This window comes from Legionella longbeachae, assembly GCF_004283175.1.
In the GTDB taxonomy this organism is placed as follows: Bacteria; Pseudomonadota; Gammaproteobacteria; order Legionellales; family Legionellaceae; genus Legionella; species Legionella longbeachae.
In genome coordinates this window covers 1-115,343 of record NZ_RXNW01000012.1, presented here as the reverse complement: position 1 = coordinate 115,343, position 115,343 = coordinate 1, and the positions used below count along the sequence as shown (strand labels likewise).

Below are 115,343 nucleotides of genomic sequence, written 5' to 3'. Positions count from 1 at the left end.
CCCCAGTTTGAAGCATTATTTAAAGGTTTTGGGGCAGATTTACCCATGATGACAAAAACCGTAGTAGAACTTTCTAAATTTTTTCAATCCTATTGGTATCTTATATTTGGATCATTAATTGGAATTGTTTACGCTTTTATTTATGCAGTAAAACACTCCTCGCAATTTGCTCAAAATGTAGATAAAACATTATTAAAAATTCCTGTAATTGGACCCATTATTGAAAAAGCTGCGATTGCCCGTTTTGCAAGAACACTATCAATTACCTTCGCCGCAGGTTTGCCTCTGGTTGAAGCACTTAAATCAGTTGCAGGTGCTACAGGGAACATTATCTTTTCAAATGCAACAAATAAAATCAGAGATGAAGTTTCCACTGGACAACAAATGAACAAAGCCATGGAAAACACTCAATTATTCCCGAATATGGTAATTCAAATGGTTGCCATAGGCGAAGAATCAGGCGCATTGGAAAGAATGCTAAGTAAAGTTGCTGATTTTTATGAAGAAGATGTTGATAATGCAGTTGACTCCCTCAGTAGTTTACTAGAACCTATAATTATGACTATTTTGGGAGTTCTAGTGGGAGGCCTTGTAGTTTCAATGTATTTGCCAATTTTTAAATTAGGTGCTGCAATATAAGAGCTTCTTGTCAATAGGCTAGGTACTGCGAAGCAATTCCTAGATTTTGTATTACTTTTCTGGGCATTTCTTCACTGGAAACCCAGGCTTAATTTCAGGTGGGTCTGTTCAATGGTACATGATTTAATCACTCATAATACATGGTTGATGTATCTTATAATCGCGCTATTTTCACTAACTGTAGGTAGCTTGCTTAATGTGATAATATACCGCTTACCTATAATGCTCGAAATGGAGTGGAGGCAACAATATAATGAGTTAGTGGGTATTGAAGAAGACAAACAAGAAAAGATTAATTTATTTTTTCCAAGATCATTTTGTCCTTCATGCAAAGCGATGGTCAAAGCATGGCAAAACATTCCAGTTTTAAGTTACATTTTTTTGCGGGGGCGTTGCTATCAATGCAATAACCCAATTTCAGTCCGTTATCCATTGATTGAATTAAGTACCATGCTACTCTCCATATATGCAAGTTGGCATTTTGGATTTACTACACATTTGCTTTTTGTATTAATAGCCATATGGATTTTAATTTGTTTAATTTTTATTGACTTAGATCATCAAATATTACCCGATTGTCTTACGTTAAGCTTATTATGGTTGGGGTTGCTTGCCAATACTGCAAACTTGTTTACACCTCTACCCCAAGCAGTACTCAGTGCGTCAATCGCATATATTGGAATGTGGCTATTTATAAAATTATTCTATTTATTTACTGGTAAAATTGGTATGGGAAATGGTGATTTTAAATTATTTGCTGCGTTTGGTGCTTGGTTAGGTTGGATATACTTACCATTAATTCTACTTCTTTCCTCAGTTAGTGGTACAATTATTGGTCTATTATATTTGTATTCAAAAGGTAAAACAAAAGAAACAGCGATTCCCTTTGGTCCCTTTTTATGTATTAGCGGATTAATATGTTTATTTTGGGGAAAATATATAGTGCGCTGGTATTTACATTTTTGGATGTAGAATGACTGAGGGGAGTCATTATGTCTTATCAAGTAATTCTATTTGATTTAGATGATACGTTAATCGATTTTTCCCATTCTGAACGAATGGGATTAATAAGTATTTACAATCAATTTTATTCATCGGTTGAATACTCTGTTTTTGAACATTTATATAAAGAAATCAATACCCAGCTATGGCAAAAGGTAGGCGACTCTCTTAGCTCTAGTGAAGTGAGATTATTGCGTTTTACACATCTAAATCAAAAACTTTCATGTTCCACACCTATCGAAGAAATAGCCATTGAGTATGAAAAAAATCTATGTGCACATGCATATTGGCTACCTCATGTGAAAGATGCTATTGAGTTTTTACATCAAAAAGGGCATTTTTTAGGGATTATTACAAATGGCTTTACAGAAACGCAAGTGCAAAAGCACCAACAGCTTGAATTATATAATTGGTTTGATAGTTATGTTATTTCCAGTGAAATCGGTGTTGCGAAACCCAATATAAAAATTTTTGAAATTGCCATAGCAGAAATTATTTGCAAGCGACAGTATTGCATTGAAAAAAACTCAATGTTAATGGTTGGCGATTCAATAATAAGTGATGGCCATGGAGCAAAGAATTTTGGAATTGATTTTTGTTTTATCAATAATCATTCATTAAATGTTTTACCTACAGAACTCCCTATCAAATACAATATTAACTCTGTTGCTCATTTACCCATTTGTATGGGCTATAAAGCTGAATATGAGAGCTTTTTAGAAACATATAAATCGATGACGGTATAATCGATGGAGCTTAATGAGAGTACTATTAAAGGATTAATATGGATATTAACTTAACAGTTTTTGCTGCGCCTGTATTCTTAATCTTAATAGGCATTGAATTGCTCATCGCTTATTACAGAAAGAGTAAAGAATTCCAATTCAATGACTCTATAAATAATTTAAGTAGCGGCATTTTGGAAGAAATTGCATCATTACCTGTTAGAGGGTTAATTATATTTAGCTACTATTATTTATACGAACACCATGCATATTTCCATATTAATTCCCATTCATTCATCGCCTGGCTCCTACTCTGGCTGGGGGTTGATTTCTGCTATTATTGGTATCATCGATCAAGCCACCGATGTAATTTTTTTTGGATAGGCCATTCCGTTCATCATCAAAGTGAATATTACAATTTAACTGTTGCTTTACGTCAGGGCTATTTCCAAACCTTAACATCTTGGGTTTTTTATCTCCCTTTGGCCTTAATTGGTTTTCCTACTTATATGTTTGTTACTGTATCCTCCCTAAATACTATTTATCAATTTTGGATTCATACTCAATCTATAAAAAAAATGGGATGGTTTGAAAAAATATTTAATACCCCCTCCCATCACCGAGTACATCATGGCAAAAACCCACAATACATAGATAAAAATTATGCCGGCAGCTTGATAATTTGGGATAAGTTGTTTGGAACCTTCGAGCCTGAAAATACCCCTGCTGAATATGGCGTGACAGAGCCTTTAGACTCATGGAATCCTTTTTATGCCAATGTCAAAGTCATTAAAGATGTTTTATATTATGGTAAGGGATTGCAAAGTAAAATGGATATCGCTCGCGCCTTTTTTATGCCTCCAGAGTGGATTCTTCATCGTTTAAAACAACAACATTCGACTGTTGCCAAACAAATTGCTGTTCAGAAAAGCAATCAATCACCTCGATTATACATGCTTATAAATATTTCATTTGCAATTATTTTATATGGATATTTATCTTTTATTTTTAATCCACATGCAATGCTCTCATGGTTAACAGGAATTTTAATCTTATCCACCCTATATGAACTTGGGGCGATAGCCAATGGCAAAAAAACATTTACCATAGAGTTGTCACGAGCGATACTCATCTTTCTTATTGTATTTTTAATTAAAAAAAATTTATTCTTTTCATTGGGATTAGGCGCGTTATTTTTCTTAATCAATCAACTTTTAATTCATTTTAAATTTTGCAAAAATGAACCTAACATCAACTCAATATCCACTTAGGATATTTTGACACGCGCTCTCCATAACTTTTAAGTGCTACATAATTTTATGCCTAAAACCGTAGAACCAAGCCATTTTTGCCTCAAGTTTATACAAGAGGATTTTTAGGTACGGCTGGAGGTGGTGGTGCTGCTGGATAAAAGAGGTAGATAATAAGCAATATTAAAAAAACAGTTGTCGAAATATAAAAAACCATTTTTGCATTACGTATAGCTGTTGGATCAGTTCCTTTATATCCTAAATATCCCGAAACAATAGCGATTAATAAAAAAATAAAAACTCCTGTTAACATTTTGTCTTTCCTTCTTAATCAAAGTTAAATGATGTTCTTTAACTTTACTGCAAACAATTATTATTTATTATTAATATAGTTGATTTTTAGGAAATTTCTATTAAGTAATCATGGAAATTTTGAGCTTTGATGGGATTATTCTGCCTATTATGGTTTTATATACTATACTTAAGGCAGTAATGAAAGTATTTCTTTACCATCCCCCGCAATCAATTGCGGTTTAAAATTAGAAAAACTCGCAGACCAACATATGCGTGTATTAAAAAAACTAAAACAATGATTATTTTGGGGAGATCTTATGATAGTTGGAGAATACTGTAACAGGGATGTAGTAGTCATCAATTGTAATGAATCAGTAAAAAATGCTGCAGAGCTCATGCGCCATTATCACGTTGGTGATTTAGTTTTGATTGAAGAACAAAAGAATCAAAAAACTCCAATAGGTATTGTCACTGATCGTGATTTAGTCATTGAGGTCATGGCAGCAGGAATTGCCCCCGAATCTCTACTTATTAAAGATATTGTCACAGAGCCTTTTAGCAGTGTCTTTGAAAATGACAACTTATTGGATGCCTTAGAATTAATGCATTCAAAAAAGATACGTCGCCTCCCTGTTATTAATAATGATAAAGCACTTGTAGGTATTATTACTTTAGATGATTTTATTGAAATTCTAGCTGAAAACATGGCTAAAGTATTTGATGTCATTAAACTTCAACAACAAAAAGAAGCCAAACAAAGAACCTAGCGTTAACAACCCCATACAAGATGATTGTATGCGAGATAAGGAGTTATATAAATGAACAATTCAGTACATTTTCCTATACAAATAATATTTAATAATTTGAAGCACTCCCCAGCCATTGAGAGTAGTGCGTTTAAACATGCCCAAAAACTAGGAAAATACTTTGACCGTATTTTGAGTTGCAAAGTAAGTATTGAAACACATCATCATCATAATAAAGGAAAGATCTTTCATATTCGTATCGATCTTATTGTGCCAGGTGCAGAATTGGTAGCCAACCGTGACCTACCCGAAAATCATGCCCATGAGGATGTCTATGTTGCTATAAGAGATGCATTTCTTGCTATAACACGCCAACTAAAAAAATATGTTCATAAACAACGGGGAGAAGTGAAACATCATGAGTCTCCACCTGAAGGTCGTATACGTGAAATTGCTCCTATAGCCGATTATGGATTTATTGAAACTGTTGATGGCAGAAGGCTTCGTTTTACAAGCAAAAGTGTAGTCGATTATGATTTCGATAAACTAGAAGTAGGTTTTCGGGTATCTTTTATAGAAGCATTAAGTAATGATGGTCCCGCAGCAAGCACCGTGTATGTTAAGTAATCTATATTTAGTGATGAAAAAGGCTTAAAGACTTTTTCATCACTAAATAGTTCAAAACAAACCCTTTCTAACACCATAAGCCCATTTATTTTTTAAGAAATATTGAACCTGATAGCTTGTCTTTTTATAAAAACTCCTTACAACACATTAATATCTTCTTTTAATAAAACGTCACAATGATATGATAGCTTAATTTTTTTAATCCAATTAGGTTTTTTCATGGATAAAAATTTTGGCGCAATTTATGTAACTAAACCTGAGTTTCTTTCTATACTTTGTGAGGAATTAAATAATGTTTTATTTACTTGTGAGGATCTGATTTTTTCAGCACAGAAAAAAACAGATGTCTGTTTTGCACAAGACATTTGGTTAGAACCCGAACTTGCAACATTTCAATCCATTTCAGAAGCAGCAAAAATACTGCGACAAAAGGGAAAATTTTGGTACTTGCATCCTGTATCCCACATACGGCGATCACGATTAATTGAAGAACAATTACGTCAATCTCCTGCCCTTGAGCGTCATTTTCCCCTTGAAGAAAAAATTCCATCTATAGGCGCTTTTAGCCTATTAGATAAAAATACGTTGGTATACAGTACAAAAAGACTCAAAAAGTGGCCTCAAGGAAAATGTTATTTTATTGAGGATAAAATTAATCCGCCTAACCGCGCTTACTTAAAATTATGGGAAGCACTCACTTTGTTAGAAAAATATCCAAAATCAGGGGATAAAGCTTTAGACTTAGGCGCGTCACCAGGAGGATGGACATATGTCATGCAGTCATTAGGAGCCCATGTGACTGCTGTTGATAAAGCTCCTCTTGATCCTAAAATCGCCCAATTGCCACATATCAACTATTTGCAACAAAGTGCTTTTGCCATAGATCCTATGCAATTAGATCAAAATTATGATTGGGTTTTGTCAGACGTGGCCTGTTATCCTGATCGTGCTTATGCACTCATTATGAAATGGATAGAGTCTGAAAAAGCAAAACAAATGATTTTTACTATAAAATTACAAGGAAAAATAAATCATTCCACCCTAAAGCAGTTCCAATTGATACCTAACTCCTATATTACCAATATGTTTTATAATAAGCATGAAGCTACTTTTTTTTATCCTTTTAATCAATAGGAGCTAATTAGAGTTCGATTGAAATACAAGAACTATTCGGTCTAAATATCTAGAATCTTTATTTGTCGCCGCTTTCATGAAAACAAAGCACCCAAAAATACGTTAGTTCAGAAAAAATTTCAGCAGAATATCAGCCTATTAATATAGCCGAAGCCTACATCTATTTAAGTAATTACAAATATTTTAAAATATTTGCTAATCTATTTTTAATTCTAACTCTCCACAGGCAAATCTTAATTCTAACTCGATTCTAAGGACGGTAAATATGGACTTAAAACTTAAAGATAAAACTGCATTGGTAACCGGATCTACTGCTGGTATCGGCTTGGCTATTGCTCAAACATTAGCTCATGAAGGTGCTACTGTAGTTATTAATGGTCGTTCGAAAGAGCGTGTAACACAAGCAATTCAGAAAATTCTTACAACTCACCCTGAGGCAAAACTAATTGCATCACCTGCTGATCTGAGTCAGAAAAAAGAAGTGGAAGCATTAATTCAGCAAATACCTAAGGTAGATATACTGGTTAATAACGTTGGTATTTATAATACAAAACCTTTTGCTGATATCACTGATGAAGAATGGTTACATATATTTGATATCAATGTAATGAGTGGAGTACGTTTAAGCCGCCATTATCTCGTCCCCATGCTTCAACAAAATTGGGGAAGGATTATTTTTATTTCAAGTGAATCTGGCCTGCAAATTCCTGCGGAAATGGTGCATTATGGTATGAGCAAAACAGCACAGCTTGCTATTGCACGTGGAATGGCAGAAATAACAGCAGCCACCAATGTTACAGTAAATTCTGTACTTCCTGGTCCGACAAGTAGTGAAGGCGTTAGCCAATTTGTCACGAGTATGGGAAAAGAGCAAAACAAATCCCCCAGAGAAATTGAAGAGGAGTTTTTTAAAACAGTTAGACCCTCTTCCTTACTCAAACGATTTACAACACCTGAAGAAATCGCCAATATGGTTGCATTTTTATGTAGTCCCTTATCTTCTGCAACCAATGGCGCTTCCGTCCGCGTAGATGGTGGTGTTATTCGTTCAATTTCATAAACATAATCAGATACCAGTCTATATTAAGGTTGCGCTAATTTAAGCTCAACCTGTAAATCTTCATTTATTCTTCGTTGCTAATTTTTTCAATGACGTTCATCGAATCAGGAGAAAGCTCAAATGAATCTAAATCCAAGTCCTCTTGCATATGGTACTGGGAACTTGTACCAGTTAGTGGCAACATTCCTAGTTGCAGAGCAAAACGAAAAACAATTTGAGCTATTGTTTTATCATACTTTTGAGTAAGTTTTTGCAATCTAACAGTGGACAAATAGGATTGATTTGCTGTAAGCAAGGAAAATGCCTGATAAATTATCCCGTGCTTATTACAAAACAGTCGAATAGCTAAATCCCATTGAGTATTGGCAAAGCATCGATTTTGTACAAATGACGGTTTAACAACAGCATATTTATAAAGAGTTTCAAGTTGGGTCAAATTGACATTAGAAATACCTAATAACCTAACTTTACCTTGGTAGAATAAATCTTCCATAGCCCCCCAAATTTCTAAATCATCTTGAACTAGTTCTGAATAATAAGATGGGCCGTGAAGGATGTAGGAATCAATATAATCAGTCTGCAAGTGTTTTAATGAGCTTGTAATCGATTGATTCACTTGAGTTTTATAGGAATCCTTTTCATCATATGGTTTACGGTGATCTTGACTTGGTGCTGGGGTAAATTTTGTTTGTAAAAAAAGAGCCTCCCGCTTTTTCCCAGTAGTTTTCAAAAATTGTTGGATTCCCAGCCCAACACCCTCTTCGAAATAATGCTTGCGTTGATTTGCGGTATCAATTCCAGTAAATCCATTTTGTAATGCTTGAAATGTAAGCTCTTGAGTCTTCTCCTCTTTCCAGGCAGTACCATATAAAAATGGTGGAATAATAATATCGTGCATTGTATGTTTCCATGATTCCGGCATTATTTTACCTTTACAATTGATAATGAGTATCATCTTTTATAGTATTCTTAATAATGAATAAATCAATAGAGTTATTCCTATTGGCAAATGAATAAATAAGAAGCTGTATTTGAAAATTACCTTAATAGGACGCAGTATTTGCCCATCCAGCATTCCAACTTTATTAAACGTGTCCATCCCAGTCCTCGAAACTCACTTGCCAATGCGACAGGCTAAAGGCCGCGAGCGCCCTGTTTCCAGCACGTTTGCTCTGAACGAGCAAAACGTATGCCTGCACCAATCACTTTACGCCTGCAGATAGATTTATTCCGCATCCGTATTAAATGGAATTGAAAGTCATTTCATGATGGGTAGACAATGTTCTGGGTAAAAGGCCAGTAACTCATCAAACTTGTGAGAGCCATGGCACAAACAGTTACACACAATGGTATCATGATCCTCTGGGATGTTATGATTTAGTGCGTCACACATTTGGATGACTTTGCCATTATTCTTATGGCGCATATTGAGAAAGAACCCCATATTTTCACCGGAGTGGCATTGGCTGTTATAAAAGATGTTAGGTTCATGACTCTCATCATATAATTGGCTGATTGCGGATTCTTCTGCAGCAGTGTTATTGTTTCTGCCATTAGAGATTTGTCTTGTTGTTTAGTAATCTTATTCCCTGTGCCAAATATACGCCACTTTAGATTGGATACGGTGATTTTATGTTCGACCAGTGCGCACCGAAGATCCAAGAGACCAGGTTAATACACCCAATAACAAACGGTTTTGTTCCCACAGATAAATTTGATGAGTGGCTAGTGCAAGATGTAATCAACTTTTTCCTGTGATTTTTCAATGACAATGGGTAATTATTTTGCTGGCGTCATTTAGCAACCCTGCTCCTATTAAGGGAAGCAAGGTTAGCTACCAGTCGTAATAAAATAAATAGGTTGAGGTGAAAATAATGATTCAATGCTTTTTTGCTGCAAAGTTATCCATATTTAACTAACAAACTCCGAACCGGGGTTCTATTAAGTCTATAATAATACTTATGAGTCTATGACATTCGCACACAATAAATTAGGCCAATGTCACTTACTTCAACATAGAGTATAAGATAATTACTTGTTTTTGAGAGATGTTCAAAATGCCAGAAGAGATAAAACCCAATTTTAAAGCCAGTGATAACGATTGGGTAAAAATTTGGTTTTCAACAGATCCATCCCAATTTATGAAGAAAGAGATGTCGGATCAATTTCTTGAATTAGCTATATTTAATGAAGGAAAAAGATTTGTTTTAGTCTATAGCAGCACCATTCTAGACAAACAAGGTAAAAGACAATTGCAAGAGATGCAAGATAGCATTCCAGAACTACAAGATCAGATCAGTTATCTAGATATAGATTCAGAAGAATTTATTTCAGCATTAAAAGACTACGAGAAAGAACTCTACTCATGTGCCAAAGCAGAATTAGCCAATCTGTCTACAGGGGGTAATGCTGCAGCTGCCAGTGATATTGTGCGCATATTAAGCCCCTGTTTTACTCAAGGACATTATACAGATTTTGATGTACCTCTAGATTTTTCGGAGTTTCCCTCCTCGCCCGAAGGGGAACGCTCGATAGTTAACTCAGTTTTGATCCCTATGAGAGGTGGTAAATACTGTAATGACGTGATTGTTGTTGCTAAAAGTGCAACAGAAGAGCAGCTTGCTTTTATCACCGCAATACAACGAAAAATAGTAAAAGCATACCAAGGAGATGGATTAGAAAGGATTAGTAATAATATTAGTCATAAAATAGCATTGGACGCTCCAGAAGAAGTAGAGCAATTGAAACAAATGATACAAACGGCTAACACAACAGGCACAAACCCAAATCCATTAATAGCACTGCGCAGCGCTATTAAAACTAAACTTAATACCTCATCATCTCCAGCGTCATCTGCATTTTGGCAACAAGCTTATATGCGCTCCGTCATGAACACTACTGGTCCAGGAGTGTACGAGCAAGTCCATAAGCGAGATTCACAAGCAGCCGCTCACGTAGCCCCATTAGGAGAGTTTGGTTTTATTGCACGATCACAAGTAAATGGGCAAGCTAACTCTAGTTCATGGGTACCTGCACAACCAACCTCTTTTCCTCTCAAAGCAGAGTGTGATCCTCAAAAAATTGCTCACGACATGAGACAAGCTTTTCAGGAGATGAAAGCACAACCTCCTGAGGCAAAATATTCAGGGCCCACTTGATGAATACAGAATACATTATTCACAATCATCAATTTTATTTATAGGGTAAAACGCAAAAATCCCAATAGGATTTATGACTTCTTTTAAATAAATGGAAGAGACGCAATATTACTTCCCATGATTTTTCTCTTATAAGGACTCTTTTTAATGTAGACTCCAAATGATGTTTAATCATGATTTGTTCTTCTTTGTTATAGACAGAAAGAACTTGTCCAATAAAATTAGGTTTTAGCCTAGTATAGGCTCTAACCCAAAATAAATTTTATTCTCATAGGTTTTTGAGAACAGTAATACATTTAAAATATACTCAATTACAAGAGGATCAGTTTAAGAAGAATTTTATGTACAGGCGAATGAGCCAATATTTTTATTAAAAAAGCGATTCGTTTACTTTCTGGAATTTGGAAATAAACGTCTGGTAAATTGCCATAAAATAGAAGAGATGGGGTTACCTCTTCAAAGCTGGGTTTAATGGTAATCTCTAATAAATTTATATACCACATGAAATAAAGTAGCAGTTTATTTTAACATTGAAACTTTGCCTCATGCATTAATCTGTCCAATTCCTAACTAAATCAAATGCTTAATAAATGTGCTTGCGAGGTATGTTCTACTTGACTTAAGCTAGTTGATGTTTGCTTAGACTGAGAAAAAAAAGAAAATCTTGATGAAAATTTCGCCGTATTTGGTTGAGTAAATTGATAATTGCTTGGATCACTTAAATATCCAATTATGCGAATTAGAAAATTTAAATGAGGATTGTTTCCAAAAACTTCATGATAAGAGGTCTCACTTTTATCAACCTGCAAATTAGATTGGTGCTTCAATAATTTCATTCCATAGTCTTTGTTTATCTCCCCCCATTTTTTTAAAATAATTTCGGCATTTTTAAAATGATAGTTATCCGAAAAAAATGGGTTCATTTTTGTATTTTCCTGCAAAAAAATCGAACCTATTGTGAATAAAGAGATTACTCTAACTTCTTTGTAATTTTGAGGCTCAGCGGCTAAAACAGTAGGTAATATTAATTTAATTGGCATAAATATTTTATCAATATTTGTAATAACAAATAACAAATTCCAGCTGTTATATAAATCACGCCAATGTCCATCAATATTAAACTCCATTACTTTCTTTGGAGTATTACTGACGGTTAGTCCTGGTAAAATACTATACGATTTTGAATCATCCATGAGAACAGTATTTTCGGGGAGTATACTCCTTTTTAAAGTATTACTCGTCGAATATTTATGCTCTTCCATAAGCTTAATGAGTAAAGCACCTGCCTCTGCATTATCTTTGCCGCAGATGTGTTTAACATCTCCAGTTGACTCTTCCCAGGCGGCTTCCATAATATTGAGAGCCATGGCGGGAGTAGTACCTGTCAATTCATTATCTGCAGCCGCTCTGATATCAGCATACCACCACCACAAGCCCATTTTAGAGATAAACTGCTCTATGTCTGATTGAGATTCCAATTTATCCTTCATTGCTCGATGAAATAAGATGTTAAGCATGCCAGGTTTGATAGAAGATAACTTGATACGCTCAAACAAAGAAGCATTAGAGGGAGCCCAGAAAAAATCAACAACTGGATTACCAGGATAAGGAGAGCCACTGCGTTTGCTAAGGTGTTGGTATACATCTTGAGCGAACTGCTCTCCATTAGTCATGGTAACAATTATGGCCTCTAAAATAGAGAGTAAAGTAATCTGTAATTGTATGGTTTTTGCTGCCTGCTCAAGCTCCTCATTAGAAATTAATTCATTTTTTTCAATAAAAGCAAAAAGCTGGCAAATAGGAGTGTTGTCTATTAATTTTTCATTTAAATAATTAATTAATGGCGTTAACTGCATTGGCACTGTAGAAATTTTGCCAATGAAGTCTGTATATTCCTTATTAGTTGTCTCTAACTCATTAAGATGAAGCTCAGATAAAATACGTCGAACCAATGCGGGTTCAGATGTCGTCTTAATTAGCTTTTCAACTCTTGTAATTAGCTGTTTAGCAAGTTTATAAGTATTGTAATTATTTGAAAAATTCATAAACTATCAATTATCTACATAGGTATTCGTAAAAATAAATTACCTATTTAAAAACCATAAGTCAAATGATACCTATTAAAAAATTAATACTTTTTTGTATGCTACTTTGAACAGAAAATACACCTAAAAATCAGCTCACAGAACCATAAGTTACTGGTGCAAACTTTCTTAAAACGAACAAGAAGTAGTTATCCTTATAGTTTCTGGAGTGCTTACCTCTTTTTTTTCTTCGTTTGAAAGAGTAAATAGAGAAAAGTATCGTGCTAATTTTTGTCGATTTAAAGTATTGTCGGAGCGAATTGCCGCGTAGCGACTGTATTCTTCTATTTCTAAATCAGTCATTTGACCCCGTGAAACTGACTTATCAAATTTTCGATGCATATCATTACATACTGCGAGTAACTCATAAATTGTCTTGTCTGATGCCAAATCAACATCCTCTTTCTGAGCTAAATAAGCTTGTCCATATTGAGCTAAATGTTGCATTCCCTGATTTTCTTCGATTTTCTTATAGCCACCATGAATCAAGGTTACAAAGCCTCGAGTAATAGGTTTTATAAACCAATTGAGTGGGGTCGTAATAAGTTCTATAGCACCTCTTACCATATTAAATAATCCATCTATTAACGACCAAGGATTAAGTGTAAAAATACCAATTCCAGTTTTAAGCAACCCAGCAAAAAAACTACCTATTCCAACTAGCGGTTGTTTAAAATCTTGACCAATTTGATGGCCGCTTTTATAAGGTTTTAAATAGTCAGAAAAAATTTTACCTATTTTTTTTGCGGTATGTTTTAAAGGTATGTAACTTAATTGGCCAAACTTAACTAGAGGATATTCACGATGTGGAAAGGGACTCCATTGATTATTCACTGTTTTTGCTAGTGGATCGCGAGTATAATGATTAAAATAATCTTTAATTGCAGGCTCTAAATCATCATCATAATCAGCGACAGATGCAAGTTTTATCAAACGAACCGCACGCATCGCGTTCATGAAGCTTCTTACTCGCCAAAAACTGTAATTACCTACCTCTTTAACTTTTTTAGGTGCGAAATCTTTTAAAAACCAAGTTTGGTATTTATCAAGTGACTCATCCATTTTATCAGTATTGCAAAATGAATTTTTGATCGACGAAGACATTGTCGCTAAAAATCGAGCACTTGCCTGCAAACCTGCATTTAAACCTTTAAAATAAGATAAGCCAAGAGCCGAGTCACCTTCTAAAACAACGCGAGCCTTACCCTGGTTGTTTACTACCTGTTTCGCATACGTAGCAGGTGCTTCATTCACACTAATACGTATAGATTCGTTGTCAATTCTTTGCCCTATACTTGAAGTATCTTGAACTTTATATTGAAGGTACGATGTAATAAATGACTGAAGGTGAGAGGGCAACTTCGGAGTGTCCAGTTGCGCGGGTGCTGATGTTGAAAAAGGTTTAATAGGATTTTTTGAAGTTGCCTTTTGCAATGCAAGAAAATCTTCCTTTGAAATCATCATTTGCATTGTTACAGGCGTTTTTCCATTTTCAAAATGCCCTACATATTCATTAGCAATCAATCCCTTTCGAGCCATTTGCTGATAAAAGTGTTGGGTTTGGATTCCGGGGGCTTTTTCTTCACCATTGATCTCAAATCGAAGCTGCAAAACATAATCGTACTCATGCTTTACCTGATTATTTTCAGAAAATAGCGAGCGGCTAACTACACTATGTGTACCGTCCGCACCAATAATGAGACGCACATTAGGATATTCCTGCGCTAATTTTTCTTTGATAGTATCTGCTTTAACCTCTTGCTGTGTCTGAATCTCAACACCACTGCTTTTGGCTAATTGAGTCAAAATTTGTTGTAAGGTATTTGTGCGTATGTGAGGATCTTTTTTTAATTGACTTAATAATTGAACCAATACAGGATGATTTTCACTATGGGTTGCTTTCATTATGGCTTCAAGCTGCTTTGCATCCATAACTAAAGTATGGCTTCTTTGATATTCCGCATATTTTTCAAGGACAACAATATTGAGTTTAGGATTCAGATATTTCATTCCCCAAGCATTGATAAGTCCTATGGGTCCTGCGCCCACTACCAGTACATCAGTATTTAAAGCCATAAAAGACACACCCCGCATGTTTCAAAAGGAAGCAATTATACCACTTAAGTCTCAATTTACGCAATCAATGAACAATTAATTTATAACTCAGAAACAAATAAATTGAAAAGTTTAACACCTGATAGCTCCAGCTGTTGCCGTTGATGAATAATAAATTCAACTTATTAAATAAAGTAACCAATTTAAACCGTTCCTTTACTCACTTAGAAATTACTTAATATAATGATAACATTAAAGAAAATGCTATTGCTGTGATGCACGAGTTACTGCAAAGGATAATTGATGAGAATCAATGCTTATACTTCATCTGTTAAGAAGCTGCCTTTTGTTCTTTGCAGTACTTTTTTTTTATTTGTTTTTGTAATCGCTTCAGCAATCGCAGCGAATCGAGTAATCAATCTGGAAGTAGGTTATAAAACAGTATATTTTGCCAAAAAATCCAAACAAGCAATTGCAGTAAATCACCAAGTTCCTGCGCCTACACTCCATTTTAAGGAAGGAGACCATGTCACCATCAAGGTTTCTAACCATTTAGATAAAGGTACAGCAATACATTGGCATGGGTTGTTGGTTCCATGGCAAATGGATGGTGTCGAAGGTGTATCGCAAACTGAAATTGGTCCTGGCGATACGTTCCAGTATCAATTTACATTAAAACAATCTGGAACTTACTGGTACCATGCGCATGCTGGTTTGCAAGAGCAACAAGGATTATATGGTGCTTTCATTGTAGATCCTTTAAAGCCTCCAGATTACACATACACTAAAGATTATGTCATTGTATTATCAGATTGGATTAATAGCCTACCCAACCAGGTGCAAGCTAACCTGAAAAAATCTGGCGATTATTATGCTTCTCGCTTTCCACTTCAACCTTCACTAGCAAAATTTATTCACGATTATCAGAAAGCCACTAAAAAAGAACGCGCCCAACTTCTGGAAGATTATAAAACGATGCAACAAATGCGCATGAGCATTTATGATATCAGCGATGTAGCTTATGATGCATTTTTACTAAATGGCCATACTAATGCCAATCCATGGACAGCACCAGTTGAAGTAGGTGATATTGTTCGTCTGCGCTTCATTAATGCAGGGAGTAGCACGATCTTTCGCATCAAAATACCTAATACTTCTATGCAAGTAGTGCATATACAAGGAAATGATGTAAAGCCATATTCTGTTAAAAATTTGATAATTGCCCCTGCTGAAACTTATGACGTTTTAATAAAAATAGAAAAAGATAAGCCTTATATTATTTATGCCGCATCAAAAGATACAGTGGGGACTGTGTTTGGTGCATTAAAAACAAACACAAGGCAACGCATTGATAATGAAGTGAAACCCTTCCCCGAACCTATACCTGTTACTCAAGAAATGATGAACATCATGATGGGAGGGATGTATCATGGATCCTTACCTGGTTATAAACAAAAAAAACATCTTTTAATGTCTTCAAAAAATCAACAACATTCCATGAAGATGGATCACTCTATGAAGATGCCCACTGAACCAACACAATTCAATGACGCAATAGCACCTGCTAGCGCTACATTGATGACTTCATTAGATATCAAATATCGCGATTTAGTCGCCGCGGTCCCAACTAATGACCCCAATAAACCTGTTGAAGGAATTATAAATTTAGAGTTATTTGGCTACATGGGACAATATATTTGGTTTATCAATGGCGCACCTGGATATAAAGCAAAACCCATTCCACTAAAACCAGGAAAACGTTATCGATTTGTATTTACCAATACGTCAATGATGCATCATCCTATGCACCTCCATGGTCATTGGTTTATTTTACGTACAGGAAAAAGCTACTTTGATCCACTGATGCATACGCTTGATATCCCGCCAGGAGCGACAATCACTGCTGATGTAGATACAGATGCTAGTGGCCAATGGTTTTTCCATTGCCATATGTTGTATCACATGATGTCAGGTATGTCCCGGATCTTCCAATATTCATCCCTGATAGCGATTACTAATGGTAAATTAAAACCAGAAAACATTGATAAAGATACCAGATATCAGAACAGACCTATCGTACGGGTTGATGAAGCAATCAAGCCTATCAATTCATCTTTGGTGAAACATCCTATGGCGCATCATGCTGGATTTTGGATGGCAACTTATCTGGATGTAGGAGCTGATCCCATACATAATGCGCAACGCCTCACCTACAAAGGTCTTTATGGGCCTGATTATAATAAACTGGAATTATTCACAAATGATGCAGAAACTTACAAAGGATCCATCAAAAATGCAGATATTGATATATTTTATTGGCATTTAATCAGTCAGTTTTGGGCCCTTAAGGGTGGAGTGAATTATTTCAATCAACCCGCATCAAAACCTTATTGGCAAGCAGGCATTGGCCTTGAAGGATTAATGCCCTTTTTTATTGAAACAGACCTAAGAACCTACTTTTATGGAGGTAGTGTTAAATTTGATATCGAGCTCGCACGCGATACACAAATTACAAATAATTTTTTAATAAAAACGGGAGTTCGTGGTATTATAGCCACTAAAACCGTGAGTCATGCTGAAATTGGCAGCGGCTTGAATCAAATGAGATATACCGTAAGACCTTACTATCGTCTTATGCCTGGTTTAAGCATATTTGTAGAATATGAAAATGAGCATGATTATGGGACATTTAAAATGATTGAAGATTCAAGCACCGTCCCTGATATCTCTAATACTGTTTCTCTAGGAGCAACCCTTCTCTTCTAAAACAGGATAAAAATATTATTACAGCCTCTCATGAGTTAAGCTACACTATGCTGAAAAAAATTGGAGTTTTGTATGCTTGCATTGCGTACTCCCCAAAACAAGGTGCTCGAAACTTTAAATCAAATACTTACCCCTCTTAGTAAACTCATCTTGCTGCTTGTTACCGTGAGTACCTTTGTCCCTTTCTCTCCTAAGTTACCCGCATCGGGCATAGATTCCTCATGGGCATTGGGCTTAAATCAAGCAGTCGCGCAAGGATTAGCCTTTGGAAAAGAAATCATATTTACTCTGGGCCCATATTCGTCGATCTATACGAAGGCTTACCACCCTGCTACCAATATAATGATGAATGTTGGAAGTCTATACTTAGCAATTTCCTATTGGGTAGCTTTGTTATTTTTAATGCAAAACACCAGATGGTACTGGACGTTCATTTTTTGTATTCCTCTTTTTGGAATGCTCTATGCGCGAGATTCATTATTTTTTTCTTACGCACTACTTGTTGGGCTAATCAGTTATAAAATGATGTACCGACCCAAAGAGATACTCAGCTCAAACAATACCCGGATGATTTTAATAGCGTTTCTCTTTACCTCCTTTGGATTATTGGCATTAATAAAAGGCTCAATGCTTATTGTGTGTCTCGCAGTAGCCGGCTTGTGTTTCGTATTTTTTCTTGTCAAGAAACAAATCCATTTCGCCATAGCGTGTTTCGCTTCATGGGTTGCTTCACTTGTTCTATTCTGGCTTGCCGCAGGCCAATCTATAATATATTTACCGGACTATTTTGTCAGCAGTATTTCTATAGCATCAGGCTTTAGTGAAGCAATGTCTACTCTCGGGAATGCTCATGAAATTGTACTGTACTTAATAACTTCAAGCTCAATTTTCGTGTTCATTTTATTCCATAAACAAGTACAAACAGGAGGAGCCAGATTATTTTTGTTCTGTATTTTTTCTGCTTTTTTGTTTGTTTCGTTTAAAACAGGATTTACCCGTCATGTAGGTCATGCATTCATCCCAGGAACATCCGTTTTATTAGCAGGACTTTTTTTACCTTTTCTATTTCACTCAGGTACCGCTTATCTCATTCTATTTATTTCATTAGGTAGCTGGAATTATATTAATGGACACTATACAAAAATATCCATTTTGGATAATTTTAAATCTTCATATTCAGCAACCTTACATGGGTTAAAAAGCAGAATCCAAGATCCCCAGTGGTTGGAAAAAAATTTTTCACTCACTATGAACTTCTTACGTGATCAAGCAGATTTCCCTTTGCTTCAAGGCACTACAGACATTTATTCATACAATCAGTCTTACCTCATTTCCTCTCAAAATCACTGGTCGCCTCGTCCAATTTTTCAAAGCTATTCTGTTTTTACCTCAAGCTTGGCCGAAGATAATAAACAGCATTTACTAGAAAGACAGAGCCCAGACCATATTATTTTTAAAATTGAACCTATTGATGGACGAGTACCTTCTTTGGAGGATGGGGCAAGCTGGCCTCTCTTACTCACTCATTATAAACCTACAAAGCTACATAATGGTTTTTTGTTTTTAGATAAACGAAACGCTATTTTTCAAGAAAAAGAGTTATTACTGAGTAGCGAACACCACATTCTTGGGGAATTTGTTAATGTACCAGAGCAAAAAAAACCTGTCTTTGCAACAATAGAGTTACAGCCAACTATTTGGGGAAAGCTGGCAACAATTTTTTTCAAATCGAATCAACTGCAAATAATTTTACAATTAAAAAATGGAACTATGAGGCATTATCGCTTGATAGCAAGCATGGCAAAATCGGATTTTCTTCTTTCCCCTCTCATTGAAAATACAATAGAGTTTTCTTCGCTTTATCAAAAAAGCGACATCTTAAATGAAAAAACTGTGAAGTCTTTTATGATTACAACCACGCAGGATAATGGTTGGTTTTGGAATCACGTTTATACAGTTAACCTTTATTCGAAAACTTAGATGAAATATCAACAATAAAGTATGATGGAGGAGGCAAAAAATGCAGGCTACTTTTGCAGCGAATAACCTGCATCTAGCCAACCTTGCAAGCCAGTATCCAGAGAATAAACCTGCGTATATCCAATTTTTTGTAAACTGTCTGCAACCAAAGCACAGCGAAAGCCTCCACTGCAATATACAACAATTTTCGTATTAAAATCTGGAACTTTTTTTTCAATGTCGCGCTCAATAACCCCTTTGCTTAAATGAATTGCAGTTGGAATATAACCTGTTTCCCATTCTTCGGATTCACGTACATCAATAATTAACATGTGTTCGTGATGATCAATTTTATCTTTTAACACTTGGGGACTTATTTCCTTAATACGGCTTTTAGAATCCTTGACTAATGCTAAAAATCCAGGGGAATGATGTTTCATTCTTTAACTCCTATCCTATATTATTGTACTACCCTTAGCCGCTGGCCAAACTCGACACAAAAATTCAATCAAGCCAGTTGCTAACGTTCTTGATAAAAACGTTAGCAAAGTAATCTTAAGCATGTTCGACTTTAATATCACGTCCTTTTCCTTTAGCTTCCGCCTTTTTAGGTAATTCTATCCATAACATGCCTTTCTTAAAAGTCGCCTTAGCTTTCTCGACATCTACAGTTGGTGGTAAAGAAATGGATCGCTCATATTTTCCATAGCTAATTTCACGAGAAAGAAATTTTTTATTTTCATTCTTTTTGGAAGTGGACTTTTCGCCAGTAATAGTAAGGATATTATTCGCAAAGGATACTTGAATGTCTTTTTCATCCATACCAGGCATTTCTACTTGCACTGAAAAATGTGCCTCATCTTCAACCACATCCATTGATGGGAGAAGATTAAGATTTTCAAACTGTTCCAAAACGGGTCTGTTGAACGAGAATATATCATAAAAATCTCGAAATGCTCTATCAACTTCATGTTGAAGACTTAAAAATGGATTATTGGAATGTGCAATAGGAACAGGATGTCCTTTTTTCCATTTGAGTAATGTATTCATTATTTAGCTCCTTTAAATTATTATCCATGAACATTACAACTATTAAGTTTGATCTACAAAGTTCTTTTGTCAAGTGTTCCTAAAAGTTAATTTTTTAGGCTACATTTAATGAATAAAGGAAATAAAGGATGCAAACATGTATGCCATGGTTATGGAACAGAAAGGGCAACAACTCGTTCTTAAAAACATAAAAAAACCGGAACCCAAACCTAATGAGCTATTAATTAAAATTCACGCCTGTGGCATTTGTCGCACTGATTTGCATGTCCTTGATGGGGAATTAACAGATCCAAAGCTTCCTCTAATTCCAGGTCATCAAATTGTAGGTACAATTGAGCAATTAGGCTCATCAGCTAGCTCTTTTAGTATTGGTCAACGAGTAGGTGTTCCTTGGTTGGGAAGCAGTTGCGAAACTTGCTCATTTTGTGTGTCTGGACGAGAAAATCTTTGTGATCATGCTCGATTTACTGGGTATCAAATTGATGGTGGATTTGCCCAATATTGTGTGGCTAACCATCGCTTTTGTTTTCCAATACCCGAAGGATATTCAGATAATCAAGCTGCCCCGCTTTTTTGTGCGGGATTAATTGGATATCGTGCGTTATTAAAAACAGCTGATGCGAAGCATTTAGGTCTGTATGGTTTTGGCGCGGCAGCACATATTCTAATTCAAGTAGCCAACAAGCAAGGTCGCAAAGTCTATGCTTTTACAACTCCAGGAGATGATAAAGCTCAGAATTTCGCCTATCAATTAGGGGCTACCTGGGTTGGGGATTCAAAACAAAATCCACCACACGTACTCGATGCGGCAATTATTTTTGCTCCCGTGGGGGAACTCGTTCCTCATGCACTACGCAATACGCTAAAAGGCGGTACTGTTGTTTGTGCTGGTATACATATGAGTGATATCCCGAGTTTCCCTTACCAAATCCTTTGGGGAGAGCGCACTCTGTGTTCTGTAGCAAATCTTACGCGAAATGATGGTAAAGACTTTTTACAATTAGCACCACAAGTACCTGTTAAAACAGAAATTCATACCTATCCATTAACTAAAGTGAATGAAGCACTTGATGATCTTCGACATGGACGTTTTACAGGAGCAGCAGTAATTACTCTTTGAATCTTTAGTTTCGAAGCCTTCATTTAGAAATTAATTCCTGCAAGACTGAAAAATTTTCAGTTTAATTTGCTCTCCAACTAAATTAACTTATTAATTTATCATTTTGCTTTCAAGAATTTATACTTTACTTAACAATGAAATAAGGTTATAATTTGTACAGATATTAATATGGAGTTTTTCCTGTGCCTACACAATCATCACCTGTATCTGCAAATACGCTTCATTTAACCCCAAACAACTTTGAACAGTTGTTTGCAACTATAGAAAAAAGCCACAAATACAGTAAAAAAACAGATGCTTACTTTTCAACTCAATTTTTAAACCGTTTTGGATTTCAAAATCCACTTCAAGTTATTGAGTTTCTAAAGTCGCCTGAGGGAAAAACAACGCTAGCTTTGATTAGCCAAGAACTAATTAAAATCGAAGAATTAAATCAACGCAAGGCAGAACAATATCGAGAAGAATTACTTACTATACAACGTCATTTAATTTTTCTGCTCATGGGATTGATGGCTAAAGATAATGCTCTTGCAAAACAAGCCTCTGAAATTACACAACAACAAATTGAACATAAACTAAAGGAAACAAAACAGATTGAACAAACTAAATCTGATCAAACAAGTTTAGTTGATATACTTGACGCAAACATTAAAGCATATTCAGAGACTCTTAATGCTTTAGATAAAAAACTCGGTGAGCTTGAGCAAAAATTAGCTGAAATAGATAACCATTTAACGATAATTGAAAATGAAGCTTTGCTTATGAATGAGAAGCATGCTCATCTTTCTGCTCATATAGAGCAATTAAATACGTACCTCCAATTACCTGTACTCCATGATCAACCTATGGAAGAGTATGTTGCCCATACTAATCAGCAAATACAATCTTTAACTACACAAATAAACGAGTTAAATCAACAAAATAATGAAAACAGCCCTGACACACAACCCGAACATCCTGCTCGACATCGAAAAATGAAAATGTTGGAGCATCAGCTAGCATTTCATCACTCACAATTAAAAAACCCACCACAATGTGCTGAGCATGTATTCGAGCGACTCCTTGAGCATATTCGTGAACGAGTAAATGAATGCCAGCATTTACATGAAAACCAACCTTCAGATTATTTATCACATGAATTGGAAGGTTTGAAATTGCAAGAACAAGGGCTTATCCATGTTTTGCAAGTTTTAAGAAAGGAAAAAATCCTTCTTAATGCTGAATTAGAAGAAGTTAATGACTTTAATCAAGCTCATTTTGTTGTTGATCCAAATCAAAAACATCGTTTCCAAAAAAGAGAGAATTGTTATGCTCTATGCACTGAAGAAATGGATCCACATAATTTAAGCGAAGAGGATTGGTTACAAGCTCAACTTAACTATGATAAATTAAAACATGAAGTTCGAATGGTTCCTCTTCATCATCGTGAGTGTATGCAACATGATGTTGAAAAGCATCAAGAACGCAAACAACATTATAAAAATCTTAGAAAAGATTTTATTGAACAAATTCAAGACGTAAAAGCGAGCAAAGTACAAGTCTTGCAAGCATTATCAAGTAATAAAGCTCAAAAAGCATTGTTAACTCAAACACGTGAAAACACGCCTTCAGGAATGTCACCTAAACCAGATGCAGCACAAATCAACATAGAAAAAGACACCCTGTCTCCTAAATTTTGTCCTAAACCAAAACCTACCCCTCCCCTATGCAGTTATTCTTTTATGCTAAATAACTTGAAACGTCTGGTACCTGCGAAAGCTCCAGCACCGAGGAAAAAAGATATCTATAAGGTAACTCGTGAACTTGAAAGCGTTATTCCACTAGAACGTCAAAACGAACTGCATAAACTGATTGACGAAGTCACTCCGGGTAAAATTATGTCCCCAGATGTACGACGTAGTTGGTTAGATAGAGCCCAAAATTTAATACCTGATGTTGTTACAGAACCACAATTAGAGACAACCATTTCTTATAAACTCAAGTAACCATTACCATCAAGAAACATAGGCAAGAGTAAACCCTCCGTTAACGGAGGGTTTAAGATTACCTATCAATTATAGATTTAGAGTTCTCACCAATACTATCCAGGTATTAACATAGGGGTTCATTCTTTATAAAGTTTTGCAGTATATGTAAGACACGCTCAGGCTGATCAATTGGCGCCAAATGCCCTGCCCCGCGAATTTTCACTTGGGTTAAACCATGGGCTGTTTTCGCATATCCACTAACTTGATTATTATTTTTCCATACACATGTGATGGCCTCCGCAAAATCATTTTTATTAGGCCAATCTAACGCAGAAATTAATAATTCTGTACTAAGAAAATTCGAATCCTTTCCATCTTCAAGCCCATTGTATATTAAGATGCGAATACCCGATGTTAACAATCGGGGATATAAATATGCTACCGAGTCTTGCTCTCCTACCTCAAGCTTTTTTGCTGCAGCATCACTAAATGTTGTAAACGCAGGAGCTTGTGATGGAACATGCAATGCCTTACGTACTAGCTTATTATTTAAATAGTTCACCATTTTTGTATCATCAGGCTCTTCACCCGTATAAATGTTGGCAAGGTTTAATCCCCCACTTTCTTTTTTAATATAGGATTGCATTTGCTCGCAAATCTGATTCGCTTTTGAGGATGTTGGGCTATGTTTATCAATTTCATTGATGCATTGTTTGTACAGTGATTTCAATTTAATTTGAGCTTGTTTATCAATTAATCCATGATAATAAGCATAATCAATATTCGCCTTTTGCTGCAGTCTAGGATTAATCCAGGGATCACCTAACATGAGCCCTTTTAATTTTATCTCTTTGTGTTTTAACAGCCGAATCGCTAATTGGGGTAAATATTTTCCCGCATATGATTCCCCTGTAAGGTAAAGAGATTTATTAATTAAGTCGGGATGCTCTTTAAAAAAATAAATGACAGCACGATACAATTGATCCATAGCTTGAGATTCATCTGCATAGTTTGCAGTTGAACCATAAGAATAACCAACGCCTACAGGTTGATCGATGATTAAATAATCAGCCACATGAGTCCATGAATACCTTCTTTCCTGTAATTGATATGCCGAATTTATTTCATAAGGGCCATTTTCCATAAAAAACCCATATAAACTGGATGCTCCAGGCCCCCCATTTAACCATAATACTATGGCTGGGTCGGATGTGGGCTTTTTCTTCTCTACATACCAGTAAAATAAAGCGGATGATTTGTTGATCGCAAAATATCCCGCATATTGTTTCTCCTTAACAGGGCCAAATCCTGGAAGCTGGGTTACCAGATCACGAGTCGCGCCTATTAATGGTGATGTATAAAATAAGACTACAAAAAGGAAGAAGCAAAAGTTCATAGCTACCATTTAATTTCTAAATGATGAATAATCATACACTCAAATGAATAACTAATCGATAAATCTTTGTAATAAATTAGATTTAGACAAAGTTATAAAAATACATATTGATGTATGTCCCTTATTGTGAATAATTTTTAATAATAATTTGACAAGATCAAACGCAAATTGTTAACATAATGAGATTAATAATTTCTTATTCACTCTGTTTTAATATGAACCACCGACTGCAACATCAATTATGTTCCAATAATGCAACTAAGTTGTTGCATGCAGTCTATTCTTTTATTTCTACTGTCGTGGTGGTGGTCGTGGTCTTTCTCTCCTCGCCCTAGAGTCGCGTGTTTTGATTATTTAGCCTCTCTAGGGGAAGGCTAAATAATCATGTGAAACGAACGCTAACTACCCTGAGGAGAGTCACTATGGGAACCCCCCATGATATAGATAAAACACACAACAAAATCACCTGTCGTGCTGTTCTAATTGTAAGTTTATGTTCTGCATTTTTATTTTATAAATACATTCTTCAGAATTTTCCAAGCGTGATGCCGCAGCAACTTATGGAAATATTTCATTTACAAGGATTGGGGCTTGGTGTTTTATCAGGAGTGTATTTTTGGACGTATCTTATCGTCCCCCTATTTGTAGGGATCATTCTTGATCAATACGGTACCCGATGGATTACTACAGGAGCAATTTTTTGCTGTGCTCTAGGCATTTTTATCTTCTCCCAAGCACAGGAATTAAATACTGCTATATGGGGACGAGCGTTAACAGGGGTTGGCGTTTCTTTTGCATCTATTACATATTTTAAATTAGCTGCAGTATGGTTTTCCAAAAAATATTATGCCTTACTTACTTCATTGCTCGTTGCATCAGGAATGATTGGTGCAGTTTGCGGACAAATGCCGCTCGCTTGGCTTGTGAGCCAAGTAGGATGGAGAACAAGTTTAGTTGATGTCGCTTGGTTAGGAGTTATTCTAGCGTTCCTTTTTTTATTTATTGTTAAAGATCAACCTGCTGGTGTCATTAAACCCATAGAATCTGAAATCAAACAAACATCTACAAAGCAACATTTATGGCAGGATATTTTATTAATTCTAAAAAACAAACAAAATTGGCTATTAACTGGTTATAGTGGTTTAGCATTCTCTCCAGTAGTAATCTTCTGTGGATTATGGGGAAATCCTTTTTTACAAAAGGCATATGAGTTAGATAAGCTACTTGCCCCTTCGCTTATTTCTCTGGTATTTGTAGGCTTAGCAATCGCATGCCCTTTATTTGCTCTCTTTGTTCATCGAATTCAAAATCGCTGCGCATTTATGTTTTATAGTACTCTAGTTTCTGCCCTATCCATTAGCCTTGTTATTTTCGCACATCCTATGCCTCTTTGGTTACTCAGCGTATTGCTTTTTCTCTTCGGTTTTAGTTTAGGTGCCTTTCCAATAGTATTTGTTATTGGAAAAGAATCAAATCCTCTCTATCTTGCCGGTACGGTTACCTCCTTGATTAATGCAAGTGATGCATTTTTAGATGCGATTTCTGAGCCTGCTATAGGGAAATTACTTGATGTCTTTAGCAGCACCTCAGGTGCCACCCACGACTTTTCATTATCTAGTTACCACATTGCTTTAGCGATTCTCCCTCTCTATCAAATTATTGGTGCTTTTTTGATGAGGTGGGTTAAAGATGAGCATCGAGCGGCCCATTAAAACAAAACTCATTAAGTCTCAAAGGGCTTAATGAGTTTAAATAAAAACCATAACCGTTCGCTAACTCTGTAGGTACCGAAACAAAGAATGATGGTCTTAAAGTAGGTAACACTGCCTTTGAGTTGAACTCCGTAAAATCCTCGAGTGATTTTAAGGGCAAAGTGAATCAAATGCATGTACAATCTCTACCAAGATAGCTGCCGCAATTTCTAAAACTCTGAAAAATTCGACCAATTCAAACTCTGAGATCGGACTCTAGGAAACTCAAGCTTATAGACTAATTAATTTTAATTAAAAATATATTATCGGTTTTATCTCTTCTACTTACTTTCAGCTTGAACATACACCCATGCAGATAGGCCTGAAGCCAATTTTACTTGAATTCGTTTATAATCTTTTACTTCATACTCATCTGCTCTTTCTAGCTCCTCTTTACTTACATCAAAAACCAGTCCCCCTACACTGTCTGTAGGCCTTCCTGTAAAAGAAATTATAGGATGTTCATTTTCACCGCTTGTAGCAATAACGCTAGCTTCTTATATCTTTATTTTAGATAGACCAAACCCTGGAAGGCAATCCTCTACTCCATATAATTTTCGTCCAAAATTGTTTAACTGCACTGCTTCATAGCGTAAGGTTCCGTATGAAAATAGTTTTTCAGTATGCATCATAATTTCCATCTTGCTATAATATTTCACTGATTATCCAAATTTTATTATTTATTACAAGCCAAAATCACTCGGAAATTTTCAAAAAATATGCTTTATTTGTATTATAACTATCACAACGCACTATCTAAGGACAAAATAATGCGATTTCCAAGCACATTTATTAGATTAACTTTTCTAATATTTTTATCATCTGCTGAAGCAAAAGAACCATCAATTTATAGCCAATATATAGGGATTACTCATCATCTTTCGAAATCAGATCTGTCTGTGTATATTGATCAAAACAAAATATTGAAAAATAGTTCCAAACTACAGAAAAAAGGAATAATTGACAGAAATCTCACAAATACTGAAATAAGCTTTTATGATACGCAACTAGCGGCCATAGCTTCAATCCCATATGTAACTCAGGTGATTAAAAATCTCTATGATTTAAACAATAAAAAGGACCAAATTCATATTATCTCTTATTTGCTTACTACAGATTTATACGGTAATAAAATTAAATCCTTTTGTTATTCATTTAATTTTAATCGCCAACTGTATCAAAAAATAAATTGGAAGAATTTTCAGTCCAACAATATCGTAAAAATTGCTCCTGATTTTACCGTTTCTGAGCAGTGCAAAGCTCTCGAAGAAACAAGTCCGCTAAGTATTTAATGATAACAAGTACTTGGCTCTTTAGGTATTCGAATCCTCTAAGCTGTATTCATCAATAGCTAACAATATCTTTTCCTCAAGCGCTTTAGCCTTTTCCAAAGGTTTGTTCACTCCATTGATAATAATAGAGAAAATGTATGTTTTCTCATTTGGATTTACCATAAAACCAGATAAAGACGAAATATCATGCATTGATCCGGTTTTTGCATATACTTTTTTATCCAATATCGTTTTTTTCATTCTCTCTTTTAACGTACCTGAAACACCTGCTTGAGGTAATGCATGTAAAAGAATAGATTGAATGCCTTTGTCATCATATAGATCAGAAAGCAACAGGACTATTTGCTCTGGAGTGACTAAATTATAGCGAGTGCCTTCACCATCAACGAGCTCAATCTGAGACATATCAAGATGAGTATGTTCAGATAGTACTTTTTTTATTGCAAAAGCACCTTCTTTATGAGTCCCTTTCCCTGTTAACGAATACCCCAATTTTTTAGTAAGACTATTTGCATAAAGGTTATCTGATTGTTGCAACATATGAGTAATTAACTTATCTAGACTCTTTGAATGAAAACTCATAACCTTTTGAGCATCCGCTGGAGAAAGACCTGAGGTTATTTCTCCCTTCAGGACAATACCATTTTTACCCAGTATTTTTTTAATATTTTGTTTGACTAACAATATGGGATCGGGAATTGCAAGCTCAATAAGTTTTGGATTTTTATCTTGGATCATGCAACCAAATATACGAATTGTATTGTCAGGTTTAATTTCAAGATTCAAACTGCAATGTCCCTTCTCCTCCTCTTTACTCACTGTTATCACTTGATTGATGAGTTTAAGGGCATTTGGCGTTGTTTTAGCTTTAATTTGTGCAGGTTTTCCTAGCTGTTTTGCACTGATTAAATCGAATGATACTTTATTTTCATTTAATATTACTGCCGTATCGGGAGCAGCATAATACCATCCAAGATCATCATATGAAGTTCCACTTGGATAATTTGGAGCTTGATATTGAGAACTATCAATAATTATATTTCCGTTGATTGTACTTATATGATTCTTTTTAAAGCTTAACAATAGCTCAGTTAAATTCTTTTGAGTAAAAGAAGGCGAGCCAGTGAATTTAATGTAATAATTTTGATCTTTCTGAAACAGTGTCGTTGCAAAACGAAAATCCGGCTTTAATTGGTAAAGGGCTGCAGCAGCGGTGAACAGCTTCATACTGCTAGCTGGGGATAATAATTTATCTGCGTTTCTTCTATATATAACTTTACCTGTCTGTGCATCTTTAACAAACACACCAATAGTCGCATGGGGTAACTGTTGTTTAATAATCTCATCTATTTTTTCTGCAAGCGTTTGTGAGTTTGCAGCTTGGTTGAAGAGAATAGCTGCTAAAAAACATAAACAGTTAGAATAGCGCACTCAATTAATCCTCATGAAATACATAAAGTATAGCTTTACCGATTCAAGGCTTAAGTGCAAGCCCCTTAGGTAAAGTTTTTGCTACAAAGATTCATTACTTCCTGCTATCAGTCCTAAAATAACTCATACCATCATCTTATCTTTCAAAATACACACTGACTCCTCGGATAAGGAGGGTACATGTTCATGGTCTGCAGGGATTAATAATTTTTGTGATGAATAAAGAATAAAAATACTTAAGGGAAAAAGACTGAATAAATCAAAAGGAAATTTTAAAATGCCTATACCCCCGAAAGCACCTAGATAAGATACGACAAAGATAGCCACCATATAAAATAAAAACCAATAAAAAGCAGAACTATTATCCAAAGAATTTTGACGATGATAAACACAATAAATAAGAATTCCAATAAACAAGGCAATATCAAGTTTCCATATGATCGAAAACCCACACCAATAAAGCATTAAATTACAAAAATAAAAAGCAAGATGTGAACAAATTAACGCACCAGATAGTCTAAAAGGTCGATGGGTTTGCGGTTGTAATTTGCGCATTGCCAAAAGACATATAGGCCCTATGCTGTAAGATAAAATACTCGCAGAGGACAGAAAAGCAACGAGTTTTTGCCAACCGGGAAATGGCAGGAAAGAAAACATACCTACCAGTAAATTTGCATAGAGAGTAACATAAGGTATTTTATGACGGTTTACCTTTAAAAATATTTTAGGCAAATGAGCATTTAATGCCATTCCATATAAAATGCGTGATGTTGCTGCGGTATAAACCAACGTTGTACCAAAAGGGGAAAATGCAGCATCGATCATAAGTAACGTCGCAACAATACCAAGCCCTAATAGCAATGTTAACCCGACCAATGGCCCACTATCCCCTGGATAACTAAGTGCATGCCAGCCATGGCTTAAATATTTCTGGGGAACCGCAGCAATGAAACTAAGCTCCAACATGAAATATAAAACAAAACCAATTAATACCGCTCCTAAAATAGCAATAGGGATATTACGTTGAGGATTTTTAACCTCTCCTGCAAGAATTAACCCATTTTGGAAGCCAGTAAAGGCAAATGCGATTCCACCAGCAGATAATGCGGTAAAGATATTCACCCAACTTTCTTTATCCGATAAATTGATTGTTACATTACTGAATGAGGGAGATACATGAAGCAATGAAACAATAGCAATGGTGGGCAAAATAAATTTAATAATACTTGCGTATTTATTACATTCAGCAAGAAATTTAATACCATATGAATTTAACATCACTACAAAAAGCATAATTGCTATAGCAGCTATATAACCGTAGCTTGACAGCTTAAATGTCGATGGGTCATTAGCAATTAGTATGGGAAAAAAATGACTTGAGTACTGTAGAATTGCCTGTATTTCTATTGGAGTCATGACAACATAAGAAAGCCAGGATGTCCATGCAAATAAAAAACCGACCTCTTTTCCATGGGTAAAAGTTGGATAATTTGACATACCTCCCGAAATTGGGAACATAGTTCCAAGTTCACATAGAGGTAATGCGATAAATAGCATGAAGATAGTGGCAATAATCCAAGAAATTAATGCATTACTGCCTGCCATTTGTGCACTAATAAACGGGCTAAACAACCATCCGGATCCAATCATTCCTCCGGCAGAAGCAATAAGAATATTAGTTGCTGAAATATCACGTTTGAGCATAATGGCATCCTTTTATGGCAAAAACATTAAAGTACGATGACAATTCCCTTTAGTTAATGGTAGTGCGATAACGCTACAGCTAGAAAATTTAGCAGAATATCCCAGATTCTACTATTAGGCCCAGGCTATAAAGGCTTAAGTTGATGTGCATAACTTTTGAGCTGCAACTTAAGTAAATTTTTATATATAAAACAAGTAGCCTGATTGTTTGCAACCAGTAGAACTATGATGCATCATAAACGCAGACAACTCTCACTGATACCTAATTTTAAGCTTGCACTGTAACAGTGTAACACAGAAACTTATTGATTATACACACTGCTGAGAAAGTACTAAGCCGCCGAACAGTTAGATTTGATTTCGAGTAAAGAATTCCTGATTTGTCTCTTCAACGATATTTACGCTCTATAAATCCAATTTCTTCAATGATCTTTTCATTGCTGTCATTTAACGAGGTATTAAACCACGCATCCAGGATCTCTTTTGCTAAGTCCTGAGTTAACAACCGATTTGATAAGGCCAACACATTTGCGCTATTCCAAACTCTTGCTCCTCGTGTTGTTTGTGCATCTGTACATAAGGCGGCTCTTATTCCTGGAATTTTATTCGCAACGATAGAGATACCCGTACCCGTCCAACAAAAAAAAATTCCTTCATCACACATCCCACTTTTGATTGCTTCAGCAGCAACTCGAGCAGTTTCAACCCATGATTCTGTGTGTCTCGATTTAAGGGCACCAAATAGAATAACCTGATGACCCAAATGCTCCACTTCTTGAATAACAAAATCATTTACAGGATAAAGCTCATCGCTGCATACCGCAATCTTCATTTAAAACACCCTCATATATTTAGATAAAATAATAATTCATCCTGCACTCACTGAAAAATACTTTAAACTTATTGCTTTTTCCGTTGCATAATTTGCGAAAAAAACTCTGGTTTATTTAGTCCTATAGATGCAAAAATTTGCGGGACTCTATCCCATGCCCCTTCTTGCTCAATACTTGCAACAACTAGTTCAAATCCAGTCTTTTTATCAACATCTAAACCCCAACCATTAATAAAACAGAGCCCTCGTAAACGCTTGGCAACAACATGCCCGAGTGCAATTGCAGCTGACAAATAAGCATGAGCTTCCTCGAAAAGCTGATTACATTTCTTCAGATTCGATTCACTTTTAAAAATCCCTTCATGTTCCAAATTTTGTCTGAATTTTGCTTCTTCAAGAATCATTTGACCTAATTGATAATTTGCCTCCGGGTCATCAAGAGCAGCTGCTGCTCTGTAGCATTCCATATACATTACCTGAGCAAAAGGAAATTTCTTTTTGCCAATCAGCTTGCGATAAATTGACGCGAGCTCATAATAATATGAAATTTCTTTTTTGAGTACTTCATCACCAGGTTGATTACTCACCCGATTAGCCTGCATTGCTTTTATTCTCTTAACAATTCGTCTGATTTGCCAACGTTTTAAATAAGCCATAATGAGTCCTACCATCTTCTATTAAGATTGAATAAGATATTGAAATAAGAAAATTAGAAAAACAAAAAGAATCATTAAGCCTAGAATTTTTAAAGAAAAAAATATTGATTCTTGTCTTACGATTCTTTTTTCTTGATTATAGAGATTTCCTTGATTCTCCTCGCTTTTTTGTTCTGCTTTGTATATTTGATTATCAATGTAATTTGAAACTACGTATGAAATAAGACCAGTAACAATACCCGGGATAAAAAAGATGAGCCAAACAATTACTTTGCTAGCCTCTATACTGTAATTATATTCCTCTTGAAATAAATTCAAAAGCGCTAAAATAAAATAGGGAACATTATAATTTAGATCCCAAATAAAAAACGGGATAATGTATAAACTAAAAACAAATAATCCAAGGCCAAGCAATAAGCAAATCATCCCTAAGATATAAAGCTTTTGATTATGACTAAATCGATCCTGTTCCATATTTACCTTTAAAACATTTACTTCCCATTAATTGTAAGATAGCAGATAGATGCAAATAAGTACACTTACTAGTTATATTAACTAATTCATTTTAAAATGGATTATACTCATTTACTTTAAATTAAGGGTATCTCATGAAACGTTATGTTTTTATGATTTCGGATGGCACAGGAATCACTGCTGAAACCTTAGGCCATAGTCTAATCACCCAATTCGAAAATATAAAATTCGAACGACTCACTATTCCCTATGTTGATTCCTTAAAAAAAGCGGAACAAGTTGTTCAGCAGATTGATAAAGCTTGTCATGAACAAGGAGTTAAGCCATTAGTATTTATGACTTTAATTGATCCTGAAATTAGAGCTTATTTGAAAAAAGCGAATGCTTGCGTATTCGATTTATTCAGTACTTTTATTGGTCCTATGGAAGAGGAGCTTCATGAAAAATCTTCTTATACCGTTGGGAGAACTCATGGAGTTGTCAATAACAAACTTTATTTACATCGACTTGAAGCAATTGATTTTGCATTGTCTCATGATGATGGTATTAAACCTCGTGGATATGATAAAGCAGATATCATTCTTATCGGGGTTTCACGTTGTGGAAAAACACCCAGCTGTTTATATATGGCTTTACAGTATGGAGTTTTAGCTGCAAATTATCCATTCACCGAAGAAGAAATGATTGGTTTTAAGTTGCCTGAAATACTAAGGCCGTATAAGAATAAACTCTTTGGATTAACTATTGATCCACGACGTTTACAACAAATCAGAGCTGAACGCAGACCAAATAGTAAATACGCTTCTCCCGAACAATGTCGACTGGAGGTAACGGAAGTTGAAGCAATGTACCACAAGGAAAAAATTCCATATGTTAATTCAACCAAATATTCTATTGAGGAAATATCTACCAAAATCCTTGCTGCCTCTGGAATACAACGTAAATTCTAATTTTGATAAATTAGATAGCTGGGTTATTTTACAGAACTAGGGAAGTCTGCATTGCAATCGTATCGACTGTCATTGGCTATAAAAGTTTTACAACTTTGATTAATCGTATATTTCGTGGTAGTAGCATCTGGTACGTCTGTATTTTGCTTGGAATACATCTGCCAAATGATTACCCCATCGCTTTCTTTTTGTTGTTGAAGTATTTGATCGACCAATTGATTTGTAAGCTGTAATTGGCCATTAACATTTTTGGGGTAACCGGGTTGGTTCACTTCAAATCCAAATTGGATTTTGGATTTAATATGATATTTTGCGGGTAGAAAAGTGACTTTACCAATATTATCGACTGTCAAAAGAGGCTTACTGACATCATCTGATTTGAGCCAGTTTAAATAATCTTTCATATAAACACTAACCTGTCCTGGTAAATCTAAAGGTCCGTTTGCATAGGGGGCGCATAAAGCTTGATTATCACCACACAGATCATAGGTCATTAGTCCTAAACTATCAAAACGAGAAACAATTGGTTCATCATAACTAGCCAAATTATACCATAAACCTTTTAAATTACCTTTCCACCAAAGACCTCCTTTTGTGTATATATCAGGTAATCTATCATTAAATACAAAACCAGTTATTGGACGAGCTCCAACTGGTGGAGCTGCTGCAGCGAATTTAAGATATTTTGCGCCAGGAGCATCAATCATTGCATGTAAAATGGCATCTACCTTTTCCACTGTCCTTGGCATAACAAAAGAAGAGCCCGATCCAGTAGCATATTTCATTAAATTATTATAGCTCGGCCCCCCTTCTTTAATAATCGTGTTCGCAATATCTATTGACCATTCACCGCTTCCGCTCGGACTCCAATTAATTGCGAACTTATCAGCATGCCAAAATTCCTCATAGTCAAAGTCAATTCCGTCTACACCTAAATCATCAGCTAGTTTAATTAAATTAGCATAACAAGTTTTTGCTATAGACGCCTGAGAGGGATCAGTTGGATCAGGAAACCAATCATAAAAATGATTTTTATCAAGTGAAGAAGGAGGACCACATACCTCTTTGTCTACATCAAAATTACAACTGTAATTCGAACCACCTACTGACAGAAAAGCTTGAATATGTTTTTCTTTAGATAATTTAATCGCTGTTTTTAAAGCCTGAAAAGCTTGTGCTCCTTTTCCATCATGATCCGTGTAATAGCCTAATATGCCAGTGGTCGCAAGGTTCCCGGATTGATAATCAATCAATGTTGGCCTAACAAATGAAAAAATAACACGATTAAAATTAGGTTTTTGAATTTTAGCTAAATCATTCACATATTTCTGCAATTGTTGCGGTGTATCAATAAGTAAATAGACAGAAACTATTTTCTCATTTTGATCAGAATAAGTACTCGTTGGTTCTGTATTTATAGACTTAGAAAATAACAAAAGAGAACAACTTAAAATCAATGCCACATATAATATAGAATTAAAAGAAGCTTTTTTTAAGTCCATCTTGACAATCCATAATAAATCCTTATTGATCAAATTATAATCACATATTAAGGATAAGCAAACTATAGAAATTGTCGTAGTTACATTGATGATATTCAATCATATAAGGTTAGTAATATTACCACCACTTTTTATCTAAGCATGGCTGAATAGCATCAATATAGATACTTGGGCGGGCAAAAAAATTCATAGATCCCAAAGTCTCTTTCTGACTCTCATGAAGTTAAGAGCATATTTACCCATTGTGAAAGAAATTCACCTTTTGCATAGTTCTAAGATTCTTTCCAAACTATGGATTGATAACTAATTAGACATGTATCTATGGATATATTGAAACAATTAAACTTTTATTAAGCATAGAGCAAAAAATAACGTTATTACGAGCCGAAGCGCGAGAATACAAAGTAGATAGGCCAAATCTTATGTACTATTTAGGGGCTGGTGAAATGTCAACAGACCCTAGTATTCGGTACCATTTTACTTGGTCTCTTTGTACCCTGAGCTTCGGCAAAATTGCTTTAAGCCATGAAAATCATTTTGCAACAACCCATAATTGCATGAAATCATCAACTTTCATGGCTGCAAGGGTATTTGTATCATTCATGATCTGAATAATTTTCTCTACATGATCGAGGGAAAATTGGGTGCTTAAATTCTTTTTAAATTTTGATAATAACACAGGAATACCCTCATCGCGTCGACGCTTATGACCAATCGGATACTCAACAGTGATCAAATCACTTTCACTACCATCTCTAAAAATCAATTTAATACTATTAGCAATTGAGCGTTTTTCTGGATCATGGTATTCACGAGAAAAACGTTCATTTTCCGTAACATGCATTTTAGCACGCAAAGCATCAATTCGAGGATCAGCAGCCACATCGTCTTCATAATGTTCCGCTTTTAAGTCCCCAAATAATAATCCTATAGCCACCATGTACTGCAAGCAATGATCTCGATCAGCAGGATTATGCAAAACCCCCTGTTTACTGATAATTCGAATTGCAGATTCATGAGTCACCAAATCAATTCTAGCTATATCATCAAATCGATGTTTTACAATTGGATGTAACTTAACAGCACATTCCACAGCAGTCTGAGCATGAAACTCAGCAGGATAGGAGAGCTTAAATAAAACATTTTCCATCACATAGCTGTCATAAGGGCGTTGAAACTTAAACGGTTTTTTGCCGAATAATACATCATAAAATCCCCATGTTGGTACAGTTAATGCACTTGGATAACCCATTTCTCCTGCTTTAGCAATTAATGCCAATCGTACAGCTCTTGATGTTGCATCTCCTGCAGCCCATGATTTTCGTGACCCCGCATTCGGTGCATGTCTATAAGTTCTTAGGCTTTGACCATCAACAAATACTTGTGACAATGTTCTCAACATCATATCTCTGTCTGCGCCTAAGAGTTGTGCTGCAACAGCTGCACTAGCAATTTTCACTAAAAATACATGATCTAAACCTACACGATTAAAACTATTTTCAAGAGCCAAACAACCTTGAATTTCATGTGCTTTAATCATAGCAGTTAGTACATCTTGCATTAATATGGGGGCTTTACCCTTGGAGCAATTTTCTCTGCACATATAGTCAGCAACTGCGAGTATGGCACCTAAATTATCAGACGGATGGCCCCATTCAGCAGCAAGCCAGGTATCATTGAAATCAAGCCAACGGATCATAGTTCCGATATTAAAAGCAGCTTGAACAGGATCTAATTCATAATCTGTGCCAGGAACACGTGCTCCACCAGGGAGTGTAGCCTCAGGAACTACTGGTCCTAACAGCTTCGTGCATTCAGAAAAATTTAAAGCAAGAATACCGCAGCCAAGAGTATCCATTAAACATAATCGTGCTGTTTCGTAAGCTAAAATACTATCAATTTTTTTGTTTAATACATAATCTGCGATATCAATCATTACCTGATCATAATCAGGCTTAATATTATCTTCAACATAACCGTGCATATTATCCTCTTATATATCACTATTCACTTAAGTACTAAATTCCGTAACGTGGAGCACAGTACAATAAATCTTTAATTGCTGATTGTCCGGAAATGCCGAAGTACATCTGCTCCGGCACTTTCCCACATCAGCATTCCATAAGGGCTGATCAAACTATTACCCCCTTTTATCTATTGGAATGAACTTTTGAGGTTCTGGTCCGGTATACTCAGAGGTTGGTCTTATAAGTTTATTATTTGCTCTTTGTTCAAATACATGTGCAGCCCATCCTGTAATACGAGACATTACAAAAATTGGTGTGAATAAGAAAGTAGGAATACCACAATAATGATATGCTGAGGCACTATAGAAATCCAGGTTAGGGAATAATTTCTTCTCATTCCACATCACCTCTTCGATTCGTTCTGAAATATGATACAACTGAAGATCGTTTTTCTCTTCGCCCAAACGAAATGACCATTTTTTAATAATATCAGAGCGAGGATCACTAGTTGTGTATACCCTATGACCAAATCCCATAATGAGCGCCTTGTTGAGCAGCATTTTTTTTAATTCAGTTTCAGCTTCGTCAGGACTCTTAAATCGCTCTATAAGCGCCATTGCTGCTTCGTTAGCACCACCGTGCAAAGGTCCGCGCAAGGTACCTATAGCACTTGTAATTGCTGAATAAAAATCAGCAAGCGTTGCAGCAGTCACACGTGCCGCAAAGGTTGATGCATTAAACTCATGCTCAGCATACAAGATCAAAGAGACATTCATCATCTGAGCTTCTATTTTGCTTGGTTTTTTATTATGCAGCAATGAGAGAAAATGTGCCCCTGTTGTTTGTTCCTCACTTAAACCTGATATCTCTTTATTTTGAAAGTGCCACGCATACCAATAGCACATCATTCCTGGGAACAAAGCTAACAAGCGATCAGCAATTTGGTGTTCTTGTGAGAACTGCTCTTCTGGCTCAATATTACCTAAAAATGAACACCCCGTTCTTAATACATCCATTGGATGAGCATTTTTGGGAATCAACTTAAGAATTGTTTTTAAATTTTCAGGTAATGCTCTAAGACTAAACAATCTTGCAGTATACTCAGTTAACTCCTTTTGAGTAGGCAATTTTCCATAGAGTAATAAATACGCGACTTCTTCAAAAGTAGCATATTCCGCTAAATCATCAATTGAATAACCTCTATAATTAAGACCTTTTCCTGCCAGCCCAACTGTACAAATTGCTGATTGACCAGCAACAACACCGGCTAAGCCGCCACTTTTAACACTCATGATCTTCCTCCATCAACTGGTCCAGTTTTTGTTCATATTGATAATAGCCGAGTACCTCATATAACTCTTCTCGTGTCTGCATTTTATCAAGTATGGATTTTTGTGTTCCATCGCTTAAAATCGCACGATATGTATTCAAGGCAGCTTGAGACATGGCTCTAAATGCACTTAAAGGATATAAAATTAAAGAGACACCCGCATCTTTAAGCTCTTCTCGGCTAAATAAAGGCGTTTTACCAAATTCTGTAATATTAGCCAGGACGGGTACTTGAATTCTTTGTGTGAAAAATTGATACTCTTCTAAGCGAGTCATCGCTTCCGGAAATATCATATCCGCACCAAGCTCGATACAAAATAAAGCCCTCTCAATTGCCGCATTCATTCCATCAACAGCATAAGCATCGGTTCTTGCCATAATCACAAAATCTGGATCTTGCCGTGCATCAACCGCTGATTTGATCCTGTCACCCATTTCTTTCATGGATACAATTGCTTTATTAGGCCTATGTCCACATCGTTTTGCCAGAACTTGATCTTCGATATGAATGGCAGCAACCCCTGTCTTTTCCATCAGTTTTACAGTTCGTGCAATATTAAAAGCATGCCCCCAACCAGTATCTACATCTACGAGTAGAGGTAAAGAACAAGCTTCGGTAATTCTACGGGCGTCTTCCAAAACTTGTGATAAATTAGTCATACCGAGATCGGGCAAACCGTATGAGGCATTCGCAACTCCGGCTCCGGAAAGGTAGATTGCTTGAGCGCCTGCAAATTGCGCGAGCATCGCAGAATAAGCATTCACCGTACCTAGTACAGGCAAGGGTTTGTTCTCTTTGATTATTTGTTTGAAATATTTGCCTTGAGAATCGGGCATCAACTGTCACTCCTTGATCCTTAAAGCATAGTATTATGCTCTAATGAGACCCTCATCTCAATCGATTTTAGCCTTAGCTCGAATTATATTTTTACGTAAAAAACGTACCGGAGATAAAGCATAATGCAAACTTCTTGGCAAAAAACTTAGTTCATTATTGATTAGAGAAGCTAACCACTCGGCACACAAAGGGATAGAGGTAAGCCCTCGCGAACCAAATCCAGCGCAAGCATATAACCCTGGATAATAAGGCCCTGCTTGTGGAATCCAGCATTTCGCGTTTGTTTCTAATCGTGCATATTGCTTAAGAAATTTTTCAGCATCAGCAATTTTTCCAACTATAGGAAGATAATCAGGTGTAGATGCTCTAATACCTGACCAGTGGCCTGTTACTGTATCAGACCATGATTTATTTAGCGAAAGTTGCTTTAGCTTCGTCAAATTAGTGTGATCGTCCTCATATTTGATCTTGGCTATAGAAGAATTTAATTCATATGTTGCGCCAATTTGATGCACATTATTTAGTGCAGGCAGTACATGCCCTTCAGCACATAGAGGTACTTTTAACTGAGCACTTTCTTGAGTCGAGGAAATTGCTGTCATTTGGCCACGAATAGGTTTGATGGGCAGATACTCCGTTTCTTTAAATGAGTTTATTTTATGGCCATTCGCTAAAATGAGCACATCCGTTTCCAGATTATTAACGATCCAACACTGATCAAATATTAAATCTGTTACTGATGTATTTGTAACCACTGAAATACCTTTTGTATTCGCCAAGAATTGGCATAGAGCAGGTGAGTTTATCCATCCTGAATGAGGGATAAATAATCCAGGATTTAGTAGTGACAATCCTGCCAACTCAGATGCCTGCTCTTTTTCTATTAACATGCCTAATTCAGGATAATGAAAAAGCCATGTGCGTAAACTATCTTGTGCTACTTTTTCCTTTTCATTATATGCAAGCAATAAAGCCCCGTTTAACTCCCCAATTTGGGTCTGATTTAAAATAACCTGATATGTGCGCACCGCATATAAAAATGCTGTTAACATAAATTGAGTAAGCGGGGCACTGTAAGCAGATAACTTCGGAAATAAAACAGCTTGCTGATTGGCTGATCCCCCATGACCTACTTTGTCAAATTCATCAATAATTGTTACTTTCCAACCTTTTTTTGCTAAGGAAAAGGCCGTAAAGCAACCAGCTAAACCCGCTCCGATAATAACTGCCGATTTCTTAATACATTTTTCGGGTTTACCTGTATGCCAAGGTGTATGTCGTTTTGTAGTTATTGGTTCTGGAAGATGGGTAAAAACACCACATATCATATGTCGCTTTGATCCAAATCCTTTTCTTTTTTCAATTATAAACCCATAGTGACTTAAACATTTTTTTACTGAACTTGCAGCAGTATAAGTTGCAAAAGTAGTATTCTCTTTCGATAACATAGCAATGACTTTTATTAATGAATCAGACCACATACTTCTATTTTTCGCTGGCGCAAAGCCATCAAGATACCATGCATCGATATAAGAAGTTCTCAATTCATGTTCGAGTTTCGATTCACCACAAATCAATAATTGTTCATAGCATTCAAATGCGTCACCAAGCATTAAAGTCAAGGTAACCCTACCTTCACAAAATGAAAGATGATGATATCCCGGAGTCAAAACAGGGTAATTAGCGATAAGTTGCTCTGCTTGTTTTGCTAATTGAGGCCAAAAAGCAAGACTTTTTATCAAGTCATCAATAGAAAGTGGGTGCTTTTCACAAGAGATGAAATGAAGTCGACATGAGGATGGAGCATATTGCTCCCATAAATGCCAACTTAAAAGAAAATTTAGACCAATTCCAAAACCAGTTTCACCAATGGTAAAAGTACTCTGAACATTCTTAGGAAATGACTGCCAACGCTGAATGAGATTGTTCCCCTGAACAAATACATGTAGGCTTTGTTCTATTCCTCCATCAGAAGAATGGTAGACATCATCATATTGAATTGAAATAGGCAGAGCTCCAGACCAATCAAGCTCTGCTTTTTTAATAGGTACAAAAAAATTACTCACATACAACTACTCGATTTGTAGTCATTGCTTTAGACTCTTGTAAATCAACGAGCTTTTTTTCTTGGAGTAATTCCCGTAATTTTGGAATTAAAATAAAAAGCACGATTGAAGAACCAATAGCAAATAACCCTAATATTAAAAACACATGGCTGTAACCACTATTTGTAAGTACAGGCGAAACACTATTTTGTCCAGCAATCATCAAATTTGAACTGTAGCTGGATAAGGTAGCCCCAACACCTGAATTTAACATCCACATCCCCATCATTACCCCTTGCAATGATGTGGGAGCTAAATAGCCTATCATAGCATAACCAATTGGTGAAATTAAAAGTTCGCCAATACTTTGTAAAATATAACTAAATACAATCCAACTTGGGCTAACCAAACCCTCATAATTAGCGTAGGCGATTCCTATAGGCAATATAGCAAAGGCAATCCCTATAAAGAGTAATGCCAAAGCAAACTGGGTAGGAATATTAATTTGCACGCCATTATTACGCATTTTATGTAACAATAAACCCAATAATGGGCCACCAATAACAATAGCAACTGTGTTAATGTTCTGAAACCATTGTGGTGGAATAATCCAACCGGCATATTCTCGCTGTACATTATGATCAATAAAAACAGTAAGCCCCATAGGTGCTATTTGATACAGCATCCAAAAAATTGTACCAACAATCATCAGCACAGCAAAAGCAACCATTTTATCCCTGGTTTCTTTGGTAGGTTGTTGTCTTGCAAGATAGAGTATAACCCCTAACATCACAACACCGGTAATTAATACTAATTTTTTGGCCCAGTCGGCATATTGCAACATTTGTCCCAAAAAGAAAGGTAGTATCAAAATCAGAAAAACACCTAACAAAATAGATTTTTTTTGGTGATTTTTATCTTTTTTTGAAAAAAGTGTTTCTCTATCTGCTAATTGCTGCCAACAATACAAACAAATAATTAACGCAACTAAATTTCCCAAACTGCTAAGCAAAAAAAGACGTTCATAATTTTGAGTCAGCTGGAATAGGCCACTTAAACTAAAGCCAACAAAAAAACCAATATTCATCCCCGCGTAATTCATAAGAAATGCCGTTTCACGGCGGGTATCCTCAGGAGAAAAGCGCTGAGTAAGCATACAGTTCAAACAAGTAACATTCAAACCAGAACCTGTTAAAAAAGCAGCCAAACCATAATATAAGAATGTTAAATTACTAAATGATAACAAAACACAACCGATCATTTGAGCCACCATTCCTGCACAGAATAAAGCTCGATTAGACAACAAGCGACCACCCCAAAAACCACCAAGCAAATGTAATCCGTAGTTAAAAGCAATAAAAACACCCATGATGCTATTGGCAGTGCTTGCTTGTAATCCAAGCTTTCCCATCATGAACAAAACCAATGTTGAATAAAGTACACTAAAACTTAAAGTAGATACTATCTGAATAAAAAATAAAGGGATAATCCCTTGTGGCATTGCTTTTAGGAATTCCTTTTTATTTGTCATTGTTGACGTCATGACTTTCCTTGTTAGCTCAAGAACATCTATGAATATGACATGTGAGAAAAATACTGTCTAGTATTTTAAAAATAAATTTTACGATCCATCACTCCTATCTCCACTGCCATTATGTTAAGACGCCATCCCAAGCAATTTAAGGGATGGTGGCTTAATGGACTTACTTTATTTAAGGGCAACTATCTATCTACTGCAAATGCTAAACAACACCATTACTGGGGATTATCTGGGCACCCTGCTTATTTCTCGACCTTGAAATATACTATTATTTCTTTAATTGGCTTAGCACCTCTTCAGCCGCCATTTGTGTTTTACCAATTTCCTTTTCACCATGCACAATTGAAACAAATCCAGCTTCATACATTGATGGAGCGAAGTATACCCCTTTTTCCAACATACCGTGGTAAAACTGTTTAAATAGTACCTCATTTGACGAGGCTACATCCGCATAATTGGCAATAGATGTTTTTTCTGTAAAACAAAAACCAAACATACCACCTAGGGATGCAGTAAATAATGGAATATTAAATGCATCTGCAACAGAAGCTAAAGCCCGTGTTAATGCTTGTGTTGTTTTACTTAATTTATCAAAAAACTCTGGCTTTTCAATTTCTGATAACGTAGCAAGACCAGCTGCCATTGCAAGTGGATTACCAGAAAGAGTACCTGCTTGATAGACTGGGCCCTCCGGAGCCAAAAATGACATAATTTCAGCCTTTCCGCCTAAAGCACCTACTGGCATCCCCCCGCCAATTACTTTACCTAAAGTAGTTAAATCAGGTGTGATATTAAATATACCTTGTGCACCAGTTAGCCCTACCCTAAATCCAGTCATAACTTCATCAAATATTAATAGAGATTCATACTTATCGCATAACTGACGCAAACCCGCTAAAAATAGGGGATCTGGCAAAACAAATCCCATATTTCCAGCTACTGGCTCAAGAATTACAGCAGCAATATCATCTGGAAAATTTTCGAATAATTGGGCAACTTGTTCCAGGTTATTAAAGTCTGCAGTCAAGGTATGTTCAGTAACACTTTGTGGAATTCCTGGAGTTGAAGGAATACCCAATGTCAGCAAACCTGAGCCCGCTTTTACCAACAAACCATCACTATGCCCGTGATAACAACCATTAAATTTAACGAATTTGTTTTTTTTGGTGAATCCTCTTGCTAACCGAATAGCTGTCATTGTTGCCTCAGTACCCGAATTCACCATGCGTATTTTTTCAATTGCGGGTATTAAAGAAATAATTTTTCCAGCCAATTCTACTTCAAGCTCAGTAGGTGCTCCAAAGCTCATTCCACTATAAAGCACTTTATTTACCGCCTCAATGACTGCCTGATGGCAATGCCCGAGGATTAATGGTCCCCAAGATCCTACATAGTCAATATAATCTCGGCCATCAACATCGATAAGATACGCCCCTTTTCCCTGCTTAAAGAAAATAGGGTCACCTCCGACCCCTTTAAAAGCACGTACAGGTGAGTTAACCCCACCTGGTATAAGCGTCTGGGCCTGGCGAAACAAGTCTATTGAACGCGACATAAAAACCTCCAAATATTTTGGAGTGTATGGTACAGCTATTCTAAAAAATTGCAAAATACGCAGATTGACTTTACATCTAAGCTTACACTAGATAAATTACACCCTTTTAACTGAGTGTCATTATGCAAGAATATAAAAAATACATTTGTGTTATTTGTGGCTTTATTTATGATGAAGCTGATGGTTGGCCAGAAGATGGTATCGCAGCTGGTACGCTATGGGATGATGTTCCTGAGAATTGGTTCTGTCCGGATTGCGGTGCGGGTAAGGAAGATTTTGAAATGGTTGAAATAGAATAGAAAGAAAAAATCGTAAGCATGCCATTTTTAACCCTACTCCCAAAATGAGCATGTTTACGAAATAATTAATGAAAAATGAATTACCATGCTTGTGGCTTTGCCACAACCAAAACAACAATACCAATCAATAATAAAGTCGGCAGTTCATTATAAATACGAAAAAAGCGTGCACTTTTTTTATTTTCATCTTCAGCAAATGCTTTGTAGTAATGGCCGCACAATAAATGATAAGCCCATAACACAACTACCAAGCCCAACTTGGCGTGCATCCAACCTTCTTTAAGGTAATATCCTGGATTATAACTGATAAGCCATAAACCTAATAGGGTGGTTAGAAGAGCAGCTGGCCAAGTAATGCCATAATAAAGCCTCCGTTCCATGATTTTAAATCGATTAAGGCTAATCACATCATGCGCGTCTGCATGATATACAAATAACCGTGGTAAATAAAACAAACCTGCAAACCAGGCAACCATTGCAATAATATGAAACGCTTTAACATACAGCATGCTTACTTTCCTGATGTTTTCTTATTTTTTTGACGTGAGTGTTTTAATAAATTCAACGACTCAACTGCTAAGGAGAATCCCATCGCGAAATATACATATCCTCGAGGCACATGGAAAGAAAAACCATCTGCTACGAGTATCATTCCTATTAAAATCAAATAACTCAGTGCAAGCATTTTAAGTGTAGGATACTTTTGAATAAATTCACTCACAATTTCACTGGCAAAAATCATAATGAGAATAGCACATGTAATTGCCACAGCCATTACCCAAAAACGCGAAGTTAAACCCACTGCAGTGAGTACACTGTCTAAAGAAAATATAATATCCATTATTGCAATTTGTAAGATAACCATGCCAAATGTTGCTTTAAAGGAGTGTATATTTTTCTTAGGTTCCAAGTGTTCTTCTGTAAAGTCATTATGAATTTCATCCGTTGCTTTCCAGATTAAAAATGCACCACCAAGCGTCAGAAATAAATCACGCAACGAAAAAGAAAATTGATCGATTGTGAATAATGGCTTAGTTAATTTAATCATATTTACAGCAAGAGCAAGTAACATGAGACGAGTAACCCAGGAAAACGTTAAGCCCCAACGTCTTGCTTTTTTTCTCTGATGAACAGGAAGCTTTTCTGATAAAATAGATAAAACGACCAAATTATCAATCCCTAAAACAATTTCTAATATAATTAAAACAATTAAACTCGTAATAACACCTAGAAAATCCATCAAATCCTCTAATATCTAAATTTAGCCTATGATATAATCTTAGCCTAAGATTTATAAAGGTAAATGATTCACTTTATTTATTTGCTTGGTTATAATAGGCATGTTCCGTCAATCTTTGTGAGATACTGAGATCATCAAGTTTATTAAAAAGCTGTTAAAAAGAAATAGGGCTCATGTTGCGCCTGTTGATTCTGCTTATATAATACCTAGAAACAAACATAACATATCGAAAACAGATATTAGTAGTAATGCGCTTAAAGTGCTTAACCGTTTAATAGGGGCAGGGTTTCAAGCATACATTGTGGGTGGTAGCGTTAGGGATTTATTACTCCATAAAGCGCCAAAAGACTTCGATGTCGCAACCAATGCAACACCAAATCAAGTCAAAAGCTTGTTTAGGAATGGTCGAATTATTGGTCGCCGCTTCAAATTAGTTCATATACTCTTTCACCGTGAAATCATCGAAGTGGCAACCTTCAGAAGCCATGTAGCTCTCGATGAAAATCAAGTCACAAATGAACGCGGAATGTTAGTTCGCGATAATGCCTATGGTTCTCTTGATGAAGATGCCTGGAGACGAGATTTCACCATTAATTCCCTTTACTATAACATTAACGACTCATCCATTATTGACTTTACGGGTGGAGTAAAAGACGTAGAAAAAAGGTTGATTCGTATGATTGGTGATCCAATTAAACGTTATCAAGAAGATCCTGTGCGAATGTTACGTGCCATTCGATTCAGTGCCAAATTAAATTTTAAGCTGGCCGCAGAAACAGCAGCCCCCTTCCCTGAAATTAGTCATCTCATTACCCATGTATCCAATTCTCGCTTGTTTGATGAAATGACTAAGTTATATCAATGTGGCAATGCAGAAACAGTACAAAAATTGCTCATTCAATATGGTTTATTTGGACATTTATTTCCCCAAACGCAAAAATTATTAGGTGGTGCTTACCCAATAAATGCATTATTAGCAATTGCACTTGAAAATACTGATACCCGTATTCGAGAAGATAAACCAGTGACCCCTGCATTTTTGTTTGCAGTTTTTTTATGGTTTCCAATGGTTGAACATTCAAAACAATTGCAAAGTACGGGCATTGACCCGCTTCCCTCTATAGAACAAGCGATGTCTTTTGTTATCTCAGAACAAAACCGGATCATTTCTATTCCTAAACGATACAGTCAAATTATTCGAGAAATTTGGTTATTACAATACCGTTTTTCAAAACGGCTAGGTGGTAGAGCATTTAATCTTCTGCAACATCCACGTTTTAGAGCGTCTTATGACTTTATGGCTCTACGCTCGTTAGCTGGAGATGAATCCATGGAGTTGGCACAATGGTGGACAACTTTTCAGGACGCTGATGAAGAAGAACAAGCAAAAATGGTTGCACAAATTACACCAGATTTCCCCAAACGTAAAAAGAGACGTCGAAAACCCCAAACAAGTGATGGTCAATGAATACCTGTTATTTAGGTTTAGGATCAAATCAGAAAAATCCCGAACGTCAACTTTACAAAGCAATCCAATCCATTAAAACATTACGGCTAACATCAGTGACGAAAATTTCATCATTTTACTGGAGTAAAGCCTGGGGATTAAAAAGCCAACAGAACTTCTGTAATGCAGTCATTGAAATAAGTACTCGTTTACCACCTCTACAGTTACTTAATGCCTGCCAACAAATTGAGAAAAAGCAAGGACGCGTCCGCAAAAAACGCTGGGGTCCAAGAATTATTGATATTGATATTCTTTATTATGAAAATCGAGTTATCCAATCAAAAATGCTCATTATTCCTCACCCATACATCCAATTTAGGGATTTTGTGTTAATTCCCCTAAGTGAAATAAATCCCAAACTGATATAAAGTTGTAGTTTGGATAAATCTTTGTTGCTCTACGTTAAGGATATTTCCATGTCTTAATGTCACATTGCTATCAAGATCATTCATGCCAATTTTTTCCATTTATGAAATAAAATAGGTACTTATAGTGTAGAATCAACTATAATTTGCAATAATAGATCCTTTGTGAGGTTATCATGTATAAAAATATTTTATTTGCTACGGATTTACTTGAAGAACATAATCATCTCACAGCAAAAGCAATTACTATCGCTCAACAATTTAATGCCAAGCTCTTTTTATTGCATGTCATTGAATTACCCGCCAGCTTCCAGCTTGCTCAAGGCCTTGGGTTTACAGAACTTGTAAATCCAACCAAAGATGACGCACAAACTGTTTTAGCTTTAATAGGTGAAAATTTTAATATTCCAATTGAACAACAATTTGTTGAAGTAGGCTCAGTTAAGGAACATATTTTTAATAAAGTAAAAGAGTTAAACTGTCAACTCATTATTTTAGGTAGCCATTCTTCTACACTTCACACATTTTTAGGGAGTACAGCGCACGCCACCGTAAATCATGCTCCATGTGATGTACTCACTTTACGGCTGTAACTTAAAACAGATCAGAAATATCAGGCGATTATTTATTTCGAACATGGTGTTGTTTGCGTATTAATATGCTGATCTTTTTCAACTTGAAACCACCATTGGTTAGACTCGTTTAACGACAGGCTTGTTTGTGTTAATTAACTTGATGAACTAAACTTATTTAGAGATTGATCTGTTACAAATCTTATTGTAATTTATTTGCACATCAACTTGGTTTTAATCGAGAGAGAATTTTAAGGATATAACTCTTCCCTTTATGTTGTGAGAAGCCGGATGGAACTACCTGGTTATAGTTAAATGATTGTTTAGAAATCAATTAAGGTTATTGTCATCTTGAAGTTTTATTCATGATGCAAGAGATTAGAGGTATCTAAAGATGAAACGCGAACAAGTGATTGAATCATTGGTAAAGCAATTTGCTGAAAATCTAAAAAACCTATCAGATGAAACGTTACAGGATGTCGAATCTGGCAAATTGGTAATCAGTTTGACCCCCGATGTTGGTAAGGAAGCAGGAGGTATGGCAAGATTAACAACAAAAACAACAACAAAATCAACACAGCTGATGAAGTAAGCAAATAAAGCAAGTCAATTTAGTACATTGATTAATAACTCCTGTTTTTGAACCAGACGTGTGTTTTGCACCTCTGGTTTTTTTTAACCTGACAAATTGCAAACACCATTATAAAAATACATAGTGTGATTTGTTGATGTCTTATTTTATAACTGGAGTTCATAACTTGACAGCATTAAAATTAATTATTTAAAGATTGGTGCGTTTGTATTAATTGACTTGGTGAACTAAACTTAACCCGGGGTGGATTAAATTTAATACATAATGTATTTATATTGTATTGTGAGTTGGCTTTTAATTGAGAAATAATTTTAAGGATATGGCTCTTTTTTTCTATTATGAGAAGCCAGATGGAACTTCTTGATCATGGTTATGAGTTTGTTTAGAGATTAACTAAAGTTGTTGGCATCTTGAAGTTTTATTCGTGATGCAAGAAATTAGAGGTATTTAAAGATGAAACGCGAACACATTATTGAATCGTTGGTAAATCAATTTGCTGAAAACATAAATAACTTATCCGATGAAACGTTACAGGATGTTGAATCCGGCAAATTGGTAATCAGTTTAACCCCCGATGTTGATAAAGAAGCTGGAGGCTGTGGAGGTCTAGCTGAAGATCCAGCACTACGTAGTGGAACTCTAACAAAATAGCATCAACAACTATTGCGGAAAGAGTAAAAACACTGAGGTAAGTTATTAATACCATTAAATGCGTCGGAAATAGAAAAAAATTTGTAGGATATTGACTTATTTTTGATGCAAGAGAATATGAGGTATTACAAGATAAAACGCGAACATATTATTGAATCATTAATAAATCAATTTACTGAAAATATAAAAAATTTATCTGATGAAACTTTGCATGATGTTGAATCAGGTAAATTGGTAATTAGTTTAACCCCAGTTGTTAGCAAAGAGCAGGAGGCAGAGCAGCAATGCTAAAAGCGGCTGAAACGGGTAAAAACTCCCTGAAGCAGCAGGCTCTGCTCTTGCCAGCATTAAACAAAGATGAGAAATCAAATAAATTCTCTTAGAACTCCTATTTTTGAACCAGATGTGGGTGATCCATATCTGGTTCCTTAAGTAATTAAAAAATTGCAAACATAAATAATAGATTCATAATGGGATGTTATATGATTCAACATTCTATAACTGACTCTCACAAATTCACGATATAAAAAATAATTATTTAATGATCGCTACGTTTGTATTAAATAACTTGGTGAACTAAACTTAATTTGTAGATGAGTCTAATTTGATCAGCGTGGCTTATTATTTGAGAAAGGATTTTAAGGATATGGCTTTTTTATTTATGGTATGAGAAGCCAGACGGAACACCATGTTATGGTCATTAGATAACTAGAAGTTGACTAAAGTTGTGAGCATCTTGAAGTTTTACTCCTGATGCAAGAAATTAGAGGTATTAAAAGATGAAACGCGAACAAATTATTGAATCATTGATAAATCAATTTACCGAAAATTTAAATAATTTACCCGATGAAACATTACAAAATGTCGAGTCCGGAAAACTCGTCATTAGTTTGACTCCTGATGTTGGTAATGAATCAGGAGGTAATGGACTCGCCCTTGCAAAAAGAGCTGCGGTCCCTGAATCTACAAAAGCCATGGCTTCCAAGGAAAGATTGATAAAGATCTAGGCTTATTTCTACTACACCAGACCGAGATATTTGAATAATACGCATCTCGGTCTATTTATTTTGTATCAAGCATGAGTTAATAGAATATTACAATTACTTTGTTCACCTTAGCATTCAACTACAAGCCCATTAACGGTACTGTATCCATTGGTTTCTAATTCCAGAAAAAATCACGCAGTTTATAACATATAAGTGCCATTGCACCCCGACTAGCCTGAGTTTCTGCGAGAGCATCCAGCATGAGAAAGGCATGGACGGTTGCTTCAAATCGAACCGACAAAACGGGAACACCTGCCTCAATAAGTTTATGTGCATAGGCCTCACATTCATCACGAGTTACATCGCATTCGGCGCTAATAATAAGTGTAGGAGGCAACCCGGAAAGTTGTTCTAGAGTAGCCTGGAGTGGTGATGCAGTAGGCTGGTTTCGTACATGAATATCAGGACAATAGAAATTCCAAAGACATTGAATTGCGTCAATAGAAAGAAAGTAACCCTCTGCAAATTCCTGATATGATGACTGGTCGAATGTTGCACTTGTAACAGGATAGAGAAGAAGCTGAAAACCAATTTTTGGTCCCTTACGCTCTTTTGCCAGAAGAGTTACTGCCGCAGCAATATTTCCCCCTGCACTTTCTCCAGCAATGGCTAACCGTGAAACATCGAGTTTGAGTTGATTTCCATGTTTCGCAATCCATTGGAGCACTGCATAAACTTCTTCGATCGGAATTGGGTATTGTCCTTCTGGCGCCCGTTGAAAATCCACAAAAATAAGAGCTGCACCGGTGCCATTCGTCAAAGCGCTTATCAAACGCTCATACATGGTGTAATCTCCTCGCACCCAACCGCCTCCATGTATATAAACTAAAACTGGTAAAATTTCGAGGATGCCTGGGGGACGGAGGATGTGTATGCTCACCTTACCATTTGGCCCCACTGGAAGCTCATGAGTTTCAGTATCTACCAATTCTTTATTCACAGAAGCCATTGTTTGCAAATGCTTAAAAGCATCCCTGGCTTGTTGGGGTGTAAGCTCATGAAATTTGGGGCCGGGCTGGCTATTCACTTGGTCTAAAAAAGCCTGAACTACAGGATCTATTACGGTTTTGGATTTCATCTAATGATCTATCCCAGATGTTGTCCCCCGGATAACCCGGGGGAAAGCATTATGATCTTATTTGTTCTGTTCATTAACAAACTTCATCAGCTCGTCATTGCATTTTTCCCACTCATCATAAAATAACCCATGTCCACTATTTTCAAAACGGATAAGCTTGGAACCTTTAATGCCCTTATGCATTGCTTCACCTAAGCCAAAAGGACAAACTCTATCGGCAGGAGCATGAAAAATAGCGGTTGGTACTTTAACTTTTTCTAAATTTTTACGTTGATCGGTATCCCTAAGAGCAATGATGCATTCCGCAGTTGCGTAGGGAGATGCTTCCATACCCATATTTTGCATCCAATCCGCAAATTTAGGACTGACAGAATCTTCTTTATGAAAAAAGAGCTTCCCAAAATTTTCCAATAACTGAGGCCTATCGGAATAACACAATTTGAGCAATTCATTACATTGGTCAATAGTTAAACCGTGAGGGTAATCTGAGCGTTGAGTCCAAATAGGTGCTGCGGCTCCAAGCAGTACCATCCCGGAAACTCGCTCGTTATGATGGCGTGCGCAATAGTTAATACATATCGCACCACCCATGGAATGACCTACGAGTGTTACATTATATAAATTTAGATGGCGTAAAACTTTTAAAATATCATCCGCAAAAACATCATAATTATACTCGCCCCAAGGTTTATCCGATTTTCCATAGCCCCTCATATCGATGCCAATGCAACGAAAGCCATGTTTCGGTATCTGTGTAAATTGATATTCATAACAGCGATGGTCAAAAGGCCAACCAGATATAAACACAATTGGTTTACCAGAACCCCAATCTTGTACAAAAACGCGAGTGCAAGCATCAACTTGTACATATTCCATATGTATCTCCTTGTTCATCAAATAGTTAATTTTAAATCCTAAATAAACTAGCTATTGTTAACTATAGATGTATTTTTTGGAAAATGTGGAAATCAGGGAGTCCTCCCTCATTTTTACTAGAAAAAGCCCCCTTTATTTCAGTTACTTAAATTATACTTTTAAATAATCAACTCAAGATTTGCTATCTATAGATAATTTGTCCTACAGATCTCTCCATAGCTCAGGTATCTTGTTCAAGTTTATTATGTTATTAATAAGGAATAACTATTTATGCGAGGAATGTCATCATCAAAACTTTTTAGTCTTACTCTCAAAATCAGGAAATTGAAATTTGGCAAGCTCTGCAAAATATCCCTCAGTTTGGATTAATTGCTCAAAATTCCCTTCCTGTATAATCCGTCCATCATGGATCACCAAAATTCGAGAGGCACTTTTTAAGGTGGACAGACGATGAGCAATAACAATCTGTGTGATTTTTAATTTCGCCAAATACTCTTGAATTTTGGTTTGATTTTGATTATCGAGAGCACTAGTTGCCTCATCAAGAAATAAAATTTTCGGTTTTTTTATCAAAGCTCGCGCAAGAACTATTCGTTGTTGTTCTCCTCCTGACAAAGATTGCATACCCTCATTAATGAAAGTATCCATCTCCATAGGCAAAGCAGAGATCATTTGTTCAAGGCCTAAGTGATAAACAATATTCCAGGCATCATTTCTAGTGAGATGTTTGTCATTACCAATAATATTTTCAAGTATCGTTCCTGGTGTTAGTACTGATTTTTGGGTAACAACACCGATTTGTTGGCGCAGATTTGCTAAATTAATCATATCAATATTGATATCATCATAAAAAATTTGACCATCCAAAGGCTTTTCCAATCCTAATAATATTCGGAACAAAGTTGATTTACCGCATCCTGAGTTTCCAGTGATCCCAATGACTTCACCGGGATTAATCAATAAATTAACGTTTTTATAAATTAATGGTTGATTGTCCTCGTAGCGAAAGGATAAATTCTTGATTTGAATTTTTCCTTCTAACTTTATATGGCTACCACCCATCTGCAGTGGCTCTACTTTTGCCTCAAAAATAACCAATGATTGCTCAAAAAGCGGAAGAATAATCAAAATTGACGAAATAAATGTAGTAAGCGTAAGCAAAGATGAAAAAAATTGAGAAAATGCTGCATTAAAAGCAATAAAAGTACCAATTTGCATCTGTTCATTAAAATAAAAATAGATACAGAAGAGAATAAGGGTCATAAACAGAAGTAAAGAACCATGAATAATATGCACACTAATCCGGAGCTTATCTGCTTTGTATCTTGCGATTAAAAGATTCGAAAAATAATCAGACCAGATATTAAACGCTCGATACTCACTTGCTGATGCTTTAAATTTCATGATTCCACTAATTACCTGGAAAACAAAACCAGAGAGCCTGGTCAAATATTCGTAGACCTTACGCTGATGAATAAGTAAGCGATGACTAATAAAAAGAATTATAGAACTAATTACAAAAACACTTAATAGAGCCATAATTGCAAGCATTAAGTTGTAATAACACATTAGAATAAAAGATAAAAAAGCGACGACCACACTAAAGAGTGACAACATTGTTGATTGAGTAAGCATTTCCTGGATGGTTGATACAACACCCGCACGATAAGCAATATCTCCTGCATTCAATTGACGAAAAAACGTTGGTGTTAATTTTAGAAGCCTATCCCAAATCGCGGGTTCTAGCCGCCTTTGTATTTTAAAACGAAGGTTTAACATGAGAACCGTTTGATTTATTGATAAAAAGAAGAAAATTAATGTATTGATAATTAGTAAAATTGCCAAAAGTGTTATCTGCCCAGATTCTATAAATTGACTAAAATTATTAAAAAAGTAACTCATTAAAATAGGCAAGCTCATCAAAATAAGACTTAATCCTAATTGCAAATATAAAATGGACTGCAATTCGTTTTTTAATGAACTGAATGAAAATTTTAGAATATCGAAGAGTTTAGTAGTTGTTTTAGGAAGCGGTTTAATAAACGAAAAACCATAACTTTCTATTTTGCTTAATTGATCTTGAGATAAAGTAATAACCTCTGTTGGCGTAGAACATTGATAACCGCCATTTTTTTTAGGTACTAAGACACATGGAGAATTGTCCATAAATCCGAGAAAAATACCAAGATCATAACTCCACCATTTATCTTCAAGTGTCATTTTGTGTATTCGAATACCTGAGTGTGTTGAAATTTTTTCCATTAAATCATCAAGATCGTCGCCAAGATCTCCACTGGGTATTTTAAGACTAACATCCATCAACTCAGCTAAATGCAATAAAGCATCTATTAATAATGTTTTATTATCTGAGACAGAATGGGGGTTACTATCTTTATGACCCAATACTTGTTGAATTTTTAATAATCCCGGTGCAATATCTTCAAGTTCTGAATCATTCATAATAAGTAATCCCTTTCGATAAATCCCCTATATCGTCCGTTGAGCTTCATTAATTGTTCATGATCTCCCCTTTCAATAATTCCCCCATCTTCAATTACAACAATTTCATCACAATATTTTATAGCGCTCAATCGATGGGTCACAATGAGAAAACTGCAATTCATTTTACGCAAATTTTCATAAATTTTTGCCTCGCTTAGAGAATCGAGAGCAGAGGTTGCTTCATCAAGAAGAATCAATTCAGGTTTTTTTAACAATGCCCGTGCTAATTCAATCCTTTGAGCCTGGCCAAGACTTATATTACTTCCTCCTTCCTGAATAGGATAGTCAAGGCCTCCTTTTAATTTAACTAAATCATAAATACAGGCAGCTTCGAGAGCTTCAATGATGGTTTCTTCTTCAATACTTCTATCCCACATGGTAAGGTTATCGCGAATCGTTCCTTCAAATAGAAAAACATGTTGGTCAACATAGGAAACCATCTTAAACAATTCCTTGGGAGTATAATTTTTTATGCTTTTTCCTTTGAGATAAATGTGACCAGACCAAGGTTCAAAAAGTCCACAAATCAAATTGAGCAGCGAAGATTTTCCACCACCTGAAAGGCCTGTAATCGCAACTGTACCGCCTTTTTTCAAATGAATATTGATTTCCGACAGGATAGGTGCTTCTAGTTTTGAATAACCAAAATAAAGATCTTTTATATCGATCAAGTTATTCGATTTTATATCACCCTCCTCTATCTCCTTATCATTTTTTTGCGCCAGTAAAACATCATTAACTCGAATTAAGTCTGCTTTAAGCTCATTGATTTTCAAAAAATTATCCACAATTTCAATTACTGGGCCAGAAAAAAGAAGCAACAAGGTATAAATTGCAATTAAACCTCCTACGGTCATTGTCCCTTGTATAATAAAATGAAGGCCTAAGATAATCAGAAAAACCAGATTAAAGAAATAAAGAACGCTAGGCAATAATGAAATAAGTGCGGTATAAAAATCTATTTTTTGTTCTGAATCAATTAGCTTGGATTTATAGCTTAACCAACGAGAAAAAAAGCGATTTTCTCCATTCATGAATTTTAGTGTTTCAATCATTTGTACCCCACTATATTCAATACCGTATATTTTTGCATGATCTTGTGAGTAACGACGACCAAGATCTATAATTTTTCTTTTGGTAAGTACAATTGCTAAAAAGTTTAATATCGTAATAAAAATCGTAATCAATCCAATGGTTTGATTAATTAATAGAATAAGCGTTGTATAAATTAATATACTTAAAATTCCAATGATTGATTCAGATAAAAAAGCAGTTGTCTTTGATGCTATTTCATCAAAAATATGCACCCTGTTTGCAATATCGCCAGTGGCTCTTTGCAGGTAATAATTCATTGGTAAATGCAGAAGTTTATTGAAAAACTCTGGAATTCTTTTGATTGAAAATTTTAATTTGTATCTTACTACATAATATTGCTGAATCCACAAAAGTATTATCGTCATAATTAAGGTAATCGTCATTCCAATAATAAAACCGGGCATCCATTGTTTCTGGTGTTTAACAATAATATTATCAACAAAAAATTCAATGAATAAAGCCAAAGATGCTTGCGGAATTGACAGAAGCGCTGAGACGAGAACGATATAAATAATTTCTGTTGAATCGCCCTTTAAATGGTCACGCAGTAAATCAATAACTGTTTTCTCTTTTTTGCCCCCAGCTTTAAATTCCTTACTTGGCGTAATGCGTAAAACCACACCAGTAAAACCTTTATCAAATTCTTCAACAGTAATAACCCTGGGCCCTGTAGCAGGATCATTGATATATACTTTATTTTTTATAATCCCTTCAATTACCATAAAGTGTTCAAATTTCCAGAAAATGATGAATGGAGTTTGCATATAACGAAGAGTATCTATTTCCTGGATACGCTTACCTTCTGCATTCATACCTAAAGCTCTAGCTGCTTTGATGATATTTATTGCTTTTGAACCATCACGGGTAACTCCGCATGCCTCCCGCATTTCCTCGGCAGAGATGTATAGACCATAGTAGGAAAGAATGATTGAAAGAGAAACAGCGCCACATTCCATGGCATCCATTTGGAGAATAGTGGCAGTTTTGACTCGTTTATGCGGAGCATTTAATAAACCAGGATCAAGATCAAATTTAATCATTTTTATTCATTACCCAGTTTTTTGCCGATTTTAAAATTGGCAGGATTATAGAAAGCGGATGTTCTTTTTTAACGACTATCTCCACCTTCGTAACAGTACCAATTGAGAGCTTTTCTTTAGGGCCAGATGAAGTAGTCCAACGATAGCCCGTTGGAGTCTCCAGCGAATGTTCCAGCTCTATTTTTACTTTAAAAACGGGACCATTTTGCTCAAATACATCAGCCATTTTTTTATTTTCTAAAATACTTTCAAGACCTTCTGGACTTATAGGTAACTCGCTCACAAAAGTGACTTTGCCAACTATCCCTCCATATTCAAGTACATTGACATGTTTAGGAAAAACTTTAGATTCCATACCAACTACAATTTTTTTGCCAACATCGGCATTGAAAAAAGCAATGACTTCTAAATCTTTATTGTGAGTAATGATATTAATGAGTGTTTGTTTTTCAGTTAAGAAATCCCCGGGTTTTACATATTCATTCGAAACAATTCCATCTTCTGGGCTCAAAACAGTTTCAGTTAACTTAATGTTTTCTATTAGTTTTTTTAAATTAAATTGAGATTGTGCCAATTTCTCCTGTAAATCGCGAATTTTTGTATTCCAAGACTCAATATAGTCATTTTTGTCTTGATTCAATTCAATAAGCGTATTTTCATTTTTAGTAATTTGTTCTTTCGAATCATAATAAGCTACTTGTATATCCGTTAACTCCAAACGCGATAAAATTCCTTTTTTAAACGCTGCTTCCTGAATTTTTAATAAGGATTCAAGACGATTTTTTTTCTCTTGTAAACTTTCATTAATTGTTTGTGCGTGATTAATAGAATCTTGAATTTGTTTTAAGCGAATATCAATTTCGAATTTTGCAGTTTTTGTCAGCTCAGCCAATTTAATTTTCTGTTGTTCTATGTAATTGCTTAACTCTTTAGCTTCACTATTCATATTAGGATTCACTAAAGTAGCAAGTAATTGTCCCTTTTTTACTTTAACTCCAGGATCAACCCATAACTGCTTTACATACCCACCAGAAATAGGAGACATCACATTAATAATTTCTGCATTTTTTGCAAAAATTATACCCTGTCCTTCAACTAAAGTAGTAATTTTACCAAATATTAACCATAAGACTCCAGATATAATTAACATAAAAAAAATGATTAAATAAATCCATGACTTTGGTGTGATAATTCGAATGTTTTGCTGGAAATCTTCGCGCTCATAAAATGACTCAACTGCCTGCTTACGATAGAGATCTGACTCTTTCATTTTATTTTCTCGTACATAATGCGAATTCTATGGGTCAGCACAGGAAGAAGCTGGAGACCAATAGCTGGATAAGCATGTATTTGAGTGGTAAAGTCCCATTCTGAAATAAAGATACACTCCACCTTGTCTAATGCCTTCACAGAGGCAGTAGTTTTTAATTTATCAATTACAGATATTTCCCCAATGATTTGTCCGGGATCTAATTGGGTAATTACCAATTCACTCCCATCTTGTAAGGTTTTGAAGACTTCAACAGTACCTTTATAAACAACAAAGATGCCAGTCGGATCAGTATTTTCAGCGATAATTAATTCACCCGGCTCAAATTGACGAAGTGTTACCAGGTTGACTAATGGCCATAAGGCATTTTTATTTAGCATTTTAAATAAATCCAAATTTTTCATGAAATTAAATAATTCCAGGTTTTCAGAGATTGGGTTATCCATATACTTCTCCTGCTGAAGACATGACTACTAAGTTCACTTGAGGCAATATAAAAAAATATATCCCCGGATCTATTTACGCTCTATAGATTTTATAAATGATAAATTTGTTATCTAATTCAAAGATTAGACTGATTTAGGTTATTGAGCAAGGTTACTTAATCAGCTCATCTAACTCAATCAATATTGGACTGAAACAGATAGCTCTTTTACAAAGAGTCTATTTCTTTTTTTTGGCGTTCTTTTTTATATGACTCATTAATCTTCTTTTTTTATTAACTTGACGCTGTGATAATTTATTTTTCTTTTCAGCAAAGGGATTCATTCCCCCTTTAAATTCAAGTTTCAAAGGAGTACCAACTAATCCAAGATGCCTAATAAATTCATTATTGAGATATCGTTTATAGCTATCAGGCAAGTCAGCCAATTGGTTTCCGTGAATAACAATGACAGGTGGATTATGACCACCAAGATGTGCATAACGCAACTTAATCCTGCGTCCATTCACACATGGAGGAGTATGTTTTGTACTGAGGTCTTGAAGTAAACGGGTTAATTTTGGTGTAGAAAAAGATTGGATTGCAGAGGTATAAGCTTCATTAATATCTTTAAACAGATTTCCTACTCCACTACCATGCAGGGCTGAAATAAACCTGATTTTAGCAAAATTCGCAAAGTGTAATCTTCTTGATAATTCGCTTTTGATTTTTTCTTTATGCTCTTCGTCCAATCCATCCCATTTGTTCACTGCAATCACTAAAGCCTTGCCCGATTCAATAATAAAACCAAGCAAGTTCATGTCTTGATCGGTAATTCCTTCATTGGCATCCAAAAGTTGTAAACAGACATTTGACTCTTCAATTGCCTTTAGTGTTTTAATCACTGAAAATTTTTCAATTTTTTCATCTATTCGAGATTTTCTTCGAACTCCTGCGGTATCTATTAAAACATACTGTTGGTTATCTCTGGCAAAAGGAATGGCAATACTATCTCTGGTAGTTCCAGGCATGTCATAAACAACAACTCGTTCCTCTCCTAAAATTCGATTAATCAACGTTGATTTCCCAACATTAGGACGACCGGCAAAGGCGATTTTAATCGCATGCATTTCTTCAACCTTTTCACATTGAGGGACAAATGGTGATAAAATATCATCCAACAATGTTCGTATACCAGTACCATGGGAGGAAGAAATGGAGTGGATACTTGTAATCCCTAAGGATTGAAAATCAGCACACGCAATATCATCATCTAGACCTTCAGTTTTATTCACAACAAGATGGACTTTTTTATTTAATTTTCGCAGGTTAGTTGCGATTTTTTCATCAATACCAGTTAAACCATCGCGTCCATCAACTAAAAACAATACAATATCCGCTTCGTGCAATGCTATTTCAGATTGCTTCGACATTAAACTATCGACAGCAATATCATCAATCCCGATACCACCGGTATCTACAACAATATAATGCTTGTCATCATGTTGTGCTTGGCCATATTGTCTGTCGCGAGTTAGGCCAGGATAATCTGCAACAAGAGCATCTTGTGTTTTTGTCAATTTATTAAATAAAGTAGACTTACCTACATTAGGACGTCCAACAAGTGCAATCACAGGGATCATGTTTAACTCACAGATAATTGATTAAGCATTCCATTGTCCGTTAATACGTATAACTGGTTTCCAATCACAGTCGGGGAGATACTTATTCCTCCCGAAATTTTTGCACGGGCTAGTACTTCACCTGTTTGTGAGTCTAGAAAATGGAGATATCCCGTTTTGTCACCTACGACAATATCATTGTTGATCAAAGCTGGTTCAGTTAATATCCTTGCTTTTAAAGCAGTTTGCTTCCAATTTACTCGACCACTGTGTTTATCAAGTGACCATATTACATCATGGCTATCGGTTACATATAACGTATTTCCACTTAAAACCATGTTCTTGTACACAGATCCTGGCTTTTTCCAAAGAAATTGTCCGTCAGAAAGTGATAATGCACCAATAAAACCTTGATAAGTTGCTAAATAAACCACATTACTTTCAACTATTGGATCCGCATCTATATCTACCAAACGCTCCACATCGCTTGATCCAGCAGCATAAACGATGCTTCGTTGCCAGATAACACGACCTGTATCTATATCAAGCGCGTCTAATTTTCCATCAGAAAAACCAATTAGCAGCAGATTTCCCATCACTATTGGAGATGAGCTTGCCTTTAGAATCAAGCTAGGTGAACCATGTTCTGCTGTCCATAATTCTTTACCGCTCACCACATCAAATGAATATACCTTGCCATCAATTGTTTTAACGATGACTTTCCGATGCGTAATGGTAGGTGGAGACAAAATTTCACCAGAAACCTTAGCTTGCCATAGTTTTTTACCATTGCTCTGATTTAACACAACAACTGAGGAGTTACTCGTTCCTAAAGCAATATATCCATTTGCAATTGTAGGACCACTTACTAAACCATGTTTCAGTGGTGTAGTCCATTTTATTTCACCGTTACTTTTATTCACTGCTTGAACAAGTCCGCTAGCATCTGCAATGTATATAGTACCACTTTGAACTACAGGTTTAAGCCTTAAGTACTCATTATTTTTAGAGACCTTACCTACAGAAACGGTCCATTTGTTAGACACTTTTATTTTATCTTGAATTTCTTTGAGCTCTTTGGGTTTTGGGGTGTTGTCCTTACCTAACATATAATCATCAAGCTTCGAACAGCCCTGTGCCATAACAAGGAAAAGTAAAATAAAAAATTTAATTTTCATGAAAATAAAGCCTCAATTTGTACCACCCGAATTTATTATCTTCGATCGTTTCATTATGCCCTACATCTTTTATATAGCGCACCAAAAAGCATACTTAATATATATCTGGATGAAAATACTCCCTTTCGTTCTAAAATTATTTTCAACAAAATAATACAGAATTCCAGAAAAAAAAGTTATCAACCCTAGTTATGCAGACCGTACTTTCTTATCTCCTGAAATCATTGAATGGGACTTGCTTGTGATCTCATTCGTTTTCATTTCTAAAAATAAGTTACCCATTCCATTTGTTTTTACTTCGTCTAATGCTAGTTTATAAGAATTAATGGCCTCTTGATATTGGCCTGTTGCTCCATAAATATCACCTTTTAATTCATTAATAACTGGTAAATAGGTATTATCATCAATGCTACCAAGTTCTTTTAATGCATTAGCATAAGATTTTTCTGCTGCATAGATACGTGCTATACGAATTTTTGCTATTTGCTTTAAAGCAAGCATTTGACTATTAGAAGCGACGCTTTGCAGCTCCTGTGTTGCCTTGTTTAAATTGTTTTTAGATACATAAATTTTGGCGAGGGTCATATGAGCGACATCGGCATACACCGATCCACTATGTTCATGGATTAATTCATTAGCATAAGATCTTACAGCCTTAATATTATGATTTGAAAGAGCAACCATCATATGCTCATATGCAATAGAAGCTTGTTGTGTTAATTTTTCTTGATGCCAATGCAAATACCGATATCCGGCAATACCAAAGAGTATTAGCGATAATACAATAGTAATTAGATTGCCATATTGCTTCCACCATTTTTTTATTGATTCTAATTGTTCCTCTTCAGTCATATAAACTGACATAGCACTCTCCCACACTCACTCTAAATAATCTTTTAAAACTTGATGAAGCATATTTTGCTTTACTGTAATTTGCTCTGTTCCACTACGTAAATTTTTAATGCCAATTTGTTCCTGGATCATTTCATCGTCACCCAAAATTAAAGCGAAGTGTGCACCACTTTTATCCGCTTTTTTAAATTGACTTTTAAAACTTCCTCCTGCAGTGTTCACCAAGACTTCGACTTTAGGATATCCATTACGAATGGACTCAGCAATCTTAAGCCCACGCATCACAGCCTGGTCATTAGTGGCAATGATATATATAGTATTTTTTTTCTCTTCTTGCTTTAATAGATTTAAGGTTTCCATCAGCAAATAAATTCTTTCAATGCCTAAAGCAAAACCAGCTGCCGGTGTTCGATTACCACCTAGCTGTTCTACGAGTATATCGTAACGACCTCCAGCGCAAACAGTTGCTTGGCTGCCTAATTTATCTGTAACCCATTCAAATACTGTATGTCCATAATAATCAAGGCCACGTACCAAGACTGGATTGACTTCATAAGAAATATTTAATGTATCTAAGCCATCACAAAAAGATTTAAAATGTGCACGGCTTTTCTCGCCTAAAACATCAATTAATTTTGGAGCATTGGCTAATAAACTGTGCATTTCCGGATTTTTACTGTCTAAAATCCGCAATGGATTTCGATCTAACCTTCGTTTACTGTCTTCATCTAATAGATTTTCATGATCCAGTAGGTATTCTACCAAAACTTTCTTATAATGATGTCGTTCAGATAATTCCCCTAAAGTATTCACCTGTAATTGGACTAAATTATCAAATCCTAACTGCTCCCAAAACTTACGGCAAATAGAGATCAATTCCAATTCAATCATTGCGCCTGACATTCCAAATGCTTCGACACCAAGTTGATTAAACTGCCTATATCGACCTTTCTGAGGTCGTTCATGACGAAACATAGGTCCCATGTACCACAGTTTTTGTTGCTGATTATGTAAAAGACCATGCTCAAGACAAGCACGAACACAACCGGCCGTTCCTTCTGGTCTAAGGGTAATACTGTCACCATTTAGATCGTTAAAGGTGTACATTTCCTTTTCAACAATATCAGTGACTTCGCCAATAGTGCGTTTAAACAATTGTGTACTTTCAACCAGTGGAAAACGTATCTCCTGGTAACCATAACGTGTCAGCACATGAATAAACACTTGTTCTAAGGTGCGCCAGAGAGGCGTTGCGTCAGGTAGAACATCATTCATCCCACGAATTGCCTGGATTCTTTCAGTCACTGCTTTTCTCCAAAGGAGACATTTCTGGCTTTGGATTGAGCAAAGATTGCATTTTAGAGATATCTGTTAATTTGATTTCTAAATTTTTATTTACTGGTGTTTGGTGATTCAGCGATAAATCGACAGGAGCAGGACTATTTGTTGAAAATAGCTGTTGATTATCCCTATTTTTTTGCCACCAAATACCAACAGCAACAATCACTCCCAAAGCAAATAAAAGAGTAAACCAACGAATAATATGTTCTGCTTTATGGGATTCGCGTTTACTTTGTTGCCACAATGCACGTTCTGGTTTTCTCTCAACAAGGTATTGCTTATTAAATATTGCCAGGTAAGGCTCGGGAGAAGTACCCAATAGCTTGGCGTATGCTCGCAAATATCCCTTAACAAAAACAGGTTCAGGCAACAAATGAAACTCGTTATTTTCAATTAACTCAATAATACGGGCTCTTAAATGAAGCTTATTAGCAACATATTCGATAGTATAACCCTTTTGTTCTCGTATAGAGGCAAGATGCGCTCCTGGATTCCTATCATTTTCAAGTATATTTTCATCCAGAGTGGTTATTGTGTTCATTATTTACTCCACTGTTATCGATATAGGAATTTAAATTATTTATACTTTGCTCATATTGTGCTGCAATTTGATGCTGCCCCACTTTCTCAGAAACTTCTTTAGCTAATGACAACAGCATTTTGTCATTTAAAACTAAATCAGGATGATTCTGTACTAAAGCAAAAGCAGCCTGCTCTTTTCCCATTTTAATTTCTAATTTCAGCAGCTCATATAAGGATACCTTCCGTGAGGGATCTTGATTTAGTGCTTTTGTGAAATAAAACATAGCTTTTTCATCATTAGGAGCAGTTAACGCACATAATCCTGCATTTTCATAAGCCCCGGCAGTATGTATATACTGTACATCATTAGCTGCTTTTAAAAAGTATTTTTCGGCTTTCTTATAATCACCTTGTCGGCATAAAAAGGCACCATAATTATTTAGTTGAGCCCCACCGCTTCCGGTTAGAGATATTGCCTTCAAATAATATTTTTCTGCTTGCTCCAATTCTTTGGTTTGTTCAAAATAATAAGCCAATGCTGAATTAACATCGGGTGATGCAGGTTCCTGCTCAAGCGCTGTAAGCAATTTCTTTTTAGCTCGAGGCCTGTCACCTTGTTTTAAATAACCTAAACCAAGCTGGGCATTGTATGATGCAGCCTTACTTAGATTGGGCTTTTTAAAATTTTGTTTTTCACTTTCTTCATTATGGGTACAGGCTTGCATCAACAAGCAAACCATAATCAACAAGGAATAAAAACCTTTTAGCACAATATTCCACATTAAGATTATAAAATGATTGGGCATTATAACCGCTTACTGACAAATTAAAAATGATTTGTCATAAATAATAGAGGTTTGTTGACGATTCATTCTACTCCCAATACGCTGAATCCCTTACATATTTATAAATTTTATTCTCTTGTTCGCTGTTCTTGATCGGACTTGGGTATAAAATGCAACTTTTGCCATCGTTGAGAGCGAGTCGTTCTATCCTTTACCTCTCCTGCTAATTGACCACATGCAGCATCAATATCATCGCCTCTTGTCTTGCGAGTAATAGTGTTAATTCCATGAGCCATTAATTTTTCCCTAAATGCATCGATTGTTTCCTGCGAAGAACGCTCGTATTGTGTCATTGGGAATGGATTAAAAGGAATTAAGTTTACTTTTGCAGGGATATTGCGCAATAACTTGATTAATTGAATTGCATGCTCAGGTTGATCGTTTACTCCTTTAAGCATCACATATTCAAAAGTCACCTTTCTTCTTGGTTCATTTTTAAAATAAATTTTACACAAAGCCATTAATTGGGCTAATGGATATTTTTTATTAATTGGGACAAGTTCATTTCTCAATTCGTCGTTAGGTGCATGAAGAGAAACGGCTAACGCAACAGGGCTCACCTCTCTTAAACGTTCCAGATCGGGCAAAACCCCGGAAGTACTTAAGGTAACTCGCCGTTTTGATAATCCATAGGCAAAATCATCCATCATAATATCCATTGCAGAAACAACATTATCAAAATTAAGTAACGGTTCCCCCATTCCCATCATCACTACGTTTGTGACTCTTTTGTCATGATTCCCTTGGCTTTGTGACAGTTCACGCACTGCCAACCAAACCTGTCCAATGATTTCGGCTGTGGTTAGATTTCGATTAAACCCTTGTTTTGCTGTAGAACAAAAAGAGCAGTTCAACGCGCACCCAACTTGAGAAGAGACACATAAAGTTCCTCGGTTAGCTTCAGGTATAAATACCGTCTCAATACAATTTCCGCATTCGAGCTTTAATAACCACTTATGAGTTCCATCATTTGATTTTTGACAGGCAATTATTTCTGGCAATTTGATGCAGGACAATTGAGATAGTTTTTCTCTTAGTGTTTTTCCTAAATTAGTCATTTTAGCAAAATCAGTTAAGCCTGCTTGATGAATCCACTGTATTATCTGCTGAGCTCGGTATGGCTGCTCATCCCAGCTACTCAATAATTCACGCATTTGTTGATAATTATAATTCAGAAGATTTACTTTTTGTGCAGTCAATTTTCACTCCAGATTTAATGGCACTAAGTAAAGGATGTGATTAAGGAATGACGTATCTAAGGTTCAAAAGAGCACATCTCTCAACTTTAATCAAAAGAAAGAGCCTGGCTACGCTTCGCCCACCCAGGCTACAATCTAAATCAATAACTTAATGCCTTTAAAATTTTATCTTTCGCAAATTTCATGTGGTTCGAAGAAGAAGGCAATTTCAAGAGTTGCATTTTCTAAACTATCCGAACCATGTACTGCATTTGCATCAATGCTGTCAGCAAAATCAGCACGAATGGTTCCAGAGGCAGCCTCTTTAGGATTAGTTGCACCCATAATTTCTCTATTTTTCAAGACAGCGTTTTCACCTTGTAATACTTGAACCATTACTGGGCCAGAAATCATAAAGTCAACTAAATCTTTAAAAAATGGGCGTGCACGATGAATATCATAAAAATTTTCTGCTTGCTCGCGAGAAAGTTGCATCATTTTTGCGGCTATGATGTTTAGACCAGCATTTTCAAAACGTGTATAAATTTGACCAATTACAGACTTAGCTACTGCATCTGGTTTAATAATTGACAATGTTGATTCTTTTGTCATTATGCACTCCATAGGGGTTAGGTTAAAGTGCAACATTATACATGAAATCCTTGCTCTATGGCTAATATAAATTCACTGTTAAGTCAATGATCAGCTTATTTTTTAAACTGGATTTGTTATTCTTTACCTGGTAGCACCTATAGTCTTATCAAAATATAGTGCCTCTCTATTAATAGCGTCTTGTGCTGGATCAATCTTATAGTCAGGTAAAAACTTGAGGAGATCAATGACACGAAGAATTGTATTGTAAAATTGATCTCGAAAGGAATTTGCTAACTCGGTTATTTCTTTAGCCTTAACAAAATACTCTTTTATTTGTTCATCAAAATCAGATTCAATTTTAAATATTTTTTCCAAATTGAGGACCATTCTTGCTTTGAGATCCTGATTTAATGATACCTTAAAAATTTCATTCATTTTTTCAATAAACTGAAACTTGTTTTCCTGTGTTTGATTATTCATCAAGTTACAATAAATCAAAGCGTGTCTAATTGCTTTACGAATTTCACTTTTTGGCCCAGAAAAATTCGCAGTTTTTAATGGTGATTTCAAGGCATTAATCGCTTTTTCCATTTCACTATTAAACATCTGCGATACTTTTATCAGAACTGATTGACTTTCAGCAATAAGATAATCATGTTGTCCATGTATCTTATGAAACTCATCACCAAGGGATATTAACTGTTGACGCTCCCTTTCTAAAGCTTCGCGAGTCACAGCTCCTTGAGCTTCTTCATCTTTAGCGCTTTCACCAGACAACAAATAATCAATGAAAAGTTTTTGAGCATAAACATGATAATCATTTGCTTGATCCATAATAATACCATTTAATACATTCCTTAAAGGAACTTGCACTAAATGATGATACAAGCTAGTCGGAGTTTTAACCGCTTCAACCAGTTCTGCATATTCTAACTTAACCTGGTATTTCCCCAAGATACGTTCAGCCGTTATTGCTCCATAAGTAGAAAACCAATGGCTTAGTTCATTATTAACTTCATCCCCGTTCATTTTTCATCCGATTTAATTTTTTCAAAGTATGTGATATAAGACAGCTTATTTTAATAAGTATAGTGTATTCATAGATGTTAAAACGATTAGGTACTGAATTACAATCAGTAAATGATTTTCTGCAGGTAAAAACACCTCCGGAATGGTTAGAGTACGCGGTTAAACACGTTCCTTTATTATTGATTGATCATGCTCATTGTGAACGTAAAGCAGCCGCAACTGCTATCAATTTCATCAGTAAGTATCCAGAAAAAAAAGAATTAGTCGAAATCATGTCACCTTTGGCACGTGAAGAGCTACTTCATTTTGAAAAAGTGATACAAATCATGATTCGAAAAGGCATTCAATTCAGTCCACTGCAGCCTTCTGGATACGCAACTCAAATGCATAAGCAGGTTACAAGTAGAGACATGATTCAACGTTTATGCGATCAACTTATAATTGGCGCCATCATTGAAGCTCGCTCATGTGAGCGTTTCCATGCAATTATTCCTTACCTTGAAGACGAGGATTTAGTAAAATTTTACAGTACTTTAATTAAATCAGAAGCCCGACATTTTGAAGATTATTTGAGGCTGGCAAAATTATACGGTGGAGATATAGAAAACCGGCTCAACATATTTTTATCTTTGGAAAATAGTTTTATTTTAACAACAGATACGGTATTTCGTTTTCATAGTGGAATACCGTATCAATAAAAAGCTCATCGCATTGAATAAGATGGAGACTGTGGTTCCTCTTCAATAGTCAACTCGGCATTTGCTGGATTTTTTAGGAATTCAGCAAGACTTGGTTTTAAGCTATTGAACGTATCTTCATCTAGATATTTACCATTCTTTGGATTGATGTATACATTTGTCTCCCCAGCCACTAGATGGTAATCATTTTCAATTAACCACGCATCAATAAGAGCCTTAAATGCTTCATTTGCAGGGTGAGGTTTATTGCTAACTATCTTTATCGGATTGTTCTTATCATCGAGTTCAGGTTTTCCTGTTTTGTCATCTATTTTATATTTAACATCTCCCTTTTCATCTCGTTCGTAAACTACCAGAGGGGCACCGTCTTTACGAGTTAATGGCGCAACATTTAGCTTTCCATCTGTAAATGTAACATTATGGTGAAGGGTAGGCAGGTCAATGTCAGCATCCCCTTTAATACTATCACGCAAATTACTCTTAAACTTAATCCATGCTTTACCAATTGGATCTTCATTTTTCTCATATACATATTTGTTGTAAAGTTCGCCGAAAGTTTGATCAACAGATACATTCATTGCTTTATTCAGTTTGCCAAACATATTTAATAAGGACATCATTGAAGCACGATAATCTTGATATGAATTTTGTTCTGGTTTCATGGCTTCGTCAGCAAGGCGATTAACTTCATCCCAAAGAGTCGTTTCTTGCTGAGTCCCTTTATGGAGTATATGCTTATTTCTAAGTTCCTCCATTGCCATAGCATATTCCATACGCCGCTTAAGCATTTGCGCATTTTGGTAGTCTTGGGCTATTCTTTCATTTTCTTGTCTACGAAGCTCCTCTGCCGCCTTTGCAGATTTTTCCTTGGCCTCGGCCATTTTCTTCGCATAATCATCATCTTTACTACTAGTCATACCCAAACTCTCCGCAAAAAATTAAATATAAGCAAAACAGAGCCCTTTTGTATTATCATAACACAACAAATGAGGTTTGTCATCCCAATCACTTAGTACATAACGTCTTAGATTTTCCGAATTATTTTCATAATTGGTTATACCTGGCTTATGAGTATGTCCATGAATTAATTGGGTGATTTTATAATGCATCATATGTTGAATAATCGCCTCAGAAACTACGTCCATTTCTTCTATTGATTTGTTTTGATTTATCTGACTTCGATAACGTACTTGATTTACCAAGCGTTGCCGCAATTTTAGCGGTAGCTTTAAAAATAAATATGGAAATAACCTATTTCTGGTTAATCGTCTAAAGCGTTGATGTGCTAAGTCTTTAGTACAATAGCGGTCTCCATGCACCAATAAAGTTTTTTCATGTCCTAACTGAATCACAGTGGGTTCAGATAAAATCGTCCAGCCTGCAAGTTGAGCAAAATTACTGCCCAATAAAAAATCCCGATTACCGTGCATATAAAAAATATCAATCCCCATGTTTTTTAAAGCATATAATTGAAGAGCAATTCCTCTACTCCAATCATCTATTGAATCATCCCCTGCCCATGCATGAAAAAAATCTCCTAGGATATAGATACTTTTAACAGAGATTTTTGCCCATTCAATAAATTGATTAAATCGCTCCTGAATCTTTTGATCCTCTGGATGCAAATGAAGATCTGAAATAAAAACAACTTCTATCATAAAGGCTCAATATGTATATGTTCATCTAATAAATAAATTTGACAAGGTTTATTACAAGGTTCTATTGCATCACTTAAGCGATAAAAACCTGCTATTGATACTAATTCCGCCTCAAGCGAGTGACAGAAAATGCGTGCTTCTTTATCTCCAGAAATACCAGCTAAAGCTCTTCCCCTTAAAGCACCATATACATGGATGCATCCATCAGCTAGTAATTCGGCGCCATGACTCACTGAAGAAGTAATAATAAGGTCAGTACCTTTTGCCACCACTTGCTGGCCTGATCGAACAGGGGTGGTTAGTAATTTAGCTGTTGTTTTCACTGTTTCATGGTGTGTGTTTTCGATGTTTTCAACAATGGGCTTATCTTGAGACGAAGAAGCATGTAACACAGCTAAACCATGAGATTGTGCTAGAGAATGATGTAATGCTGTTCCACCTTGAATAGCAACAGGCAGCATACCATGCGTCCGTGCAACCTGAACTAAAGCTTGTAAATCAAACTCTAGATGTTGAACCGAAGATAAATCAAAAACGACGGGAATATGTTCAAATAGTTTTGGTGCTCTGGTTATTGTATTATGGAGTTGCTCTGAAAAAAAATTAATGTTTGTATTTAATACATGTAATACAGTAAATGTATAAAGACGCCCTTTTAATTTAAACGCTTGTATCTGTGTTGTATTTTCACTCATGAGTATGATATCCATAATCAATATTTTTGTTTATACTAACATGTGAAAACCAATAACAGAAGGATATTAAGGTGGATAAACGGTGGTTTGAACAATATCAAAAAGGAGTTCCTCATGAAATTGACCCAAGTCAATATTCTTCAATTGTAGCTTTATTTAAAGAATCATGTACTCGTTTTGCTCATAAACCATCATATACCAATATGGGACACAGTATTACATTTGCAGAACTAAATACTTTAAGTCGTGATTTTGCTGCCTACCTGCAACAACTTAACTTAAAAAAAGGAGCACGAATTGCAATTATGCTCCCTAACTTACTCCAATATCCGGTGGCACTATTTGCTATTTTGCGAGCAGGCTATGTTGTTGTTAACACAAATCCGCTGTATACCACTGATGAACTCATTCATCAAATGAATGATTCCGGGGCTGAAGCTATTATTGTTCTTGCTAATTTTGCCAAAACTGTTGAAAAGGGATTAAACTCTATTCCTGCCTTAAAGCATGTTTTTGTCACCGAAGTGGGCGATTTATTTCCTACGATAAAACGAATTATCGTTAATTCGATAGTTAAATACGTAAAAAAAGGGGTACCCGCTTATCACATCCCTCATGCAGTAACCTTTAATTATGCGTTATTAGAAGGAAAACAATCTCCATTACATCACGTTGACTTGACTCATGATGATATTGCATTTTTACAATATACAGGAGGAACAACTGGAGTAGCCAAAGGCGCTATTCTTACACAAGGCAACATGATCGCTAATATTTTGCAAGCTGATGCATGGATAAAACCTTTAGGTTTAGGTGATGATGAAATCATTGTAACCGCAATTCCCCTGTACCATATTTTTTCCCTTACGGCTAATTGTTTAACCTTCTTAAAAGAAGGTGCAAGAAATGTACTCATAACAAATCCTCGTGATATGGGGAATTTTATTAAAGAGATTAAAAATGTTCGTTTTACAGCAATTACCGGGGTAAACACTTTATTTAACGGTTTATTAAACCATGCACAATTTAAAGACGTTGATTTCAGTAGATTAAAAATAACCCTTTCTGGTGGAATGGCATTACAAAAAAGTGTTGCTCTTAAGTGGCTTGAAGTGACTAAGACTCCTGTATTAGAAGCTTATGGCCTAACAGAAACAAGTCCCGCAGCCATCATTAATCCCATGAATCTTACACAATACACTGGTAGTATAGGTGTACCTATTCCGTCTACAGAAGTAGTCATTCTAGATGATAACGAGAATGAAGTTCCTATTGGGACAAGCGGAGAAATATGTATCAAAGGACCACAGGTAACCCCAGGTTATTGGAAGCGACCCGATGAAACTGCGTTGGTTTTTACCAAGAATGGCTATTTAAAAACCGGAGATATAGGAAAAATGGATGAAGAAGGCTTCATTTATTTAGTTGATCGAAAAAAAGACATGCTACTGGTCTCTGGGTTTAATGTTTATCCTAATGAAATAGAGCAAGTTATAGGGATGCACCCAGGTGTTTTAGAGGTTGGTGTGGTTGGAATTTTTGATAAGGACTCTGGTGAACGTGTCAAAGCATGCATTGTAAAAAAGGATCCAAACCTAACGGCTGAAGAAGTTATTTCTTATTGTCGTGAACATTTAACCGCATATAAAGTCCCTAAGGTAGTCGAGTTTTATAAGGAGCTTCCTAAAACAAATGTGGGGAAAATTCTTCGTCGTGCACTTAAAGAATCGCAAGACAGTTCCTCTCCGAGTCTACCTAATAAAAAACCTGCTGTTGCAGTGTAACAAAACCTTGTGGATTCATTGAATGTTGGTGTGGTCGTTCTCTCGACCCACCGAGCTCCCATCTTTAATACAGATATTAGGTAGCTGGGGGGGAACGCGAACAATATTCGTTTATCGTTAACAATAGAACACCGAATTTATTTTACCAATTGCTTCATGATTCTAGCTGTTGCCCCCCAGACCCAAGCTTTATTTGCAGTAAATTCACAGGTTTTATACTGACGTCCATTTCGTTCGATCATAAAAGCTCTATAATTTCCTGGGTCTTGCGCCAAGGACATAGGAATAGAAATTAGACTAACCACTTCCTGAGTATTTAAATGATAAGGATGTATTGAACTGATGCTTGCCAACCAGGGGTGAATAATACTTCCCATGAGTGTTTTTTCGATCTTTAATTCTTTTATTAGTGTTACTCGATTAGTACTAATACCCAGCTCTTCATTTAACTCTCTAAGTGCTGTAGCATAGTAATTTTCATCACCCTCTTCCCACACCCCACCAGGAAAACATATTTCGCCTGGGTGCGCCCTAAGTTGATCACTACGTTTAGTGAGAATTAATGAATCAGATTCTTGTTCATAAAGAACAATTACGGCTGAATTTGTAAAACTACTTCTTTTTAATTCATTTGAGTCCATTCATAATTGCCGCCATTTTAATAAAACATTCACGATATTCATCTTCATGGTTTGAGTCAATAACGACTCCTCCACCAGCAGCCAGATGCAAAAAATTATCCTTAGCTGTTATTGTACGAATAGCGATATTCGTATCAAAACGGCCATGTCGCGAAAAATAACCAATTGCACCACAATAAACGCCACGAGCATACAACTCTTGTTCATAAATAATTTTCATTGACTCAATTTTTGGCGCACCTGTAATCGAACCACCTGGGAAACAGGATAAAAATGCATCAAATGGGCGAATAGATGATAAGCACTGAGCTTTTATTGTGCTCACTAAATGATGAACTGAATTATAGCTTTGAACCTCGCATAAACCAGTTACCTGAACTGAACCTGGTTGGGCAATTTTACCCAAGTCATTACGAAGAAGATCTACAATCATAACATTTTCGGCTCTATTTTTTTCACAAGAGCTCAACTCAAATTTTAATTGTTCATCTTCCAGGGGATCGTTAGAACGTCGAATAGTCCCTTTAATAGGTGATGTAACTAATAGACCATTTTCATAATACAAAAAACGCTCAGGAGAAAAACTTAATATATCTGCAAAAGTCGTTCTTAAAAAAGCAGAAAAAGGTACTGGATTTTGATTGCTGATTTTTTTATATAAAGCCCAACTATCTCCTTCATAAGTAGCAAGGAAAGGCTGGGTGAGATTGACTTGATAACTTCTACCCGCCTTAAGTGATTGATAAATTTCCATAAACGCTTTGAGATACCCTTCCTTGCTCATTAAAGAAGCAAAATCACTTTGAAGAGTGGCATCGTTGCATTGCCTTTCTGAGTCGTGCCATAATTCTAAAACCTCCTTGACTACCTCATGCGTCGCCTGATAAAGGTTTGCAGCAAATAAAGTCACAGATTTTTGATAATGATCTACAATAATAGCCCAATCATACAAACCAAGATCTAATAAGGGCATATTCTGCAATCCAGGTTGTACCTTTGAATTGATTCCTAATAGTTTTGCTCCAAAATCATAAGAAATATAGCCTATAGCTCCTCCTTGAAAAGGAAGATCGGTTACTGCAGATTGCGAGGATAAGATATGATTCAGTTGCCCCAACAATTGCGGTACATCACGCATATTTTGATCCAGCTGAATAAAATCATAAGGATAAGCACTAAGAATATCATAACGACCCCTTACCTGATCACTACTTTCAAGTAATACAAAACCGGGAAGATGGCTAAGTTTTTGATACAATTCGGGTAGAGCTGGAGAATAATCTAAGGAATGTAATACAAATTTACTCAAAATATACCCTCAATAATTCAATTCGTTTAACCTTTAATGGTCTAAATACAGTTGAGCAAGACACTTAATTATCTCTGGATTCTGCAAGCAAATCGACCACAAGGATATAGAGATAAAAAATCTCTTAACTTTAATACAATACCGCCAAGTCCTAACGGTTAAACCAGGAATATGTCTCGTTCAACGACAATGATTTTAATGTAACATCATTGCTCTCTGTAAGGCTAGCTGCTTTCTACATCCTGATTCGGTTGTTATATTGAACTCATTCAATTTTATATTGATAATTCCACATTAATACGGTATCTCTCTGACTTCGCAAGCAGTCTTATGACATATACTTTGTTGAGTAAGCAAAATACATTTCCATGCCCTTTTCAATCAAACTCACGTTACTTATCTCTGGTTTTTAAATTCATTTGTGAGTATGCTATGCACACGCTTTATTGACAAGGAGCCTACATGGCAACAGTTGCTCAATTTGACATTACTTATACTCAATTTTTGGATGAACATGGGAAATTAGCAGGCCAGCTTCCTGATTTTGCCAAGGATCATACCGTATTGAAAGAACTTTACAAAATGATGGTTCTTACGCGTACCTTTGATAAAAAAGCAATTGCGTTACAAAGAACTGGAAAAATGGGAACTTATGCTCCTATTAATGGCCAAGAAGCGATTTCCACCGCCATAGGTCATGCGATGCGTCCCGAGGACGTGTTTGTACCCTATTATCGAGATTACGCTGCACAATTTCAACGCGGTGTAAAAATGTCTGAAATTCTTGCTTTTTGGGGTGGCGATGAGCGCGGTAGCCAGTTTTCTTGTAATTCAGAAGACTTACCTATTTGCGTCCCCATTGCCTCTCAATGTTTGCATGCAACTGGCATTGCTTTTGCTTTCCAATACAGAAATCAATCTCGTGTAGCAGTAGTTTGTCTTGGTGAAGGCGGCACTTCTGAAGGTGATTTTTATGAAGCAATAAATATAGCGGGTACCTGGAAATTACCTGTGGTTTTTGTGGTAAATAATAACCAATGGGCTATTTCAGTTCCCAGAGAGAAGCAAACTGGGACACAAACTATTGCACAAAAAGCAATTGCTGCAGGTTTTTCTGGCATACAAGTTGATGGCAATGATATTTTGGCAACAAGACAGATCATTGGTGATGCCATTGAAAATGCGCGCCAAGGGGAAGGGCCGACATTAATTGAGGCATTATCTTATCGTTTATCCGATCATACAACAGCTGATGATGCAACTCGATACCAACCCTCTGCCGATGTAGAAAAAGCAAAGCCGAAAGAACCTATTGCACGATTTAAAGAGTTTCTCATGGAGCAAAAGATATGGAATGCACAAGATGAGGAGAACCTGGTTATCCAGTGCTCAGAAGAGGTTGAGAAGGCCGTTAGTGAATATCTGAACATGAAAACTCAACCAGTTACCAGCATTTTTGATTATCATTACGCTGAACTACCTGAGTATTTGGTCGAACAACGTGCAATAGCTATGGAGGAAGCAACAAATGCCTGATATTACGTTAATTGAAGCAGTTACTCAGGCTTTAGCTTATGAGTTAGCTCACGATGAAAACGTGGTGGTTTTTGGAGAGGATGTAGGTAAAAACGGCGGGGTTTTTCGTGCAACAGTTGGACTGCAAGAGCGCTTCGGAGAAAAAAGAGTATTTGATACTCCTCTAGCAGAATCAATGATCGCAGGATTGGCAATTGGAATGTCTGTACAAGGCCTAAAGCCAGTTGCCGAATTTCAATTTATGGGTTTTATATACCCTGCCATGAATCAAATTATCTCTCATGCCGCTCGTATGCGTAACAGGACACGGGGACGACTACACTGCCCCCTCGTTTTTCGAGCCCCTTTTGGAGGAGGAATCAGGGCACCAGAGCATCACTCTGAAAGCACTGAAGCACTATTTGCCCATATCCCAGGTTTGCAAGTTGTTATACCCTCTTCGCCTAAACGTGCTTATGGTTTGCTCTTGGCGGCAATGCGTAATCCTGATCCAGTAATTTTTCTAGAGCCAAAGCGTATTTATCGCCTTGTTAAACAACCTGTCGAAGATAATGGAGAAGCACTACCCATTGGTAAGTGTTTCACTTTGCAACAAGGTGATGATGTTACTTTAGTAAGTTGGGGAGCAAGTTTGCATGAAACGCAACTCGCAGCGAAACAACTAAAGGAGGAAGGTATTTCTTGTGAAATAATTGACGTCGCAACAATAAAACCCCTAGACATAGAAACAATTTTGGCCTCAGTAGAAAAAACGGGTCGTTGTGTTATTGTACATGAAGGAGCAAAAACCTGTGGTGTAGGTGCTGAAATCTCTGCCCTTATTATGGAAAATTCCATGGCTGATTTAATGGCTCCTGTTCAACGGGTGACAGGATACGATACAGTAATGCCCTATTTCCAACTGGAAAAGCAATACATACCCAGTGTTACACGTATTAAAAACAGTATTATGAGCATAATGGAGTAATAATGAATATTTTCAATCTACCTGATTTAGGTGAAGGCTTACCTGATGCTGAGATTCATGAGTGGTTTGTCAAAGAAGGAGATACTGTTGTCGTGGATCAGCCTCTGGTTTCTATGGAAACAGCCAAGGCAGTAGTCGATGTTCCTTGTCCACAGACAGGAGTAATAAGTAAATTATATGGCAAGCCAGGCGACATTATTAAAACAGGAGAGCCTTTAGTTGCCTTTGTGTCGACCGCGTCAAAAGCTGCCGATAAGGGAACCGTCGTTGGCAACTTAGAAGAAAGTAGTGAAGTTTTTGAAGATAATTTTACTATTGGAGTACAACACGCTACTCAAGGTCGTATAAAGACAACCCCTGCTGTAAAAATGCTTGCAAAAAAACTTGGCGTTGATTTATCTACGATAAAAGGTACAGGCGAATTTGGTGTCATCACCAGGGATGATGTGCAAACCCAAGCAGATAAAAACGCCCAAATACCGGTAGGTTTTGAACCTCTTCGTGGAGTAAGACGTGCTATGCTCAATAGCATGGTTCAGTCACACGCCGAAGTAGTTCCTGTTAGCATCTTTGATGAAGCAGATATTAGCGCCTGGAAATCTGGCACTGATATTACCGTTCGTTTAATTAGAGCTATAATTGAAGCCACTAAAAGTGAACCTGCATTAAATGCATGGTTTGATACAAAACATGGTGCACGACAATGTTTTAATGAAGTACACCTTGGCCTGGCGATGGATAATGAGGAAGGGTTGTTTGTTCCTGTTATTCATGATGCAGGAACACGATCTGATACTGAATTACGCAGTATGATTAATGAATTTAAACAATCAGTAGGTAATCGTGAAATTACAGCAGACAAATTGAAAGGAGCGACGATTACGCTTTCCAATTTTGGAAAATTTGCTGGTCGTTTCGCAAGCCCCATTATAGTCCCACCAATGGTTGCAATCTTGGCTGTTGGCAGGCTTTATCAAGGGGTTGTTGCGGTCGAAGGTAAGGTAGAAATACATAATATCCTTCCTTTATCACTTAGTTTTGATCACAGGGCAGTTACGGGTGGTGAAGCAACTCGTTTCTTAGGTTCGATCATACAATCCTTACAAATGGATTAGAAGGTAAATACTCACCTCTATACTCATCAATGGGAGAAATATTCACACATCATGCAAAAAAAAATAAACAAATACATACTTTATTGCGCAGGGTGCGATCAATTTAATCCCATAGCAACTGTCAGCACATAGACCCCAACCGTTCCGCGGCATAGCCGCGGAATCCAGAGTTTGAAACACTTACCCTGACCTACAAGTCGCAGCATGTAAGGAGGCTTTCTTTATTGTTGTTGTGGTTGTTGGTTTTGTGTTTGTTGATTTTGTTGTTGCATTTTATCCTTCATTTTTTCAGCTAATGCCATCTTGCATTCTTGCAGTTGTCCTGGGCTAAAGGTTTTATTTGGTAATGTTTTAGTACCTGCTACTACAGGTATTACGCAATGTTTAATTAAATCTTTGCCTGAACTTTCCCCACCCTTGAAATATCCATTCTGCATGCAAGAGATAGCAATAGCCTTACAACCTCCTGCGGACCAACCCCAAAAGCTCGCGCTCATTAATAAAGTAAATACTCCCATTTTTACACATATCTTATTCATATTGTTATTCCTTTTATTTAGGATCTGCATCCGAGTTATATTGACCCTTAAAATATAGCACATTATTTTTTTGTTATTAGAGTGTTGGCTGCTCATTCTGCTATGGTGATGTATTCATAATAGCTTATTCATACATTCGGTTAATTAAAAGAAAGTTTTATTTATCTTTTGAAGCAAGAGGGGGCTTCCTCGATCCCCATTATTACTCAAATTTTATAGTTTTTAGCAACTTACTGAATGTCTTCTAGGTAGTTCTTGATCATTAGTTTTTGTTGGCACTGTGGATTTTAGATTTGAAAATAAAGACCTTATATGAATGGGTGGTTCTTCTGTACGTGTAGGCGATTTGTCTTGATGCCATTCGAGCATCAACAAGTTTCTCGGTCCTTCATTCATAAACGTACAATTTTCATTACCATATAGACATCCCTTGATTTGTTTTGCTGTATAGTGTCCTAAATCCAAAGCATACAGAGGAGAATTAAGCAATGCTAAAGCTGCAACTTTAGCTATAAAACTGAGTCCCACTTCAGTAATAACTAAACCAACAGTAATAGCGCCTACCACCCCTATAAGTGTTGTAGCTCCAAGAATTAATGGCGATGCCGCAATTTGTAAGGGTCTTAAAATTACGGAAATAAATTTATTTCCCTCAACTTCATCTAAAGGTTTCGTAATCGCGCGGTATAAAGCAAGAGAAATTAATTTCAGTCGAGTAAAATCATTAATAAAAACATTATTTTTAATGAGCTGTTTATAATTATCATTTATTTCATTCATTAATGAATTGGTAAGTTCCTGCCTTATTTGCATCTCCAGTGCTTCTTTATTAGAGGCAAAGGGACTTATATTTTGTTTGAATAGTTCTTGTAACCTGGCCTCCACTTCTGCATTGATTATCCTTGTATATAAATCCTCATCACTCATTACCTGAATTCGTTCAGCTTCTTCTTCATTTTGTTGCGCTCTACATTGCTCGATTGCCTGAATTCTATAGTTTTTTAAAAATAATACCTTATATTCTTCAAAATGAGGATCCAAATAATTGTTTAATTCTATGGTATATTGATTATTTGTTAATAAATTTAATGTGAAATTAATAAGTTTTTTAGATATTTCCAAAACAATAGTCGAAAGAAAAAAGCCAATAATACCCATAAAAGCAGCAGCACCAATAAATATTGAAAGTACTCCATAAGAGGCCTTTGCTAAAAAACGAAAGGGCTGATAATACCGATTCAAAGACTCTTCCATGGGGGTCATTAAGTGCTCAAAATATTCAATAAAACTACTAAACCCATCCTTTGGATTTTTTGCCGCATTTTTAAAGAGATGTTTCTGATTAATTCGATTTAAGATTTTAAATGGCTCGCCAGTAAGATCCAACTCCTCTTTCTCCAAATAACTGTTTAGCCTGGGGTCAATTGCAGAAAACTGCTTATCTGGATGCAAGAGTACGGAAAGCGCCTTATATAAAGAGGTTATATCTGCGGGTGTGACTTCAAGATAAGCATCTTCGATATGTTTATTAAGGAGAGTAATCACTTCTTGTTTTGTTAAAGACACGTCTCTTGGCGTGTCCAATAAATCTTTGACGATTTTTCCAGCTGTTACACGAGCTACTTCCTTGGGGTTTTTACTCATTTTTGATCTCACGTATCATTGGTTATGGTATAAAATGAACGAATAGTACCATATAAATCAAGATTTAGATATTAAAGGCTATTTGATTAAAAATTGGCATAATTTTAGTAACTCACTATCAAGATAACTCGCATTAATTTACCAAAGAAAAATTAGGTTAATAAGAAAAGAGGAAGGTTTCTTAATCAGAAGAGATCAACTCGACTTACTGCATCATTCCCGATTTAAAAGACATTGATTTACGCTTTTGCCAATTTGTTGAGCATCACAGCCAATCTACAACCTGCATATACAACCTGCTTTTGTACTAACTTTTGAGCATCCTCTTGATATTTAGTACTTGGGGTGTCTTTGGGGTTAAGTTGATACGCATTTTTTACAGCGAGCTTGTGAGACATCTTAGCCCATTTTTTAGGCTCTATTTGTGTACTAATGCCTGAACATGATAATTTTTGTTCTAAGTCATATGCGGTCTTTTTCACCTTTTTTGCATTATATTGACCTAGAAAAAAACCTGCGCCATTGTCCCAGTACTTATGCAAATTATTCCCTACAGAATTCGCACCTAAGGGAAACAAATTACCTCCTAAATCCCCCTTGGGAAACTCGGGGCTAACTCGAGTTACCGCATGCAATGGTTGATGGAGATCTCCCACAACATGGATTAACATACGTAAGGCAAGCCGTTTTTCAGCGGGTTTAGTTTTTTTAGAAGAGAAAACGTTCATAGCCTGCTTAATTGCCCATACAGCATTAATGCTCTCAACTGGAGGCAAATCAATCTCTTCTGTGCTAAAAGGGATATCAATATAGTGCATTACATCATACCAATAAACCTCTCTAAACCTAATTTCATCCATCCAAGTCGAAGAGCCTACAAAACTTGCGTTAGGAGTTTTATGAGTGTGCGAACGAAGATATTTATGACACATCAATTTTGCTTCCGGTGATAAATTATCGTAAGCAATTTGAGCCACTACCTTGTGGCCTGCCGCATTCCAGGCGTAACCTTGTAATACCCAAAAACAAAAAATAAGTATGTAAATAATTCGAATCATTATTAACCTAAATATGGAGACCAAGCAGGCTCTTGTACATCTCCTTCACGCGCAGGAAGCCTCATCCTTATCCTACCGTCAAGAGAAACAATACCCAATACCCCTTTATCTTGATTATGCGTCGCATAAAGAACTAACCGGCCATTTGGAGCAACAGATGGAGACTCATCTCGGCCAGAAGAGGTCAAACTAAGGATAGGCCCACCGGCAGCACTTTGTAGTCCTATATTAAATTGCCTATCATCGCGATGCAACATCACGATATTTTTCATATCAGGGGTATAAGAAGCGCGTGCATTATAGTTTCCTTCAAAGGTTACTCGAGCGACTTCACCCGTTGCTAAAGATAAACGATAAATTTGTGGTGAACCCCCTCTACCTGAAGTGAACAATATACTTTTCCCATCAGGGGCATACCGTGGTTCTGTATCAATAGCATCCCCAAAAGTTAATTGCTTCATAGTACCGCTGTGTATGTCAACACTGTATATTTTTGGAGTTCCGCTTTTAGATAGAACTACAGCCAGTTGATTTCCGTCAGGTGACCATGCGGGCGCGCCATTAATTCCTGGGAAACTAGTGATTAAACGTCGTTGCCCCGTTTCTACTGAAACCGTAAAAATTTGAGCTTTCTTTTTCTCAAAAGAAACATAAGAAATTGATTTACCATCAGGGGACCACGCTGGAGACATAATAGGATCTCCTGAAACCAATAGGCTTTGAGGATTATAACCATCTGCATCAGCAACTTCGAGGGAATAACGAGTAATTTTTGGTGTTCTTTGTACTGATATGTAGGCGATGCGTGTAGAAAATACTCCTCGTTCTCCAGTTAACTTCTGATATACCTCATCACTAATATGATGTGCTAATGGTCTAATTTGATTAGCACTAATTTGATAGGTTTTGGTCAGTAAGGTAGCACCTTTGGCAACTGCATCAGTTAAAGTGAAGCTTACTTCATAACGATTACCTACTTGGGTGACTCGTCCAGTTACAACGCTATCAGCTCCTAATTGTCGTAAAGTATTTACCGATGATTGTCCATTAGGACCTTGAGGTCCGGAAACAATGCGAAACTGGCCAGATAAATTTAAGTCATTTTCAATGACTTGCCCAATTTCCTGGGCCGTACCATTCGCTCCAAAAGAATTAATAGCAATTGGTAGTGCTGAATTAACTCCTTGGGTTAACTCTAAATCAAGAGCAAAAACTTGCTGCATAAAAAGCAGCAAAAATAATTTAATAATTCGATTAATCACGTGTTTTATCCCCTAACTTGTTCAGGACGAACGGTTAAACTTATATCACGAAACAGATTGAAAGTATCAGGATCTGTTGGTACAGGTAGTGGTGATGCTTTATAAATAGCTGTTTGCGCTGAACGATCAAGCAGCGGATCCCCACTACTGCGTGTTAAAGAAACTTCTAACACCATGCCATCAGGAGCAAGGCGAATTCTAAATTGGCTTGACAATGTACTGTCAACATTTTCGGGTAATATCCAATTTCTGCCGATTGCATTGACGATAAGGGCTTTATATTTATCTACTTCACCTGCTATACGAGCCTGTCTTTCAGCATTTTGTGCTGCTTGTGCTTGTCTGGCAGCAGCCTCTGCTTCAGCTTGCTTTTTTGCTTCTGTTGCAGCTTTCTTTTTCTCCATTTCTGCCTGGATTTTCTCTGCTTTTTCTTTTTCAGCCAATTTCTTTTTATTCAGCTCAGCAAGTTTCTGTGCTTCCAACTTTTGCTGTTTAACTAACTCATCCTTTTGTTTTTTTAACTCTTCAATACGCTTTGCTTCTAGTGCTTTTTGCTCAGCCATTTGTTTTAAACGTTTTTTTTCTTCCTCTGCTTGTTTTTTTCTGGCAATGGCGATTTTATTTGCTTCCTCTTTAAGTCGTGCCAGCTGCTGTTGTTCTTTGATTCTTTGCTGTCGAGCAGCCTCAGCCTGACGCTTAAGCTCATTTTGCCTATTGATTTCAGCTCTTTTTTGTTGCTCACGTTCCTGCTTTAACCGATTAACGGTCTCCATGACTTGTTTATTGTCAACGCTTACTGCTTTAACAACCTCATTTTGTGGTGTCACCGCAATAGGTTGCTCTATGCCGGGCGTATTTTTAGTTTCAGGTGTTAAAACAGGGCGTTGACTTGAATTATCGGTTAAAAGCATCACAATTAAAAAAAGATGTAAACCAATTGCTGCAAAAAAAGCATTACGATAACTTGAATTGCTGATCATGTTTGCCCCTCTGATTTCTCTGACTCTGAATCAGTTAACAAGCCTACTTGCTCTGCTCCTGCTTGCTTGAGTAACGCCATTGCTTGAACAACTTTACCATATGCAACCCCTTGATCTCCCTTAACTAAAACGTTAAGTTTTTGGTTTGATTGTTTTGCTAACTCTAATTCCGCAGCAACCCGAACAACTAGAGCTTGAGCTTCTATAGGTTCTGCTGGTGTGCTACTGATATTAAGGAAATAAGATCCTTGTTGATTTACTGAAACAATAATAGGCTCCCTATCAGTAGGTGCCAGGGTTTGACTTGCTGCCTTGGGTAAATCTACTGTAACACCTTGACTCAACATAGGCGCTGTAATCATAAAGATAACCAGTAAAACCAACATTACATCAATATAGGGTACAACGTTAATTTCTGATATGGGACGATCACGTTTTGTTTTTGCTCTGATCATTTTACCCCCTTACAGTGTCATTATTTTGTTGTTCTATAAGCGATATCAATTCTTCCTGAAATAAATCAAATCGATTTAATAAATCATTAGCGCGTGTTGTATAGCGGTTATAGGCAATAACAGCAGGTATTGCTGTAAATAATCCTAAAGCTGTAGCTACAAGTGCCTCAGAAATTCCCGGAGCCACCATAGCAATAGTTGCTTGTTGTGCATGGCCTAATGCCTGAAAAGAGGTCATTATACCCCAAACTGTACCAAATAATCCCACATAAGGTGCAATAGAACCTACAGAAGCAAAAAAAGGTAAATGCCTTTCTAGTTTTTCTGCTTCTTTAGCATGAGTAATTTGCATCACTCTTTGTATCGGTTCAATAACTACGTTTCCCTGCTTACGGGCCCGTATAAACTCTCTAAAACCAGAGTGAAAAATAGCTGCCATACCCTGTCGTTCATCAGAATTACTATCAACATCAGCATAAAGCCTACTTAAATCAGCGCTTTCCCAGAACCTTCGATTAAATGCGTCTGTAAGTTGTTTTTTCTGGTTAAAAAACCATGCTCTTTGAAATATTAATGTCCATGAAGTAATGGATGCAGCGGCCAACAATAACATCACGGTCTTAACCACTAAACCTGCTTGCATAAAGTACATTAATACATTTGCTTGATTACCCATCTATCATCTCCAGTACCAAGATCTTTTTACTTTTTGCTTCTAAAAAACTCATCACTTGGGCAAAAGTACGGTAATAATAAACTCCAAGAATTTACTTTGGAGTTATTTCGTACTTTGCCCAACCTAAAATATAATTTATGAAAACCCATTTACTGCGGAATTCGTTTTGGTTTTAAATTACTATTCACGCATACCACTTGGATTTTAGCCTCACAAATAATTTGTTCCTGTTGGTTTTGTATTGCCTGATCAAATAAAAAGCTGCAAACACCCATTTGCTGAACCTGAGTTTTAATCGTTAATAAATCATCCAAACGGGCCGGCGCCTTATAACGAATATGTACATCATATATAGCAAATAAAGTGTCTTGCTTTACTAAATCAGAAAGAACCATATTATTTTGTCTTAACATCTCTGTTCGAGCACGTTCAAAATAGCAAAGATAGTTCGCATGATAAACAATTCCCATATAATCTACATCTTCAACGTAGACGCGAACGGTATATTGATGTGCGCTTGTATCATCCATTTTACTCATCATGCTCCTGCGCTATCGCTATACCAAAATGCATGTATGCCCTTCGGGTAGCTATTCTACCTCTTGGCGTGCGCATAAGGAATCCTTGTTGTATTAAAAATGGCTCTAATACATCTTCGATTGTGCCCTTTTCCTCGCCAATTGCAGCTGCGATGCTATCAATTCCTACTGGGCCACCACTAAATTGCTCGATTACGGCCATAAGCAATTTTCTATCCATGAGATCAAAACCGTATTTATCCACATCTAACATTTCTAAAGCTTTTTGGGCAACCTCAATATTGATAATGCCGCCACCCTTTACCTCCGCATAATCTCGAACGCGGCGAAGCAAACGATTGGCAATACGTGGAGTACCTCTCGAACGTAAGGCAATTTCTCGTGCTCCTTCAGGTTGTGTTTTTACATTCAGTAGTTGTGCAGAACGGGCAACAATTTTCGTCAAAGAATCTACAGAATAATATTCAAGACGTTGAACTATACCAAATCGATCCCTAAGTGGGGAAGTCAATAAACCAGCTCGCGTTGTTGCTCCAATCAATGTAAATGGAGGCAGTTCAAGCTTAATAGAGCGAGCGGCTGGCCCCTCTCCTATCATAATATCCAATTTATAATCTTCCATCGCTGGATAGAGCACTTCTTCAATAACTGGACTAAGTCTATGAATTTCATCAATAAATAGAATATCATTTTCTTGCAAATTGGTGAGTATTGCAGCAATATCTCCAGCTCTTTCAATTACAGGCCCAGAGGTTTGGCGTAAGTTAACTCCCATTTCATGTGCAATGATATTAGCCAAGGTTGTTTTTCCAAGACCTGGAGGACCAAAAATCAACACATGATCCAAAGCATCACTCCGCTTTTTAGCAGCATCAATAAAAATTTGCATCTGTGAGCTTACATTTTCTTGTCCAATATATTCTCTAAGACTTAAAGGTCTTATAGCCCGATCAATGACTTCATCTGAAACATTACTTTGGGTGCTTATTATGCGATCACTTTCCAGCATAGGATTTATATTTTAGGGATTTTGATGAATGAAGGCATTTTATCATATGTTTTTTGAATCGCAGCTGGTTTTATAAAATTAAAAGAGGGCTCTTTAATAACTCATCAAAATTTATTTATGGTAACTGAATATCATGTCGTTGAGTAGCGATTACATTTTGGCATAACGCATAACCAAAATGAATGTTCGTATAATCTTCTGTTAAGTTCATTTTTGTAAAATGTTTAGTTAAATACAAAATAAAAATAGTTTAACTACTCGCGTTCAGATACATAGATTTCTTCAATTATAGTTATTAGAGGTCCAATGATTAAGTTACTTGTTTTATTATCTACCATAGCAGCAACTTTTCCAACTGCCGCATCCCCTATTACCAACATTGAGCAAGAGACAATTACACAGCCTGTGCAACAACTAGAAATACAAAAACTTAGCGCATCAGCACCAACATTGAATAAAGGAGTGATTGAGCTTGCTTTAAGGGCTTATACCAAAGCTTATGAGGAAGGGGACGTAAAAAGACGGGTCTTAACTATTATCGATTATTCTGTCCCATCCGATGAACCCCGCATGTGGATCTTTGATATGAATACAGAGTCTTTAGTCTTTGAGACCTATGTTGCTCATGGCCGTAATTCGGGATCAGGAAAAGTTCCTGATACCTTTTCAAATGACATGTCAAGCAAAAAATCGAGTCTTGGAACCTATATTACTGAAGATACATACATAGGACGTAAAGGACTTTCCTTAAATCTCGAAGGATTGGAAAAAGGACTAAACTCTAATGCATACAATAGACGAGTAGTGGTTCATGGAGCTTGGTATGTAGAACCTGATTTTATAAAAAAAGAAGGACGTGCCGGATGTTCCTGGGGCTGTCCAGCTATTGCAGAAAGTTTAGCCAAACCAGTGATTAATGCCATTAAAAATGGTTCCGTAGTATTTGCCTACTACCCCGATAGTTATTTTCTTAGTCACTCCAACTATATATCTACACAGGATATAGCCATGAATTAAGAACGATTAGACTTACCTAATCAATTTAAAAATAAGAGCATTTTGTAACATATAAAATTTTTAGCCACTGCAAACACTACTATCAAGTATGATATACATGGCCTCGATCTATATCCTTGTAGCTCATAGAACCAGGCTTTCCAGGTTTATTTGATATCCACTTTGGGTTCAAAATGACTGAGAGAGAACTTTGGGAGGTTTAACGTTCCTTCAATATTTTTCATTTTTAACAGAATAAGGTTCGTCACTGTCAAAAGTCTCAGAACGATTTTTCATTTCCTTATCCGAATAGTTGCCTTTGAGAATTTTGAACGGGTAATCATAAACTAATCTTCATTGGACCTAAAAGGCATGGAAATACCTGTTAGGTCCAATGCGATGGTCTCTAAAGTATTTTATGGTTTACTTAATGACACGCATTGTTCAACTCCTTCAACTTCAGAAATCAAAGGAGCTTTGGCTGGCTGGAAGAAAGACTGTTGTGATGTCTGCTGTTCCGATGCCTTTTGAGCTGGTCCATGAATTTTTCGAAGATTATACTTATCAATCAGTATAGAAACTTCTTCTTTAAAACGATTTAATCGTTCATAGGCTGTATCAGGCGTAAATCGTAATATTTTAATTTTATTTGGATCTACGGAATTTGAAGCCAAGACTCTAGCTTGTAGTTTCTGCTCACTTGCGCTAAGAAGTTCATCATACGTTGTTGGAGATCGAAGATTGCGTGCGTGTTCTTGTGAAAAACAAATAATTTTTTTAAAGTTTTCTTTATCGTGAATAACAACTAGCTCTAATATTGATGATGGTAATTTGCGTTTAAATTTTTCATATAATCCTTTAATCTCAGCAACGAAACCTGATGTTATTTTTGATCCGTACTCACTGTGAATGCTTTTTTCTATAATCGGAAAAAAACCAAGCTGTGTCCACATTGATTGCCCTCCTCCCAGAAAAAAAGCCCATGACTCCCCATGAGAACAATCAAAAATATTTGTAGATACCGACAGCCAGTTATCAGATTTTTCACCAGAATTAATTAGAACATTAATATCCCGAATATTGCCTTTTGCACTTCGTAAAATTTTAGAATGTTTCTCTGGAGAGGGCTGTTGAGATTCATAGAGTTTTTTCATGATAATTTGAAATAAAATGGCTTCTATTTTTTGGGCAGAAAAAAAGGAAGCAATACCTTCTTTTTTTAAATCAAGATGCGATAAATAGGCTTTATAAATTGCTGTTCCATGAACGTTTAGTAATTTATCAATACCACAAGGAATATAACCATCTTTAGAGCGTAATTTCAGTTCTTCAATAAAATGACTATAGCCTTGTTCTTCATACTGTTTAATTTTTACAATTGGATCTCTCATTATCACTCCTTAAATTGAATTATTGCATTGACGCAATGTGCTTTAAAATTGAAAACGAGATAAATTTAATCAATATGATTACATAAAATCCAATTAATAAAACTCATATATGATATGAAATATACAAATAGTATTTCCAATTTACAATTTAAAATACTTGCTACAGGTAGAACGAGACAACAAGAGATTCAGGGCTCTGACAAAAAGGTCGTTTCATGGACATTAAGAGCTCAATCCTGTCTACAATGATATTCTCCTTAAATCGGTAAGTCCGTGAGGTCAACTCTCCAGTGCAGACTTAGCAGGAAAATAAAAGAATGGAGGATGAATGCATTCAAAAAAACGTCAATTGTTTTTTTCCAGTAAAATAATATCTGTGCCTCGTATATGCGCAATTTTTTTTATTGTTACTGATGTTTCCCGTAGTATTTGTTGTATATCAGAAAATAAATCCAAACCATGATGGTTTAATGGGCGTAATAAAAAGTAAGCTTTGCCTTTGTTTGCAAGCGAATTTTCTAGTGCTCGAATATAATTATGAAAAGAACTATCTAAATAAAATCTACAACGATTTTTAAATTGGGAAGGTGAAAGCATTCCATGGCCTGCTTGAAAATAAGGAGGATTACTGATAGTCATATCAAATTTCCCTTCCCATTTTTTTTCATGTAATGCATCATAATTCAAAAGATGCCAACGAAATTGCAATTCTGGACGACTGATATTAGCCTGGTTTTGATAAAAATATTCAGTATAAATATCCTGGATCTCGATAAAATCAATCTGACGGATTGCTGGAAGATGCCATGATAGTTCCATCCCAATAACCCCACAACCTGCACAGAGATCTAACACCCGTAATGAACCAAGATCTGTGTGGGATTGCAATTGTGTTGCGACAAATCTCGCGAGGTAAATTGAATCAAGGCTAAAATGATATTCGTCAGGTTGTTTGTAATTATAAGTAAATGTGCTATTAAGTTCGTTTTGTATTGCATCAATCATTTTGAAATGTACAAATAAAATATTATAATAAACATATTATTGGGATGCGACAAGTTACGATATAAAAAGATATTAAGCAAAATATGAAACTTCGTGTTGAGTAATGACATTTCTCGGCATAATACATCCAGTCTCAAAATTATAGATTCCGCCGATTAAATAAAACCTCAGATTGAATTATTTTTATTCAGAAAGAATTTTGGAAGTATTGAGCAACCAATAAACAACTAAGTTTTATTTTTTTAGGCTACCTCAATAAGAGCCCATTGATTGTATTAATAATTTTCTTGCTCTAAATATTCGCGATCGTACGGTACCAATAGGACAATCCATTTTTTTTGCAATATCCTCATAAGATCGCCCATCAATAATATGCATCCCGTAACAAATACGTAACTCATCAGACAAAGTGGAAATAGCTAATTCCAATCGCTCACCAAACTCAATATTAATTAATAAATATTCAGGTGATAATTGAGTCGAAGGAGCATAATTGTCAGCATATTCTGCTTCCAAATCCATACGTAAATTAGCTGCTCGATAATGATTTTTAATCGTATTTTGTGTAATTCGATACAACCAAGTAGAAAATTGGCTTTTCTCGTTAAAATCCTGGAGATAGCGATAGACCTTAATGAGTACTTCTTGCACTAAATCACTTACATTTGCCCTATCTTGGATATGCAAGTTAATTATTTGCTGAATCTTGTTATTATAACGTGATAACAACAAGTTATACGCTTTCATATCCCCTTGTTGTGCCAAATTAACCAAGTCTTCATCGCTACACGAAGTTTGCTTCTTCATTACGTCCTCTAATATTTCTCTTAGGCAGATGGCTTATAACTGGCTATTATGTATAATTATATACCAATATATCAATCTTGTGTTTTAAAATATAAGAAACGTAATTGCGTTGCTGTAAGTTGATCATGAAATAAAATAATACATTTTTTTCGTTGACTATGTGTCAATTGAATCAATGAAAAAAGGACGTTATTGATAAGAATAGTTGCCTGAAGGTAGTTTTCCCTTTTACCATCACGAAAGTCTAAAACCCATTGATTATTAATTAATTGAATCTTTTTAATTTCCACACTCGGTTTTCGATTGATCCAATCCAATCTCAATAAAAAAGCAATGTATCCAATCAAGACGAATTTAAGAAATAAATATATTGATGAATATAAAATTAATATAACAGTGAATAAATAGATTATTAAAACCAATCGCAAATAAGTTTTTGATTCTTTTGGCTCAATTACTAGATCGAATAATAGCGACAATTTCTTTTAACTCTTTCTCTTGTGGCTCATCATGCCCCATTAACCAGGCAAATAACTCAGGATCGGTGCAACTTAATAGATTGTTAAACGCCTCCAACTCATCCCTGGATATAAAATCCAGATGTTTCTCAAGAAACCGTTGTAAAATAAGATCCAATTCTAACATACCACGGCGACAATGCCATGCAAGCCTTGCTTTTTCTTGATTATCCAACATTGCAAATCTCTTCGTGATTTAAGTAACTTATAAATGATACACTAGTGTATTTATAAACGAAATGCGTTATACGATGATGAGTACAACTTTTGAAGATTCAATTAATGATAGGATACTAACTACATTTAAACCTATAGACGAAGAACTAAAACTTCAACTTAAAAAAAACTATTTGTTTGATTTATCCTATCTCGCTGTTTTGGACGTTGATGGTGCTAAGGCATTGGATTTTCTTCAAGGGCAATTAACCTGCGATATCCACTCTATTTCTGACATTAAAATGCTCCAAGGTGCTCAATGTAACCTAAAAGGACGAATCTTATCTTTAATGGATATCGTCTCTTGGCATGGAGTTAAGTTAGTACTCCCCAACGATTTAATTGAGCCCACTATAAATTCATTAAATAAAACTGCGCTGCTTTCTCGTATCTCTCTTAAAACAAATGATCAGTTAAGTATTTTTGGATTTTACTTGCAAAATGATCAAGATATTATTCCTAATATAAAATTTTTCCCTGATCCTCATTGTGCTCAAACCTACAACGATTACTCTTGCTTTTATCATTTGGGGAATGGGTTTTATATTTTATTAATTCAATCTGATTTTGCTCATGATATAAAACAGTATTTTACGGATAAGTCACAAATACTTGGCTCATTAACCTGGCATACTCTGCGATTAGCGCAAAAACAAATTGAGATTTATCCTTCTTCTCGAGGTTTATTCCTTCCGCATCGACTTGATTTGCACCAAACCCACTATATTAGTTTCAATAAGGGTTGTTATAAAGGACAAGAAATAATTGCACGTATGCACTATAAAGGGACATTAAAGCATCAATTAAAAATATATGAAATTAAAACAGAACAAAAAATATACTCTGGGCAAAAATTTTTTAATAGTTCTCATTCATCAGAACTTGGTGAATTAATCGACTTTTCTATATTGAATCATGGACACTATTTGGTAGCACTAAGTATATTGACAGGAACAGAACACTCGGTGCTCTTTGAAGGACATGAGAAGTTAATAGAGTTAACAGAGTTCTCTACTAACTTTATTACAAGCTAAGAAAAAACAGATTTTCGAGTCCCTACTGTTTCAATGGTGAAGAAGTATGACTACAATTAAGCACAAAGACTATCCTTTTGCTTTTTGTAAAGCATGCTTCCAGCCTAGATAATCCTCTTCTACTTGATTTAAGGGTCTTTGCGGTTGAAACTCTTGCTCTAAGCCCCATGTGGTGTGTAGCTCATCTAATGAATCAAAAACACCATATCCCAATGCTGCTAAAATTGCTGCACCTCTAGCAGTTGTTTCAATATCTTTGGGTTTTTGAATTCGTAGTTGACATTGATCTGCTAAGAACTGTAAAAACCATTGATTAACAGCCATCCCCCCATCTACCCGTAGCAGTGACAAGTCCATTTGGCTGTCCTCTTTCATACAAAAACATACCTCTCGAGCCTGATAACATACTCCTTCAAGTGCTGCTCGAGCAAAATGAGCTCTATTACTATAAAGACTCAAACCAAAAATAGATGCTCCGGGCACTGATAACCAATGCGGAGCACCTAAACCCGTAAATGCTGAAATAAAATACACACCATCATTTCTCTCTAATGATCGAGCTAATACCTCCGTTTCATCCTCATGAGTAATTAATTTCATTGAATCGCGTAACCATTTTACTGTAGTACCAGCATGATAAATACTTCCCTCTAATCCATAAACCATCTGTCCATGAATTTTATAAGCCACAGTTGTTAACAACTTATGATGTGAAAACACTGGCTTAGTACCCGTGTTAAGTAATAAAAAGGCACCTGTACCAAAGGTTGCTTTTACCATCCCAGTTTTAAAGCACCCTTGACCAATTAAAGCGGCTTGTTGATCTCCTGCTACACCAGTAATAGGTAGCTCAAAGCCAAGCCACTGTTTACTAATAATACCAAAATGACTATCGCTTGCACAAACTTTAGGTAAAACAGAATCAGGAATTGCGAAATATTTTAGTAATCCAGGATCCCATTGCTCTGTTTTGATATTAAATAACATTGTTCGCGATGCATTTGTGACATCAGTTAAATGCATATGTTCTATCGTGAGTCGCCAAATCAGGAAACTATCTATAGTTCCAAAGGCTAATTCCCCTTTTTTTGCTAGCTCATTAGCTCTAGGATTATTCTCTAACAACCATTTCAATTTACTGGCTGAAAAATAAGCATCAGGCAGCAACCCAGTTTTATCTTGAATCATTTTTTCATCAGCAATTAAATTTTTACAATAGTCTGCAGTTCTACGATCCTGCCAAACAATAGCTGGAGCAAGACATTCACCTGTTTTTCTATCCCATATAACAGTAGTTTCTCGTTGGTTAGTTATACCGCAAGATACAATTTGTTCTACAGGCACTCGAGACACTACATCCTTCATTGCAGTTAAAGTTTTAGCCCATATTTCCTCTGGGTCATGTTCAACCCAACCAGCCTTGGGATAATATTGAGTAAGAGGATACTGACTCGTTGCAATTAATTCTCCCTGAGTAGTATATATCATTGCGCGCGTGCTGCTTGTTCCCTGATCTATAGCAAGTAAATATCCCATTATTTGCATTGTTCCTTGTCCTAACTATTATGTGTATAGTGTTAGTGTATATCTTTTTTAGGGAGACCAAAATATGAGTGTAGTTTTTGATGTTGCAATTATCGGAGGCGGCATCAATGGATCTGGTTGTGCTGCTGATGCGGCACTAAGAGGATTGTCTGTGGTGCTTTTTGAACAAGATGACTTGGCCTCCAAAACATCCTCAAGCAGCACGAAACTTATTCATGGTGGATTAAGATATTTAGAACATTATGAATTTAACCTGGTTAAAAAAGCACTCATTGAACGACAGAGATTATTAGATTTGGCACCCCATCTTGTACATCCACAAGCGCTGGTTTTGCCTTATGAACAGCATATGCGCCCTGCTTGGCTTCTCCGTCTAGGACTATTTTTTTATGATCATTTAAGTCGCAAAAATCGTTTACCTAAATGCAAAACGATTCACAGAGAAAATAAAGAAGGTTATTTTGCTCCCTTAGTTAATGAATTCAATAAAGGATTTTTATTTTATGACGCCATAACGGATGATGCTCGATTAACAATCGTCAATGCAATTCAAGCAAAAAATCACGGTGCTAGCATACGTACACATTCAACAGTAATTCATACTGAGGTTGTTAACAATTTATGGCAATTAACCATTCAACCAAAAATTGGCTCAACTTATGTAGTCTATGCACGAACCATAGTAAATGCTGCTGGTCCCTGGGTCAAGTCTGTAGGAGAACTCACCCAAACGCCTAATCAACAAGAAATCAGTTTAGTTAAAGGAAGCCACATTATAGTGCCACAAATCTATGAAGGTCATCATGCATATTTTTTACAACATCAGGATAAAAGGGTCATTTTCGTTATCCCTTATCATGGATTTAGCATGATTGGCACAACTGATATTCCACTTCAGGGCAATCCAGATCATGTCACTATAAGTCATGAGGAAATTCTTTACTTAATTAACTTGGTCAATTTGTATTTCAAAAGCAGATTATCCGAAAAAGATATCATTGACACTTGGAGTGGGGTAAGGGCATTATTGGCTGATGAAAATAAAGATGCAAAATCTCTGAGCCGCAATTATTCCTACGAGGTTTCATTTAAGCCAGCACCTATTATTACAATTTATGGTGGTAAAATTACCACTTATCGACAGTTAGCAGAAGAAATCATTAACCAGCTTATCCCAATATTTCCTAACATGCGTCAATCTAAGACAGCAACTACTCCTTTGCCAGGAGCTTCTTTTGAACAAATGAATTTTGATCAGTATGTCGTGTATGCTAAAGAAAAATACAAATGGATGGATCAAAATTTACTTAATCACTACCTCTACACTTATGGCAGCTGTATGGAAAAATTTCTTGCCTCCTGTTCCAATATGGAGTGTTTAGGTAAAAAATATTGTACTTATCTTTATCAAGTAGAGGTCGATTATTTAATTGAAGAAGAATGGGCTCAAAATTGTGATGATATATTAAAACGACGAACCAAGCTGGAGTTAATCATCGATACAAAGGGTAGAGAACATCTTGCAAACTATTTATCAAAAATTACTCTTTATCATCCTCCTGCTGAAGCTCCTCTTGTATGGCACTAACATCAACCACTAAAGCCTGTTGGGCTAACTCCTTTAATGTAGATGCAGGAATACTTCCTGCATTGGAATAAACAATGATCCCTTTTTTAAAAACCATAAGATGAGGAATAGAGCGTATTTCAAAAAAATCACATAATTGCTGCTCAGCTTCAATATTTACTTTTGCAAATTTGATATTAGGAAATTGCTCCGCTACTTGTTCGTATGCATTGGAAAATTGTTTGCATGGAGCACACCAATCGGCCCAAAAATCAATAAATACGATTTCATTATCATTGATTAAAGATTCAAAATCCGCACTGGTTATACTTAAAGAAGTCATATTTCTTCCTTAGCTTCAATAGAGTTTATAATCTTTTGAAATACTTCATCAACATCTCCAGTACCGCAAATACTATGGAATTCAGGAGCACCATGGCCGTCATTTTCTGCCCAGGCTTTGTAATAATTGATTAAAGGAGCAGTTTGGTTGTGATACACTTCTAATCGCTTTCTCACTGTCTCTTCTTTATCATCTTCACGTTGTATTAAAAGATCACCAGTAACATCATCAATACCTTCCTGTTTAGGAGGATGGTTTTGGATATGATAAACACGACCTGATGGTTGATGAATACGCCGACCGCTAATTCTTTTAATAATTTCCTCATCATCTACCGCAATTTCGATGACGTGATCTAAGTAAATTCCCGCTTGTTTTAAAGCATCTGCTTGTATAATAGTTCTAGGAAAACCATCGAATAAAAAACCATTAGCACAATCACTTTTCTTTAAACGCTCTTTAACTAAAGAGATGATAATATCATCGGATACTAAACCACCAGTTTCCATAATCTTTTTCGCACTTAAGCCTAATTGAGTCCCTTGTGCGATAGCTGCACGTAGCATATCACCCGTTGAAATTTGTGGAATTTTATAACGTTCAATCAAACGCAAAGCCTGAGTTCCCTTTCCTGCACCAGGACCACCTAAAAGCATTAATCGCATTAAAACTCCTTAATGATATCTATACCCGTTTCATTTTTAAGTAGTATTATACTATTAGTTTAAAATTTTATAAATTAAATGTAGCCTGCATGCACCATTAATACCACCACATTCCATTTTTTAACATCGTGAATATTCACTTTACTATCCTAATTAAGTTAAATATCTTCTTATTGTTCAATTTGTTCCTAAATACAATCTGCTCTGAGTTTAGAACCATGAGCGGGATTCAAAAGATCTCTTGCATGAGTTAAGTTGCATAGCATAAAGCTGAGATCGCGCTTGAACTTTCCTTGCGACAGGAATCAACCAAGATTTTCTTAAATAGGTTTTACGTTGATAACCACCAATCCCTTCATGATACGCTAAATAAAGTGAATATGCGTCTGTTCTTTGAATTCCAGCCCTTATATGTGCTTGATTTGCATACCATCCAATAAAATCAACACCATCACCAAAATCATCACGTGAAGCAAAAAATCCCCCATTAGTGCGTTTATAATGCTTCCATGTATCATGTAATGCTTGTGTATAGCCATAAGCTGAAGAAGGTCTTTTCCAAGGAATTATAAATAAAAGTTTCGTCCTTGGTGGTCGTGCCCGGGCATTAAATTTTGACTCTTGATGAATAATGGCCATTTGGACCGGAACTGGAACCTTCCAACGTCGCTCAACATCCTTGGCATCAGTATACCACTTAGGATATTGCCTAAATATATTACAAAGATTATTGACATCTGCTGGGGGAGGACTAACACAGGATGTTAGCAATACAGCAACAAATAGAAAGGCTATTCTTAACTTCTTAAAAAATAATAATAAAGAGCTCATGAGTAACCAAACACAAAAAAACTTATTCTAACAAATTTGATTATTACAATCTACGCCTTCTGTGTTTATCTAGTATGACAAGGATCTATTTCCCTGCTTTATCACATGATAATATATCAATTAATTTAATATAAAAAAAAGTGCATCTAATGACCATTTTTGTATTTGATATAGAAACCATTCCTGATATTGAATCCGGACGAAATTTGTATGATTTACATGGACTAAGCGATGAGGATACAGCTCAAGCTATGTTTGCTTTACGACGAGCAAAAGTGGGTCATGATTTCTTACCCCATTATTTACAAAAAATTTGTGCTATTTCCCTGGTTATGAGTCATGGATCCCAAATTAAAGTGTGGTCTTTGGGTGATGAGCTCTCGAAAGAAAAAGAAATAATTACTCGTTTTTTTGCTGGAATAGATAAACATACTCCAACATTAGTCAGCTGGAATGGGAGTGGATTTGACTTACCTGTTTTACATTATCGAGCCCTATTACACGGCATTCCGGCTCCTACCTATTGGGAAACTGGTGAAAATCAGCAGCACTTTCGCTGGAACAATTATTTAAGTCGATTTCATTATCGTCATCTCGACCTCATGGATGTAATTGCCGGATACCAAAATAAAGCATTTGCTCCATTAGATGAGATTTCCACTATGCTGGGTTTCCCCGGAAAGATGGGAATGAGCGGATCAAAAGTTTGGGACCAGTATTTATCAGGTCAGATAAAAAGCATCCGTGATTATTGTGAAACCGACGTATTGAATACCTATTGCGTTTTTTTACGATTTGAATTGATGCGAGGGGGGATCAACCATGAAGAATACCAGCACTCAATAACTGTACTTAAAGCCTATCTAGCCTCCGAGAAAGAAAAAAAACACTTACAAGAATTTTTAAATCAAATGTTCGAAGAAAAAAATTTATAAACAGTCCTCCCTAATATTTAAAAAAGCCTTTGTCCCGAAAATGAAGGCATTAATCGCTCTTGATCAATTACAGCTAATGCATCCCTGTACTCATTGCTGTGCAAATGCAAGAGCGTTTTTTGATAGCGCTCTAAACCTAATTGAGCATAAGCCTCCGGATCGACGGATTTTGCTTCATTGGCTAATTGAGTCCATGACCATAGGGTTATCCACCATTCAATTACAGGCTTATAAGCGGTATACCAGGCAAATACCGAATCAGTAAGCTTTTCTTTACCAAAATACGCAGTTAAATACGTTAACTCTTGCTCTTTATCTAGCTTTGCCTCTATCGCAAAATAAGCGAGATCCCAAAGGAAATCATTATTACTTGAGTATTCCCAATCAATTTGATAGAACAAGTTCTTTTTATCATTTTCTTGAGTCATCATATAATTTAGAGGTGTTGAATCATTGTGGCACGGGCATGTTTCAATCTTGTAAGCAGAAAATAATCCATGCAAAGCCGCCATTTTCTCTTCTATGAACTCAATTTCACCAGGAAAATTAAACTTTTTTATCTTTAATGCCTCGAGCAATCCCATGTTACGCTCAAAAACAGCAGTATCATTTGCAAAACGCTCCGAAGAATGCAACTGTTTTGTCATGATTGCTAGAGTTTGTAGAATATCGGCACGCTCCAATGCCTTTTTGTCTAAAACCTTAACTTTTTCAATAAATTTTGTTAACTGCAATCCATTCGAGTCGAAATACTCTATAGGAACATTAAGTCCTAAAACTGAGGCTTGACGCGCATTTTTGGCTTCGTGCTCACGTGATACTGAAAATGATGACACTTCACCGGGTATACGCAATACCCAACGATTTGCTTTATGTCGCTCAATAAGTGATTGATCCACTCCAGAAATTCTTGAAAGCAATTTAGCAATATCAGGGCCAATTTGCACTCTGTATGTGGTGTTTGTCATACCACCGGCCATTAATTTTAATCTTAAAACATCCAGACCGAGCGTAGAAAGCATAGGAATTTTGTGGATCGTTGGCAACAAAGCCATGTATTTTCGAGTTAAATCAACTAACTCCTTCCATTTATGATTCACTAACGAGGCGTTGAACTGCGAGGACGGATCAAGTAGACTTAGAATATAGAGCATTAAATGCTCACTTATTTTGGGTTTGCCACCATTTTCGCCAAAAAAATGCCATTTCATAAGATTGTTTCCCAAAAAAGATATCGGAGGATTATATAAAATTTAAACATAAAATTACAAGGAAGAACAACTTGAAGAAAAAAAAATACCAGAGTTATTACTATGACTGAACCACTTATCCCTATCACTAAAAAACATGCCCTAACCTTCGCTTGTTTTTTTGTAATGTATGAATTTCTAACGTATATAGCCAACGACATGATTATGCCGGGCATGATTCATGTCGTACACTCATTTAATGCGGATGAATCAACAATAGCAACTTCGCTGACTGTTTATATACTTGGTGGAGCAAGCCTCCAAGTTATTTTAGGCCCTATATCAGACAGCTATGGTCGAAGACCGATGATGCTGATCGGTGCATTTTTGTTTTTTATTTTCACTTTATTTATTGCCTGTTCCAACTCAATGAATCAATTTTTGATTGCACGCTTTTTTCAAGGGATGGGGCTATGCTTCATAGGGGTCATTGGTTACGCCACAATCCAAGAAATATTTGAGGAAATGGATGCTATTCGCATCATATCAATTATGGCAAATGTAGCAATTCTAGCTCCTTTATTAGGACCACTAATGGGTGCCATAGTCATTCACTATACTTCTTGGCGCTATATTTTCGTCACTATTGCTTTAGGCGCACTTATTGCTTTATGGGGTTTGTGGCGATACATGCCTGAACCAATAGGCCAGATTAAACGAAATGGAGAATTAACTCCCAAAGCAAAGTTCTCTGCAAAAAAAGTTTTTGAAAACTATAAACTCCTGTTTTCTAATAAAACATTTTGTCTTGCGACCCTGGCAGCAGGCACAGTTGGGATTCATTGTCTTGCTTGGATTGCATTATCACCTATTATTTTGATTGTTGAGGCAAAACTCACGATAATACAATACGCACTTTGGCAAATCCCAGTCTTTGGGGCAACCATATTAGGTAATTGGTTTTTACATCACCTAACTTATAGGTATCAAATCAAACAAATCATCCTGCTGGGTTGTATCATTATGGTTGTTGGTGCCATTTTAACATCTCTCGTTCCTTATCTGTTTGGGAATGCTTATTATTATTTGTTGCCCGGGACCATCATTTATTTTTTTGCACTCAGCATTATTAATGCGCCACTAAACAGATATTGTCTTTTTGTCACTCCTGTAAGCAAAGGTACTGCATCTGCTGTAATCAGCTTGGGAGTTATGGTTATTGGGGCAATGGGAACAGAAACTGGAAATTTATTTTACAAGCATCATAATAATCTTCATTTCGGACTCTATTGCAATGCCACAGAATTAATATTTTTTATATGTATAGGATTAATTTTTTTAATTGATAAAGACATGACTAATGGTGAGCATAAAATCCCGCCAGGTTAAAAATTCTTCGCTTTAACTTGCTTTTCCTGATTCTCTTTTTTTTCGTGCATTTATTGTTTCACAGCTTCAATTTAAATGCCTTGGTCATATTTATTTTTTACTGTCTCCATCACTATAAGAGAAAATGACACTTTTCAATCCAAAGCTTTATCTGCGTTATTGCAGATAAAGCTGCGGCACGTCAATTAATGGGTGCGTCTCTTATATCAATGGCGAGAGCCTCACCGTTTATGCGTGTTTATTATGTGCAGGGTGTGACTCTTTAAGCAAGAAAACTGCGATAAGTAAACTGACTAAAAAGCATATTGGCATAACCATTAAAGAAACCTGGTAACTTGCGATGCTGTATACATGCACTCCATTAACCAAATGCCAAGAATGAGTATGTTGTAATATATAACCGACCAAAGGCTGGAATATTGCTCCACCGATTAATACAGAAAGATTATTAAACCCCGAGGCAGTACCGACAAGATCTGGAGGGTTATTTTCTTTCACAACAGCAAAGCTTACCGTTTGCCCTCCTGCCCCCAAACCAAGTACAAACAAGATAAATGGAGCCCACCCATACGTTAATCCCGGAGCATACAATAATACTAATGTTGCCAATAAGCCTAAAACAGCACTAAGAATCAATGCTATTCGACGACTTTCAATGCGATCACTTAGCCAGCCAAGTAGAGGACTACCTACTCCGATGCCAATCCAAATCAAACTACAGAGTCCTGAAGCAGCAACAACACTAATTTGAAATTTTTCCTGTAAATAAGGAACCCCCCAAAGAGCCGCAAAGACAGCAATGGGTGTCCAAATCGCAAAAGCATATCCTCCTATTATCCAGGTATAACTATGTTTACAAACTGCAACAAGCCGCTTCCACTCTTCACGCAGATATTGTTCAGGTATAGGTTGATTTTGCTGATGAGGATAATCGCGAATAAAAAGCCAAAAAAATATCGCTAATATAAAACCAATAAAAGATAAAATAAAGCTTGCATTACGCCACCCAACGCCCTGAATTAGATAGGCCAATGGCATTTCCCCAAATATAGCTCCAACTGAACTCATTAACTGAGCCACTCCCGCCAAAATTGCAAAATAGTAAGGAGGAAACCAACGGGATAAAAGAACCAAAACACCTATGAAAGAAAACGCAGAACCAATTCCAATAAGAAATCTACCGATACAGGCAGTAAACATACTGTCCGTTGACGCAAAAAAGGCTGACCCCAAAGCACATAAAATAATAGCAAAAGTCATTAACTTACGTGGGCCATAACGATCGTACAATACCCCTGCTGGCAATTGAGTTGGTGCATACGCATAGAAGTAAAAAGCAGAAATAAATCCAAATCCCTGGCCTGTAACCCCAAAAGTCTTCATCATTGATTCGGCCATCACACTTGGCGCTACTTGTAAAATGAATTCATATAAATAAAATGATGCTGCCAGAAAGAAAATAAAATAAGCGGTTCCAAGTCGAGCATTTGCTCCTTGATGTGTATTATCAATATTATATGAGCTCAATTTAAGGTCACTCCGTTTGAAATTCCACATTTAAGCTTATACACATTTACTTTGTCAATATAATCTTAGTATATAAACAATATAACTATTTTAATAAAATAAAGAAAATATAAACTTTGACTAAATATTTGTAATTTCTAAATAAAAATTTCCATCTTATTCCTTGAAGAGTCTTCCAGTAATAGGTACGCTCCTAGGGGCTATAAAGCGTGAAACAGTTTTTTTCACATTTTTTCTTTTTAGGCTTCACTTTATTTATTGCATTAAACCTAAGGCGAATTGTTCTAATTTAAATCCTTTAATTCCAAATAGGATCAATTTTCCAAGTCAGTATGGGATATACTTATTATTTTCTGTTCTATTGCGAAAAGAGTATATGGCACACATAAAATGATCGTATTTATGATCTTTAAGGTTCGTATACAAACAATTAGAAAGGGGTTTACAACGACTCCATGAGTTAATCGATAAATTTGGATTAAAATTAGAGGAATATCCTGATAAGGTTGTGATTTTAAGCCCATGACTCTGTACTGAGCTTTATAATCACTAATGATAATGACGAGTTAAAACAGAAATTCTATTCTTGCTGTACCCAGTCATTAATGCAAATTCAGAAGCTTACACCTAAAACATAAAAAGAAACTGATGAATTGATTCAAGATGCCACAGTTAAACTAGAAAACTTGCTGTAGAGCAAAAATCAGTCGTTGAACCTCAGCTTAATCAATAAGAAGAATCTATTGAGGAGAAAAACTTAGTTTTTGCTAATTGGATAAATTGCACCTAATATAGAGGGATGAGTTGAACCAGTTATTGCTCTTAAGTCCAGAGGAATATAATTTATTGTTTGTGCAGCAAGCCAGGCAAACATCATTGCTTCTAAATAGTCTGGGTTTATGCCTATTTCTGCAATACTCTTTACCTCTGTTGCTGGCAATAATTGGTTAAGTATGTCCAATAAAGCAAGATTATGGGTACCGCCTCCACATAGGTACAAACTCTCAACATAATTTTTTTCTGTTAAAAGACTATTAGCAATCGTTTTTGCGGTAAACACCAGCAATGTTTTTTGCACATCCTCAGGCTTATAATCAGCACGTAAATGACCTTCCAACCATGCTAAGGAAAAATACTCTTTACCTATGCTCTTTGGTGATGAAAGATGGACAAAAGGATCTGACATTAGGATTTTAAGCAGAGGCTCAATGACGTCTCCTTGTCGTGCCCAATCGCCATCAGCATCGTAAGATTTTCCTCTATGCTTCATAATCCATGCGTCCATTAAACAATTTCCAGGCCCAACATCCCATCCTTTAACAGCTTGATTGGGGTAAATCAGTGTAATGTTAGCAATACCACCCACATTAACTACACCTGTAGGATTATTTTCATGTTTAAATAGTTCCTGGTGATAAATTGGTGCAAAAGGAGCACCCTGGCCTCCAAGTGCTATATCCCGCGTTCTGAAATCAGCCACTACAGTAATACCGGTTAATGTAGAAATAGTATGGGCGCATCCTAATTGCAATGTATATGGAATAGCGCAATTGGTATCGTGACAAACAGTTTGGCCGTGACTTCCTATAGCACAAATATCGCTGGGGGATAATTGTGCATCGTATAACAGCTGATTGACAGCACGAGCAAATTCTTTTCCGATTAATGTATTTAATTGACAAATAGAAGCAAGGCTTAAATTTAAGCCATCCAACAGAATATTAATACGATTTTTAACCTCATCGCTATAACTTATGGTTTTACCCAGAAGTAACTCATTTATAGAGATATCAACAAGTGCTGCATCAATACCATCCATACTAGTTCCAGACATTAAACCTATATATAAACTCATTAGTGGTTCCTCAGTTTGAAACAATTATAAAAATTTTCTGTTGTTATCGCCGCAATTTCTTCGACGTTCATACCTCGAAGTTCTGCCAGGGCTTCTGCTACATATTTCACTAAAGCAGGATGGTTTTGTTTACCTCTATAAGGGACTGGTGCCAGATAAGGTGAATCTGTTTCTATGAGTATTCGGTTTAAAGGGATTTGTCGAGCAACCTCTTGAAGAGCTGTTGCATTTTTAAAGGTAAGGATACCTGAAAATGAAATATAAAAATTCAGTTCTATGGCTCTACGAGCGATATCTAAACTCTCCGCAAAACAATGCATAACCCCACCAATCTGAGCCGCATTTTCTTCTATCATCAGCGCGATTGTATCTTCCGCTGCCTGACGTGTATGAATGATCAGTGGTTTTGCAGTCTGTAAGGCAGCTTTTATATGCTCTCTAAATCGATGACGTTGTACTTCTCGTGCTTCATCTGTATGTGTTCGATAATAATCAAGGCCTGTTTCACCGATAGCAATACATGCGGGATTCAAAGCTAAATCACACAATATTTCAGAAGTAACAGGAATATCCATATCAGTATTTGGGTGAACCCCAACAGAAATACTAATATTGGAATAATTCATGGCCAGATTTTCTAATTGCGGGTAATCACTTAACTCCACGCAAACACATAAAAAATGCCCCACATCATTAGCTTTTGCTTGTTCTAAAACATTTGTAATGTCATGATTAAAATCAGCTAAATCAAGAAAGTTCAAATGACAATGCGAATCAACTAACATGGGATGACCTCATTAAATGGCATAAAATGGTTTGGATCAATTATGTTTCTTCAGTGCTTTATAACTTTACTAACTTACTAAATTGTATCTGTTGTCTGGGATGATTTTAACATGCCTGCTAAATAGGTCTCTATTTTATTGCACAAATTACTGCTATTTTCTCCTACAAACTGTACCCCTATTCCAGGAATCTTATTACCTTGAGCACCTTGAGGTGTAATCCATACCACTTTTCCACCGACTTCGTATGACTCATCCTCTTCCATTAGTTTTATAGATAAGCTCACTATTGCACCAAACTCAAACTTGTGGTTCGTGCGAATAAATATTCCACCATGTTTAACAAAGGGCATATAAGCTGCATACAGCGCTGATTCATTAGGAAATATACAGTTGATCTGATGTTTATCCATACTTGATTTCCTTATTCATCAACAAAAACTCAATCCACTCTACTTACATAATGACTATTCACTGTGAATAGCCAACAAAAGATCCTCTAATGCTAAAGTTTGATTTACATTAATATTATGGCTTAATTTCATCTGCAATGCATTTATTCTATCAATTTGAGCAAAAATAATAATGGGGTTTAATAAAGTTGCCAAGCTTTGCAGCTGCTGAGTTGCAGGCCCAGCATTTATAATCCCATTAATTTGTATTATTTGAATTTGTGAATAAACCAGGTACAAAAACCACAATAGAGTATTCATCTCAAATTGACTCCATTGAGCAGCCACTATACACGGATGTGTCTTTTCTTTAATCACTGAAATCAAACCATCCAAGACAAACTCAGCTTGATTTATAATCACCGCTTGTTCTGACTCTTGGGGATAACGCTCTCCCAACTGCAGAAGATTAGATAAATCAACATATGATGCAAAATGCATTATCTGACATCGACTTAAAATTGTTGGCAATACGGTACTCAACTGCTGTGCCACCAGTAAAAACAAAATATGTTGAGCAGGTTCTTCCAAAATTTTTAATAGTGAATTTGCGGCAGAAATATTCATCCGTTCGACTGACTCAATCACAATCAAACGATGATTTGCTCGTTGTGGTGTTAAATAAGAATAATCGTGTAGCTCTCTTATTGTATCAATTTTTATTGAGCCCCCTCTTTTTTCTGGCTTAATCCAGTTCAGATCGGGATGTTCAGCGCAGAGAGCCATTCGGCAATCAATACATTCACCACAAGGTTTTGTTTCCATTTTACAAAAAACGAACTTAGAAAATCTCCTAATAAAATCAATCAGAGCACAATCTAATGAACCAACAAATAACATTGCTTGAGGCATGCGCCCATTTTTCCATGCAATCTGGATCTGCTTCCATTGAGCCAAATATTTTTCTTCTTTGGGATCATAACCGATCATGTTTGGTGCTCGATAAACTCATTTATTGCTTTTTGAAGAGCCAATTGTACATTCTTCAATGGAAGTGCTGCATTAATCCTGACTACATAGGGATTCATTTTGATATATTGAAGATAACTATCATGCACTCGATGAAAAAATTCAATTGATTGTTGCTCGATTCTATCAAGTGTCCCTCTTGATTTAACACGGCGCATTCCCTCTTCAGGACTAATATCCAGATACAAAGTCAAATCAGGTTTCAATCCTTGTAATGAAAATGAAGACAGATGCCTAATCATTTCTTGATCCAGTCCTCGACCTCCACCTTGATAAGCCATAGTTGACAATTCAAATCGATCAGCAATAACCCACATACCTTTTTGCAGCGCGGGCTCAATGACTTGTTTCAATAATTGGATTCTTGCTGTATATAGAAGTAATAACTCACTTCGATCATCCAAAACATCACGATACTCAGGATTTTTTATTAGATTACGTAAAATTTCACCTATAGCAGTCCCCCCTGGTTCACGAGTAGTGATTGTTTTAATCTGTCTTTCGGCTAAAAGGTCGACTACTGTATTCACTGCAGTGGATTTTCCCGCACCTTCCAATCCTTCGATAACAATTAACTTCCCCATTGAAGAGATCATTTTAAAAATCCTTTCGTTTATATTGGTTAATTGCTTGTTTTTGCTGTTGATAAGTTTCTGAAAACTGATGCGTTCCATCTCCTTTAGCAACAAAATATAAATAATTAGACAGCTGGGGATGAGCTGCTGCATCCAAGGACTCTTTGCCTACCATAGCAATAGGAGTTGGTGGCAAACCTCTATAACGATATGAGTTATAGGGTGAATCAATTTGCATATCATCATGCGATAGTTTTCCCGTGTAGGCAGCCCCTAAACCGTAGATTACGGTAGGATCCATCTGTAAGGGCATGCTTTTATTTAAGCGGTTAATCAATACTCCAGATATGAGCTTACGTTCTTGTGGATTAGCTGTTTCTTTTTCGATGATCGAAGCTGCCTTAAGCAATTCATAAGGGGTTTTATAAGGTAAATGCGGCGCTCTATTAGCCCAGCTCTTATTCAAATAATTCATTAAATTACGATGTGCATTCTCTAATAAACTTTTACCACTACTTCCACCTTGATATTGGTAGGTATCCGCGAGCAGTAATCCCTCAGCATTAGGATAAATGCCTTTTATATCATTCCAATCGCTAGTTTGATAGTTTAGATAAGCCGCTTTTGTTAAATCCTGTGCTACTTTCTGTTGGGTAGTCCCTGCAATAATTGTAAAATTTTGTGTTAGAACATCTCCATCTACAACTCGATGCAGTAGTTGTAGTGCCGTTTCCCCAGGTTTTATTTCATACACGCCCGCTTTAAGTTGTGATGAAAGACCCGTGTATCGAATCACCGTTAGAAGAGGCGTTCCTGCAGAAATTAAATTTCTTTCTTTTAAGGTTTGCACAAATTTCGAAGCCGTAGTAGTTCGATCAAGAGTGATTACTACCGGTACCCCTTGAACAGGAACCAGGGATTTTGTTATCTGGATATAGACATGCCCAAGAAAAAAAATGCAAGACATAAAAAACAGTATTGCAATAGAGAATAGCCACTTTTTATGTCTTAAAAATGTCATTTAGATTCGTTTAAATAAGAGACTACCATTAGTTCCGCCAAAACCTAATGAATTACTAAGAACATAGTTAACATTTCGTTCTTGAGGAGTATGAGGCACATAGTTTAGGTCACACCCTTCATCAGGATTATCCAAATTAATGGTTGGTGGAACAATTTGATCCCTTATTGCTAAAATACTGAATATCGCCTCCACTGCTCCAGCAGCGCCTAACAAATGGCCAGTCATCGATTTAGTAGAGCTAACCGCTAATTCATAAGCATGTTGTTTGAATATTCGCTTAATAGCTTTTGTTTCATTTAAATCATTTAGATAGGTAGAGGTACCATGCGCATTAATGTAATCAACTTGTTCTACATCAATATGCGCATCATGTAGAGCTGCTTCCATTGCACGAGCAGCACCATCAGCATCTTCATCAGGTGCGGTAATATGATAAGCATCCCCAGACATACCAAAACCTACGAGCTCCGCATAAATTTTTGCGCCACGGGCTTTTGCATGCTCATATTCTTCTAATACCAGAACCCCGGCACCCTCTCCCATAACAAAACCATCTCTATCCCTATCGAAAGGTCGTGATGCTTTCTCAGGTTCCTCATTACGTTTGGATAATGAACGTACTGCAGAGAATCCAGCTAAACACAGTGGAGTTAAGGTCATTTCCGCCCCACCGCATACCATAACGTCAGCATCACCATAAGTAATCATGCGTCCAGCAAGACCAATATTGTGGGTTCCTGTAGTACAGGCAGTAACTACGGAAATATTTGGACCTTTAAGCTGATGTCTAATCGAAATCTGTCCGGCAACCATATTAATGATACCCGCCGGAATAAAAAATGGGGAAACTTTTCGAGCTCCACCGGCAATAAGCTTATCTTGGTTATTCGTGATGGTTTGAATGCCGCCAATACCTGCACCGACAGCAACACCAATACGCGTTGATAGACTCGCATCTATTTTTAAACCCGAATCAAGAATTGCTTCGTCAGCAGCAGCAAGACCATATTGGGTAAACACATCCATCTTACGGGCATCTTTTAGCGGAACATAGTCCTCAATATTAAAATTCTTAACCTTGGCCCATATTCGTGTGCTGTATTCATTTGGATCAAATTCTTCTGCCAAAACAACACCACTCACACCGGCCAATATATTTTGCCAAGTATCTTTTACATTAAGTCCAACAGGAGTAATCATACCCATGCCAGTAATTACTACACGCCGCTTATTCAATGAAAGCTCCTTAAAACAATCTCTATCTTTCACATGCAACAGGAGAGATGAGATTAAGCAAAAAAATCAGTAAGTAGTCAGCCCCTATAGAGGAACAGTAATACCTGGTACATTTTGCGAGAAAATTTTCCTAAGCACTGCTTTATATTAAAACTTACATACTGCACTTACTTAGAAAAATTTTCTCACAACCTGTAGTCAAATCCTATCGTTCAAGCAAACATTGATATAGGGGATCTGAATGATTACAAATATTATGCTTCTTCTTTATTTAAATTAGATTCAATATAATCAATCGCTTCTTGAATTGTGGTGATTTTTTCAGCCTTTTCATCAGGAATTTCTGTTTCAAATTCTTCTTCAAGAGCCATAACCAATTCCACAGTATCTAAGGAATCAGCACCTAAATCATCAACGAATGATGCATCATTCTTTAATTCCTCTTCTTTAACACCCAATTGTTCAACAACAATTTTGCGAACACGCTCTTCAACTGTACTCATAACTTGATTTTCCTCTTTCGGTTGATAGAAATATAAAAACTATAGGTATTTTATCATACTACTTCCACTTAACTTTAACTGCTTGGCAAGAGCACCAGAATATTAACTTATCTTATAAGATCCGTTAATTATTTAAATTTAGCATCTAATCCAACCAAAAAAAGTCAAAGTTAAATGGAAGTGGTATAGTTTATTCATTTATACAGATAACGCAAGTGCATTAATTCATATACATGCCACCATTGACATGAATTGTTTCACCTGTGATATATTTAGCACTTTCTGATGCTAGAAAAGCAACTGCTTCAGCGATATCAGATGGTTCACCAAGCTTACGCATAGGAATTCTTTTTAACATTTCTTCTTTAACCATATCAGGTAATGACGAAGTCATATCAGTATCAATAAATCCAGGAGCAACAACATTAACAGTAATTCCTCTGCTTCCTAATTCTTGCGCCAAGGATTTACTAAAACCAACGATACCTGCTTTGGCAGCAGTATAATTGGCTTGGCCTGAATTGCCACTTGAACCAACAACTGAGCCAATAGAAATAATTCGTCCCCATCGTGCTCTAAACATCGACTTGATACAAATTTTAGTCATCTTGTATATGGAGTTCAAATTGGTTTCAATGACTTTATACCATTCATCATCATCCATACGTAACAATAAATTATCAGAGGTGATTCCGGCATTATTCACTAATATTGAAGGAGATTGGCTTTGATCATTCAGCTTCCCGACCACCTCTTCTATTTGTTCTGAATTAGTTACATCAAGCACCAAGCCATTTCCAGATAACTTTTCCTTCTCGAAATAAGCATTGATTGATTGAGCGCCTTGCTCTGTGGTTGCTGTGCCAAAAACAAAAGCTCCTTGTTGTGCTAACTTTAAAGCTATTGCCTGGCCTATTCCTCGGCTTGCTCCCGTAACTAAAGCAATTTTCCCCTCTAAATTGATCATTTAGTTTCCTCTAAATATATATTTTAACACCCAGCTCTATCTATGTTCATGCTTGTCTGAGGAACATAACCCAATGAGTAATGCATTAGATATTGCTACTTTTCAAATATTTTGGCATTTATGCAAATTGTTCCTCAACTTGTTCAAGACTAATAGTATCGTAAACACTGATGGTATTTAAACTCCTGTCAATTCGTTTAATTAACCCACCAAGCACTTTTCCAGGTCCGCATTCAAGGATCATCTCTATACCATTTTGTTTAAAAAGTTGTATTGTCTCGACCCATCGTACAGGACTATATAATTGCTCTTGCAATTTTTTACGTATATGTTCTGCTGAATGATATATACTCAAATCTACATTGCTAACAACATCAATTTTTGGTTTTTTGAATTCGATATTAGCTAAATATTCAGCAAAAACTTCCGCTGCATCAAATAATAAAGGGCAGTGACATGGCACACTTACAGGAATTATTTTAGCTAATCTCGCCCCAGCATCTTCAGCTAATCCCAAAATTCGTGTCACCGCGGGAGTATGACCAGCAACAACAACTTGTCCGATTGCATTATAGTTTGCCGGAGTAACTACTTCATTTGCTCGACTTGCTTGATCACATAAATCTTTTACTTGCTCATCAGTTAAACCAACAAGAGCAGCCATGGCGCCTAATCCTAAGGGCACTGCATTTTGCATTACCTGTCCTCTACGACTGACCAAACAAGCAGCATCAAACAATGATAAAGCATCAGCACAAACCAATGCAGCATATTCACCTAAGCTATGACCAGCTATGATACATGGTTGAACAATGCCTTGTTGCATCAATAACCTGTAGACAGCAACATCTGCTGTAAGCATTGCAACTTGAGTATGTTCTGTTTGATTAAGTTTTTCTTCAGGTCCATGTTGTATGAGTTTCCATAAATCATAGCCTACAGCCTCTGATGCTTCAGCAAAAGTCTTGACAATAATAGAATATTGAAACTCAAAATCAGCCAACATCCCTATTGATTGAGATCCTTGCCCAGGAAATACAAACGCCGTTTTTACCATGTTAAAAATAGCTCCGAACTAGATTTTAATTTAAATTTATAATTAATTAATAACGAATAACCATAGCTCCCCAAGTCATTCCACCACCAAACGATTCAATCAATAATAGCTCATCTCGCTTTATCTGATTGGTTTTAATAGAATGATCTAGAGCCAAAGGAATGGAAGCTGCCGAGGTATTACCTTGACAGCCTATTGTAACAATCACTCGAGACATAGGTAGATCTAACTTCTTCGCTATAGCTTGAATAATACGCATATTGGCTTGATGGGGAATTAACCACTGGATGTCTGACTTGGTTAATTGACTCGCCTCTAAAACCTCGTCAACAACATCCCCCATATATTTGACCGCGATTTTAAAAACTTCGTTGCCACGCATACTTATCATGGCTCGCTGGTTATCAAATGTTCCATTACTCAAGTTTAATAATTTTTCAGCGTCATAAGAAGCATGTAAGACACTTCCTACAATGCCTTGACGATCACTTGCACTTAAGACTACTGCACCGGCACCATCGCCGAAAAGAACACAAGTTGCTCTGTCAGTCCAATCCACTGCCCGGGACATGCTTTCACTTCCAATAACAAGAATATGTTTTGCTACACCATTCATAATGTATTGTTTAGCAATATCCATAACATAGACAAAACCACTACATGCGGCACCGACATCAAATGCTGGTATTGGTTTTTTAATCTTTAAGGCATGCTGTACATAACATGCTACCCCGGGGAAAAAATGATCTGGAGTGCATGTGGCAACCACAATTAAATCAATGTCATTGGCATCTAAACCTGATGCATTCAATGCGTGCTGTGCAGCTTGAGCTGCCATATATGATGTAGTTTCATGAGGTTGCGCAATACTACGACTGCTTATACCTGTTCTGGTGACAATCCATTCATCAGTGGTCTCTAACATTGACTCCAGTTCAAGATTGGTGAGTTGTTTCTCGGGAATATAACTTCCAGTGCCACTAATTACAGCATTCTTCATAACAGCAACCCTTGATTTATAAAATCATTTATTTGAGCACGCACTGAATCAATCACATTGTTCTTTACTTCCAGAATGGCTTGCTCTATGGCATGTTGAAATCCAAGTTCATTTGCTCCACCATGGCTTTTAACCACAATACCATTTAAACCGAGCATACTCGCACCATTATATCTAGAGGGATCGAACCGTTTTTTAAGATGCCTTAATGCTGGTCGTGCAATTAATGCAGAAAGCTTGGTATACCAGTTTTTATTGAATGATTCCATGAGTAAACTCACAAAAAGCTTTGCAAGGCCTTCACTGGCCTTTAGAGCAACATTACCCACAAAACCATCGCAAACCACTAAATCTACTTCCCCGGTATAAAAATGATCTCCCTCAACATAGCCCACATAATTCATTACTGAACATTCAGCAAGCATGTGTGCAGTACGCTTGACTTGATCATTTCCTTTCATTTCCTCTACGCCAATATTTAACAAGGCAATTTTAGGTTTGGGTTTATTAGCAACTGCTTGAACTAATGCGGATCCCATAACTGCGAACTGAAACAAATGCTCTGCACAAGAATCCACATTAGCGCCTAGATCAATAACCCAGGTCCTACCCTTTTGAGTTGGTAATTCAGAAACAATTGCAGGCCTATCAATACCAGGGAGTGTCTTAAGAACAAAACGTGCTGTAGCCATTAAGGCACCCGTATTTCCAGCACTAACACAGGCTTGCGCCATGCCTTCTTTAACCAGGTTAATTGCCACTCTCATAGAAGAGTCTTTTTTATTTCGCAAAGCATGCGAAGGCAATTCATCCATAGTTACTACTTCTGAGGCATGTACTATAGAAAATTGATCTGAGGATGAGACACCATATTTTTTTAAAAAAGACTGTACCTTATCATGAACTCCGACAAGTATCAGCTTTAATTCAGGATTATTTTTCGCAGCGCGAACACAGGCAGGAATCACTACGCTTAACCCATGATCCCCACCCATCGCATCAATTGCAATGGTGATATTTTTCAAGAAAATTACTCTTGTTCGTATACGGTATCAGTATCAATAATTTTTTTACCACGATAGTAACCATCTGGGGTCATGTGATGACGCAGATGTGTTTCACCAGTAGTTGCATCAACAGAAAGCGTTGGCTTTGTCAAGGCATCATGTGAACGACGCATATCACGACGTGAGCGTGATTTTTTATTTTGCTGTACAGCCATTGTATTACTCCTAAACAATTTGCATTCATAAAGCGTGAATATTAGTGTTAATTCAAGAAAATTTCAATAAAATTCACTTTGTTCCCATTAAAATTTGATTGATTTCACTGCTGCAATCACTGATTTCCGCATGAAATTGTGGGGCATAAAGATGTAATTCGTCAATAAGTATGTCTTCCAAACTTATTTGTAAATTAGCAGAAACAATGCACTCATAATGTTCGAGTATCTGTTCCGCACGTTCATCATTACGGCATACAGCAATCACAGTCTTATTATCATATGGAAAATTAAATTCGTCTAGACACCGCTGACATTGAATGGTTAACTCACCTGTAACGTGAAGATAAATGAGGTAAAAATCCTCTTTAGCTTCAACCTGATAAGTCACATGCAAATGACCTGGGGCAGTTATAAAATTCGGTAACCGTTCCTTGAGCTCTATTGTTTTATTTTGCAAGCCATGTTTGACCATTTCTTGTAAGTGAAGCATTATTATCTTATCCTAAAATGTTATATTTTTTGCTTTAACGGTGTAAAAGCAGTTAAACTCTATTTTAT

At 36.3% G+C, this 115,343-nt stretch carries 111 protein-coding genes (1 of these 111 running past the window's edge); 34 read left to right on the top strand and 77 right to left on the bottom strand.

Translation table 11 applies throughout. The annotated features are described in order from the left end of the window. From EKG34_RS13100 to EKG34_RS13085, 4 genes are all read left to right on the top strand, one after another. A protein-coding gene (locus EKG34_RS13100) for a type II secretion system F family protein (protein ID WP_003631624.1) crosses the window boundary here: on the top strand, nucleotides 1-639 show its 3' portion. The gene continues 582 nt to the left of window position 1, outside the view; only the last 639 of its 1,221 coding nucleotides appear in the window; the start codon falls outside the window, past its left edge; the stop codon is at nucleotides 637-639. Nucleotides 640-750: 111 nt separating this feature from the next. After that, nucleotides 751-1,611, top strand: a complete 861-nt coding sequence (locus tag EKG34_RS13095) for a prepilin peptidase (protein ID WP_003631625.1) — start codon at nucleotides 751-753, stop codon at nucleotides 1,609-1,611. Between the two features lie 20 nt (nucleotides 1,612-1,631). Then, nucleotides 1,632-2,387: an HAD-IA family hydrolase gene (locus tag EKG34_RS13090; RefSeq protein ID WP_003631626.1), complete on the top strand. Its 756-nt coding sequence runs from the start codon at nucleotides 1,632-1,634 to the stop codon at nucleotides 2,385-2,387. A gap of 38 nt (nucleotides 2,388-2,425) precedes the next feature. After that, a complete protein-coding gene (locus tag EKG34_RS13085; RefSeq protein WP_003631627.1) occupies nucleotides 2,426-3,637 on the top strand; it encodes a sterol desaturase family protein in 1,212 nt (403 codons plus the stop codon). 88 nt (nucleotides 3,638-3,725) lie between these two features. Here EKG34_RS13085 and EKG34_RS13080 read toward each other — a convergent pair whose 3' ends face one another. After that, nucleotides 3,726-3,929 (bottom strand): DUF1328 family protein, encoded by a 204-nt coding sequence (locus EKG34_RS13080; protein WP_003631628.1) that lies wholly within the window; start codon nucleotides 3,927-3,929, stop codon nucleotides 3,726-3,728. Between the two features lie 298 nt (nucleotides 3,930-4,227). Here EKG34_RS13080 and EKG34_RS13075 point away from each other — a divergent pair, with 298 nt between their 5' ends. From EKG34_RS13075 to EKG34_RS13060, 4 genes are all read left to right on the top strand, one after another. After that, nucleotides 4,228-4,677: a CBS domain-containing protein gene (locus tag EKG34_RS13075; protein WP_003631630.1), complete on the top strand. Its 450-nt coding sequence runs from the start codon at nucleotides 4,228-4,230 to the stop codon at nucleotides 4,675-4,677. 51 nt (nucleotides 4,678-4,728) lie between these two features. Next, on the top strand, nucleotides 4,729-5,283 hold the full coding sequence (locus tag EKG34_RS13070; protein ID WP_003631631.1) for an HPF/RaiA family ribosome-associated protein: 555 nt from the start codon (nucleotides 4,729-4,731) through the stop codon (nucleotides 5,281-5,283). 219 nt (nucleotides 5,284-5,502) lie between these two features. Beyond that, nucleotides 5,503-6,417, top strand: a complete 915-nt coding sequence (locus EKG34_RS13065) for an SAM-dependent methyltransferase (RefSeq protein ID WP_003631633.1) — start codon at nucleotides 5,503-5,505, stop codon at nucleotides 6,415-6,417. A 265-nt stretch (nucleotides 6,418-6,682) separates the two neighbouring features. After that, a complete protein-coding gene (locus EKG34_RS13060; protein WP_003631634.1) occupies nucleotides 6,683-7,477 on the top strand; it encodes an SDR family NAD(P)-dependent oxidoreductase in 795 nt (264 codons plus the stop codon). Nucleotides 7,478-7,541: 64 nt separating this feature from the next. Here EKG34_RS13060 and EKG34_RS13055 read toward each other — a convergent pair whose 3' ends face one another. Beyond that, nucleotides 7,542-8,375, bottom strand: coding sequence for an aldo/keto reductase family protein (locus EKG34_RS13055; RefSeq protein ID WP_003631635.1), 834 nt, complete (start codon nucleotides 8,373-8,375; stop codon nucleotides 7,542-7,544). A 1,159-nt stretch (nucleotides 8,376-9,534) separates the two neighbouring features. On the opposite strand from EKG34_RS13055, the gene EKG34_RS13045 reads away from it, so the two are divergent. Further along, nucleotides 9,535-10,635 (top strand): glycosyltransferase family 88 protein, encoded by a 1,101-nt coding sequence (locus EKG34_RS13045; RefSeq protein ID WP_003631637.1) that lies wholly within the window; start codon nucleotides 9,535-9,537, stop codon nucleotides 10,633-10,635. Between the two features lie 575 nt (nucleotides 10,636-11,210). Here the strand turns inward: EKG34_RS13045 and EKG34_RS13035 are convergent. Next, nucleotides 11,211-12,680: a hypothetical protein gene (locus tag EKG34_RS13035; RefSeq protein ID WP_012979090.1), complete on the bottom strand. Its 1,470-nt coding sequence runs from the start codon at nucleotides 12,678-12,680 to the stop codon at nucleotides 11,211-11,213. 168 nt (nucleotides 12,681-12,848) lie between these two features. Then, the gene (locus EKG34_RS13030; protein ID WP_003631643.1) at nucleotides 12,849-14,795 is read right to left on the bottom strand and encodes an FAD-dependent oxidoreductase; all 1,947 of its coding nucleotides are present in this window, start codon (nucleotides 14,793-14,795) and stop codon (nucleotides 12,849-12,851) included. Between the two features lie 282 nt (nucleotides 14,796-15,077). Between EKG34_RS13030 and EKG34_RS13025 the strand changes: the two genes are divergently transcribed. Together EKG34_RS13025 and EKG34_RS13020 are read left to right on the top strand one after the other, a co-directional pair. After that, the gene (locus tag EKG34_RS13025) at nucleotides 15,078-17,540 is read left to right on the top strand and encodes a multicopper oxidase domain-containing protein (RefSeq protein WP_012979088.1); all 2,463 of its coding nucleotides are present in this window, start codon (nucleotides 15,078-15,080) and stop codon (nucleotides 17,538-17,540) included. A 72-nt stretch (nucleotides 17,541-17,612) separates the two neighbouring features. Further along, a complete protein-coding gene (locus EKG34_RS13020; protein ID WP_003631645.1) occupies nucleotides 17,613-19,520 on the top strand; it encodes a hypothetical protein in 1,908 nt (635 codons plus the stop codon). A 47-nt stretch (nucleotides 19,521-19,567) separates the two neighbouring features. On the opposite strand, the gene EKG34_RS13015 is transcribed toward EKG34_RS13020, so the two are convergent. Next, the gene (locus EKG34_RS13015) at nucleotides 19,568-19,939 is read right to left on the bottom strand and encodes a rhodanese-like domain-containing protein (protein WP_003631646.1); all 372 of its coding nucleotides are present in this window, start codon (nucleotides 19,937-19,939) and stop codon (nucleotides 19,568-19,570) included. Between the two features lie 115 nt (nucleotides 19,940-20,054). Continuing rightward, on the bottom strand, nucleotides 20,055-20,549 hold the full coding sequence (locus EKG34_RS13010) for an Hsp20/alpha crystallin family protein (protein WP_003631647.1): 495 nt from the start codon (nucleotides 20,547-20,549) through the stop codon (nucleotides 20,055-20,057). Nucleotides 20,550-20,685: 136 nt separating this feature from the next. On the opposite strand from EKG34_RS13010, the gene EKG34_RS13005 reads away from it, so the two are divergent. Together EKG34_RS13005 and EKG34_RS13000 are read left to right on the top strand one after the other, a co-directional pair. Continuing rightward, on the top strand, nucleotides 20,686-21,669 hold the full coding sequence (locus tag EKG34_RS13005) for a zinc-dependent alcohol dehydrogenase family protein (protein WP_003631648.1): 984 nt from the start codon (nucleotides 20,686-20,688) through the stop codon (nucleotides 21,667-21,669). 182 nt (nucleotides 21,670-21,851) lie between these two features. Then, nucleotides 21,852-23,654, top strand: coding sequence for a hypothetical protein (locus EKG34_RS13000; protein ID WP_003631649.1), 1,803 nt, complete (start codon nucleotides 21,852-21,854; stop codon nucleotides 23,652-23,654). A 106-nt stretch (nucleotides 23,655-23,760) separates the two neighbouring features. On the opposite strand, the gene EKG34_RS12995 is transcribed toward EKG34_RS13000, so the two are convergent. Next, a complete protein-coding gene (locus EKG34_RS12995) occupies nucleotides 23,761-25,041 on the bottom strand; it encodes a S10 family peptidase (protein WP_003631650.1) in 1,281 nt (426 codons plus the stop codon). A 413-nt stretch (nucleotides 25,042-25,454) separates the two neighbouring features. On the opposite strand from EKG34_RS12995, the gene EKG34_RS12990 reads away from it, so the two are divergent. Then, complete coding sequence (locus EKG34_RS12990; RefSeq protein ID WP_003631651.1) at nucleotides 25,455-26,744, top strand: MFS transporter; 1,290 nt, start codon at nucleotides 25,455-25,457, stop codon at nucleotides 26,742-26,744. Nucleotides 26,745-27,064: 320 nt separating this feature from the next. Here EKG34_RS12990 and EKG34_RS18640 read toward each other — a convergent pair whose 3' ends face one another. Continuing rightward, nucleotides 27,065-27,235 (bottom strand): gamma-glutamylcyclotransferase, encoded by a 171-nt coding sequence (locus EKG34_RS18640; RefSeq protein WP_223800133.1) that lies wholly within the window; start codon nucleotides 27,233-27,235, stop codon nucleotides 27,065-27,067. A 45-nt stretch (nucleotides 27,236-27,280) separates the two neighbouring features. After that, nucleotides 27,281-27,415, bottom strand: a complete 135-nt coding sequence (locus EKG34_RS18855) for a hypothetical protein (protein WP_263283332.1) — start codon at nucleotides 27,413-27,415, stop codon at nucleotides 27,281-27,283. Between the two features lie 138 nt (nucleotides 27,416-27,553). On the opposite strand from EKG34_RS18855, the gene EKG34_RS12980 reads away from it, so the two are divergent. Continuing rightward, nucleotides 27,554-28,075: a hypothetical protein gene (locus EKG34_RS12980; protein ID WP_003631653.1), complete on the top strand. Its 522-nt coding sequence runs from the start codon at nucleotides 27,554-27,556 to the stop codon at nucleotides 28,073-28,075. 21 nt (nucleotides 28,076-28,096) lie between these two features. Here the strand turns inward: EKG34_RS12980 and dacB are convergent, their stop codons facing one another. From dacB to EKG34_RS12955, 5 genes are all read right to left on the bottom strand, one after another. Next, on the bottom strand, nucleotides 28,097-29,506 hold the full coding sequence (dacB, locus tag EKG34_RS12975) for a D-alanyl-D-alanine carboxypeptidase/D-alanyl-D-alanine endopeptidase (RefSeq protein ID WP_003631654.1): 1,410 nt from the start codon (nucleotides 29,504-29,506) through the stop codon (nucleotides 28,097-28,099). A 123-nt stretch (nucleotides 29,507-29,629) separates the two neighbouring features. Beyond that, a complete protein-coding gene (locus EKG34_RS12970; RefSeq protein ID WP_003631655.1) occupies nucleotides 29,630-31,210 on the bottom strand; it encodes an APC family permease in 1,581 nt (526 codons plus the stop codon). A 388-nt stretch (nucleotides 31,211-31,598) separates the two neighbouring features. Further along, entirely contained in the window at nucleotides 31,599-32,042 is a 444-nt protein-coding gene (locus EKG34_RS12965; RefSeq protein ID WP_003631656.1) for an RpiB/LacA/LacB family sugar-phosphate isomerase, read from the bottom strand. Between the two features lie 68 nt (nucleotides 32,043-32,110). Then, nucleotides 32,111-32,698, bottom strand: a complete 588-nt coding sequence (locus EKG34_RS12960; protein ID WP_003631657.1) for an SEL1-like repeat protein — start codon at nucleotides 32,696-32,698, stop codon at nucleotides 32,111-32,113. Nucleotides 32,699-32,719: 21 nt separating this feature from the next. Continuing rightward, nucleotides 32,720-33,172, bottom strand: coding sequence for a hypothetical protein (locus tag EKG34_RS12955; protein ID WP_003631658.1), 453 nt, complete (start codon nucleotides 33,170-33,172; stop codon nucleotides 32,720-32,722). Nucleotides 33,173-33,306: 134 nt separating this feature from the next. Between EKG34_RS12955 and ppsR the strand changes: the two genes are divergently transcribed. Continuing rightward, nucleotides 33,307-34,122, top strand: coding sequence for a posphoenolpyruvate synthetase regulatory kinase/phosphorylase PpsR (ppsR, locus tag EKG34_RS12950; protein WP_003631659.1), 816 nt, complete (start codon nucleotides 33,307-33,309; stop codon nucleotides 34,120-34,122). 23 nt (nucleotides 34,123-34,145) lie between these two features. On the opposite strand, the gene EKG34_RS12945 is transcribed toward ppsR, so the two are convergent. The 7 genes from EKG34_RS12945 to hemL form a co-directional block, all read right to left on the bottom strand. Beyond that, on the bottom strand, nucleotides 34,146-35,624 hold the full coding sequence (locus EKG34_RS12945; RefSeq protein ID WP_003631660.1) for a glycosyl hydrolase family 18 protein: 1,479 nt from the start codon (nucleotides 35,622-35,624) through the stop codon (nucleotides 34,146-34,148). A gap of 532 nt (nucleotides 35,625-36,156) precedes the next feature. Then, complete coding sequence (locus EKG34_RS12940; protein WP_003631661.1) at nucleotides 36,157-37,608, bottom strand: bifunctional 2-methylcitrate dehydratase/aconitate hydratase; 1,452 nt, start codon at nucleotides 37,606-37,608, stop codon at nucleotides 36,157-36,159. Nucleotides 37,609-37,764: 156 nt separating this feature from the next. Continuing rightward, nucleotides 37,765-38,883, bottom strand: coding sequence for a bifunctional 2-methylcitrate synthase/citrate synthase (gene prpC / locus EKG34_RS12935; protein ID WP_003631662.1), 1,119 nt, complete (start codon nucleotides 38,881-38,883; stop codon nucleotides 37,765-37,767). After that, nucleotides 38,873-39,757, bottom strand: a complete 885-nt coding sequence (gene prpB, locus EKG34_RS12930) for a methylisocitrate lyase (protein ID WP_003631663.1) — start codon at nucleotides 39,755-39,757, stop codon at nucleotides 38,873-38,875. The genes prpC and prpB overlap by 11 nt, the downstream gene beginning before the upstream one ends. Before the next feature lie 57 nt (nucleotides 39,758-39,814). Beyond that, nucleotides 39,815-41,824: a bifunctional tRNA (5-methylaminomethyl-2-thiouridine)(34)-methyltransferase MnmC2/FAD-dependent 5-carboxymethylaminomethyl-2-thiouridine(34) oxidoreductase MnmC1 gene (gene mnmC / locus EKG34_RS12925; protein ID WP_012979086.1), complete on the bottom strand. Its 2,010-nt coding sequence runs from the start codon at nucleotides 41,822-41,824 to the stop codon at nucleotides 39,815-39,817. Further along, entirely contained in the window at nucleotides 41,817-43,304 is a 1,488-nt protein-coding gene (locus EKG34_RS12920; protein ID WP_012979085.1) for a peptide MFS transporter, read from the bottom strand. The genes mnmC and EKG34_RS12920 overlap by 8 nt, the downstream gene beginning before the upstream one ends. A 307-nt stretch (nucleotides 43,305-43,611) precedes the next feature. Next, nucleotides 43,612-44,898 (bottom strand): glutamate-1-semialdehyde 2,1-aminomutase, encoded by a 1,287-nt coding sequence (gene hemL / locus EKG34_RS12915; RefSeq protein WP_003631668.1) that lies wholly within the window; start codon nucleotides 44,896-44,898, stop codon nucleotides 43,612-43,614. 122 nt (nucleotides 44,899-45,020) lie between these two features. On the opposite strand from hemL, the gene EKG34_RS12910 reads away from it, so the two are divergent. Continuing rightward, nucleotides 45,021-45,197, top strand: coding sequence for a rubredoxin (locus EKG34_RS12910; RefSeq protein ID WP_003631669.1), 177 nt, complete (start codon nucleotides 45,021-45,023; stop codon nucleotides 45,195-45,197). An 80-nt stretch (nucleotides 45,198-45,277) separates the two neighbouring features. Here the strand turns inward: EKG34_RS12910 and hemJ are convergent, their stop codons facing one another. Further along, complete coding sequence (gene hemJ / locus EKG34_RS12905; protein ID WP_003631670.1) at nucleotides 45,278-45,706, bottom strand: protoporphyrinogen oxidase HemJ; 429 nt, start codon at nucleotides 45,704-45,706, stop codon at nucleotides 45,278-45,280. A gap of 2 nt (nucleotides 45,707-45,708) precedes the next feature. Continuing rightward, nucleotides 45,709-46,437: a TerC family protein gene (locus tag EKG34_RS12900; RefSeq protein ID WP_012979084.1), complete on the bottom strand. Its 729-nt coding sequence runs from the start codon at nucleotides 46,435-46,437 to the stop codon at nucleotides 45,709-45,711. Between the two features lie 151 nt (nucleotides 46,438-46,588). Between EKG34_RS12900 and pcnB the strand changes: the two genes are divergently transcribed. From pcnB to EKG34_RS12870, 7 genes are all read left to right on the top strand, one after another. Continuing rightward, complete coding sequence (gene pcnB, locus EKG34_RS12895; protein WP_012979083.1) at nucleotides 46,589-47,905, top strand: polynucleotide adenylyltransferase PcnB; 1,317 nt, start codon at nucleotides 46,589-46,591, stop codon at nucleotides 47,903-47,905. Further along, entirely contained in the window at nucleotides 47,902-48,312 is a 411-nt protein-coding gene (gene folK, locus EKG34_RS12890; protein ID WP_003631675.1) for a 2-amino-4-hydroxy-6-hydroxymethyldihydropteridine diphosphokinase, read from the top strand. The genes pcnB and folK overlap by 4 nt, the downstream gene beginning before the upstream one ends. Nucleotides 48,313-48,485: 173 nt before the next feature. After that, nucleotides 48,486-48,902 (top strand): universal stress protein, encoded by a 417-nt coding sequence (locus EKG34_RS12885; RefSeq protein WP_003631677.1) that lies wholly within the window; start codon nucleotides 48,486-48,488, stop codon nucleotides 48,900-48,902. A 373-nt stretch (nucleotides 48,903-49,275) separates the two neighbouring features. Beyond that, nucleotides 49,276-49,473, top strand: a complete 198-nt coding sequence (locus tag EKG34_RS12880; protein WP_003631678.1) for a hypothetical protein — start codon at nucleotides 49,276-49,278, stop codon at nucleotides 49,471-49,473. Nucleotides 49,474-49,926: 453 nt separating this feature from the next. Then, nucleotides 49,927-50,124, top strand: coding sequence for a hypothetical protein (locus EKG34_RS12875; protein ID WP_003631679.1), 198 nt, complete (start codon nucleotides 49,927-49,929; stop codon nucleotides 50,122-50,124). Nucleotides 50,125-50,241: 117 nt separating this feature from the next. Continuing rightward, nucleotides 50,242-50,415, top strand: coding sequence for a hypothetical protein (locus tag EKG34_RS18255; RefSeq protein WP_003631680.1), 174 nt, complete (start codon nucleotides 50,242-50,244; stop codon nucleotides 50,413-50,415). Between the two features lie 488 nt (nucleotides 50,416-50,903). Continuing rightward, complete coding sequence (locus EKG34_RS12870; RefSeq protein WP_003631681.1) at nucleotides 50,904-51,131, top strand: hypothetical protein; 228 nt, start codon at nucleotides 50,904-50,906, stop codon at nucleotides 51,129-51,131. 154 nt (nucleotides 51,132-51,285) lie between these two features. On the opposite strand, the gene EKG34_RS12865 is transcribed toward EKG34_RS12870, so the two are convergent. From EKG34_RS12865 to EKG34_RS12795, 15 genes are all read right to left on the bottom strand, one after another. Further along, nucleotides 51,286-52,248, bottom strand: a complete 963-nt coding sequence (locus tag EKG34_RS12865) for an alpha/beta hydrolase (protein WP_003631682.1) — start codon at nucleotides 52,246-52,248, stop codon at nucleotides 51,286-51,288. Between the two features lie 57 nt (nucleotides 52,249-52,305). Next, on the bottom strand, nucleotides 52,306-53,124 hold the full coding sequence (locus EKG34_RS12860) for an alpha/beta fold hydrolase (RefSeq protein ID WP_003631684.1): 819 nt from the start codon (nucleotides 53,122-53,124) through the stop codon (nucleotides 52,306-52,308). Between the two features lie 288 nt (nucleotides 53,125-53,412). Then, entirely contained in the window at nucleotides 53,413-55,584 is a 2,172-nt protein-coding gene (locus tag EKG34_RS12855; protein ID WP_003631685.1) for an ATP-binding cassette domain-containing protein, read from the bottom strand. After that, a complete protein-coding gene (locus EKG34_RS12850) occupies nucleotides 55,581-57,761 on the bottom strand; it encodes a cysteine peptidase family C39 domain-containing protein (protein ID WP_003631686.1) in 2,181 nt (726 codons plus the stop codon). The genes EKG34_RS12855 and EKG34_RS12850 overlap by 4 nt, the downstream gene beginning before the upstream one ends. Beyond that, nucleotides 57,754-59,031 (bottom strand): NHLP bacteriocin system secretion protein, encoded by a 1,278-nt coding sequence (locus EKG34_RS12845; RefSeq protein WP_012979081.1) that lies wholly within the window; start codon nucleotides 59,029-59,031, stop codon nucleotides 57,754-57,756. The genes EKG34_RS12850 and EKG34_RS12845 overlap by 8 nt, the downstream gene beginning before the upstream one ends. Then, a complete protein-coding gene (locus EKG34_RS12840; RefSeq protein ID WP_003631690.1) occupies nucleotides 59,028-59,477 on the bottom strand; it encodes a cyclic nucleotide-binding domain-containing protein in 450 nt (149 codons plus the stop codon). Before EKG34_RS12840 ends, EKG34_RS12845 begins: the two co-directional genes overlap by 4 nt. Nucleotides 59,478-59,694: 217 nt before the next feature. Further along, entirely contained in the window at nucleotides 59,695-61,095 is a 1,401-nt protein-coding gene (gene der, locus EKG34_RS12835; protein ID WP_003631691.1) for a ribosome biogenesis GTPase Der, read from the bottom strand. 2 nt (nucleotides 61,096-61,097) lie between these two features. Continuing rightward, complete coding sequence (gene bamB / locus EKG34_RS12830; protein ID WP_003631692.1) at nucleotides 61,098-62,252, bottom strand: outer membrane protein assembly factor BamB; 1,155 nt, start codon at nucleotides 62,250-62,252, stop codon at nucleotides 61,098-61,100. 189 nt (nucleotides 62,253-62,441) lie between these two features. Continuing rightward, nucleotides 62,442-63,116: a YfgM family protein gene (locus EKG34_RS12825; protein WP_003631693.1), complete on the bottom strand. Its 675-nt coding sequence runs from the start codon at nucleotides 63,114-63,116 to the stop codon at nucleotides 62,442-62,444. 15 nt (nucleotides 63,117-63,131) lie between these two features. Then, nucleotides 63,132-64,409, bottom strand: coding sequence for a histidine--tRNA ligase (gene hisS / locus EKG34_RS12820; protein ID WP_003631694.1), 1,278 nt, complete (start codon nucleotides 64,407-64,409; stop codon nucleotides 63,132-63,134). After that, nucleotides 64,402-64,986: a helix-turn-helix domain-containing protein gene (locus EKG34_RS12815; protein ID WP_003631695.1), complete on the bottom strand. Its 585-nt coding sequence runs from the start codon at nucleotides 64,984-64,986 to the stop codon at nucleotides 64,402-64,404. The genes hisS and EKG34_RS12815 overlap by 8 nt, the downstream gene beginning before the upstream one ends. Then, nucleotides 64,961-65,737 carry a type IV pilus biogenesis/stability protein PilW gene (pilW, locus tag EKG34_RS12810; RefSeq protein ID WP_003631696.1) on the bottom strand — a complete coding sequence of 259 codons (777 nt, stop codon included), beginning with the start codon at nucleotides 65,735-65,737 and terminating at the stop codon, nucleotides 64,961-64,963. Before pilW ends, EKG34_RS12815 begins: the two co-directional genes overlap by 26 nt. 143 nt (nucleotides 65,738-65,880) lie before the next feature. Further along, complete coding sequence (gene rlmN, locus EKG34_RS12805) at nucleotides 65,881-67,011, bottom strand: dual-specificity RNA methyltransferase RlmN (protein WP_003631697.1); 1,131 nt, start codon at nucleotides 67,009-67,011, stop codon at nucleotides 65,881-65,883. Between the two features lie 165 nt (nucleotides 67,012-67,176). After that, on the bottom strand, nucleotides 67,177-67,602 hold the full coding sequence (gene ndk / locus EKG34_RS12800) for a nucleoside-diphosphate kinase (RefSeq protein WP_003631698.1): 426 nt from the start codon (nucleotides 67,600-67,602) through the stop codon (nucleotides 67,177-67,179). 123 nt (nucleotides 67,603-67,725) lie between these two features. Next, entirely contained in the window at nucleotides 67,726-68,613 is an 888-nt protein-coding gene (locus EKG34_RS12795) for a hypothetical protein (protein WP_003631699.1), read from the bottom strand. Between the two features lie 74 nt (nucleotides 68,614-68,687). Here EKG34_RS12795 and EKG34_RS12790 point away from each other — a divergent pair, with 74 nt between their 5' ends. Then, nucleotides 68,688-69,311 carry a MiaE family protein gene (locus EKG34_RS12790; RefSeq protein WP_003631700.1) on the top strand — a complete coding sequence of 208 codons (624 nt, stop codon included), beginning with the start codon at nucleotides 68,688-68,690 and terminating at the stop codon, nucleotides 69,309-69,311. 5 nt (nucleotides 69,312-69,316) lie between these two features. On the opposite strand, the gene EKG34_RS12785 is transcribed toward EKG34_RS12790, so the two are convergent. Genes EKG34_RS12785 through minC form a run of 3 tightly spaced genes read right to left on the bottom strand, consistent with a single transcriptional unit; the run spans nucleotide 69,317 to nucleotide 71,664 of the window. Beyond that, entirely contained in the window at nucleotides 69,317-70,228 is a 912-nt protein-coding gene (locus EKG34_RS12785) for a hypothetical protein (protein ID WP_003631701.1), read from the bottom strand. Nucleotides 70,229-70,249: 21 nt separating this feature from the next. Beyond that, the gene (locus EKG34_RS12780) at nucleotides 70,250-70,969 is read right to left on the bottom strand and encodes a UDP-2,3-diacylglucosamine diphosphatase (RefSeq protein WP_003631702.1); all 720 of its coding nucleotides are present in this window, start codon (nucleotides 70,967-70,969) and stop codon (nucleotides 70,250-70,252) included. Beyond that, complete coding sequence (gene minC, locus EKG34_RS12775; protein WP_003631703.1) at nucleotides 70,966-71,664, bottom strand: septum site-determining protein MinC; 699 nt, start codon at nucleotides 71,662-71,664, stop codon at nucleotides 70,966-70,968. The genes EKG34_RS12780 and minC overlap by 4 nt, the downstream gene beginning before the upstream one ends. A 71-nt stretch (nucleotides 71,665-71,735) precedes the next feature. Here minC and EKG34_RS12770 point away from each other — a divergent pair, with 71 nt between their 5' ends. Then, a complete protein-coding gene (locus tag EKG34_RS12770) occupies nucleotides 71,736-73,448 on the top strand; it encodes an AMP-binding protein (RefSeq protein ID WP_003631704.1) in 1,713 nt (570 codons plus the stop codon). A gap of 137 nt (nucleotides 73,449-73,585) precedes the next feature. Here EKG34_RS12770 and EKG34_RS12765 read toward each other — a convergent pair whose 3' ends face one another. Together EKG34_RS12765 and pabB are read right to left on the bottom strand one after the other, a co-directional pair. Continuing rightward, the gene (locus EKG34_RS12765) at nucleotides 73,586-74,089 is read right to left on the bottom strand and encodes an NUDIX hydrolase (RefSeq protein WP_003631705.1); all 504 of its coding nucleotides are present in this window, start codon (nucleotides 74,087-74,089) and stop codon (nucleotides 73,586-73,588) included. Then, nucleotides 74,076-75,398: an aminodeoxychorismate synthase component I gene (pabB, locus tag EKG34_RS12760; protein WP_003631707.1), complete on the bottom strand. Its 1,323-nt coding sequence runs from the start codon at nucleotides 75,396-75,398 to the stop codon at nucleotides 74,076-74,078. Before pabB ends, EKG34_RS12765 begins: the two co-directional genes overlap by 14 nt. A gap of 462 nt (nucleotides 75,399-75,860) precedes the next feature. Here pabB and pdhA point away from each other — a divergent pair, with 462 nt between their 5' ends. Genes pdhA through EKG34_RS12745 form a run of 3 tightly spaced genes read left to right on the top strand, consistent with a single transcriptional unit; the run spans nucleotide 75,861 to nucleotide 79,016 of the window. After that, nucleotides 75,861-76,934: a pyruvate dehydrogenase (acetyl-transferring) E1 component subunit alpha gene (pdhA, locus tag EKG34_RS12755; protein ID WP_003631708.1), complete on the top strand. Its 1,074-nt coding sequence runs from the start codon at nucleotides 75,861-75,863 to the stop codon at nucleotides 76,932-76,934. Continuing rightward, a complete protein-coding gene (locus EKG34_RS12750; RefSeq protein ID WP_003631709.1) occupies nucleotides 76,927-77,901 on the top strand; it encodes an alpha-ketoacid dehydrogenase subunit beta in 975 nt (324 codons plus the stop codon). The genes pdhA and EKG34_RS12750 overlap by 8 nt, the downstream gene beginning before the upstream one ends. A 2-nt stretch (nucleotides 77,902-77,903) precedes the next feature. Further along, nucleotides 77,904-79,016: a dihydrolipoamide acetyltransferase family protein gene (locus EKG34_RS12745; protein WP_003631710.1), complete on the top strand. Its 1,113-nt coding sequence runs from the start codon at nucleotides 77,904-77,906 to the stop codon at nucleotides 79,014-79,016. A 221-nt stretch (nucleotides 79,017-79,237) separates the two neighbouring features. Here EKG34_RS12745 and EKG34_RS12740 read toward each other — a convergent pair whose 3' ends face one another. The 9 genes from EKG34_RS12740 to ruvB form a co-directional block, all read right to left on the bottom strand. Next, complete coding sequence (locus tag EKG34_RS12740; RefSeq protein WP_003631711.1) at nucleotides 79,238-79,555, bottom strand: hypothetical protein; 318 nt, start codon at nucleotides 79,553-79,555, stop codon at nucleotides 79,238-79,240. 222 nt (nucleotides 79,556-79,777) lie between these two features. Beyond that, nucleotides 79,778-81,199 (bottom strand): hypothetical protein, encoded by a 1,422-nt coding sequence (locus EKG34_RS12735; RefSeq protein WP_003631712.1) that lies wholly within the window; start codon nucleotides 81,197-81,199, stop codon nucleotides 79,778-79,780. 239 nt (nucleotides 81,200-81,438) lie between these two features. Further along, nucleotides 81,439-82,257 (bottom strand): S1/P1 nuclease, encoded by an 819-nt coding sequence (locus tag EKG34_RS12730; protein WP_003631713.1) that lies wholly within the window; start codon nucleotides 82,255-82,257, stop codon nucleotides 81,439-81,441. Between the two features lie 2 nt (nucleotides 82,258-82,259). Then, nucleotides 82,260-83,519 (bottom strand): Tol-Pal system beta propeller repeat protein TolB, encoded by a 1,260-nt coding sequence (gene tolB / locus EKG34_RS12725; protein WP_003631714.1) that lies wholly within the window; start codon nucleotides 83,517-83,519, stop codon nucleotides 82,260-82,262. A gap of 5 nt (nucleotides 83,520-83,524) precedes the next feature. Next, entirely contained in the window at nucleotides 83,525-84,499 is a 975-nt protein-coding gene (tolA, locus tag EKG34_RS12720) for a cell envelope integrity protein TolA (RefSeq protein ID WP_012979078.1), read from the bottom strand. Next, a complete protein-coding gene (tolR, locus tag EKG34_RS12715; RefSeq protein WP_003631715.1) occupies nucleotides 84,496-84,954 on the bottom strand; it encodes a protein TolR in 459 nt (152 codons plus the stop codon). Before tolR ends, tolA begins: the two co-directional genes overlap by 4 nt. 1 nt (nucleotide 84,955) lies before the next feature. Beyond that, the gene (gene tolQ, locus EKG34_RS12710) at nucleotides 84,956-85,630 is read right to left on the bottom strand and encodes a protein TolQ (RefSeq protein WP_003631716.1); all 675 of its coding nucleotides are present in this window, start codon (nucleotides 85,628-85,630) and stop codon (nucleotides 84,956-84,958) included. 149 nt (nucleotides 85,631-85,779) lie between these two features. After that, the gene (gene ybgC, locus EKG34_RS12705) at nucleotides 85,780-86,160 is read right to left on the bottom strand and encodes a tol-pal system-associated acyl-CoA thioesterase (RefSeq protein WP_012979077.1); all 381 of its coding nucleotides are present in this window, start codon (nucleotides 86,158-86,160) and stop codon (nucleotides 85,780-85,782) included. A 1-nt stretch (nucleotide 86,161) separates the two neighbouring features. Next, the gene (gene ruvB, locus EKG34_RS12700) at nucleotides 86,162-87,178 is read right to left on the bottom strand and encodes a Holliday junction branch migration DNA helicase RuvB (protein ID WP_003631718.1); all 1,017 of its coding nucleotides are present in this window, start codon (nucleotides 87,176-87,178) and stop codon (nucleotides 86,162-86,164) included. A gap of 306 nt (nucleotides 87,179-87,484) precedes the next feature. Here ruvB and EKG34_RS12695 point away from each other — a divergent pair, with 306 nt between their 5' ends. Further along, a complete protein-coding gene (locus EKG34_RS12695) occupies nucleotides 87,485-88,195 on the top strand; it encodes a murein L,D-transpeptidase catalytic domain family protein (RefSeq protein ID WP_003631719.1) in 711 nt (236 codons plus the stop codon). A gap of 395 nt (nucleotides 88,196-88,590) precedes the next feature. Here the strand turns inward: EKG34_RS12695 and EKG34_RS12690 are convergent, their stop codons facing one another. From EKG34_RS12690 to EKG34_RS12670, 5 genes are all read right to left on the bottom strand, one after another. Next, entirely contained in the window at nucleotides 88,591-89,565 is a 975-nt protein-coding gene (locus EKG34_RS12690) for a hypothetical protein (RefSeq protein WP_003631720.1), read from the bottom strand. Between the two features lie 345 nt (nucleotides 89,566-89,910). Next, nucleotides 89,911-90,570 carry a methyltransferase gene (locus EKG34_RS12685; protein WP_012979076.1) on the bottom strand — a complete coding sequence of 220 codons (660 nt, stop codon included), beginning with the start codon at nucleotides 90,568-90,570 and terminating at the stop codon, nucleotides 89,911-89,913. 252 nt (nucleotides 90,571-90,822) lie between these two features. Continuing rightward, entirely contained in the window at nucleotides 90,823-91,377 is a 555-nt protein-coding gene (locus EKG34_RS12680) for a sigma-70 family RNA polymerase sigma factor (RefSeq protein WP_003631723.1), read from the bottom strand. Nucleotides 91,378-91,448: 71 nt separating this feature from the next. Then, nucleotides 91,449-91,667, bottom strand: coding sequence for a hypothetical protein (locus EKG34_RS18635; RefSeq protein ID WP_223800016.1), 219 nt, complete (start codon nucleotides 91,665-91,667; stop codon nucleotides 91,449-91,451). A gap of 160 nt (nucleotides 91,668-91,827) precedes the next feature. Then, nucleotides 91,828-92,070: an FAD assembly factor SdhE gene (locus EKG34_RS12670; RefSeq protein ID WP_172622923.1), complete on the bottom strand. Its 243-nt coding sequence runs from the start codon at nucleotides 92,068-92,070 to the stop codon at nucleotides 91,828-91,830. 79 nt (nucleotides 92,071-92,149) lie between these two features. Between EKG34_RS12670 and ygfZ the strand changes: the two genes are divergently transcribed. Beyond that, complete coding sequence (gene ygfZ, locus EKG34_RS12665) at nucleotides 92,150-93,145, top strand: CAF17-like 4Fe-4S cluster assembly/insertion protein YgfZ (RefSeq protein ID WP_035904704.1); 996 nt, start codon at nucleotides 92,150-92,152, stop codon at nucleotides 93,143-93,145. 69 nt (nucleotides 93,146-93,214) lie between these two features. Here the strand turns inward: ygfZ and glpK are convergent, their stop codons facing one another. Next, nucleotides 93,215-94,681, bottom strand: a complete 1,467-nt coding sequence (glpK, locus tag EKG34_RS12660; protein ID WP_003631727.1) for a glycerol kinase GlpK — start codon at nucleotides 94,679-94,681, stop codon at nucleotides 93,215-93,217. Between the two features lie 73 nt (nucleotides 94,682-94,754). Here glpK and glpD point away from each other — a divergent pair, with 73 nt between their 5' ends. Then, the gene (glpD, locus tag EKG34_RS12655) at nucleotides 94,755-96,278 is read left to right on the top strand and encodes a glycerol-3-phosphate dehydrogenase (protein WP_003631728.1); all 1,524 of its coding nucleotides are present in this window, start codon (nucleotides 94,755-94,757) and stop codon (nucleotides 96,276-96,278) included. Here the strand turns inward: glpD and EKG34_RS12650 are convergent. From EKG34_RS12650 to EKG34_RS12640, 3 genes are all read right to left on the bottom strand, one after another. Beyond that, nucleotides 96,232-96,600: a thioredoxin family protein gene (locus tag EKG34_RS12650; protein WP_003631729.1), complete on the bottom strand. Its 369-nt coding sequence runs from the start codon at nucleotides 96,598-96,600 to the stop codon at nucleotides 96,232-96,234. The genes glpD and EKG34_RS12650 overlap by 47 nt on opposite strands. After that, the gene (gene adk / locus EKG34_RS12645; protein ID WP_003631731.1) at nucleotides 96,597-97,265 is read right to left on the bottom strand and encodes an adenylate kinase; all 669 of its coding nucleotides are present in this window, start codon (nucleotides 97,263-97,265) and stop codon (nucleotides 96,597-96,599) included. The genes EKG34_RS12650 and adk overlap by 4 nt, the downstream gene beginning before the upstream one ends. 210 nt (nucleotides 97,266-97,475) lie before the next feature. Continuing rightward, nucleotides 97,476-98,096 carry a transglycosylase SLT domain-containing protein gene (locus EKG34_RS12640; protein ID WP_003631732.1) on the bottom strand — a complete coding sequence of 207 codons (621 nt, stop codon included), beginning with the start codon at nucleotides 98,094-98,096 and terminating at the stop codon, nucleotides 97,476-97,478. 149 nt (nucleotides 98,097-98,245) lie between these two features. Here EKG34_RS12640 and EKG34_RS12635 point away from each other — a divergent pair, with 149 nt between their 5' ends. Next, a complete protein-coding gene (locus EKG34_RS12635; RefSeq protein ID WP_003631733.1) occupies nucleotides 98,246-99,031 on the top strand; it encodes a 3'-5' exonuclease in 786 nt (261 codons plus the stop codon). Between the two features lie 17 nt (nucleotides 99,032-99,048). Here EKG34_RS12635 and EKG34_RS12630 read toward each other — a convergent pair whose 3' ends face one another. After that, nucleotides 99,049-100,242 carry a phosphotransferase gene (locus tag EKG34_RS12630; protein WP_003631734.1) on the bottom strand — a complete coding sequence of 398 codons (1,194 nt, stop codon included), beginning with the start codon at nucleotides 100,240-100,242 and terminating at the stop codon, nucleotides 99,049-99,051. 102 nt (nucleotides 100,243-100,344) lie between these two features. On the opposite strand from EKG34_RS12630, the gene EKG34_RS12625 reads away from it, so the two are divergent. Beyond that, the gene (locus EKG34_RS12625; RefSeq protein WP_003631735.1) at nucleotides 100,345-101,610 is read left to right on the top strand and encodes an MFS transporter; all 1,266 of its coding nucleotides are present in this window, start codon (nucleotides 100,345-100,347) and stop codon (nucleotides 101,608-101,610) included. Between the two features lie 228 nt (nucleotides 101,611-101,838). Here EKG34_RS12625 and EKG34_RS12620 read toward each other — a convergent pair whose 3' ends face one another. The 15 genes from EKG34_RS12620 to EKG34_RS12550 form a co-directional block, all read right to left on the bottom strand. Next, nucleotides 101,839-103,137 (bottom strand): MFS transporter, encoded by a 1,299-nt coding sequence (locus EKG34_RS12620; protein ID WP_003631736.1) that lies wholly within the window; start codon nucleotides 103,135-103,137, stop codon nucleotides 101,839-101,841. Nucleotides 103,138-103,894: 757 nt separating this feature from the next. Then, nucleotides 103,895-104,992 carry an anhydro-N-acetylmuramic acid kinase gene (locus tag EKG34_RS12615; protein ID WP_012979074.1) on the bottom strand — a complete coding sequence of 366 codons (1,098 nt, stop codon included), beginning with the start codon at nucleotides 104,990-104,992 and terminating at the stop codon, nucleotides 103,895-103,897. Further along, nucleotides 104,992-105,777: a TatD family hydrolase gene (locus EKG34_RS12610; protein WP_003631738.1), complete on the bottom strand. Its 786-nt coding sequence runs from the start codon at nucleotides 105,775-105,777 to the stop codon at nucleotides 104,992-104,994. The genes EKG34_RS12615 and EKG34_RS12610 overlap by 1 nt, the downstream gene beginning before the upstream one ends. A 77-nt stretch (nucleotides 105,778-105,854) precedes the next feature. Continuing rightward, on the bottom strand, nucleotides 105,855-106,190 hold the full coding sequence (locus EKG34_RS12605; RefSeq protein ID WP_012979073.1) for a PilZ domain-containing protein: 336 nt from the start codon (nucleotides 106,188-106,190) through the stop codon (nucleotides 105,855-105,857). 54 nt (nucleotides 106,191-106,244) lie between these two features. Then, entirely contained in the window at nucleotides 106,245-107,159 is a 915-nt protein-coding gene (locus EKG34_RS12600) for a DNA polymerase III subunit delta' C-terminal domain-containing protein (RefSeq protein WP_012979072.1), read from the bottom strand. Then, nucleotides 107,156-107,794 (bottom strand): dTMP kinase, encoded by a 639-nt coding sequence (gene tmk / locus EKG34_RS12595; protein WP_003631741.1) that lies wholly within the window; start codon nucleotides 107,792-107,794, stop codon nucleotides 107,156-107,158. Before tmk ends, EKG34_RS12600 begins: the two co-directional genes overlap by 4 nt. 1 nt (nucleotide 107,795) lies before the next feature. Further along, nucleotides 107,796-108,794 (bottom strand): endolytic transglycosylase MltG, encoded by a 999-nt coding sequence (mltG, locus tag EKG34_RS12590; RefSeq protein ID WP_012979071.1) that lies wholly within the window; start codon nucleotides 108,792-108,794, stop codon nucleotides 107,796-107,798. Beyond that, the gene (fabF, locus tag EKG34_RS12585; RefSeq protein WP_012979070.1) at nucleotides 108,795-110,033 is read right to left on the bottom strand and encodes a beta-ketoacyl-ACP synthase II; all 1,239 of its coding nucleotides are present in this window, start codon (nucleotides 110,031-110,033) and stop codon (nucleotides 108,795-108,797) included. Nucleotides 110,034-110,287: 254 nt separating this feature from the next. Continuing rightward, nucleotides 110,288-110,536, bottom strand: a complete 249-nt coding sequence (gene acpP, locus EKG34_RS12580) for an acyl carrier protein (protein WP_003631752.1) — start codon at nucleotides 110,534-110,536, stop codon at nucleotides 110,288-110,290. Nucleotides 110,537-110,756: 220 nt separating this feature from the next. After that, nucleotides 110,757-111,503, bottom strand: coding sequence for a 3-oxoacyl-ACP reductase FabG (gene fabG, locus EKG34_RS12575; RefSeq protein WP_003631753.1), 747 nt, complete (start codon nucleotides 111,501-111,503; stop codon nucleotides 110,757-110,759). Nucleotides 111,504-111,621: 118 nt separating this feature from the next. Then, a complete protein-coding gene (fabD, locus tag EKG34_RS12570) occupies nucleotides 111,622-112,560 on the bottom strand; it encodes an ACP S-malonyltransferase (protein WP_003631754.1) in 939 nt (312 codons plus the stop codon). Nucleotides 112,561-112,606: 46 nt separating this feature from the next. Next, complete coding sequence (locus EKG34_RS12565; protein WP_012979069.1) at nucleotides 112,607-113,560, bottom strand: beta-ketoacyl-ACP synthase III; 954 nt, start codon at nucleotides 113,558-113,560, stop codon at nucleotides 112,607-112,609. Further along, complete coding sequence (gene plsX, locus EKG34_RS12560) at nucleotides 113,557-114,585, bottom strand: phosphate acyltransferase PlsX (protein WP_003631756.1); 1,029 nt, start codon at nucleotides 114,583-114,585, stop codon at nucleotides 113,557-113,559. The genes EKG34_RS12565 and plsX overlap by 4 nt, the downstream gene beginning before the upstream one ends. Before the next feature lie 5 nt (nucleotides 114,586-114,590). Beyond that, nucleotides 114,591-114,782, bottom strand: coding sequence for a 50S ribosomal protein L32 (rpmF, locus tag EKG34_RS12555; protein ID WP_003631757.1), 192 nt, complete (start codon nucleotides 114,780-114,782; stop codon nucleotides 114,591-114,593). 73 nt (nucleotides 114,783-114,855) lie between these two features. After that, nucleotides 114,856-115,275 carry a YceD family protein gene (locus tag EKG34_RS12550; RefSeq protein WP_012979068.1) on the bottom strand — a complete coding sequence of 140 codons (420 nt, stop codon included), beginning with the start codon at nucleotides 115,273-115,275 and terminating at the stop codon, nucleotides 114,856-114,858. Nucleotides 115,276-115,343 lie beyond the last annotated feature (68 nt).

What these genes read in the sequence shown, in the direction of transcription:
- EKG34_RS13095 (WP_003631625.1), top strand. Translation starts at nt 751, where the DNA reads ATGGTACATGATTTAATCACTCATAATACATGGTTGATGTATCTTATA.
- EKG34_RS13090 (WP_003631626.1), top strand. Translation starts at nt 1,632, where the DNA reads ATGTCTTATCAAGTAATTCTATTTGATTTAGATGATACGTTAATCGAT.
- EKG34_RS13085 (WP_003631627.1), top strand. Translation starts at nt 2,426, where the DNA reads ATGGATATTAACTTAACAGTTTTTGCTGCGCCTGTATTCTTAATCTTA.
- EKG34_RS13080 (WP_003631628.1), bottom strand. Translation starts at nt 3,929, where the DNA reads ATGTTAACAGGAGTTTTTATTTTTTTATTAATCGCTATTGTTTCGGGA.
- EKG34_RS13075 (WP_003631630.1), top strand. Translation starts at nt 4,228, where the DNA reads ATGATAGTTGGAGAATACTGTAACAGGGATGTAGTAGTCATCAATTGT.
- EKG34_RS13070 (WP_003631631.1), top strand. Translation starts at nt 4,729, where the DNA reads ATGAACAATTCAGTACATTTTCCTATACAAATAATATTTAATAATTTG.
- EKG34_RS13065 (WP_003631633.1), top strand. Translation starts at nt 5,503, where the DNA reads ATGGATAAAAATTTTGGCGCAATTTATGTAACTAAACCTGAGTTTCTT.
- EKG34_RS13060 (WP_003631634.1), top strand. Translation starts at nt 6,683, where the DNA reads ATGGACTTAAAACTTAAAGATAAAACTGCATTGGTAACCGGATCTACT.
- EKG34_RS13055 (WP_003631635.1), bottom strand. Translation starts at nt 8,375, where the DNA reads ATGCACGATATTATTATTCCACCATTTTTATATGGTACTGCCTGGAAA.
- EKG34_RS13045 (WP_003631637.1), top strand. Translation starts at nt 9,535, where the DNA reads ATGCCAGAAGAGATAAAACCCAATTTTAAAGCCAGTGATAACGATTGG.
- EKG34_RS13035 (WP_012979090.1), bottom strand. Translation starts at nt 12,680, where the DNA reads ATGAATTTTTCAAATAATTACAATACTTATAAACTTGCTAAACAGCTA.
- EKG34_RS13030 (WP_003631643.1), bottom strand. Translation starts at nt 14,795, where the DNA reads ATGGCTTTAAATACTGATGTACTGGTAGTGGGCGCAGGACCCATAGGA.
- EKG34_RS13025 (WP_012979088.1), top strand. Translation starts at nt 15,078, where the DNA reads ATGAGAATCAATGCTTATACTTCATCTGTTAAGAAGCTGCCTTTTGTT.
- EKG34_RS13020 (WP_003631645.1), top strand. Translation starts at nt 17,613, where the DNA reads ATGCTTGCATTGCGTACTCCCCAAAACAAGGTGCTCGAAACTTTAAAT.
- EKG34_RS13015 (WP_003631646.1), bottom strand. Translation starts at nt 19,939, where the DNA reads ATGAAACATCATTCCCCTGGATTTTTAGCATTAGTCAAGGATTCTAAA.
- EKG34_RS13010 (WP_003631647.1), bottom strand. Translation starts at nt 20,549, where the DNA reads ATGAATACATTACTCAAATGGAAAAAAGGACATCCTGTTCCTATTGCA.
- EKG34_RS13005 (WP_003631648.1), top strand. Translation starts at nt 20,686, where the DNA reads ATGTATGCCATGGTTATGGAACAGAAAGGGCAACAACTCGTTCTTAAA.
- EKG34_RS12995 (WP_003631650.1), bottom strand. Translation starts at nt 25,041, where the DNA reads ATGGTAGCTATGAACTTTTGCTTCTTCCTTTTTGTAGTCTTATTTTAT.
- EKG34_RS12990 (WP_003631651.1), top strand. Translation starts at nt 25,455, where the DNA reads ATGGGAACCCCCCATGATATAGATAAAACACACAACAAAATCACCTGT.
- EKG34_RS18855 (WP_263283332.1), bottom strand. Translation starts at nt 27,415, where the DNA reads ATGATGCATACTGAAAAACTATTTTCATACGGAACCTTACGCTATGAA.
- EKG34_RS12980 (WP_003631653.1), top strand. Translation starts at nt 27,554, where the DNA reads ATGCGATTTCCAAGCACATTTATTAGATTAACTTTTCTAATATTTTTA.
- EKG34_RS12970 (WP_003631655.1), bottom strand. Translation starts at nt 31,210, where the DNA reads ATGCTCAAACGTGATATTTCAGCAACTAATATTCTTATTGCTTCTGCC.
- EKG34_RS12965 (WP_003631656.1), bottom strand. Translation starts at nt 32,042, where the DNA reads ATGAAGATTGCGGTATGCAGCGATGAGCTTTATCCTGTAAATGATTTT.
- EKG34_RS12960 (WP_003631657.1), bottom strand. Translation starts at nt 32,698, where the DNA reads ATGGCTTATTTAAAACGTTGGCAAATCAGACGAATTGTTAAGAGAATA.
- EKG34_RS12955 (WP_003631658.1), bottom strand. Translation starts at nt 33,172, where the DNA reads ATGGAACAGGATCGATTTAGTCATAATCAAAAGCTTTATATCTTAGGG.
- ppsR (WP_003631659.1), top strand. Translation starts at nt 33,307, where the DNA reads ATGAAACGTTATGTTTTTATGATTTCGGATGGCACAGGAATCACTGCT.
- EKG34_RS12945 (WP_003631660.1), bottom strand. Translation starts at nt 35,624, where the DNA reads ATGGACTTAAAAAAAGCTTCTTTTAATTCTATATTATATGTGGCATTG.
- EKG34_RS12940 (WP_003631661.1), bottom strand. Translation starts at nt 37,608, where the DNA reads ATGCACGGTTATGTTGAAGATAATATTAAGCCTGATTATGATCAGGTA.
- prpC (WP_003631662.1), bottom strand. Translation starts at nt 38,883, where the DNA reads ATGAGTGTTAAAAGTGGCGGCTTAGCCGGTGTTGTTGCTGGTCAATCA.
- prpB (WP_003631663.1), bottom strand. Translation starts at nt 39,757, where the DNA reads ATGCCCGATTCTCAAGGCAAATATTTCAAACAAATAATCAAAGAGAAC.
- EKG34_RS12920 (WP_012979085.1), bottom strand. Translation starts at nt 43,304, where the DNA reads ATGCCACAAGGGATTATCCCTTTATTTTTTATTCAGATAGTATCTACT.
- hemL (WP_003631668.1), bottom strand. Translation starts at nt 44,898, where the DNA reads ATGTCGCGTTCAATAGACTTGTTTCGCCAGGCCCAGACGCTTATACCA.
- EKG34_RS12910 (WP_003631669.1), top strand. Translation starts at nt 45,021, where the DNA reads ATGCAAGAATATAAAAAATACATTTGTGTTATTTGTGGCTTTATTTAT.
- hemJ (WP_003631670.1), bottom strand. Translation starts at nt 45,706, where the DNA reads ATGCTGTATGTTAAAGCGTTTCATATTATTGCAATGGTTGCCTGGTTT.
- EKG34_RS12900 (WP_012979084.1), bottom strand. Translation starts at nt 46,437, where the DNA reads ATGGATTTTCTAGGTGTTATTACGAGTTTAATTGTTTTAATTATATTA.
- folK (WP_003631675.1), top strand. Translation starts at nt 47,902, where the DNA reads ATGAATACCTGTTATTTAGGTTTAGGATCAAATCAGAAAAATCCCGAA.
- EKG34_RS12885 (WP_003631677.1), top strand. Translation starts at nt 48,486, where the DNA reads ATGTATAAAAATATTTTATTTGCTACGGATTTACTTGAAGAACATAAT.
- EKG34_RS12880 (WP_003631678.1), top strand. Translation starts at nt 49,276, where the DNA reads ATGAAACGCGAACAAGTGATTGAATCATTGGTAAAGCAATTTGCTGAA.
- EKG34_RS12875 (WP_003631679.1), top strand. Translation starts at nt 49,927, where the DNA reads ATGAAACGCGAACACATTATTGAATCGTTGGTAAATCAATTTGCTGAA.
- EKG34_RS18255 (WP_003631680.1), top strand. Translation starts at nt 50,242, where the DNA reads ATGAGGTATTACAAGATAAAACGCGAACATATTATTGAATCATTAATA.
- EKG34_RS12870 (WP_003631681.1), top strand. Translation starts at nt 50,904, where the DNA reads ATGAAACGCGAACAAATTATTGAATCATTGATAAATCAATTTACCGAA.
- EKG34_RS12865 (WP_003631682.1), bottom strand. Translation starts at nt 52,248, where the DNA reads ATGAAATCCAAAACCGTAATAGATCCTGTAGTTCAGGCTTTTTTAGAC.
- EKG34_RS12860 (WP_003631684.1), bottom strand. Translation starts at nt 53,124, where the DNA reads ATGGAATATGTACAAGTTGATGCTTGCACTCGCGTTTTTGTACAAGAT.
- EKG34_RS12855 (WP_003631685.1), bottom strand. Translation starts at nt 55,584, where the DNA reads ATGAATGATTCAGAACTTGAAGATATTGCACCGGGATTATTAAAAATT.
- EKG34_RS12850 (WP_003631686.1), bottom strand. Translation starts at nt 57,761, where the DNA reads ATGATTAAATTTGATCTTGATCCTGGTTTATTAAATGCTCCGCATAAA.
- EKG34_RS12845 (WP_012979081.1), bottom strand. Translation starts at nt 59,031, where the DNA reads ATGAAAGAGTCAGATCTCTATCGTAAGCAGGCAGTTGAGTCATTTTAT.
- EKG34_RS12840 (WP_003631690.1), bottom strand. Translation starts at nt 59,477, where the DNA reads ATGGATAACCCAATCTCTGAAAACCTGGAATTATTTAATTTCATGAAA.
- der (WP_003631691.1), bottom strand. Translation starts at nt 61,095, where the DNA reads ATGATCCCTGTGATTGCACTTGTTGGACGTCCTAATGTAGGTAAGTCT.
- bamB (WP_003631692.1), bottom strand. Translation starts at nt 62,252, where the DNA reads ATGAAAATTAAATTTTTTATTTTACTTTTCCTTGTTATGGCACAGGGC.
- EKG34_RS12825 (WP_003631693.1), bottom strand. Translation starts at nt 63,116, where the DNA reads ATGTCAGTTTATATGACTGAAGAGGAACAATTAGAATCAATAAAAAAA.
- EKG34_RS12815 (WP_003631695.1), bottom strand. Translation starts at nt 64,986, where the DNA reads ATGAACACAATAACCACTCTGGATGAAAATATACTTGAAAATGATAGG.
- ndk (WP_003631698.1), bottom strand. Translation starts at nt 67,602, where the DNA reads ATGACAAAAGAATCAACATTGTCAATTATTAAACCAGATGCAGTAGCT.
- EKG34_RS12795 (WP_003631699.1), bottom strand. Translation starts at nt 68,613, where the DNA reads ATGAACGGGGATGAAGTTAATAATGAACTAAGCCATTGGTTTTCTACT.
- EKG34_RS12790 (WP_003631700.1), top strand. Translation starts at nt 68,688, where the DNA reads ATGTTAAAACGATTAGGTACTGAATTACAATCAGTAAATGATTTTCTG.
- EKG34_RS12785 (WP_003631701.1), bottom strand. Translation starts at nt 70,228, where the DNA reads ATGACTAGTAGTAAAGATGATGATTATGCGAAGAAAATGGCCGAGGCC.
- EKG34_RS12780 (WP_003631702.1), bottom strand. Translation starts at nt 70,969, where the DNA reads ATGATAGAAGTTGTTTTTATTTCAGATCTTCATTTGCATCCAGAGGAT.
- minC (WP_003631703.1), bottom strand. Translation starts at nt 71,664, where the DNA reads ATGAGTGAAAATACAACACAGATACAAGCGTTTAAATTAAAAGGGCGT.
- EKG34_RS12765 (WP_003631705.1), bottom strand. Translation starts at nt 74,089, where the DNA reads ATGGACTCAAATGAATTAAAAAGAAGTAGTTTTACAAATTCAGCCGTA.
- pdhA (WP_003631708.1), top strand. Translation starts at nt 75,861, where the DNA reads ATGGCAACAGTTGCTCAATTTGACATTACTTATACTCAATTTTTGGAT.
- EKG34_RS12750 (WP_003631709.1), top strand. Translation starts at nt 76,927, where the DNA reads ATGCCTGATATTACGTTAATTGAAGCAGTTACTCAGGCTTTAGCTTAT.
- EKG34_RS12745 (WP_003631710.1), top strand. Translation starts at nt 77,904, where the DNA reads ATGAATATTTTCAATCTACCTGATTTAGGTGAAGGCTTACCTGATGCT.
- EKG34_RS12740 (WP_003631711.1), bottom strand. Translation starts at nt 79,555, where the DNA reads ATGAATAAGATATGTGTAAAAATGGGAGTATTTACTTTATTAATGAGC.
- EKG34_RS12735 (WP_003631712.1), bottom strand. Translation starts at nt 81,199, where the DNA reads ATGAGTAAAAACCCCAAGGAAGTAGCTCGTGTAACAGCTGGAAAAATC.
- EKG34_RS12730 (WP_003631713.1), bottom strand. Translation starts at nt 82,257, where the DNA reads ATGATTCGAATTATTTACATACTTATTTTTTGTTTTTGGGTATTACAA.
- tolA (WP_012979078.1), bottom strand. Translation starts at nt 84,499, where the DNA reads ATGATCAGCAATTCAAGTTATCGTAATGCTTTTTTTGCAGCAATTGGT.
- tolR (WP_003631715.1), bottom strand. Translation starts at nt 84,954, where the DNA reads ATGATCAGAGCAAAAACAAAACGTGATCGTCCCATATCAGAAATTAAC.
- tolQ (WP_003631716.1), bottom strand. Translation starts at nt 85,630, where the DNA reads ATGGGTAATCAAGCAAATGTATTAATGTACTTTATGCAAGCAGGTTTA.
- ybgC (WP_012979077.1), bottom strand. Translation starts at nt 86,160, where the DNA reads ATGGATGATACAAGCGCACATCAATATACCGTTCGCGTCTACGTTGAA.
- ruvB (WP_003631718.1), bottom strand. Translation starts at nt 87,178, where the DNA reads ATGCTGGAAAGTGATCGCATAATAAGCACCCAAAGTAATGTTTCAGAT.
- EKG34_RS12695 (WP_003631719.1), top strand. Translation starts at nt 87,485, where the DNA reads ATGATTAAGTTACTTGTTTTATTATCTACCATAGCAGCAACTTTTCCA.
- EKG34_RS12690 (WP_003631720.1), bottom strand. Translation starts at nt 89,565, where the DNA reads ATGAGAGATCCAATTGTAAAAATTAAACAGTATGAAGAACAAGGCTAT.
- EKG34_RS12685 (WP_012979076.1), bottom strand. Translation starts at nt 90,570, where the DNA reads ATGATTGATGCAATACAAAACGAACTTAATAGCACATTTACTTATAAT.
- EKG34_RS12680 (WP_003631723.1), bottom strand. Translation starts at nt 91,377, where the DNA reads ATGAAGAAGCAAACTTCGTGTAGCGATGAAGACTTGGTTAATTTGGCA.
- ygfZ (WP_035904704.1), top strand. Translation starts at nt 92,150, where the DNA reads ATGAGTACAACTTTTGAAGATTCAATTAATGATAGGATACTAACTACA.
- glpK (WP_003631727.1), bottom strand. Translation starts at nt 94,681, where the DNA reads ATGGGATATTTACTTGCTATAGATCAGGGAACAAGCAGCACGCGCGCA.
- glpD (WP_003631728.1), top strand. Translation starts at nt 94,755, where the DNA reads ATGAGTGTAGTTTTTGATGTTGCAATTATCGGAGGCGGCATCAATGGA.
- EKG34_RS12650 (WP_003631729.1), bottom strand. Translation starts at nt 96,600, where the DNA reads ATGACTTCTTTAAGTATAACCAGTGCGGATTTTGAATCTTTAATCAAT.
- adk (WP_003631731.1), bottom strand. Translation starts at nt 97,265, where the DNA reads ATGCGATTAATGCTTTTAGGTGGTCCTGGTGCAGGAAAGGGAACTCAG.
- EKG34_RS12640 (WP_003631732.1), bottom strand. Translation starts at nt 98,096, where the DNA reads ATGAGCTCTTTATTATTATTTTTTAAGAAGTTAAGAATAGCCTTTCTA.
- EKG34_RS12635 (WP_003631733.1), top strand. Translation starts at nt 98,246, where the DNA reads ATGACCATTTTTGTATTTGATATAGAAACCATTCCTGATATTGAATCC.
- EKG34_RS12630 (WP_003631734.1), bottom strand. Translation starts at nt 100,242, where the DNA reads ATGAAATGGCATTTTTTTGGCGAAAATGGTGGCAAACCCAAAATAAGT.
- EKG34_RS12625 (WP_003631735.1), top strand. Translation starts at nt 100,345, where the DNA reads ATGACTGAACCACTTATCCCTATCACTAAAAAACATGCCCTAACCTTC.
- EKG34_RS12615 (WP_012979074.1), bottom strand. Translation starts at nt 104,992, where the DNA reads ATGAGTTTATATATAGGTTTAATGTCTGGAACTAGTATGGATGGTATT.
- EKG34_RS12610 (WP_003631738.1), bottom strand. Translation starts at nt 105,777, where the DNA reads ATGTTAGTTGATTCGCATTGTCATTTGAACTTTCTTGATTTAGCTGAT.
- EKG34_RS12605 (WP_012979073.1), bottom strand. Translation starts at nt 106,190, where the DNA reads ATGGATAAACATCAGATCAACTGTATATTTCCTAATGAATCAGCGCTG.
- EKG34_RS12600 (WP_012979072.1), bottom strand. Translation starts at nt 107,159, where the DNA reads ATGATCGGTTATGATCCCAAAGAAGAAAAATATTTGGCTCAATGGAAG.
- tmk (WP_003631741.1), bottom strand. Translation starts at nt 107,794, where the DNA reads ATGATCTCTTCAATGGGGAAGTTAATTGTTATCGAAGGATTGGAAGGT.
- mltG (WP_012979071.1), bottom strand. Translation starts at nt 108,794, where the DNA reads ATGACATTTTTAAGACATAAAAAGTGGCTATTCTCTATTGCAATACTG.
- acpP (WP_003631752.1), bottom strand. Translation starts at nt 110,536, where the DNA reads ATGAGTACAGTTGAAGAGCGTGTTCGCAAAATTGTTGTTGAACAATTG.
- fabG (WP_003631753.1), bottom strand. Translation starts at nt 111,503, where the DNA reads ATGATCAATTTAGAGGGGAAAATTGCTTTAGTTACGGGAGCAAGCCGA.
- fabD (WP_003631754.1), bottom strand. Translation starts at nt 112,560, where the DNA reads ATGGTAAAAACGGCGTTTGTATTTCCTGGGCAAGGATCTCAATCAATA.
- EKG34_RS12565 (WP_012979069.1), bottom strand. Translation starts at nt 113,560, where the DNA reads ATGAAGAATGCTGTAATTAGTGGCACTGGAAGTTATATTCCCGAGAAA.
- rpmF (WP_003631757.1), bottom strand. Translation starts at nt 114,782, where the DNA reads ATGGCTGTACAGCAAAATAAAAAATCACGCTCACGTCGTGATATGCGT.
- EKG34_RS12550 (WP_012979068.1), bottom strand. Translation starts at nt 115,275, where the DNA reads ATGCTTCACTTACAAGAAATGGTCAAACATGGCTTGCAAAATAAAACA.